Source organism: Hydrogenophaga sp. YM1, assembly GCF_016903055.1.
In the GTDB taxonomy this organism is placed as follows: Bacteria; Pseudomonadota; Gammaproteobacteria; order Burkholderiales; family Burkholderiaceae_C; genus Hydrogenophaga; species Hydrogenophaga borbori.
Window position 1 is genome coordinate 3,621,285 of record NZ_CP070223.1, and the last position, 113,782, is coordinate 3,735,066.

At 69.5% G+C, this 113,782-nt stretch carries 100 protein-coding genes and 1 other RNA gene (2 of these 101 only partly in view); 20 read left to right on the top strand and 81 right to left on the bottom strand.

Features of this window, described 5'->3' with window-relative positions:
* The 12 genes from JNX00_RS17090 to JNX00_RS17145 all read right to left on the bottom strand — a co-directional run.
* Positions 1-917, bottom strand: partial view of a calcium-binding protein gene (locus tag JNX00_RS17090; protein WP_204742971.1) — the beginning only. Its footprint begins 3,970 nt before the window's first position; 917 of the gene's 4,887 nt are visible here — the first part of the coding sequence; its start codon is at positions 915-917; its stop codon lies beyond the left edge, outside the window.
* A 45-nt stretch (positions 918-962) separates the two neighbouring features.
* Complete coding sequence (locus tag JNX00_RS17095) at positions 963-1,874, bottom strand: hypothetical protein (protein ID WP_204742972.1); 912 nt, start codon at positions 1,872-1,874, stop codon at positions 963-965.
* A gap of 18 nt (positions 1,875-1,892) precedes the next feature.
* Positions 1,893-3,167 carry a hypothetical protein gene (locus JNX00_RS17100; protein WP_204742973.1) on the bottom strand — a complete coding sequence of 425 codons (1,275 nt, stop codon included), beginning with the start codon at positions 3,165-3,167 and terminating at the stop codon, positions 1,893-1,895.
* Positions 3,167-3,580, bottom strand: coding sequence for a hypothetical protein (locus JNX00_RS17105; RefSeq protein ID WP_204742974.1), 414 nt, complete (start codon positions 3,578-3,580; stop codon positions 3,167-3,169). Before JNX00_RS17105 ends, JNX00_RS17100 begins: the two co-directional genes overlap by 1 nt.
* 65 nt (positions 3,581-3,645) lie before the next feature.
* The gene (locus JNX00_RS17110; RefSeq protein WP_204742975.1) at positions 3,646-3,939 is read right to left on the bottom strand and encodes a hypothetical protein; all 294 of its coding nucleotides are present in this window, start codon (positions 3,937-3,939) and stop codon (positions 3,646-3,648) included.
* A 263-nt stretch (positions 3,940-4,202) separates the two neighbouring features.
* Positions 4,203-5,060 (bottom strand): formate dehydrogenase accessory sulfurtransferase FdhD, encoded by an 858-nt coding sequence (locus JNX00_RS17115; protein WP_070397298.1) that lies wholly within the window; start codon positions 5,058-5,060, stop codon positions 4,203-4,205.
* Positions 5,061-5,157: 97 nt separating this feature from the next.
* Entirely contained in the window at positions 5,158-5,544 is a 387-nt protein-coding gene (locus JNX00_RS17120; protein ID WP_204742976.1) for a hypothetical protein, read from the bottom strand.
* Positions 5,545-5,565: 21 nt separating this feature from the next.
* Positions 5,566-6,765 carry a formate dehydrogenase subunit gamma gene (locus JNX00_RS17125; RefSeq protein WP_070397296.1) on the bottom strand — a complete coding sequence of 400 codons (1,200 nt, stop codon included), beginning with the start codon at positions 6,763-6,765 and terminating at the stop codon, positions 5,566-5,568.
* A gap of 11 nt (positions 6,766-6,776) precedes the next feature.
* Positions 6,777-7,028 carry a hypothetical protein gene (locus JNX00_RS17130; RefSeq protein ID WP_070397295.1) on the bottom strand — a complete coding sequence of 84 codons (252 nt, stop codon included), beginning with the start codon at positions 7,026-7,028 and terminating at the stop codon, positions 6,777-6,779.
* Complete coding sequence (gene fdh3B, locus JNX00_RS17135) at positions 7,028-7,630, bottom strand: formate dehydrogenase FDH3 subunit beta (RefSeq protein WP_070397294.1); 603 nt, start codon at positions 7,628-7,630, stop codon at positions 7,028-7,030. Before fdh3B ends, JNX00_RS17130 begins: the two co-directional genes overlap by 1 nt.
* Positions 7,631-7,640: 10 nt before the next feature.
* Positions 7,641-10,601, bottom strand: coding sequence for a formate dehydrogenase subunit alpha (locus JNX00_RS17140; RefSeq protein ID WP_204742977.1), 2,961 nt, complete (start codon positions 10,599-10,601; stop codon positions 7,641-7,643).
* A gap of 90 nt (positions 10,602-10,691) precedes the next feature.
* Positions 10,692-10,922, bottom strand: coding sequence for a formate dehydrogenase (locus JNX00_RS17145; RefSeq protein ID WP_204742978.1), 231 nt, complete (start codon positions 10,920-10,922; stop codon positions 10,692-10,694).
* Positions 10,923-11,396: 474 nt separating this feature from the next.
* Here JNX00_RS17145 and JNX00_RS17150 point away from each other — a divergent pair, with 474 nt between their 5' ends.
* From JNX00_RS17150 to JNX00_RS17160, 3 genes are all read left to right on the top strand, one after another.
* Entirely contained in the window at positions 11,397-12,770 is a 1,374-nt protein-coding gene (locus JNX00_RS17150) for a sigma-54 dependent transcriptional regulator (protein ID WP_139146906.1), read from the top strand.
* On the top strand, positions 12,758-14,875 hold the full coding sequence (locus JNX00_RS17155; RefSeq protein WP_204742979.1) for a cache domain-containing protein: 2,118 nt from the start codon (positions 12,758-12,760) through the stop codon (positions 14,873-14,875). Before JNX00_RS17150 ends, JNX00_RS17155 begins: the two co-directional genes overlap by 13 nt.
* A 120-nt stretch (positions 14,876-14,995) precedes the next feature.
* Entirely contained in the window at positions 14,996-16,726 is a 1,731-nt protein-coding gene (locus JNX00_RS17160) for an FG-GAP repeat protein (RefSeq protein WP_204742980.1), read from the top strand.
* Between the two features lie 22 nt (positions 16,727-16,748).
* On the opposite strand, the gene JNX00_RS17165 is transcribed toward JNX00_RS17160, so the two are convergent.
* From JNX00_RS17165 to JNX00_RS17185, 5 genes are read right to left on the bottom strand one after another with little or no spacing between them, the layout of a single operon-like run.
* Positions 16,749-17,054, bottom strand: coding sequence for a DUF1330 domain-containing protein (locus tag JNX00_RS17165; RefSeq protein ID WP_070397289.1), 306 nt, complete (start codon positions 17,052-17,054; stop codon positions 16,749-16,751).
* A gap of 26 nt (positions 17,055-17,080) precedes the next feature.
* Complete coding sequence (locus JNX00_RS17170) at positions 17,081-17,698, bottom strand: molecular chaperone TorD family protein (protein ID WP_070397288.1); 618 nt, start codon at positions 17,696-17,698, stop codon at positions 17,081-17,083.
* An 11-nt stretch (positions 17,699-17,709) separates the two neighbouring features.
* Positions 17,710-19,779, bottom strand: a complete 2,070-nt coding sequence (locus tag JNX00_RS17175) for a 4Fe-4S binding protein (protein WP_204745090.1) — start codon at positions 19,777-19,779, stop codon at positions 17,710-17,712.
* On the bottom strand, positions 19,739-20,359 hold the full coding sequence (locus JNX00_RS17180; RefSeq protein WP_204742981.1) for a DUF3306 domain-containing protein: 621 nt from the start codon (positions 20,357-20,359) through the stop codon (positions 19,739-19,741). The genes JNX00_RS17175 and JNX00_RS17180 overlap by 41 nt, the downstream gene beginning before the upstream one ends.
* A 1-nt stretch (position 20,360) precedes the next feature.
* Complete coding sequence (locus tag JNX00_RS17185) at positions 20,361-20,993, bottom strand: DUF3305 domain-containing protein (protein WP_204742982.1); 633 nt, start codon at positions 20,991-20,993, stop codon at positions 20,361-20,363.
* A gap of 189 nt (positions 20,994-21,182) precedes the next feature.
* Here JNX00_RS17185 and JNX00_RS17190 point away from each other — a divergent pair, with 189 nt between their 5' ends.
* Positions 21,183-22,958 (top strand): FG-GAP repeat protein, encoded by a 1,776-nt coding sequence (locus JNX00_RS17190; protein ID WP_204742983.1) that lies wholly within the window; start codon positions 21,183-21,185, stop codon positions 22,956-22,958.
* Positions 22,959-22,971: 13 nt separating this feature from the next.
* Here JNX00_RS17190 and boxA read toward each other — a convergent pair whose 3' ends face one another.
* From boxA to JNX00_RS17210, 4 genes are all read right to left on the bottom strand, one after another.
* Positions 22,972-24,249, bottom strand: coding sequence for a benzoyl-CoA 2,3-epoxidase subunit BoxA (boxA, locus tag JNX00_RS17195; protein WP_204742984.1), 1,278 nt, complete (start codon positions 24,247-24,249; stop codon positions 22,972-22,974).
* Between the two features lie 135 nt (positions 24,250-24,384).
* Positions 24,385-25,812: a benzoyl-CoA 2,3-epoxidase subunit BoxB gene (gene boxB / locus JNX00_RS17200; RefSeq protein ID WP_070397282.1), complete on the bottom strand. Its 1,428-nt coding sequence runs from the start codon at positions 25,810-25,812 to the stop codon at positions 24,385-24,387.
* Between the two features lie 29 nt (positions 25,813-25,841).
* Complete coding sequence (gene boxC / locus JNX00_RS17205; RefSeq protein ID WP_204742985.1) at positions 25,842-27,500, bottom strand: 2,3-epoxybenzoyl-CoA dihydrolase; 1,659 nt, start codon at positions 27,498-27,500, stop codon at positions 25,842-25,844.
* A 138-nt stretch (positions 27,501-27,638) separates the two neighbouring features.
* Positions 27,639-28,568 carry a helix-turn-helix transcriptional regulator gene (locus tag JNX00_RS17210; RefSeq protein ID WP_204745091.1) on the bottom strand — a complete coding sequence of 310 codons (930 nt, stop codon included), beginning with the start codon at positions 28,566-28,568 and terminating at the stop codon, positions 27,639-27,641.
* 165 nt (positions 28,569-28,733) lie between these two features.
* Between JNX00_RS17210 and JNX00_RS17215 the strand changes: the two genes are divergently transcribed.
* The 3 genes from JNX00_RS17215 (at position 28,734) to JNX00_RS17225 (ending at position 32,949) form a co-directional block, all read left to right on the top strand.
* Complete coding sequence (locus tag JNX00_RS17215; RefSeq protein WP_070397279.1) at positions 28,734-30,311, top strand: 3,4-dehydroadipyl-CoA semialdehyde dehydrogenase; 1,578 nt, start codon at positions 28,734-28,736, stop codon at positions 30,309-30,311.
* Positions 30,312-30,438: 127 nt separating this feature from the next.
* Positions 30,439-32,016, top strand: a complete 1,578-nt coding sequence (locus JNX00_RS17220; protein ID WP_204742986.1) for a benzoate-CoA ligase family protein — start codon at positions 30,439-30,441, stop codon at positions 32,014-32,016.
* Positions 32,017-32,139: 123 nt separating this feature from the next.
* The gene (locus tag JNX00_RS17225; protein WP_204742987.1) at positions 32,140-32,949 is read left to right on the top strand and encodes a hypothetical protein; all 810 of its coding nucleotides are present in this window, start codon (positions 32,140-32,142) and stop codon (positions 32,947-32,949) included.
* A 25-nt stretch (positions 32,950-32,974) separates the two neighbouring features.
* Here JNX00_RS17225 and JNX00_RS17230 read toward each other — a convergent pair whose 3' ends face one another.
* The 4 genes from JNX00_RS17230 to JNX00_RS17245 form a co-directional block, all read right to left on the bottom strand.
* Positions 32,975-33,826, bottom strand: coding sequence for a GNAT family N-acetyltransferase (locus tag JNX00_RS17230; protein WP_204742988.1), 852 nt, complete (start codon positions 33,824-33,826; stop codon positions 32,975-32,977).
* An 89-nt stretch (positions 33,827-33,915) separates the two neighbouring features.
* Positions 33,916-35,007, bottom strand: coding sequence for an iron-sulfur cluster carrier protein ApbC (gene apbC / locus JNX00_RS17235; protein WP_204742989.1), 1,092 nt, complete (start codon positions 35,005-35,007; stop codon positions 33,916-33,918).
* Between the two features lie 155 nt (positions 35,008-35,162).
* Entirely contained in the window at positions 35,163-37,979 is a 2,817-nt protein-coding gene (locus JNX00_RS17240) for a hypothetical protein (RefSeq protein ID WP_204742990.1), read from the bottom strand.
* Positions 37,980-38,314: 335 nt separating this feature from the next.
* On the bottom strand, positions 38,315-39,697 hold the full coding sequence (locus JNX00_RS17245) for a hypothetical protein (protein WP_204742991.1): 1,383 nt from the start codon (positions 39,695-39,697) through the stop codon (positions 38,315-38,317).
* A 176-nt stretch (positions 39,698-39,873) separates the two neighbouring features.
* Between JNX00_RS17245 and metG the strand changes: the two genes are divergently transcribed.
* The gene (gene metG, locus JNX00_RS17250) at positions 39,874-42,012 is read left to right on the top strand and encodes a methionine--tRNA ligase (RefSeq protein WP_204742992.1); all 2,139 of its coding nucleotides are present in this window, start codon (positions 39,874-39,876) and stop codon (positions 42,010-42,012) included.
* Position 42,013: 1 nt separating this feature from the next.
* Here the strand turns inward: metG and bamE are convergent, their stop codons facing one another.
* Positions 42,014-42,538, bottom strand: a complete 525-nt coding sequence (bamE, locus tag JNX00_RS17255) for an outer membrane protein assembly factor BamE (protein WP_070397272.1) — start codon at positions 42,536-42,538, stop codon at positions 42,014-42,016.
* 103 nt (positions 42,539-42,641) lie between these two features.
* Here bamE and JNX00_RS17260 point away from each other — a divergent pair, with 103 nt between their 5' ends.
* The 4 genes from JNX00_RS17260 to nadB all read left to right on the top strand — a co-directional run bounded on the left by JNX00_RS17260 (position 42,642) and on the right by nadB (position 47,101).
* Positions 42,642-44,294: a SulP family inorganic anion transporter gene (locus JNX00_RS17260; RefSeq protein WP_204742993.1), complete on the top strand. Its 1,653-nt coding sequence runs from the start codon at positions 42,642-42,644 to the stop codon at positions 44,292-44,294.
* Between the two features lie 42 nt (positions 44,295-44,336).
* Positions 44,337-44,549: a DUF3460 family protein gene (locus JNX00_RS17265; protein ID WP_070397270.1), complete on the top strand. Its 213-nt coding sequence runs from the start codon at positions 44,337-44,339 to the stop codon at positions 44,547-44,549.
* Positions 44,550-44,559: 10 nt separating this feature from the next.
* Complete coding sequence (locus JNX00_RS17270) at positions 44,560-45,414, top strand: ScpA family protein (protein ID WP_070397269.1); 855 nt, start codon at positions 44,560-44,562, stop codon at positions 45,412-45,414.
* A gap of 100 nt (positions 45,415-45,514) precedes the next feature.
* On the top strand, positions 45,515-47,101 hold the full coding sequence (gene nadB / locus JNX00_RS17275) for an L-aspartate oxidase (protein ID WP_070397268.1): 1,587 nt from the start codon (positions 45,515-45,517) through the stop codon (positions 47,099-47,101).
* Between the two features lie 50 nt (positions 47,102-47,151).
* Here the strand turns inward: nadB and JNX00_RS17280 are convergent, their stop codons facing one another.
* The 11 genes from JNX00_RS17280 to nadC all read right to left on the bottom strand — a co-directional run bounded on the left by JNX00_RS17280 (position 47,152) and on the right by nadC (position 62,959).
* Positions 47,152-47,547 carry a hypothetical protein gene (locus JNX00_RS17280; protein ID WP_204742994.1) on the bottom strand — a complete coding sequence of 132 codons (396 nt, stop codon included), beginning with the start codon at positions 47,545-47,547 and terminating at the stop codon, positions 47,152-47,154.
* 16 nt (positions 47,548-47,563) lie between these two features.
* Positions 47,564-47,800, bottom strand: coding sequence for a hypothetical protein (locus tag JNX00_RS17285; RefSeq protein WP_204742995.1), 237 nt, complete (start codon positions 47,798-47,800; stop codon positions 47,564-47,566).
* 13 nt (positions 47,801-47,813) lie between these two features.
* Positions 47,814-48,239 carry a hypothetical protein gene (locus JNX00_RS17290; protein WP_204742996.1) on the bottom strand — a complete coding sequence of 142 codons (426 nt, stop codon included), beginning with the start codon at positions 48,237-48,239 and terminating at the stop codon, positions 47,814-47,816.
* Positions 48,236-49,501, bottom strand: a complete 1,266-nt coding sequence (locus tag JNX00_RS17295; protein WP_204742997.1) for an EndoU domain-containing protein — start codon at positions 49,499-49,501, stop codon at positions 48,236-48,238. The genes JNX00_RS17290 and JNX00_RS17295 overlap by 4 nt, the downstream gene beginning before the upstream one ends.
* Positions 49,502-49,665: 164 nt before the next feature.
* On the bottom strand, positions 49,666-50,058 hold the full coding sequence (locus JNX00_RS17300) for a hypothetical protein (RefSeq protein ID WP_204742998.1): 393 nt from the start codon (positions 50,056-50,058) through the stop codon (positions 49,666-49,668).
* Positions 50,059-50,317: 259 nt separating this feature from the next.
* Positions 50,318-50,536, bottom strand: a complete 219-nt coding sequence (locus JNX00_RS17305; RefSeq protein WP_204742999.1) for a hypothetical protein — start codon at positions 50,534-50,536, stop codon at positions 50,318-50,320.
* 719 nt (positions 50,537-51,255) lie between these two features.
* Positions 51,256-57,393, bottom strand: coding sequence for a hemagglutinin repeat-containing protein (locus tag JNX00_RS17315; protein WP_204743001.1), 6,138 nt, complete (start codon positions 57,391-57,393; stop codon positions 51,256-51,258).
* A 19-nt stretch (positions 57,394-57,412) separates the two neighbouring features.
* Positions 57,413-59,119, bottom strand: a complete 1,707-nt coding sequence (locus JNX00_RS17320; RefSeq protein WP_239478172.1) for a ShlB/FhaC/HecB family hemolysin secretion/activation protein — start codon at positions 59,117-59,119, stop codon at positions 57,413-57,415.
* A 104-nt stretch (positions 59,120-59,223) separates the two neighbouring features.
* Positions 59,224-60,978 carry an aminodeoxychorismate synthase component I gene (gene pabB, locus JNX00_RS17325; RefSeq protein ID WP_239478348.1) on the bottom strand — a complete coding sequence of 585 codons (1,755 nt, stop codon included), beginning with the start codon at positions 60,976-60,978 and terminating at the stop codon, positions 59,224-59,226.
* 2 nt (positions 60,979-60,980) lie between these two features.
* Positions 60,981-62,084, bottom strand: coding sequence for a quinolinate synthase NadA (gene nadA, locus JNX00_RS17330; protein WP_204743002.1), 1,104 nt, complete (start codon positions 62,082-62,084; stop codon positions 60,981-60,983).
* A gap of 11 nt (positions 62,085-62,095) precedes the next feature.
* Entirely contained in the window at positions 62,096-62,959 is an 864-nt protein-coding gene (nadC, locus tag JNX00_RS17335; protein ID WP_204743003.1) for a carboxylating nicotinate-nucleotide diphosphorylase, read from the bottom strand.
* 122 nt (positions 62,960-63,081) lie between these two features.
* Here nadC and panB point away from each other — a divergent pair, with 122 nt between their 5' ends.
* Together panB and panC are read left to right on the top strand one after the other, a co-directional pair.
* Entirely contained in the window at positions 63,082-63,957 is an 876-nt protein-coding gene (panB, locus tag JNX00_RS17340; protein ID WP_070397263.1) for a 3-methyl-2-oxobutanoate hydroxymethyltransferase, read from the top strand.
* Position 63,958: 1 nt separating this feature from the next.
* Positions 63,959-64,810 carry a pantoate--beta-alanine ligase gene (gene panC / locus JNX00_RS17345; protein ID WP_070397262.1) on the top strand — a complete coding sequence of 284 codons (852 nt, stop codon included), beginning with the start codon at positions 63,959-63,961 and terminating at the stop codon, positions 64,808-64,810.
* A gap of 15 nt (positions 64,811-64,825) precedes the next feature.
* Here panC and JNX00_RS17350 read toward each other — a convergent pair whose 3' ends face one another.
* The 4 genes from JNX00_RS17350 to JNX00_RS17365 all read right to left on the bottom strand — a co-directional run bounded on the left by JNX00_RS17350 (position 64,826) and on the right by JNX00_RS17365 (position 67,113).
* Positions 64,826-65,848 (bottom strand): NAD(P)H-dependent glycerol-3-phosphate dehydrogenase, encoded by a 1,023-nt coding sequence (locus tag JNX00_RS17350; protein WP_204743004.1) that lies wholly within the window; start codon positions 65,846-65,848, stop codon positions 64,826-64,828.
* 10 nt (positions 65,849-65,858) lie between these two features.
* Complete coding sequence (secB, locus tag JNX00_RS17355) at positions 65,859-66,317, bottom strand: protein-export chaperone SecB (protein WP_070397260.1); 459 nt, start codon at positions 66,315-66,317, stop codon at positions 65,859-65,861.
* A gap of 96 nt (positions 66,318-66,413) precedes the next feature.
* Positions 66,414-66,674, bottom strand: a complete 261-nt coding sequence (gene grxC / locus JNX00_RS17360; RefSeq protein ID WP_070397259.1) for a glutaredoxin 3 — start codon at positions 66,672-66,674, stop codon at positions 66,414-66,416.
* Positions 66,675-66,702: 28 nt separating this feature from the next.
* Entirely contained in the window at positions 66,703-67,113 is a 411-nt protein-coding gene (locus tag JNX00_RS17365; protein ID WP_070397258.1) for a rhodanese-like domain-containing protein, read from the bottom strand.
* An 82-nt stretch (positions 67,114-67,195) separates the two neighbouring features.
* Between JNX00_RS17365 and gpmA the strand changes: the two genes are divergently transcribed.
* From gpmA to moeB, 3 genes are all read left to right on the top strand, one after another.
* The gene (gpmA, locus tag JNX00_RS17370) at positions 67,196-67,939 is read left to right on the top strand and encodes a 2,3-diphosphoglycerate-dependent phosphoglycerate mutase (RefSeq protein ID WP_204743005.1); all 744 of its coding nucleotides are present in this window, start codon (positions 67,196-67,198) and stop codon (positions 67,937-67,939) included.
* 132 nt (positions 67,940-68,071) lie between these two features.
* Positions 68,072-69,550, top strand: a complete 1,479-nt coding sequence (locus JNX00_RS17375) for a S41 family peptidase (RefSeq protein WP_204743006.1) — start codon at positions 68,072-68,074, stop codon at positions 69,548-69,550.
* 62 nt (positions 69,551-69,612) lie between these two features.
* Entirely contained in the window at positions 69,613-70,386 is a 774-nt protein-coding gene (gene moeB / locus JNX00_RS17380) for a molybdopterin-synthase adenylyltransferase MoeB (RefSeq protein WP_204743007.1), read from the top strand.
* Here the strand turns inward: moeB and JNX00_RS17385 are convergent.
* The 33 genes from JNX00_RS17385 to dapF all read right to left on the bottom strand — a co-directional run bounded on the left by JNX00_RS17385 (position 70,354) and on the right by dapF (position 104,047).
* Positions 70,354-70,899 (bottom strand): thermonuclease family protein, encoded by a 546-nt coding sequence (locus JNX00_RS17385; RefSeq protein ID WP_204743008.1) that lies wholly within the window; start codon positions 70,897-70,899, stop codon positions 70,354-70,356. The two genes, moeB and JNX00_RS17385, sit on opposite strands and share 33 nt — an antisense overlap.
* Positions 70,899-71,120 (bottom strand): hypothetical protein, encoded by a 222-nt coding sequence (locus JNX00_RS17390; RefSeq protein WP_070397253.1) that lies wholly within the window; start codon positions 71,118-71,120, stop codon positions 70,899-70,901. The genes JNX00_RS17385 and JNX00_RS17390 overlap by 1 nt, the downstream gene beginning before the upstream one ends.
* Before the next feature lie 139 nt (positions 71,121-71,259).
* Positions 71,260-71,763: a 6,7-dimethyl-8-ribityllumazine synthase gene (locus tag JNX00_RS17395; RefSeq protein ID WP_204743009.1), complete on the bottom strand. Its 504-nt coding sequence runs from the start codon at positions 71,761-71,763 to the stop codon at positions 71,260-71,262.
* A 1-nt stretch (position 71,764) separates the two neighbouring features.
* A complete protein-coding gene (locus tag JNX00_RS17400) occupies positions 71,765-72,598 on the bottom strand; it encodes a DUF429 domain-containing protein (RefSeq protein WP_070397747.1) in 834 nt (277 codons plus the stop codon).
* Between the two features lie 27 nt (positions 72,599-72,625).
* Positions 72,626-73,507, bottom strand: a complete 882-nt coding sequence (locus JNX00_RS17405; RefSeq protein ID WP_070397251.1) for an EamA family transporter — start codon at positions 73,505-73,507, stop codon at positions 72,626-72,628.
* Between the two features lie 28 nt (positions 73,508-73,535).
* Complete coding sequence (locus JNX00_RS17410) at positions 73,536-73,958, bottom strand: BLUF domain-containing protein (RefSeq protein WP_204743010.1); 423 nt, start codon at positions 73,956-73,958, stop codon at positions 73,536-73,538.
* 25 nt (positions 73,959-73,983) lie between these two features.
* Positions 73,984-74,712, bottom strand: a complete 729-nt coding sequence (gene folE / locus JNX00_RS17415; protein ID WP_070397249.1) for a GTP cyclohydrolase I — start codon at positions 74,710-74,712, stop codon at positions 73,984-73,986.
* Positions 74,713-74,784: 72 nt separating this feature from the next.
* Positions 74,785-74,961: a hypothetical protein gene (locus JNX00_RS17420; protein WP_175442772.1), complete on the bottom strand. Its 177-nt coding sequence runs from the start codon at positions 74,959-74,961 to the stop codon at positions 74,785-74,787.
* Positions 74,962-74,974: 13 nt separating this feature from the next.
* The gene (lpxC, locus tag JNX00_RS17425; RefSeq protein WP_070397248.1) at positions 74,975-75,898 is read right to left on the bottom strand and encodes a UDP-3-O-acyl-N-acetylglucosamine deacetylase; all 924 of its coding nucleotides are present in this window, start codon (positions 75,896-75,898) and stop codon (positions 74,975-74,977) included.
* Between the two features lie 88 nt (positions 75,899-75,986).
* Positions 75,987-77,201: a cell division protein FtsZ gene (gene ftsZ, locus JNX00_RS17430; RefSeq protein ID WP_116960685.1), complete on the bottom strand. Its 1,215-nt coding sequence runs from the start codon at positions 77,199-77,201 to the stop codon at positions 75,987-75,989.
* Positions 77,202-77,396: 195 nt separating this feature from the next.
* A complete protein-coding gene (ftsA, locus tag JNX00_RS17435) occupies positions 77,397-78,626 on the bottom strand; it encodes a cell division protein FtsA (RefSeq protein WP_070397246.1) in 1,230 nt (409 codons plus the stop codon).
* Between the two features lie 13 nt (positions 78,627-78,639).
* Positions 78,640-79,440 (bottom strand): cell division protein FtsQ/DivIB, encoded by an 801-nt coding sequence (locus JNX00_RS17440; protein WP_204743011.1) that lies wholly within the window; start codon positions 79,438-79,440, stop codon positions 78,640-78,642.
* Between the two features lie 10 nt (positions 79,441-79,450).
* Complete coding sequence (locus JNX00_RS17445) at positions 79,451-80,389, bottom strand: D-alanine--D-alanine ligase (protein ID WP_204743012.1); 939 nt, start codon at positions 80,387-80,389, stop codon at positions 79,451-79,453.
* A complete protein-coding gene (gene murC / locus JNX00_RS17450) occupies positions 80,386-81,783 on the bottom strand; it encodes a UDP-N-acetylmuramate--L-alanine ligase (RefSeq protein ID WP_204743013.1) in 1,398 nt (465 codons plus the stop codon). Before murC ends, JNX00_RS17445 begins: the two co-directional genes overlap by 4 nt.
* The gene (murG, locus tag JNX00_RS17455; RefSeq protein ID WP_204745094.1) at positions 81,780-82,832 is read right to left on the bottom strand and encodes an undecaprenyldiphospho-muramoylpentapeptide beta-N-acetylglucosaminyltransferase; all 1,053 of its coding nucleotides are present in this window, start codon (positions 82,830-82,832) and stop codon (positions 81,780-81,782) included. Before murG ends, murC begins: the two co-directional genes overlap by 4 nt.
* A 26-nt stretch (positions 82,833-82,858) precedes the next feature.
* Complete coding sequence (ftsW, locus tag JNX00_RS17460; protein ID WP_070397242.1) at positions 82,859-84,136, bottom strand: putative lipid II flippase FtsW; 1,278 nt, start codon at positions 84,134-84,136, stop codon at positions 82,859-82,861.
* 38 nt (positions 84,137-84,174) lie between these two features.
* Positions 84,175-86,001, bottom strand: a complete 1,827-nt coding sequence (gene murD / locus JNX00_RS17465; RefSeq protein WP_204743014.1) for a UDP-N-acetylmuramoyl-L-alanine--D-glutamate ligase — start codon at positions 85,999-86,001, stop codon at positions 84,175-84,177.
* Entirely contained in the window at positions 85,998-87,176 is a 1,179-nt protein-coding gene (gene mraY, locus JNX00_RS17470) for a phospho-N-acetylmuramoyl-pentapeptide-transferase (protein WP_204743015.1), read from the bottom strand. Before mraY ends, murD begins: the two co-directional genes overlap by 4 nt.
* Positions 87,166-88,593 (bottom strand): UDP-N-acetylmuramoyl-tripeptide--D-alanyl-D-alanine ligase, encoded by a 1,428-nt coding sequence (gene murF / locus JNX00_RS17475; RefSeq protein WP_204743016.1) that lies wholly within the window; start codon positions 88,591-88,593, stop codon positions 87,166-87,168. The genes mraY and murF overlap by 11 nt, the downstream gene beginning before the upstream one ends.
* Positions 88,590-90,098, bottom strand: coding sequence for a UDP-N-acetylmuramoyl-L-alanyl-D-glutamate--2,6-diaminopimelate ligase (locus tag JNX00_RS17480; protein ID WP_204743017.1), 1,509 nt, complete (start codon positions 90,096-90,098; stop codon positions 88,590-88,592). Before JNX00_RS17480 ends, murF begins: the two co-directional genes overlap by 4 nt.
* Complete coding sequence (locus JNX00_RS17485) at positions 90,098-91,831, bottom strand: penicillin-binding protein 2 (protein WP_204743018.1); 1,734 nt, start codon at positions 91,829-91,831, stop codon at positions 90,098-90,100. Before JNX00_RS17485 ends, JNX00_RS17480 begins: the two co-directional genes overlap by 1 nt.
* Positions 91,828-92,142 carry a cell division protein FtsL gene (ftsL, locus tag JNX00_RS17490; protein WP_070397236.1) on the bottom strand — a complete coding sequence of 105 codons (315 nt, stop codon included), beginning with the start codon at positions 92,140-92,142 and terminating at the stop codon, positions 91,828-91,830. The genes JNX00_RS17485 and ftsL overlap by 4 nt, the downstream gene beginning before the upstream one ends.
* 85 nt (positions 92,143-92,227) lie before the next feature.
* Positions 92,228-93,148 carry a 16S rRNA (cytosine(1402)-N(4))-methyltransferase RsmH gene (gene rsmH / locus JNX00_RS17495; protein ID WP_070397745.1) on the bottom strand — a complete coding sequence of 307 codons (921 nt, stop codon included), beginning with the start codon at positions 93,146-93,148 and terminating at the stop codon, positions 92,228-92,230.
* An 8-nt stretch (positions 93,149-93,156) separates the two neighbouring features.
* Complete coding sequence (gene mraZ, locus JNX00_RS17500; RefSeq protein ID WP_204743019.1) at positions 93,157-93,573, bottom strand: division/cell wall cluster transcriptional repressor MraZ; 417 nt, start codon at positions 93,571-93,573, stop codon at positions 93,157-93,159.
* A 301-nt stretch (positions 93,574-93,874) separates the two neighbouring features.
* A complete protein-coding gene (gene hslU / locus JNX00_RS17505; protein ID WP_204743020.1) occupies positions 93,875-95,206 on the bottom strand; it encodes an ATP-dependent protease ATPase subunit HslU in 1,332 nt (443 codons plus the stop codon).
* An 11-nt stretch (positions 95,207-95,217) separates the two neighbouring features.
* Positions 95,218-95,766 (bottom strand): ATP-dependent protease subunit HslV, encoded by a 549-nt coding sequence (gene hslV / locus JNX00_RS17510; RefSeq protein WP_070397233.1) that lies wholly within the window; start codon positions 95,764-95,766, stop codon positions 95,218-95,220.
* A 177-nt stretch (positions 95,767-95,943) separates the two neighbouring features.
* Positions 95,944-97,767: an STAS domain-containing protein gene (locus tag JNX00_RS17515; protein ID WP_204743021.1), complete on the bottom strand. Its 1,824-nt coding sequence runs from the start codon at positions 97,765-97,767 to the stop codon at positions 95,944-95,946.
* A 38-nt stretch (positions 97,768-97,805) separates the two neighbouring features.
* Entirely contained in the window at positions 97,806-98,858 is a 1,053-nt protein-coding gene (dksA, locus tag JNX00_RS17520) for an RNA polymerase-binding protein DksA (RefSeq protein WP_204743022.1), read from the bottom strand.
* 270 nt (positions 98,859-99,128) lie between these two features.
* Entirely contained in the window at positions 99,129-100,214 is a 1,086-nt protein-coding gene (locus JNX00_RS17525) for a GTP-binding protein (RefSeq protein ID WP_204743023.1), read from the bottom strand.
* Positions 100,215-100,277: 63 nt separating this feature from the next.
* Positions 100,278-101,462, bottom strand: coding sequence for a class I SAM-dependent rRNA methyltransferase (locus JNX00_RS17530; RefSeq protein ID WP_204743024.1), 1,185 nt, complete (start codon positions 101,460-101,462; stop codon positions 100,278-100,280).
* 30 nt (positions 101,463-101,492) lie between these two features.
* The gene (locus tag JNX00_RS17535; protein WP_070397229.1) at positions 101,493-102,449 is read right to left on the bottom strand and encodes a tyrosine recombinase XerC; all 957 of its coding nucleotides are present in this window, start codon (positions 102,447-102,449) and stop codon (positions 101,493-101,495) included.
* Positions 102,446-103,144, bottom strand: coding sequence for a DUF484 family protein (locus JNX00_RS17540; protein ID WP_070397228.1), 699 nt, complete (start codon positions 103,142-103,144; stop codon positions 102,446-102,448). The genes JNX00_RS17535 and JNX00_RS17540 overlap by 4 nt, the downstream gene beginning before the upstream one ends.
* A gap of 18 nt (positions 103,145-103,162) precedes the next feature.
* Positions 103,163-104,047, bottom strand: a complete 885-nt coding sequence (gene dapF / locus JNX00_RS17545) for a diaminopimelate epimerase (RefSeq protein WP_204743025.1) — start codon at positions 104,045-104,047, stop codon at positions 103,163-103,165.
* Positions 104,048-104,128: 81 nt separating this feature from the next.
* On the opposite strand from dapF, the gene JNX00_RS17550 reads away from it, so the two are divergent.
* Positions 104,129-105,829, top strand: a complete 1,701-nt coding sequence (locus JNX00_RS17550; RefSeq protein ID WP_204743026.1) for an MBL fold metallo-hydrolase — start codon at positions 104,129-104,131, stop codon at positions 105,827-105,829.
* A gap of 43 nt (positions 105,830-105,872) precedes the next feature.
* Here the strand turns inward: JNX00_RS17550 and JNX00_RS17555 are convergent, their stop codons facing one another.
* The 4 genes from JNX00_RS17555 to JNX00_RS17570 form a co-directional block, all read right to left on the bottom strand.
* Positions 105,873-106,445 (bottom strand): outer membrane beta-barrel protein, encoded by a 573-nt coding sequence (locus JNX00_RS17555; protein WP_070397225.1) that lies wholly within the window; start codon positions 106,443-106,445, stop codon positions 105,873-105,875.
* A 94-nt stretch (positions 106,446-106,539) separates the two neighbouring features.
* Positions 106,540-106,899, bottom strand: an RNA gene (gene rnpB / locus JNX00_RS17560) — RNase P RNA component class A.
* 23 nt (positions 106,900-106,922) lie between these two features.
* Positions 106,923-108,278, bottom strand: a complete 1,356-nt coding sequence (locus JNX00_RS17565; RefSeq protein WP_070397224.1) for an MATE family efflux transporter — start codon at positions 108,276-108,278, stop codon at positions 106,923-106,925.
* Positions 108,279-108,301: 23 nt separating this feature from the next.
* Positions 108,302-108,883 (bottom strand): DUF2239 family protein, encoded by a 582-nt coding sequence (locus tag JNX00_RS17570; protein WP_070397223.1) that lies wholly within the window; start codon positions 108,881-108,883, stop codon positions 108,302-108,304.
* Positions 108,884-109,001: 118 nt separating this feature from the next.
* On the opposite strand from JNX00_RS17570, the gene JNX00_RS17575 reads away from it, so the two are divergent.
* Together JNX00_RS17575 and JNX00_RS17580 are read left to right on the top strand one after the other, a co-directional pair.
* Positions 109,002-110,870, top strand: a complete 1,869-nt coding sequence (locus tag JNX00_RS17575; protein ID WP_204743027.1) for an FAD-dependent protein — start codon at positions 109,002-109,004, stop codon at positions 110,868-110,870.
* A gap of 50 nt (positions 110,871-110,920) precedes the next feature.
* On the top strand, positions 110,921-111,631 hold the full coding sequence (locus tag JNX00_RS17580) for a glycine zipper 2TM domain-containing protein (protein ID WP_070397221.1): 711 nt from the start codon (positions 110,921-110,923) through the stop codon (positions 111,629-111,631).
* A gap of 75 nt (positions 111,632-111,706) precedes the next feature.
* On the opposite strand, the gene htpX is transcribed toward JNX00_RS17580, so the two are convergent.
* From htpX to pyrC, 3 genes are all read right to left on the bottom strand, one after another.
* Positions 111,707-112,576 carry a protease HtpX gene (htpX, locus tag JNX00_RS17585; protein ID WP_070397220.1) on the bottom strand — a complete coding sequence of 290 codons (870 nt, stop codon included), beginning with the start codon at positions 112,574-112,576 and terminating at the stop codon, positions 111,707-111,709.
* 133 nt (positions 112,577-112,709) lie between these two features.
* Positions 112,710-113,447: a DUF3025 domain-containing protein gene (locus JNX00_RS17590; protein ID WP_070397219.1), complete on the bottom strand. Its 738-nt coding sequence runs from the start codon at positions 113,445-113,447 to the stop codon at positions 112,710-112,712.
* A 14-nt stretch (positions 113,448-113,461) separates the two neighbouring features.
* Positions 113,462-113,782 carry the 3' end of a dihydroorotase gene (gene pyrC / locus JNX00_RS17595; RefSeq protein ID WP_204743028.1) on the bottom strand. The gene runs 726 nt beyond the window's last position, so the window shows 321 of its 1,047 coding nt (coding positions 727-1,047); the start codon falls outside the window, past its right edge; its stop codon occupies positions 113,462-113,464.

Below are 113,782 nucleotides of genomic sequence, written 5' to 3' on the forward strand. Positions count from 1 at the left end.
GGGCGTGCCCAGCCGGTGCCGGTTTTGATGCCGTCGGCGTTGTGGTCGAACAGCACATTGCCGCTGGCTGCGCTCAGTTCCAGGCCGTCGCCGTCGAGGTCCAGGACCAGGGGGTCGCGGCGGTTGATGAAGGAGCGGGCGGAGTTGAAGGCGGTGTTGAGTAGGGGATTGACCAGAAAGAGTGAGTCGCTGTCGATGATCCGATGGATCGCATTCCACATGCGACCGGCTTCGGTGTTCTCCAGCCACTCCATCAAGGTTTCGACGCTGCGGCCGATGGCCTCCCAATTCGCGAAGCCGGGGACTTGTTCGATCCAGTTCAAGGCCGCGTCGCGAATGGCGGGGTCTTCCGAGAAGCTCAGTCGGCCCACGGTGTTGTAGAGCTTGACGCTGGCCCAGGTACCGTCGATGTCATCGCCGCCGGTGTCGCGGATTTCTCGCCAGAGGGCTTCGACGGCTTCATCGCCCTGGGTCTGGCGCACCAACTCCATGGGGGTGTTGAGGGTCCAGTTGTCGAGGGCGAGGTTGTGGTTGGAGAAGACATCGTCGTGGAACTGACGTGTTTCCTCGTAGCTAACATCCTCCGAAATCTGCCCGCCTTGTTGGGTGCTGCGAACGCGGAGAGTTTCAACATACTGTCGCGCCATTTCCATGCGGATCGAATCGAGAGTGGCCTCCGGCAAGTTGCGGCACTGCTCACCACCCCAACCCATCATCGCCGTGCCCGTCAGGAAGTTCACCGCCGACACACCAGCAATGGTGTCCTCACTCGCGACGCCACCGGCCCAACCTGCGTAGTTGTAGCCCTTGCTGTAGAGATCGGCATAGACCTGCTCCACATCGGCCAGCGTGCCGTTGGCAAGCTGCTGTGAGTACGCTTCAAGTTGCGCGGTGGTCAGTGCTTGTGGTTGTGACATGGGTTACCTCCTGAATGTTGGTGTTTGATGTGACAAGTGAATGGGTCAGCGCGGCGCCGTGGGCGCTTCCTCGGGCTTGCTGGGGTCATGCCGGAAGCCCAGCACAATATGGGTGACCATGGGTTGAATCTCGCGCCAGTGCTGCAGCAACGGGCGGCGGTAGCTTGCCGTCAGCTGGACTCGAAGTCCCTCTGTTTCCATGGACCAATCCTGTGTGCAGGTGGATCGATTGATATCGCCTAGCACCCTGGTGCACCGGATGTTCGAAACGAGTTTCCCTTCGGCATCACGACCGAAGTGCTCCTCTTTCAACATCAATTTCTTCGGATCAGGCCCCTCGGGTGGCGGGGCCAACTTGTAAACCTCCAGCCCGTACTCTTTCTCCGGCTGCAAGTGATACCGAAAGAGCGCTGACTTGTGCGTCTGATTCCTGTACAGCGCTTGTTCATGGCGCTGCAAGAATCCATCGCCTGGGTAGTGCTTGCTACTCTTGATTCCAACCCTGATCCACCGATACTCCCAGGGCGGCGTCAGCCGCTTCTCCTCTCGCCGCTCCCATGAATCCAATGTCTGGCCATCCGGATAGCGAACGTCGAAGCCGAAGCTGTTGATCTTCGATTCGAAGGTCCGCACCGGCGGGCGCCAGTCGGGCGCGGGTGCCCAGCCCGGGTCGCCGTCGTATTCCAGCATTTCGGCCATGTGGCGCGGCATCTTCACCGGCATGCCGCCCAGGTCACCGATGGCAAACCCGGGGTAGGGCTGTGAGGCCACGTGGCTCTCGATGCGCGAGGTGATGCGTTGGGCCTTGTGCAACCAGATGGCCACGATCCCCGCGATGGCGAGCAGGCCGATGAGCAGCAATCCCAGCAGCCAGCGGCCGATTCGCCGACGCGGCTTGGCCACTGCTACCGCGTCGCCGAACTCGGCGTCGCCCGCATTCTTGTTCGATGTCGTCAAGAAAACTCCCCTTAAAAATCAAGCGCGCGACGATACGTGGGCGCCGTGTCGTCTACCCATCGTTGTATGGGCATGGTGGTGGCAGACCCTTCCGACCCGCTGCGCGTCCCGCGTGCCCGCCGCCGCGAACGCCGCCACCGCCGCCTCCAGCTCGTCGGCCTGAGTCCCCGACAGGCTCATCGCCGCCCTCAGATTCCTCACCATGCCCGAGCCGCTCATCTGCGGCAGCGCACTCGCTGCCTGCGTGATCACCACCGGCTGGCCCGCCTCGTCCACCACCTGCGGCGGAATCTCCGAGAAGAACGCATTGGCCTCCAGGTCGATCGCGCCCATCGTGCGGTTGACCCCATTGCGCGTGAACGTCGTGCTCAGCGCCACGCGGTTGTTGTTGATCGTCTGCCCCGCCTGCGGGCCCATGGCGCTGCCGTTGAGCCCCAGGCGCGTGATGCCCAGCGCATCGAGCCCGCTGAGCTCGCCCGCCTGGCTGATGCCGTCCTGGTTCGCATCGCGCCAGACCTGCAGCTGGCCCCAGGCGGTGTCCGCGCTGGTGATCTGGCCGTCGCCGTTCGAATCCAGATCGGCCAGGGCATCGAAGCCCTGGCTGGCCAGTTGCCCGTTGCTCTTGACGGTGTCCACGCCGAAGAGCTCGCGCCCGGAGTCGATGCTGCCGTTGCCATTGAGGTCGCGAACCAGGAAGCCGTCGTCCGGGCGCGCCCAGCCGGTGCCGGTCTTGATGCCGTCGGCGTTGTGGTCGAAGAGGACGTTGCCGGAGGCGGCGCTCAGTTCAAGGCCGTCGCCGTCGAGGTCCAGGACCAGGGGGTCGCGTTGCAGGACGACGGAGCGGGCGGAGTTGAACAGATTGTTCACCTCGATGTTTAGCCATTGCGTGTAGGGGTTCCAGACAATGGTCTCAAAAACGTCACGCAAAAACCAATCGGGCACCAAGTTCGGACTCGCAGCCGCGTCTATCCCTGCCTCCGTCAGCGCGAGAAATGCCCAATTCGAACATTGCGCGCCATACGGAAGATAGTAATCAGGCGGATTGTTCGTCGATTTCTCAACATATTCCATCAGCCTCAGATACCCCTCAGCATCGATTGGGATTTTTCCTGTCGTAGACGAATACTCGTGCGCAGTGTCATCAAATATCTTGCCCTCGCCGGTCAGTTGTCCAGAGACTGCTGGCGCAAAGCCATAACCACGCTCCAGACCATCGGGCCCGGTCACCACAATGAAGGTGTGAGGAATCCAATCTGCCCCACCAACATCCACACGCAGTTCGATGCTGGACATTACTTTCCTCCTTGAAAATCAACTTCCAGAATGACCTTGTTCTTTTCCCAGAATGATGTGGCCAACGAAGTCTTCTTGTCATTGGAATACGCCACAAGTTTGGCATTCATTTGACCGCCTTGCTGCGCGAACTCACGCCCAATGATGGCAATAGCCTCTGCATGTGCGGCCTTGTCCTGAACACCCCACAATTGAAAGCTCAGCCCGCTTTTCGCCGGACTGCAAAACAGTAGTTGTCGGGCGGCGCAGTCTTGCTCGCCAGAGCATTGGTTCTTCTGCACGAGCATTTCGCGCAACTCTTTACACAGCTTCAAGCGCGCATCCTCGAAGGTTCTATCTTCGCCCGCCATTGCTTGCTCTGCCGAAATGGCACAAACAATCACCATGACGGCAAATTGAATTGATTTCCTCATTATTCTCTCCTTGAGATTTCCATTCAAATTACTTTCGAATAGCTCCGCATACGCGCGTTGGGCCATCAAAGCGCCGCCTCCAACTCATCAACCTGCGTGCCCGCCAGGCTCATCGCCGCCCTCAGGTTCCTCACCATCCCCGAGCCGTTCATCTGCGGCAACGCGAGTACGCCCTCGCCGATCACCAGCGGATGGCCTCCCTCATCCACCACCTCCGGTAGCACCAGCGAAGACAAGCCGTTGGGCCATAGCCCACGCCCGGCCACTTCCCAGCCACCGAACTCACCCATCGGCTTTTGAGCGCCCGCGATCAATCGGCCGGCGCCAACACGCGCCATGGCATCGCACCATGCGTTCATGTGTTTCCCCCTCCCTGCCGGTCGCGGTTGAAAGGCCTGTTGGCTTTCACCGGACGTGGTCGGTTCGTAACGTCCAGCATCTGATACGTCTATCGTCGTTTGCCATGAGGCGCCGGGCACCACTGCACATCCCATGGCTTCGCGGATCAGTTCGCCAAGTCAGCGGCCGACAATACGCGCGCCGTTAGGCGACTACAGGCCGCCGTATGCGGCCTGGTCCATGTGGTAAGTCGCGAGGTGGCCCGTCAGGCCGCGCGGCCTGATCAGCCGCGCATGGGCTGCGGCGCCGCCGCCGGCACCGCGTCGTACACCAGCCGCTGCGGGTTGGCGTAGCACAGGAAGTGCTTGTTGGTGGCCCGGCCCACCGCGCACAGGCCCACGCGGCGCGCCACCTGCAGGCCCATCTGCGTGATGCCGCTGCGCGAGATCACCGCCGCCACGCCCATCTGGGCGCTCTTGATGACCATCTCGCTGGTCAGGCGGCCGGTGGTGTAGAAGACCTTGTCGAGCGTGTCGCCGCCTGCGCGCGGCGCGTCGTCCTGAAGGGCCAGCCAGCCGGCGATGGTGTCCACCGCGTTGTGGCGGCCCACGTCTTCCACGAACAGCGCCAGCTCGGTGCCGCGGAACAGTGCGCAGGCGTGCACGGAGCCGGCCGATTTGTAGGTGCTCTCCTTCACGCGGATCGCGTCCACGATGGCGTAGACCTGCGACTGGCGCAGCACCCCCTCGGGCAGCCGGATGCGGTCCAGGTCGTCCATGAGCCCGCCGAACACGCTGCCCTGGCCGCAGCCGGTGGTCACCACCCGCCGGGCCGTGCGCTCCTCGATGCGGGCGATGCCGTGGCGGGTTTTCACGCTCGCGGCGTTCACCTCCCAGTCGACGGTGATGGACTGTATGTCGTCCACCGAGCCGATGAGCCGCTGGTTGAGCAGGTAGCCCAGCGTGAGCCACTCGGGCCGCGCGCCCAGGGTCATGAGCGTGACCAGCTCGCGCTTGTCGACGTAGACCGTCAGGTCGCGTTCGGCGGGGATGTGGATGGCGCGGGGCTGGCCGAACTCGTCCAGCGCGTCGATGGACTCGGTCAGCGGGGCACGGGCCTCGGTCAGTTGGGGCAGGCGCATGGGGCGAGACTACTAAAGAAAAAGGCCGGCACCCGGGGGTGCGGCCTTTGGCGCTGCCCCGCGCGGGGGCACGGGGGCCGGCGACGGCGCGCGGCGCTTACGGCTTCTTGGGCGTGGGCGCGCCGGCCGGCGCCTGGTTGCTGGGCGGGCTGGTCGCCGGTGCCGCGGGCGAATGCGCGCCCGCCGCTTCGGCCGGCTTGGGCGGCACGTAGGAGAAGGGGCCCGGGTCCGTGCAGGCCGGCGCGCCCGCCGAGGGCTGCTTGCCCGCGCCTGCGGTGGTCTTGAAGTAGTTGGCCGCCGCCTTGTCCATGGCCTTGCACAGCTTGTAGGCGTCGAGCTTGGTGTTGTACGCGGCCTTGGCCTTGGCCTCGTCGGCCTTGGCGGCGGCCTCGGGCGTGAGCGGCGGCGGTGCCGGCAGCTTGGCCTGGGCCAGGGTGGCCGCTGCCAGCAGGCCCACGGCGATGGCGATTTTCTGGATGCTCATGCGGTCTGTCTCCTGAAACGCTCAGGCCTTCGCCGGCTGGCCGGACGCGCCCTCGGGCTTGTTCGCCGTGCGCTGGGCGGGGATCTTGCCGGCCTTGATGTCGTCGTACCACAGCGCGTGGTGTTCCTTGGCCCAGGTCTCGTCCACGTAGCCGGTCTTCATGGCCTTGTAGGCGCCCTTCATGCCGATGGTGCCCAGGTAGATGTGGCCCAGGAACAGCGCCATCATCAGCGCCGCGGCCGTGGCGTGGATCATGTGGGCCACCTGCATGTTGGCGCGCGTGAACTCCACCGCCGGCAGCAGCTTGTCCAGGAACAGGCCGGAGCCCACCACGACAAGGCCGAAGAAGAACACACCAGCCCAGAACACCACTTTCTCGCCCGCGTTGAAGCGGTGCGAGGGCACTTCCTTGCCGCTGAGCAGGCCACCGCCCTTGAGCAGCCAGACCAGGTCACCCTTGGCGGGCAGGTTGTCCTTGATGAAGGTGAAGATCACCACCACCAGCGACACCGCGAACAGCGGGCCGACGAAGTTGTGCAGGTTCTTCAGCGCGTAGGTGAGCCAGCCGAACAGCGTGCTGCCGATGACGGGCAGCAGGAAGAACTTGCCGAAGGCCATGACGATGCCGGAGACGGCCAGCGCGACGAAGGCGATGGCGTTGACCCAGTGCGCCGCGCGCTCGAAGTAGGTGAAGCGCTCGATCTTGCGACCGGTTTCCTGCCCGTGCAGCTTGATCGAACCCTTGGCGAAATAGAACAGCGCGATCGCCACCAGCACGATCAGCAGCAGCGAGCCGCCATAGGGAATGATCCAGTTGTTGCGCACCTGGCGCCAGGCCTCGCCGGCGGTGGTCAGCTTGGAGCCGGGGTACTGCACGAAGCCCTGGATCAGGTTGCCGTACTCGGGGTACGGCAGCATGGTCTGACCGGTCACGCCCTTGCTCACGTCGTGCCACATGGGCGCGTTGTTGCCGGGCTGCACCTTGCGCCGCTCGGCGTTGCTCTGGCCGGCGTAGTTCGGGTCGGTGTCGGCGTCGGGGCGGATATCGAAGATGTTCTGGCTCTTGATGCCACCCTGCCCCGCGGGCGCCGCCTGCTGGCTCGCCGGCGCGGGATCGTCCGGCACCGGCTTGGGCGCCTGTGCCCAGGCCGAGACCGCGCCCAGACCCAGCAGCAGCGCCGCGAGTCCGGCCCGCCAGCGTGGGGTTGCTTGCTTGTGCATGGCCGTCGCCTTTACTTCTGCTGCGCGCCGATGCGCACGTAGTCGTTCTGGCCGTACTGGGCGCGCGCCTTGAGCTGCTGCTCCCAGTTGCCCTTGTCGCCGGCCTTCCAGCCCGGTTGCGAGTACTGGCTTTGTCCAACGCCGCTGTAGGCCGCGTTGTCCTGCTTCACACCGTTGGCGTTCATCTCCTGCGGCTTCTCGCCGCAGGCCGCCAGGCCCAGCAGGGCCACCATCGCCAGAGAGCTGAGGGTCAGGCGTTTCATCACGATTTTTTCCCTTCGGCGGTGCCGTAAGCCGTGCCCCAGCCCCACACCTCCGCGCCCTTGCCGCGCGTGATCACGCGGGTGCGGAAGATGTCGGCCACGGTGTCGCCGTCGCCGGCCAGCAGGGCCTTGGTGGAGCACATCTCGGCGCAGGCCGGCAGCTTGCCTTCGGCCAGGCGGTTGCGGCCGTACTTCTCGAACTCGGCCTGACTGCCGTTGGCCTCGGGGCCGCCGGCGCAGAAAGTGCACTTGTCCATCTTGCCGCGCACGCCGAAGGTGCCCTGCGAGGGGAACTGCGGCGCGCCGAAGGGGCAGGCGTAGGAGCAGTAGCCGCAGCCGATGCAGACGTCCTTGTCGTGCAGCACCACACCCTCGTCGGTGCGGTAGAAGCAGTTCACCGGGCAGACCGCCATGCAGGGCGCGTCGCTGCAGTGCATGCAGGCCACCGAGATCGACTTCTCGCCGGGCACGCCGTCGTTGAGGGTGATGACGCGGCGGCGGTTCACGCCCCAGGGCACCTCGTGCTCGTTCTTGCAGGCGGTGACGCAGCCGTTGCACTCGATGCAGCGCTCGGCGTCACAGATGAATTTCATTCGTGCCATGGTGTTCTCCTCAAGCCTTCTCGACGTTGCAGATCGTGGTCTTGGTTTCCTGCATCATCGTCACGATGTCGTAGCCGTAGGTGGTGGCGGTGTTGACCGCCTCGCCGCGCACCACGGGGAAAGCGCCATCGGGGTAGTAGGGTTTCATGTCGGTGCCCTGCCAGTGGCCCGAGAAGTGGAAGGGCAGCCACACCGTGTCCGGGCCCACGCGCTCGGTCACCAGCGCCATCACCTTGATGCGCGCGCCGGTGGGCGTGCTTACCCAGACCTGCTCGCCCTGGCGGATGCCGCGCTCGGTCGCCGCCTTCGGGTTGATCTCCACGAACATGTTCTGCTGCAGCTCGGCCAGCCAGGGGTTGGAGCGCGTCTCCTCGCCGCCGCCCTCGTACTCCACCAGACGGCCCGAGGACATGATGAGCGGGAATTTCTCCGGCAGCTTGTCCTCGACGTTCTTCGCCTGCAGCGACTTGTAGAGGATGGGCAGGCGCCAGCGGTTCTTCTGGTCGTCGTGGCTGGGGTACTTGGCGATGAGGTCCGGGCGCGTGCCGTAGATGGGCTCGCGGTGCTGGGGGATCGCGTCCGGGAAGTTCCACACCACCGCGCGCGCCTTGGCGTTGCCGAAGGGGTGGCAGCCATGCTTCATGCACACGCGCTGGATGCCGCCCGAGGGATCGGTTTTCCAGTTCTTGCCTTCGGCCTTCTGCTTTTCCTCGGCGCTCAGGTCGTCCCACCAGCCCAGCTTCTTGAGCAGCACGTGGTCGAACTCGGGGTAGCCGGTGGTGATCTCGGCGCCCAGCGAATGCGAGCCGTCCTCGGCCAGCAGGTTCACGCCATCGCGCTCCACGCCGAAGTTGGCGCGGAAGTTGCCGCCGCCGTCCATGACGTGCTTGGAGGTGTCGTACAGGTTGGGCGAGCCGGGGTGCTTGATCTCGGGCGTGCCGAAGCAGGGCCAGGGCAGGCCGAAGTAGTCACCCGACAGGTCGTAGCCGGTCTCCTTGTCGACCACCTTGCCCTTGGCCTTGAGCGTCTTCACGTCGAAGGCGTCCATGTGGCGCATGTGGGCCTTCAGCCGCTCCGGGCTCTGGCCGGTGTAGCCGATGGTCCAGACCGAGCGGTTGATTTCGCGCAGGATGTCCTCGGGCATCGGCTCTTCGCGGCCCTTGATCTTCTGCATCTTGTAGTTCTTGGAGAGCTGCTCCGCGAAGCCCAGCTTCTGCGCCAGCTCATGCATGATCATGTGGTCGCTGCGGCTCTCCCACAGCGGGTCGATCACCTTCTCGCGCCACTGGATGGAGCGGTTGGACGCGGTGCACGAGCCGCTGGTCTCGAACTGCGTGGCCGCGGGCAACAGGTAGACCTCGCGCTCGGGGTTGATCTTGTCGCTCGGCATCGCCGCCATCGACGCGGTGGCCGAGGGGTACGGGTCGATCACCACCAGCAGGTCCAGCGCGTCCATGGCCTTCTTCATCTCCAGGCCGCGCGTCTGCGAGTTCGGTGCGTGGCCCCAGAAGAACATGCCGCGGATGTTCGGACCCTGGTCGATCAGCTCATTTTTCTCCAGCACACCATCGATCCAGCGCGAGACGGTGATGCCGGGCTTCTCCATCATGCCCTCGGCGTACTGCGACTTGATCCAGTCGTAGTCCACGCCCCAGGCGTTGGCGAAGTGCTTCCACGAGCCCGCCGCCACGCCGTAGTAGCCCGGCAGCGAATCGGGGTTGGGGCCCACGTCGGTGGCGCCCTGCACGTTGTCGTGGCCACGGAAGATGTTCGCGCCACCACCGCTCACGCCGATGTTGCCCAGGGCCAGTTGCACGATGCACGAGGCGCGCACCATGGCGTTGCCAATGGAGTGCTGCGTCTGGCCCATGCACCACACCAGCGTCGACGGGCGGTTCTTGGCCATCATCTCGGCCACGCGCGCCATCTGTTCTTCCTTGACGCCGCAGGCCTCTTCCACCTTGTCGGGCGTCCACTTGGCCATCACGTCGGCCTTCACCGCTTCCATGCCATAGACACGGTCGTTGATGTAGCGCTTGTCTTCCCAGCCGTTCTTGAAGATGTGGTACAGCAGACCGAAGAGGAAGGGGATGTCGGTGCCCGAGCGGATGCGCACGTACTCGTCGGCCTTGGCCGCGGTGCGCGTGAAGCGCGGGTCGACCACGATCATCTTGCAGCCGTTCTCCTTGGCATGCAGCATGTGCAGCATGGAGACCGGGTGCGCCTCGGCCGCGTTGGAGCCGATGTACAACGCGCACTTGCTGTTCTGCATGTCGTTGTACGAGTTGGTCATCGCGCCATAGCCCCAGGTGTTCGCGACGCCCGCCACCGTGGTGGAGTGGCAGATGCGCGCCTGGTGGTCGCAGTTGTTCGTGCCCCAGAAGCTCACGAACTTGCGCATCAGGTAGGCCTGCTCGTTGCTGTGCTTGGACGAGCCGACGAAGTACACCGCGTCCGGGCCGCTGGCCTCGCGCAGGGCCTTCATCTTCTTGACGATGCCGTCGTAGGCCTCGTCCCAGGTGATGCGCTGGTATTTGCCGTTGACCAGCTTCATCGGGTAGCGCAGGCGGTATTCGCCGTGGCCGTGCTCGCGCAGCGAGGCGCCTTTGGCGCAGTGCGCGCCCAGGTTGATCGGCGAGTCGAACACCGGCTCCTGGCGCACCCAGACGCCGTTCTCCACGATGGCGTCGCTGGCGCAGCCCACCGAGCAGTGCGTGCACACCGTGCGGCGCACCTCGATCTTGCCGGTGCCGTCGATCGAGCCGCCCGAGGCGGCCTGGGCCTTCTTCACCAGGGTGAGCTGCGAAGCGGCCAGGCCCACGCCCACCCCGAGACCGGAGCGGCGCAGGAAGGCGCGGCGGTCCATGGTGGGCAGCGCGGACGACAGGCCGCGCTGCAAGGCGTTCACGAAGGTGGCGTGCGCCGGCGTGCCACGGCCGGCGGCGGAGGGGGATTTTTTGGTCAGCAGCATGGTGTGTCTCCTGGGGCGCCGCGGGATGCCGTGGGGCAGTGGGCGGCGGACGGGACGTTCGTGGGGAGGCTCTGTGTCTCGCGCGCCGGATCAGAGGCGCGTGGTGCGGTAGTAGTGCTTGACGTGCTCGCTGAGCGTGTAACCCCCACCGCGCTCGGGCGCGGGCTTGGGCTCGATGGCGGCGCTCTCGGGGGCTTGGACAGCGGGCATCACGCTGGCCACGGCGGCCACGGCACCGGCGGTGCCGGCACCCGCGAACAGGGTGCGCCGGCTCAGGCGCGAACGGCCCTCGGCCGGGCCGGAGCGGGAAGACTCATTCATGCATGTCTCCAGGTGTGCAGGGCCCACACACCAGACGTGTGGACTCCTTGCATAAGGTCGAATCTACTTCGCCCCCTGGGGGTATGCAAGCTTGTGCATGAGCGCTCTGGCCAAGGCGCGAAACCCTCGCGCGGGCGCCGAGGTGGGCCAGCGGCGGTGGCGCCTCGACTAGCGATAAGCATGCCAGCCACCATCGATGAGAACCACTCGCAATGTCGGCCCGCACAGGCCCATTCATCCCTCCAAAGCGCGGGCAAACCCGCAGAACTTAGGACCACTCGGGGTTTTGCCTGCGCCATGTTGTCCAGCGAGTGCGACAACTTGTCGCACCCCACACACCGGTCCGCGCAGGGTCAGGGGCGCCTATGCCCGAGTGATTCGATCAGGCTCCGGGGCCTCGGGCGTGTGGGTCATCGAGGTCCCGCGCCCGGTCGGCGCACCGGTGCGTCCATGCCTGCTTCATAGAATCGAACGGTGGAGACGATCACCCCCCCGACAAGCCCTGAGCGCGCCCTGGACGGTTGGCCCAACTGGTCCATCCTGGTCGTCGACGACGAACAGGGCATGCTCAACTTCCTGGTCAAGACGCTCGCCCCGCGCTGCCATTTCGTCATGAGCGCCACCAGCGCCGAAGAAGGCGCCGAGTGGCTGCGCGGCCACCACGTGGACCTCGTGGTGCTCGACATCTCCCTGCCCGGCAAGAGCGGCGTCGAATGGCTCAAGGAGCTGCGCGAACAGGGCTACACCGGCGAGGTCATCCTCATCACCGCCTTCGCCGACCTCGACACCGCCATCGAAGCCCTGCGCGCCGGCGCCTCCGACTTCATCCTCAAGCCCTTCCGCGTTCCGCAGATCCTCAACGCCATCAAACAGTGCCACGAGCGCTCGCGCCTGCGGCGCGAGAACTTCGTGCTGCGCCGCGCCATGGGCCCCGCCACCGTGCATCGCGCGGCGCTGGTGGGCGACTCGCCGTCCCTGGCGGCCCTGCGCGACTCCCTCGACCGCGTGGCCAGTGTGGACAGCACCGTGTTGCTGCAGGGCGAATCGGGCACCGGCAAGGAACTGGTCGCACGCGAGCTGCACGCGCGGGGCGCGCGCGCCGCCGGCCCCTTCGTGCCCGTGAACTGCGCGGCCGTCTCGCCCGAGCTCATCGCCAGCGAGCTCTTCGGCCACGCCAAGGGCGCCTTTCCCGGCGCCACGCGCGCGCGCGACGGCCTCTTCCACTACGCCCAGGGCGGCACCCTGTTCCTGGACGAGATCGCCGAGCTGCCGCTGTCCATCCAGGCCACGCTGCTGCGCGCCATCGAGGACCTGCGGGTGCGCCCCGTGGGCAGCGAGCAGCTGGTGCCGCTCAACCTGCGCATCGTCGCCGCCACCAACCGCCAGCTCAGCGCCGAGGTCGCGGCCGGCCGCTTCCGCAAGGACCTGTACTTTCGCCTGCAGGTGGTGGAGCTCGCGCTGCCCCCGCTGCGCGAGCACAAGGCCGACATCCCCGCGCTGGTGGCGCACTTCATGGGCCAGCTGGCGCCCACGCTGGGCGCCGAGCCGCTGCGCATCAGCGAGGCCGAGATGGCCTTCCTGCAGCAGTACGACTGGCCCGGCAACGTGCGCGAGTTGCGCAACCTGATCGAGCGCTCGCTCATCCTCGGCACGCTCAACGTGTCGGCGCTGTACCCCGGCGCACCCGAGGCGCCGGCGGCCGAGCGCCCCACCGACCTGCACACGCTGGAGAAGATGCACATCCTCTCCGTGCTCGACTCGGTGCAGGGCGACAAGACCCGCGCCGCGCAGTTGCTGGGCGTGTCGCGCCGCACCCTGGAGCGGCGCGTGGCCGAATGGGCGAGCTAGGGACATCCCCCCCCGCCGCGCTTCGCGCGCCGCGCTGGCTCGCGGGCTCGGTGCGCAACAAGCTGCTGGCCATGGCGCTGCTGCCGCTGCTGGTGGCCTTTCCGCTGCTGGTGCTGGCGCTGGCCGTGTGGAGCGACCAGGCCTACGACCGCCTGCTCATCACCAAGGTGCGCAGCGACCTGGCAGTGGCGCGGGGCTACTTCGACCAGGTGCTGATCGAGATCGGCTCGGGCACCCAGGGCGTGGCCGATTCGCGCGCGCTGGCCGACGGGCTGGCCCCGGGCACGCCCGACGCACGGGCCGCGCTCGCCGCGCACCTGGCGACCGAACGCGAGCGCCTGGGGCTCGACTTCCTCGTGCTGTACGGCAACGACGGCCTGCCGCTGGCGCGCGGCGCGCCGCCCGGCCTGAGCCTGCAGGACCAGCGCGCCGGCCTGCTGCCGCAGCCGCCCGCGCTGGGGGGGTCCATCCAGGCCCGGCGCGACCGCGCCAAGGCCAGCCTGCTGGTGCTCGACCGCGCCGCGCTGCACGCCCTGGCGCCGCACCTGATGTCGCGGCTGGACATCCCCCTGGTGCCCACGCGCAATGCCACGCCCACGCAGCGCAGCGCCGAAGACCGCGCCATGGTCGCGCAGGCCACGCTGCCCGTGGTCGACGCGCAGGGCCGGCGCCTGGGCTTGCTCAGCGGCGGCCTGCTGCTCAACCAGAACCTGGATTTCATCGACCACATCAACCGCATCGTCTACCCGGTCGGCTCCCTGCCCTTCGACAGCCAAGGCACGGCCACGCTGTTCCTCGACGACGTGCGCATCACCACCAACGTGCGCCTGTTCCAGGACCGGCGGGCCATCGGCACGCGCGTATCGCAGGCGGTGCGCGGCGCCGTGCTCGGCGAGGGCCACACCTGGCTGGACCTGGCCTTCGTGGTGAACGACTGGTACGTCTCGGCCTACGAGCCCCTGGCCGACGCCAGCGGCGCGCGCGTGGGCATGCTCTACGTGGGCTTCACCGAGGCGCCCTTTCGCCTGGTGCGCTACGCCATGCTGGCGCTCATCGGCCTCATCTTCGGCGGCGTGATGGCGGCCTCGGCCTGGTTCTCGCTGCGCTGGGCGCGCAGCATCTTCCAGCCGGTGCAGCAGATGAACCTGACCATGCAGCGCGTGGAACAGGGCCAGGGCGGCGCGCGCGTGGGCCCGCTGCCCGCGCGCGACGAGCTCGGCGCGCTCGCGGGCCACCTCGACCAGCTGCTCGACACCATCGACGAGAAAACCCAGGCCCTGCAGCGCTGGGCCGACGAGCTCGACCGCAAGGTGGCCGAGCGCACGCGCGAACTGCAGGCCAGCAACGCATCGTTGAGGCTCGCGCAGGAGCAGCTCGTCAAGAGCGAGAAGCTGGCCGCCATCGGCCAGCTCACCGCCAGCATCGCGCACGAGATCAACAACCCCATCGCGGTGATGCAAGGCAACCTGGACCTCATCCGCGACACCCTGGGCCGCGCCACCGACCCGGTTCAGGGCGAGCTGCGCCTGCTCGACCAGCAGGTCGAGCGCATGCGCATCATCGTCACGCAGCTGCTGCAGTACGCGCGGCCCACCGAATACGCCGGCTACGTCGACACGCTGCCACTGGACCGCACGGTGGACGACTGCCTGGTGCTGGTGGGCCACCTGCTGTCGCAGACCGACATCGCGGTGGAGCGCGAGCGCGGCGCCACGCATGGCGTGGGCATCAACCGGCAGGAACTGCAGCAGGTCATCATCAACCTGCTGATCAACGCCATCCAGGCCATGCCCGGGGGCGGCCGTCTGCGCCTGGTCACGCGCGACATGGAGGGCGGCGCCGAGCTGCAGGTGATCGATGGCGGCGCCGGCCTGAGCGAGGCCACGCGCGAGCGCCTGTTCCGCCCCTTCTTCACCACCAAGAACGACGGCAACGGCCTGGGCCTGTGGATCAGCCAGGGCCTGGTGGAGCGCTACGGCGGGCGCATCACCGCGGCCGACCGCGGCGACGGCATGAGCGGCGCGGTGTTCACCGTGCGCCTGTTCACCGAACCGCGCGCGCCCGCGGCCACGCCGACGAACGACGGCCGGCCCCTGCCGGGCTGAGGCCGGGCGGCGGCCCGCCAGCCGCGGCCAGTGGCGCTGTGAATACTGCGTCGGGGGTATGGATGGGCCCACAAGGCATCCGCTTCAATGGCCATGCCTGCCATCCACCGCCAAGCGTTCATGCAAGTTCGCCTGTTCACTGCCGCCCGCGCCGCCGCGTTCGCGCTCGCCGCCCTGCTGTCGGCCTGCGGCGGCAACGGCGGGGGCGCGCCGTCCTCCGCCACGGTCGCCTTCCCCCCCGCGGCCGCCCTCACGGCACCGGTCCTGGCCCTCACGCCCACCGCCATCAAGGCCTTTCACTTCAGCTGGGCCGGCGTGACCGGGGCCAGCGAGTACCGGCTGCTCGAAGACGCCGACGGCACCTCGGGCTACACCCTGATCGCCACGCTACCGGCCGGCAGCACGCAGATCGACCACGCCGTGTTCTTGCCCGAGCGCATCAACGCGCGCTACCTCCTGCAGGCCTGCCAGGCGTCGGCGTGCGTGGACTCGGCCGCCGTCACCGCCAGCGGGCCACTGGTTGAGGCCATCGGCTACGTGAAGGCCTCCGATCCGGCCAGCGACGCCCAGTTCGGCCAGGGCATGGCGCTGTCGGCGAATGGCCAGACCCTGGCCGTGGGAGCGCCAGGCGGCAACTCCCTCAACAGCGCCAGCGGCGCCGTCTACCTGTTCGCGCGCGACGGCACCACCTGGCGACAACAGGCCCGGCTGGAGGCCCCCACCCCTCAGTCGAACGACGGCTTCGGCTACAGCCTCGCCCTGTCCAGCGCGGGCGACACCCTGGCCGTGGGCGCGCCGCACGACAGCCAGACGGCCAACTATGGCGGCGCGGTCTACGTCTACACGGGCCAGGGCGCGGCCTGGGCCCTGCAGACACGCCTCACGGGCTTGAACACCGGCAGCGGCGATGCCTTCGGTGGCAGCGTCGCGCTGTCCGCGCAGGGCGACGTGCTGGCAGTGGGCGCGGATCAGGAAGCGGGCAGTGGCACCGGTGCCAATCCCCCCGACGACGACAACAGCCCACAAAGCGGCGCGGCCTATGCCTTCGCGCGCCAGGGCAACGCCTGGAGCCAGCAGGCCTACCTCAAGGCCTCCACCAACCACATCGGCGATCAGTTCGGCCGGCGGATCGCCCTGTCGGCCGACGGCCATACCCTGGCCGTCGGCATGCCCTCCCCGGCCGGTGGGGGTGGTGGCACCAGCGGGTCGGTGCATGTCTACGCCCACGACGGGCTTGTCTGGGGCCTGCAGGCCTTCCTGTCGGCGCCCAACCCCTTGCTCCTGTCGGGTTTCGGCGAAGCCCTGGCCTTGTCGGCCGACGGCCAGGTCCTGGCGGTCGGCAGTCCCTACGACAGCAGCGCCGCAACGGGCATCGACGGTGACCCAGGCAACACGGGCGCCACCTTCAGCGGCGCGGCGTACGTTTTCACCCGGAACAACGCCAGTTGGGGCCAGCGCGCCTACATCAAGGCCTCCAACACCGGCGCGAACGACCGCTTCGGCACCACCCTGGCCCTGTCCAGCGATGGCCAGACGCTGGCCGTGGGCGCCATCAGCGAGAGCAGTGACGCACGGGGCATCGGCGGCGACCAGGGCAACGACAACGCACCCGACACCGGCGCGGCCTACCTGTTCACGCACAGCGCCACGGGCTGGCAGCAACAGGCGTACATCAAGCCCTCGAACACGGCGGAATACAGCGTGTACCAGTTCGGCGCCGCGCTGGCCCTGTCGGGCGACGGCCAGGCCCTGGCGGTGGCCTGCCCCTATGCGAACAACGCCACGGCCGGCGTGGGCGGCGACCAGACCGATGCCTCGGGTGTGAACGTCGGCGCCGTCTACCTGTATTGAGTCGAAGCGCGCCCGCGCCCGTTCAGGGCTGCGCGCCCTCGTGGCCCTCGATGATGATCAGGTCGATCACCGACACCGGCGCGCGCAGCGCGATGGCGGCCTGGTAGCCCGGCGAGCGATAACAAGCCATGGCCTGTTCGTACGAGGGAAACTCGATCACCACGTTGCGCGAGCGGCTGGCGCCCTCCACGCATTCGAAGCGCCCGCCGCGCACCAGGAACTTCGCGCCATACTCGCGAAACGGCGCCGCGTTGGCCTCCACGTACAGCTTGTAGCGCTCCAGGTCGTCCACGTCGACGCGACCGATCCAATAGCCCTTGCCTGCCATGCCTGCTCCTGTGTGCGTGATCCCGGTCAGGCCAGCATGTCGAAGCCCTGCGCCTCGACCCCGATGAAGGCCTGCGTGAAGCCCGCGAGCGCGGCGTAGAAGCCGGCGCGGGGCTGGGCCGCGATGGTCTCACACAGCTGCGGCACCCAGGTCTGCACGTGCTTCGTGAAAAACTCGCGCTGGCGCGTGAGGTTGGCCACCTCGACGTCGTCGCCGGCGATCAGGTAGCGCATGACCTCGAACACGTAGGCCACGTGGTCCTCGGTCTCGGGCATGCTTTCTTCGCGCGCCAGGCCCAGCGCGGCCAGGTCGCCGCGCAGCTGGGCCAGCGGCTTTTCGTTCAGGAAGCCGCTGAGGTAGTGCGAACCGAACAGGTGGACCTCGGGCTTGCCCACGCCGCCGAACAGGGCGTCGAACTCGTCGGCGATGGCCGCATCGTCGCGCTCGCGCGCGGCCGCCACGACCTGGCGCCAGGGCTCTTCGAGAAAGGCGCCCGCCGCCGGCGCCTCGGTGGCGGCCACGCGCAGCTGGCTCAGCAGCTCGGCGCCGGGCGGCGCGTAGTACAGCGCGGCCAGCAGGCCGTAGACCTCGGCGCGTGCGGTTTCTTCGTCGAGCGTGGAGGAGACGGGGATGCGTTCCATCATGGCGGCGTGTCTCAGTGGTCGGTGATACGCGATTCGTTCGGGTTGCTGTAGATGTCCACCACGCGGCAGTCGCCGCACATCTTCAGGCGCTCCAGCGCCTCGCCCTGGAACATGGCGTGGCCGGCCAGCTTGCCCAGCATCAGCTCCACGCCCTTGAGCGTGCCGAAGGGCTTGCCGCAACGCACGCAGGCGTAGGGCTGAGCCTCGTTGAGCACGCGCGGCTGGCGGCGCTGCTCGGTGAGCAGCAGGCGCGGCTGCAGGCTGATGGCGTCCTCGGGGCAGGTGGTGGCGCACAGGCCGCACTGCACGCAGTTCTTCTCGACGAAACGCAGCTGCGGTCGCTCGGCGTTGTCGAGCAAGGCATTGGCCGGGCAGGCGCTCACGCAGCTCAGGCACAGGGTGCAGGCGTCCTTGTTCACGTTCACCGCGCCGAACAGCGAGGCCGTAGGCAAGGCCACGGCCTCCGCCGCGCGCGGGTGCGCGGCGCTGTCTTGCAGCAGGTGGTCGAGCGCGAGCTCCATGGTGGCGCGCTTCTCGCGCTGCACCGCGTAGCTCGCGCGGCGCTTCACGCCCTGCGCGGGCGGCGAGGCCAGTTGCACATCCAGCGTGGCCGCGTCGCGCGCCTCGATCAGGCGGAAGTGCGTGCCCGCGTAACCCAGGCCGCTCACGATGGCCTGGGCCACCGCCATCTGCTCGCGCAAGGCCTCGCGGTACTGCGGCGCCTCTTCCTCCGTCATCAGCACCCAGACCTGCGAGGCGCCGTAGGCGAAAGCGCTGAGCCACAGGTCCAGGCCGGCCGAGGCGGTGTGCCACAAGGGCAACGGGATCACGCGCGCGGGCACGCCCTTGACGGCCTTGGGCCGCAGCACGGCCTCGCGGCCCAGGGCCTCGATGAGTTCGGTGCCCGCGGTCTGGCTGTGCAGCAGCAGCGCCGCGTCCCGGCCGCCGGCCTTGGCGTAGGTGGCCAACACGGTGCGCAACCGGGTGCCCTGCTCGCTGGCGCGCGGGTAGGCGTAGCCCAGCGCGCCCGTGGGGCAGACGGTGGTGCAGGCGCCGCAGCCCACGCACAGATTGGGGTTGACGGCGATCTGCTGGCGCTCGACCTCACTGCGAATGGCCTGGGCCGAGCAGACCGCTATGCAGGCGTCGCAGCCCACGGTCTCGTTGCGGCCGTGGGCGCAGAGCTTGTGGTTGTAGGTGAAGAACTTGGGCTTCTCGAACTCGCCCACCATCTCGCGCAGGCGGACCAGGGTCTCAAGGCCCTTGTCGTGGCGCAGGCCGCCGGGCAGGTGGAAGTAGCCCTGCGGGGGCGCGTGCTGAACAAAGGCGGGCGCCTCGCGCAGGTCGAGCACGAGGTCGAAGCGCTCGCGGTGCGGGACGGCGTCGCGCTGGAAGTTGATGGCGCCCACGGCCTCGCAGGCCTTCACGCAGGCGCGGTGGTTCTGGCAACGGTCGAGGTCGATCTGGTAGTCCAGGCCGATCGCGCCTTCGGGACAGGCGGCCACGCAGGCGTTGCAGCGCGTGCACAGGTCCAGGTCGATGGGGTTGGTGCTGGACCACTCGACCTCGAAGGCGCCGAGCCAGCCCCGCATGGCGCCCAGTTGCCCGCCCAGCACCGGCCAGGCGCGCGCCTGCTGGCCCCGCCCGCCCTGGGCGAACACGGTGACCTGGAGCGCATCGGCCAGCTGCGCGGCGATCCGCTCGGCGGCGTCGAGCGGACCGACGATGAGCAGGCGGCCCTCGCTCTGGTAGCTCACCGTGGGCACGGGCTCGGGATCGGGCAGGCGCGCGGCCGCCAGCAGCGCGGCCATCTTGGGCGTGGCGGCCTGGGCCTCGCGGCCCCAGCCACCGGTCTCGCGCAGGTTCACGAAACGGATGGGGCGCACGTCCAGCGGCACCGCGCCCTCGGTCTGCTGCGAGAGCTCGGTGAACAGGCGGCTTTCCTGCGTGCAGGCCACCACCAGTTCGTCGCCGCTGCGGCTGGCGCGCTGGAACGCGGCCGCGTCGCGCCGGCACAGCGTGGTGTGCGTCGTCAGGTCTTCATCCAGTGCCGCGCCCAGGGCCTTCGGGTCCAGGGGCATGGTCTGGTTGCAGTTGCAGATCAGCGTGGTCATCGTGGGTAGGGGGCGTGTCGGCGGGAGGGTCGCCGGGGATGGCGGCGGTGGGTCCGCCGCTCGGTGTGGGTTCGCTGGCCGGCGCCGGCGCCCGGTCTTCTTCCGGGTCTTCCACCAGCTTGAGAAAGCGCGCGCCGACCATCTGGGCCATGTCGGCCTTGGACAGCGGGCTGGGCAGGCTGTAGTCGTCGATGTAGACGTCCAGGCCGTCCATCACGTTGAAGTGCGGGTCGGCGAAGAGCTTCTTCACGGCGGCGTTGCGCACCTCGCTGGAGACGTCCGGCGCGACGAAGCGGCTGAAGTCGGCCTCGGGTGTGAGCCGGGCGACGTCGTCCAGCGTGGGTGACGGGGTGGTTTCGCGCGGCGCGTCGGCGGGCGGCAGCGCCGAAGCGGCCGACGGGTCCGATGCGCCCGGGGCCGCGGGCACCGGCTCCACGCGCGCGGCCTGCGGCGCGGCCGCCGGCTCGGGCGGCAGCGCCTGGCCCTCGCGCACCGCCTGCTTGCGCCGCGACCAGCGCGAGAGGAAGCCGCCGCCCTCGTCCGCCACCTCAATGGCCTCCGTTGCCGCCGCGCGGCTTGTCCGTGCTCACGCGCACCGGCTGGCCGAAGCGGTCCGTCAGCGGCCGAAAGCTCTGGGGGCGCTGGCGCCGCTTCGGCTCGGGCACGTAGGTCGCGTCGACGAAAGCGCGCAGCCAGTCCACCACCTCGGGCGGCGCGGCCACCTGGTCCACACGCTCCTGCGCGTCCAGCCAGCGGCCGGCGTCGTGGTAGCTCAGGGTCACGATCAGGGGCACGGCCATGGGCTCGCCCCCGACCAGGGCCTCGCCCTCGGCGCGCCACATGACCCAGAAACAGGGACGGGGGCTGCTGAGGTTGAGGAAGTAGCCCTCCGCGTCGTCGCGGAACAGCTCGACACGAAAGCGCGGGTACAGCCAGTGCTGGCTGCCGTCGGCCACCGAGCCCGCATCGATAGGCTCGACCTCCTGCGGCGGGTGCGCCTCGTCCGGCGCCAGCCGGGCGGCCTCGTCGGGCCCGGCGCTCAGCAGCACATCGGCCAGCACCCAGCGCCAGGGCTGCCAGCGCGCCATGGGGCCTTGCACGGGCTCGCGGCGCATCACGACATCGACCTCGATCAGAGGGCGTTGCCGGGCGGGCGCAGGGGACGTATGGGTGGCATGCATAGGGAACGACGACTGTACGCCATCCGTCGGCCTCCCCCCAGGAGATGTCCGGGGCCCCGACGGGGTTTGCCCGCGCCGCGGCGAAGGCCCATTTTTCTCTGATGGGTGCGGGAGCTACTGCCTAGGCCGTATGGATGCCGCGTGGGATCGCCGATCCAATCGCGGGCTTTCCCGCCCGACGCCCTCGACATGACACCCGACACCCGCCGCGCGATCCGCGCTTCCCTGCTTCTGCTGGCCAGTGCCCTCGCGGCCTGCGGCGGCGGCTCCAGCGCCGTGACCTCGTCCGCCACCGTCCGGTTCCCCAGCGACGCCACCCTGGGCTTCGCGCTCACGCCCACCGCCATCAAGACCTTCCACTTCAGCTGGAACGACGCGGCCGCCGAAACCGGCTACCGCCTGCTCGAGGACCCCGACGGCGCCTCGGGCTACACGCCCATCGCCGATCTGCCGGCCCACACCACGCAATACGACCACGAGGTCTTTCTGCCCGAGCGCGTGAACGCGCGCTACCGGCTGCAGGTCTGCCACGACCAGGACTGCGTCGACACCGCGGCGCTGCGGGTGAGCGACACACTGGTGCCGGCCATCGGCTACGTCAAAGCCGCCGCCCCCGCCGACAACGACCACTTCGGCCAGAGCGTGGCCGTGTCGGCCGACGGGCAGTTCCTGGCCGTCGGCGCACCGGGCAGCGCGTCGGGCCGGGGCAGCGGCGGCGCGGTCTACGTCTTCGCGCGCACAGGCGCCCAATGGGCGCAGGCGTCCCGACTGACGCCCCCCGCGCCGGAACCGGGCGACCTGTTCGGCCACAGCCTGGCCTTGTCGTCCGACGGCGGGACACTGGCGGTGGGGGCGCCGAATGGCAGCAGCGGCGGCGTCGGCCACAGCGGCACCGCCTTTGTCTTCACGCGCGGGAGCGGTGCCGCGGCCTGGGGCCTTGCGGTCCGGGTCGCGGCCCCGAACGCCGATGCGGGCGACCGGTTCGGCTGGCGCGTGGCGCTGTCGGACGACGGCGCCACCCTGGCCGTGGGCGCGCCCGACGAATCGGGTGATGCCCGCACCGTCAATGGGGCCGACAACAACAGCCGGCGCCGAAGTGGCGCGGCCTACGTCTTCGCCCTCGCCGCCGGCGCCTGGACGCAGCAGGCCTACGTCAAGGCCTCCAACGCCGACGCCGACGACGGCTTCGGCGCGGCGTTGGCGCTGTCGGCCGACGGCCAGACGCTGGCCATCGGCGCCATCAACGAATCCAGCGCCGCCACGGGGGTGGGCGGCGACCCCGACGACAACACCGCCCAGAGCAGCGGCGCGGTGTACGTCTTCGGCCGGGCCCGGGACAGCTGGAGTCAGCTGGCCTACGTGAAAGCCTCCAACACCTTGGGCAATGCCGCCTTCGGCGGTGCCATCGCGCTGTCGGCCGATGGCCAGGTCATGGCCGTGGGCAGCCCCTACGAGGCCAGCGGCGCGAGGGGCATCGATGGCGATCCCCACAACAACGCCGCCACGGGCAGCGGGGCCGTGTACCTGTTTGACCGCCCGGGCGGCCAGTGGCGCCAGTCAGCCTACGTCAAGGCATCGAACGCCGACGCCGACGACAACTTCGGCACCAGCGTGGCGTTGTCCGGAGATGGCGACACGCTGGCGGTGGGCGCCCCCGGCGAGGGCAGCGCCGCACGGGGCCTGCAGGCCGACCAGGGCGACAACAGCGCCCCCTGGAGCGGCGCGGCCTATCTCTTGCGGCGCACCGCGTCGGGTTGGCGGCAGCAGACCTACATCAAGCCGTCGAACACGCTGCGCGGCGACGGCTTCGGTTCCACCCTCGCCCTGTCGGGCCAGGGCGGCGTGGGGACCCCCAGCGTGGCCTTGGCCGCGGGCAGCCCTTCGGCGGTCAACGCCAGCCCCGGCATCGGGGGTGACCAGGCCGACCGGTCCGGCAGCGACGTCGGCGCGGTCTACCTCTACTGAGCCCCGCCGGGCGTCAGTAGGTTTCGAGGTGCAGCCGGCCTTCGCGCTGCAGCGCGGCGCCCACGTTCTCCCAGTCCATCCCGGCGCCCGTGGCGATGTCGCGCAGCGCCAGCACCACGCCCTCTTCCATGCTCTTCAGGCCGCAGACGTAGAGGTGGGTGTTCGGGTCCTTCAGCAGCGCGGCGAGGTCGGCCGCGCGCTCGCGCATGGCGTCCTGCACGTACTTCTTGGGCTGGCCCGGCGTGCGGCTGAAGGCGAAGTTGGTGTCGATGAAGTCCTTGGGCAGGCTCTGCAGCGGGCCGAAGTACGGCAGTTCCTGCTGCGTGCGCGCGCCGAAGAACAGCATGAGCTTGCCGCCCTCGAACTTGCCCGAGGCGCGCAGGCGGCGGCGCCACTCGGTCATCGCGCGCATGGGCGCCGAGCCGGTGCCGGTGCAGATCATCACGATGTGGCTCTTCGGGTGGTTGGGCATGAGGAAGCTCGAACCGAAGGGCCCGATCACCTCGACCTTGTCGCCCACCTTGAGGTCGCACATGAAGTTGCTGGCCACGCCGCGCACCGGCTGGCCGTCGTAATCCTCCAGCACGCGCTTGATGGTGAGCGAGAGGTTGTTGTGCCCCGGCCGCTCGCCGTTGCGCGGGCTGGCGATGCTGTATTGGCGCGCGTGGTGGGGGCGACCTTTGGCGTCGGTGCCCGGCGGCACCACGCCGATGCTCTGGCCTTCCAGCACGGGGAAGGGCATGGCGCCGAAGTCCAGCACGATGTGGTGGGTGTCGTACTCGGTGCCGACGTCGGTGACGCGCAGGTTGCCGACCACGGTGGCCGTGATGGTCTTCTGCGCGGCCTTGGGGCCGTAGAGGTTGGTGAAGGCGTGCGCGGCCGACCAGGGCGGCAACGTGGCGCCATAGCGGCTGGCGACGAACTTGTCCTCCAGCGTGGCGGCGGTGGGCGCGGGCGCCGGGGCGGGCGCGTCGGCCACGGGCGCCTCGGCGCCGGCGGCCGCCAGTTGCTCGGGCGGCAGCTCGGCGGGCAGCGACTCCCAGCCGAACTGCTCCTCGATGGAGTAGGCGCGCGCCTTGGGCATGGTGCGCCAGTTGTCGATCGAGCCCGTGGGACACGGCGGCACGCAGGCCATGCACAGGTTGCACTTGCTCGCGTCGACCACGTAGTTGTTCGAGTCGTGCGTGATCGCGCCCACGGGGCAGGTCGCCTCGCAGGTGTTGCAGCGGATGCAGATCTCGGGGTCGATCAGGTGCTGCTGGATGACAGCGAGTTCAACAGGGGCGTTCATAAACCTACTCCAGAAAAAGGCGAGGCCCGTGGGGGTGCCCGGGCCTCGACCAGGGATGCCGCGGAGCCGGCTTTGCCGGGCCGCTGGCATCGCCCCCCTTTCTAAGGGGGGAGCGGCGAAGCCGCGCAGGGGGATTTACCCGAACCTGACGTACTCGAAATCGACGGGCTGGCGGTTGATGCCCATCACCGGCGGCGCGATCCAGTTGGCGAACTTGCCCGGCTCGACCACGCGGCCCATCAGCGAGGCCACGAAGGCGAAGTCTTCCGGCGTGGGCAGCCATTCGGCTTTCTTCGCTTCCCATTCGGCTGCGTTGACGACCCGGCCTTCGGGCGACAGGCGGATGCCCGCGAGCGCGCCGATCTGGCGGTTGAAGGCCTTGTGCGGCACGGTCAGTCGCGTGGGGATGCCGGCCTTCTCCAGCACCTTGTTCCAGCGGTTCACACCCGCCACGGAATCGGTGATGAAGTCGTCGCGCAGCACCTCGTTGAGCGCGTTGAGCATGGGCACTTCCTTCTCGACGAGCTGGCCGTTCTGCACCTCGAGCACCTTGTAGGTCTGGCCCTTGAGCACGTGGTCGTCGGTGCGCTTGCCCTCTTCGTAGCGGCCCTTGAGGCCCGAGCTGTAGAAGATGGCGGCGTTGCTCGACTGGTCGGCTCCGAACAGGTCGATGGTGACCGAGTAGTGGAAGTTCAGGTAGCGCTGCACCGTGCCGAGGTCGATGGCGCCAGCGGCGCGCACCTTGGCCGGGTCGTCGGTCTTGAGCTCGTTCATCACCTGCGCGGTGCGCTGCAGCACGCGCGACACGCCGCTCTCGCCCACGAACATGTGGTGGGCTTCCTCGGTCAGCATGAACTTGGTCGTGCGGGCCAGCGGGTCGAAGGCGGACTCGGCCAGCGCCGACAGCTGGAACTTGCCGTCGCGGTCGGTGAAGTAGGTGAACATGAAGAAGGCCAGCCAGTCGGGGGTCTTCTCGTTGAACGCGCCCAGGATGCGCGGGTTGTCCTGGTCGCCGGACTGGCGCTGCAGCAGGGCCTCGGCCTCCTCGCGGCCGTCGCGGCCGAAGTGCTTGTGCAGCAGGTAGACCATGGCCCAGAGGTGGCGGCCCTCTTCCACGTTGATCTGGAACAGGTTGCGCAGGTCGTACATGCTGGGCGCGGTCAGGCCCAGGTGGCGCTGCTGTTCCACCGACGCGGGCTCGGTGTCGCCCTGCGTGACGATGATGCGGCGCAGGTTGGCGCGGTGCTCGCCGGGCACGTCGTTCCAGGCGGCCTCGCCCTTGTGGTCCCCGAAGTGGATCTTGCGCTCGGCGTCGCCGGGGTTCAGGAAGATGCCCCAGCGGTAGTCGCGCATCTTCACGTGGCCGAACTGGGCCCAGCCCTGCGGGTCCACGCTGACCGCCGTGCGCAGGTAGACCTCGTGGTTGGTCGAGCCCTCGGGGCCGACGTCGTCCCACCAGTTGATGAAGTTGGGCTGCCAGCCTTCCAGCGCGCGTTGCAGCGTGCGGTCTTCGGACAGGTTGACGTTGTTCGGGATCTTCTCGCTGTAGTTGATCGTGGACATGTCGTTCTTCCTCGGGTTCGGTGGGTGGGTCAGACGCGGTTGAAATCGAACAGGGCTTTGTCGCCCTTGCCATAGACCTTGAGCGCGCCCTTGTCGCCGACGGCGTTGGGGCGGATGAAGATCCAGTTCTGCCAGGCGGACAGGCGCCCGAAGATGCGGGTGAGCATGTTCTCTTTCTGGGCGAAGCGCAGGTTGGCTTCCAGGCCGGTCAGCGCGTCGGGCGACATGGCGGCGCGCTCTTCGATGGCGATGCGCACCTCGTCGGCCCAGTCGATGTCGTCGGGCGCGGCGGTGACCAGGCCCAGTTTGACGGCGGCGTCGGCGTCCAGCGCCTGGCCCACGGCGCCGCGCACGGCCTCCATGGCGGGCGTTTCTTCATAGAAGCGGCGCTGCAGGCGCGACTGGCCGTTCACCATGGGCAGCAGGCCCAGATTGAACTCGCCCAGCGTGATCTTGGGCGCATTCGCCTCGTCGTCGGGCAGCGCCAGCATGTAGGTGCGGTCGGCGCAGAAGGCCAGTTCGGCCAGCGAGCCGGCGAAGCACGAGCCCTGCTCGACCAGCGCGAACAGGCTGCGCGAGGACACGTCCAGGCGGGCGAAGGTGCGGCGCAGCAGGCCGATGGTTTCGCGCACGAACCAGTGGTTCTGGTGCTTGAGCAGGGTGGCGTCGCTGGCCAGCACGGCGGCGGCGTCGCCTTCGGTCTTGATCAGCCAGGTGCCGATGTCGAGCTCGTTGGTGCGCAGGTTGAGGATGGCGTCGTCGAGTTCGCGGCCCATCTGCAGCGGCCACCACGAGGCGCCCGCGGCCTCGATGCCGGCGATGTCGGTGGGCTGGGCGCTGCCGGGCGCCTTCACGGTCAGCGTGGCGGTGCGCTTGGCGCGGTCGATGGCGACGTTGACGTATTGATAGGCGATGCCGTCGGCGCTGTCGGTGCGCTGGATGCGCGGCAGGGCCACGCCTTTGGCCTCGGCCGGGCGGTCGCTCTGCGCGGCCAGGGCCTCGGCGCGTGCGGCGACGTGGGCGGCGAACTGCTGCGGCTTGGCGATGGAGTCCACCAGGCGCCAGTCCACGGCCTTCTGGCCGCGCACGCCTTCGCTGGTGGTGCAGAAGATGTCGGCCAGGTCGTGGCGCACGTGGCGCTTGTCGGTCACGCGGGTGAGGCCACCGGTGCCAGGCAGCACGCCCAACAGCGGCACCTCGGGCAGGCTCACGGCGCTGCTGCGGTCGTCCACCAGCACGATTTCGTCGCAGGCCAGGGCCAGCTCGTAGCCGCCGCCGGCGCAGGCGCCGTTCACCGCGGCGATGAACTTCAGGCCGCTGTTCTTGGAGGAGTCTTCCAGGCCGTTGCGCGTTTCATTGGTGAACTTGCAGAAGTTCACCTTCCAGGCGTGGCTGGACAGGCCCAGCATGAAGATGTTGGCGCCCGAGCAGAACACGCGGTCCTTGCCGCTGGTCACCACCACGGTGCGCACCTGCGGGTGCTCGAAGCGGATGCGGTTGACGGCGTCGTGCAGCTCCACGTCCACGCCCAGGTCGTAGCTGTTGAGCTTGAGCTTGTAGCCGGGGCGGATGCCGGCGTCTTCGTTGATGTCGACGGCCAGCGTGGCGGTGGCACCGTCCACCGACAGCTTCCAGTGGCGGTACTGGCTGGGTTCGGTGCGGTAGTCGACGGGGGCGGGGTGGCTCATGGCGGTCTCCTCGGGAGGGTGGGGCTTGGCCGGCGGACCATGGCAGGTGTCACCGGCATGACCGGAATAATAGTGCATGCGTCAAAGTGCAGTCAATGCATTTTTATGCATGTTCCGGCCGTTGGTCGGCCGGGTCGCTCAGCCGCCGGGGGCGGCGATCAGGGCCTGCACCCGCTCCCGCAGGGCGGCGTAGGCCTCGTCCACGCCCGCGTAGGCGCTGGTGTTGAAGTGCAGATCGGCCTTGGAATAGAAGGCCGAGCGGCCCGCGAGGATGCGCTTGAGGTCTTCCATGGCCTCGCGGCTGGCGGCCATGGGCCGCAGATCGCCCTGGGCCGCCACCCGGCCCATGTGGTCGGCCGGGTCCGCCTGCAGCCACACCGTGGTGCAGTGGGCCAGCAAGACGTTGAAGTTGGCCGCGTCCGAGACCAGGCCGCCGGGCGTGGCGATCACCACCTCGGGGTAGATCTGGATCGCCTCCTCCAGGGCGCGGCGCTCGTAGCGCCGGTAGGCTGGCGTGCCGTAGAGCGCGTGGATCTCGTCGATGCTGCAGCCGGCGAACTTCTCGATCTCGCGGCTCAGCTCGATGAAGGCATAGCCGAGCTCATCCGCCAGGCGCTGGCCCAGCGTGGACTTGCCGGCGCCGCGCAGGCCGATGAGCGCGATGCGCGTGTGCCGGGTGCTGTCGCTCTCCGTCTGCGACTGGCCCAGCGCGCCGCCGATGGCCACGCGCACGCGGCGCAGGTCGGTCTCGGATCGGCCCGCCAGCATCTCGCGGATCAGCAGCCACTCGGGCGAGCTGGTGCTCACGTCGCCGATCAGCTCGGCCAGGGGGCAGTGCAGCGCCTCGGCCACCTGCAGCAGCACGAGGATGGAGGCGTTACCGGTGCCGTACTCGAGATTGGCCAGGTGGCGCTCGGACACGTCGGCCGCCAGCGCCACGGCCTTGCGCGTCATCCCACGGCGCGAGCGCAGCGTGCGCACGCGCTCGCCGAGCGCCACGAGGAAGGGGTGCCGGCCTTCCTCCTCGGCGGCGGGGCTGGAGGCGGCGGCACTGGCTTCGGCGTCCATGGGGGGCATGGTTTGTCGGGCTTAGGGTTTGCGGGCTTGCCAAATGGCAAGACATGCACTTTAATGCACATTTCGCCGCACGCAACATAGTGCACTTTATCGCTTCACCGGTTTCGACACCAGCCCCCCCGGTGTGAACCAGCCCCCGGTTTGATGGAGCCCACCATGACCACCACCCCCCTGCTGCCCAACATCGTCGCCGGTAAAGCCCACCTGGGCCAAGGCCCGGGAACCCCCCTGTTCGATCCGGTGCTGGGCACCGAACTCGTGCGCGTGAGCCGCGAAGGCCTGGACCTGGCCAGCGCCTTCGCCTTCGCGCGCGAACAGGGCGGCGCCGCGTTGCGCGCGCTCAGCTACCGCGAGCGCGCCGGCCTGCTCGGCGCCATCGGCCAGGTGCTGCAGGCCAAGCGCGACGACTACTACGCCATCGCCACCGCCAACTCCGGCACCGTCACGCGCGACTCGGCCGTGGACATCGACGGCGGCATCTTCACCATCGGCCAGTACGCCAAATGGGGCGAAAAACTCGGCGACGCGCGCGCCCTGCTCGACGGCGAGCGCATCCGCCTCGGCAAGGACCCGGCCTTCCAGAGTCAGCACGTCCTCACGCCCACGCGCGGCCTGGCGCTGTTCATCAACGCCTTCAACTTCCCGAGCTGGGGCCTGTGGGAGAAGGCCGCCCCCGCCCTGCTGAGCGGCGTGCCCGTGGTGGTCAAGCCCGGCACGCCCACCGCCTGGCTGACGCAGCGCATGGTGCAGGACGTGGTGGAGGCCGGCGTGCTGCCCGCGGGCGCCCTGTCGGTGATCTGCGGCGCCTCGGCCGGCCTGCTGGACGCGCTGCAGCCCTTCGACGTGCTGTCCTTCACCGGCTCGGCGGGCACGGCGGCGCAGATCCGCGGCCATGCGGCCATCGCCGAGCGCTCGGTGCGCTGCAACATCGAGGCCGACAGCCTCAACAGCGCCCTGCTCGACCCGAACGCCAGCGCCGACAGCGAGGCCTTCACCCTGTTCGTGAACGAGGTGGTGCGCGAGATGACCGTCAAGAGCGGCCAGAAGTGCACGGCCATCCGCCGCGCCTTCGTGCCGCGCGCGCTCTACGACGCCGCCGCGCAGGCGATCGGCGCCAAGCTGGCCAAGGTCAGCGTGGGCAACCCGCGCAACGAGGCCGTGCGCATGGGCGCGCTGGTGAGCCGCGCGCAGTTCGATGGCGTGCAGGAAGGCCTGGCCCAGCTGCTCGCCGAGGCCACGCCGCTGTACGACGGCCGCGCCCAGGCCCTGGTGGACGCCGACCCCGCCGTGGCCGCCTGCGCCATGCCCGTGCTGCTGGGCACCAGCGACCCGGTGAAGGCCCGCGTGCTGCACGACGTGGAGGTCTTCGGCCCCGTGTCCACGCTCATGCCTTACGACGGCGAGGCCCAGGCCTTCGAACTCATCCGCCGCGGCCAGGGCTCGCTCGTGGCCTCGGTCTACAGCGCCGACCCCGCCTTCGTGGCGCGCGCCGCGCTGGAGCTGGCCGACAGCCACGGCCGCGTGCACGCCATCTCGCCCGACGTGGCCAGCCTGCACACCGGCCACGGCAACGTGATGCCGCATTCCCTGCACGGCGGCCCCGGCCGCGCGGGCGGCGGCGAAGAGCTCGGCGGCCTGCGCGCCCTGGGCTTCTACCACCGCCGCAGCGCGGTACAGGCCAGCACGGCCGCGCTGGACGCGCTGGCCGCGAGCGCCACGCCCTTGGCGTTATGACCCCCCCCCCGCCGCGCTGCGCGCGCCCCCCTCAAGGGGGCGACACCCGCGGCCCGGCAAAGCCGGTTCCGCGGTGTCACGGAACGGCGCGGCGGGCCCACGCAGCTATGTCATCAAGGAGACCGCCATGAGTCATGACACCGTGGCCGCGCCACCGGTGCGCTTCAACTTCGCCCGCCACCTGCTCGACCTCAATGCCGCGCGCGCGGCCAAGACTGCGCTCATCGACGACCAAGGCACGCTCAGCTACGGCCAGCTCGCCGACGCCGTGCGCCGCTGCGCGGGCGCGCTGCAGGCCCTGGGCCTGCGCCGCGAGGAGCGCGTGCTGCTGCTGGCGCAGGACAGCAGCGACTGGGTCGTGGCCTTCCTGGGCGCGCTGTACGCTGGCGTGGTGCCGGTGGCGGTGAACACCCTGCTGCCGGCCAAGGACATCGCCTACATGCTGGGCGACAGCCGCGCGCAGGCGGCCATCGTCAGCGGCGCGCTGCTGCCCACCGTGCAGGAGGCCATGGCCCTGGGCACGCACGGCGTGAAACACCTGATGGTCTCGCGCGGCCAGAACCTTCCCCCGGGCGCCCACGCCTTCGACGCCCTGCTCCAGGCCGCCGCGCCCGCCGAGCCCACCGACACGCACGCCGAGGAGCCCGCGTTCTGGCTCTACTCCAGCGGCTCCACCGGCGCGCCCAAAGGCACGGTGCACACCCAGGGCAACCTGTACTGGACGGCCGAGCTCTACGGCAAGGGCGTGCTGAAGATGCGCGAGGACGACGTGGTCTTCTCCGCCGCGAAACTCTTCTTCGCCTACGGCCTGGGCAATGCGCTGAGCTTTCCGCTCAGCGTGGGCGCCACCGTGGTGCTGATGGCCGAGCGGCCCACGCCGCAGGCCTGCTTCAAGCGCATGACGGAACACAGGCCCACCATCTTCTGCGGCGCCCCCACGGGCTATGGCGGCATGCTCGCCAGCCCCGACCTGCCGGCGAAAAGCGCCGTGGCGCTGCGCCTGTGCTCATCGGCCGGCGAGGCGCTGCCGCAGGACATCGGCGAGCGCTGGACGCGCCACTTTGGCGTCGAAATCATCGACGGCATCGGCTCCACCGAGATGCTGCACATCTTCCTGTCCAACGTGCCGGGCGAGGTGCACTACGGCACCACCGGCCGTCCCGTGCCGGGCTACGAGGTGGAACTGCGCGGCGAGGACGGCCGCCCCGTGGCCGACAACGCCGACGGCTCCTCCGAGATCGGCGACCTCTACATCAAGGGCCCCAGCGCCGCGCTGATGTACTGGAACAACCGCGCCAAGAGCCGCGACACCTTCCAGGGCGCCTGGACCAAGAGCGGCGACAAGTACCTGCGCAACCCCAACGGCACCTACACCTACGCCGGCCGCAACGACGACATGCTCAAGGTGAGCGGCATCTACGTCAGCCCCTTCGAGGTGGAGGCCACGCTGGTGCAGCACCCCGCCGTGCTGGAGGCCGCCGTCATCGGCAAGGAAGACAGCGACGGCCTGACCAAGACCAAGGCCTACGTGGTGCTCAAGCCCGGCCAGCAGGCCAGCGCGGCCGAGCTGCAGGCCTTCGTGAAGGAGCGCCTGGCGCCCTATAAGTACCCGCGCTTCATCGAGTTCCTCGACGAACTGCCCAAGACCGCCACCGGCAAGATCCAGCGCTTTAGGCTGCGCGAGCGCGAGCAGGCGGCGGGCTGAGCGCTTCCGCGGATGGCCTCGGCCATCTGGCCCGGAGCCTCGGGCGGGGCGGCGTTACTGATTGAGCGTCCAAAACCGCGCCGCCCCTGTTGTGCAGGGTCGGCGCACAGCCGAAGCTCGACCATGCCCAAGATCCTCTCGTTTCACGTACCCAACCCGTTCAAGAAGAAACGCGCGCCGTCAGCGGCCTCGCTCGCCAAGTTCACGGGCCCCACCGCCGGCGCACCAGCCACCACGACACCCCCGCCCCAGGCCCAGCGCTGGAGTGCCAAGAAGTCGGCTCAGAGATTCTTCAGCCACTTCTTCAAGCCCACTGCATCCACCAAAGTCGCCGTGGCCACGGCCCAGCAGGGCGTCATCCAAGCCGTGACAAGCGACCAGCCCCTGGCCGGAAACGAGCAATACCAGGCGCATCTGCAGGTGCTGATCCAAGACTACGCCGCCGCACTGAACGTCCCTGGGCCCGCCGCCCCAGCGCCCGTCACCCCGGAACCCGCCACTCAGGGGCCGGCCGACAACACGCCTGCCACTGGCTTGGGCTGGTTTGAGCAACAGATTTTGGGGTCCAAGACGTTCCCCATGGAGCCCCTGGACAGCGCTCTGTCGCGCAAGGAAGCCGAGGTCAAACAAGCCCTGGCGCAACTCAGCGCGGATATGGTCAAAACCGGTGAACCCTACAGGACCGTGAAGCTGAACGATGGAAGCACCGTCAGCGCCAGCTTCAACGAGGACAAGAGCGTATTCACCGTTCAAGACTCCGCGGCCTACAACTCCCAAGGTAAGTTCGGCGAGTGGGTCAGCGTGCACACGCAAAGCGGCAGCCTCCGGCTGAACACAGTCGCCCCGGCCGACCATGTGTCTCCCGGCCCCGCGTTGCGCGATGCGCTGGCCAACATCGAGGTCCTGCAGGGGTCCGCACCCGCGGCGGTCTGAGCCGGCACGCCGGTGGCCCCGGCGCTCAGCCGATCTCCAGCGCCGTCAAGGCGTACTGCCGCGCCAGATCGATGGCCGGCGCCGGGCCCCTGACCATGCGTGCCGTGGGGAAGCCCGCGACGAAGCCGTGGCGTTCCATCAGCACCACGGCCTCGCGGTTGGGCTCCGGCACATCGAGGTGCACGGCCTCCTGCGGCGCCACGCCCGCGCACAGGGCCCGCAACAGGCCCTCGGCGATGGCCGGTGAATCGGCGCACAACGGGCCGATCTTGTGGCCCTGCACGCAGGCGCGGCGCACGCCATAGCCGCGCAGCCGCCCGTCCTGCAGCCAGCCCAGGGCCGTGCCCCGGCGCTGGCGGATCCAGGTCTGCAGGAAGGCCGGGCGCGGCTCGGGGTGGAAGGCCAGGTCGTAGGCGGCCAAATCGTCGAACGGCAGGCCCGCCAGACGCACGATGGCCGGGTGCGCCGGGCGCGGTCCCAGGCCGTGCCCGCTGTAGCGCCGGTTGCGCCAGGCCAGGTCGAAGCCGCTGCGCATGTAGTTGTGCTGCTGCTCGACCACGCCATCGAGGGCCACCACGCAGCCCTTCAGGTGTTCCAGCGCCGCGTGCCACACCGCCAGGCCCAGCCCCTGGCCGCGGAACGCCGGCTCCACGATGTACAGACCAATGAAGCCGTAGCCCACGCCGTAGCGCAGGGCGCTGATGCTGGCCACCGGCCGTTCGCCCACCCAGGCCATGAAGTGGCCACGCGGGTCGATGGCGTGGAACATCTCGGTGTCGTGCAGGCCGGGGTTCCAGCCCTCGCGCGCGGCCCAGTGCAGGGCCAGGCCGACGTCGTAGCGCGACATGCGCTGGATGCGGTGGGTGGGTGTCTTCATGCGCGGTCTCTTGGGTGAAACCGCGATGAAAGCCCAAGCCGCGCCCGGGTGCCATACCGCGTCGGCGGTAGGGCACATGACGACCCTGCTCAGGTGTCGCTGGAGATCTTGATGCTGGGGAACTTGGACGAGAAGTCCTTGGCCTTGGCGGCGATCTTGATCGCCACCTGGCGCGCCACCGACTTGTACAGGCCGGCGATCTCGCCCTCGGGGTCGGCCACCACGGTGGGCCGGCCGCCGTCGGCCTGCACGCGGATGCTCATGTTCAGCGGCAGCGCGCCCAGGTAGTCCATGCCGTACTCGGCGGCCATGTGCTTGCCGCCGTCGGCACCGAAGATGTGCTCCACGTGACCGCACTTCTCGCACACGTGCACGGCCATGTTCTCCACGATGCCCAGGATGGGCACGCCCACCTTCTCGAACATCTTGATGCCCTTGCGCGCGTCCAGCAGGGCGATGTCCTGCGGCGTGGTGACGATCACCGCGCCCGTGATGGGCACACGCTGCGACAGCGTGAGCTGGATGTCGCCGGTGCCGGGCGGCATGTCGACGATGAGGTAGTCGAGGTCCTTCCAGTTGGTCTGGCGCAGCAGCTGCTCCAGCGCCTGCGTGGCCATGGGGCCGCGCCAGATCATGGCCTCGTCGCGGTCGATGAGGAAACCGATGGAGATGATCTGCACGCCGTAGTTTTCCAGCGGCTCCATGGTCTGGCCATCGATGCTCTCGGGCCGGCCCTCGATGCCCAGCATCATGGGCTGGCTGGGGCCGTAGATGTCGGCATCGAGCACGCCCACGCTGGCGCCCTCGGCCGCCAGCGCCAGCGCCAGGTTCACGGCCGTGGTGCTCTTGCCCACGCCGCCCTTGCCCGAGGCCACGGCGATGATGTTCTTCACCTGCGGCAGCAGCGCCACGCCGCGCTGCGCGGCGTGCGCGATGACCTTGGTGTGCAGGTTCACCGACACGTTTTCCACGCCCGCCACCGACCGCGCCGCCGCCACCAGGGCCTTGCGCAGCGCGGGCATCTGGCTCTTGGCCGGGTAGCCCAGCTCGACGTCGAAGGACACCTCGCCGTCCTGCGCCTGCAGGTTCTTCAGGGCCTTGGTGGAAACGAAGTCGCGCCCGGTGTTCGGGTCCTGCACGGCTTGCAGCGCCTGCATCAGCGCCTGTTGGTCGACGGGCATGGGGGGATGGCTCCTGGGGTGAGGGGATGGCCGCCACGCCGTGGGGAAATACGGGGGCGGGTGCTCTGCGGCGGCGAAAGTCTACCGCCGCGGGGACACCACCGCCATGAAAGGGGTTCAGCGCCGGGCGCCCTGGTGCCCGAACGCCCCCCGGTTCATTGCGCCTGCGATGACAGCAGGGCCTTGCGCCAATCCAGCGCCGCTTGTTTCAGGGCTTGGGGTTTGTCCTCCCCGGGAATGTCTGTCGACGTGAAGAGGCCCACCATGGCCTTGACCCAGATGGCCTCGTGCTGCCCGATCGCGGTGTCCAGCCACTGCGGAAAGGTCTCGGCCGCCGCGGTCCAGAGCGCGGCGAGGTTTAAGGCCCAGCCAGGCCCCACCGCCCCGGCGTTCGGCTGAGACAGCACCTCCCGGCACGCCGTCACCAAGGCGCTGGCCCAATGCTCCGCCCATCGGAACGCGGGGCCACCCGACCCGCTCGGCGCGCAGGCCGCGACGCGGGCGGCGTTCAGGGCCTGACCGCAGCGCAGCAGCCCCTTCGCCAGGTTGTGCCGCAACAAGACCACGGGGGCCGGTCCGCCTGTCGGTGCCCCCGGCGGGGGCTCCATCAGGGAAAGGAACACCCCCTGGTTGTCATGGTCCCAAAGGTGAATCTGCATTCGCTCACGCCACAGGTAGTTGTCCATGAGCCGCGCGTGCAGTTCCGCGGGACACGTCAACCCATTGACCAGCGCCCTGACCCACAGGTCTTCCAGGAATGCCCTGCGCTGCTTGCCTTCGGCGCGCTCGACTTCGAAGCCACGGCCGAGGCAGAACTCGATGAGCCACCGCTCCATCGACGTCGATGCGGGATCGGGCTTGGCCGCGACGAACCGGCAGAAATCCAGCAGCATCCTCCACCCCGGCTGCCAGCGGTGGGTGTGGCTTTCCCTGTCGGCCAGCCAGTCGCGCTGTGACATCAGCCGGCTGGCGATGCGCAGGAAGCGGTCCACACCCGACACCGGCGTCTCACTCTGCAGAGAAGGCGGCATCGCCACCAGCACCCGCCGCAGATCAAGGCCGTCGGCGAAGCGCTCGAACAACCACACCATGCGGGCGATGCCGCAGGCCTCGCCGTCCATGGCCGCTGCCAAGACGCCCGCCAGCAGGGGACCGGAGGCCTTCTGGTCCTTGACCACGGGTCGCAACCACCCATCAAACTCGGCGGAAGACAGCGCCTGGCCCACGCCGCACCCGAAAGCGCCCAGGCCCAGGTCCAGCAGCTGGTCTATCCAGTGGCGCGTCTCCCACCACGCCCCCCAGGCCGGGCGCCAGGCCCGGCGGGCCAGTTGTTCCACATGGGCCCGCAACCGGTCCATCCGGGCCTGCCTGCCGGCCCCCTCAGGGTTGGCGCAAGGCGGCACCGCCCCGCTGTCCAGGTGCTGGCGCACCACGCCCTCCAAGGGGTGGTTCTCGCCCAGCCCGCAGCGCTCCAGCAGCCCCAGCAGGCGCTGGAGCACCGGTCTGCGCCGTGCCCGCCTTTCGCTCCTCACTGTCGTCAAGCGCGCCCGCGTCCTGTCCAACTGCCGCCCCAGCGCCCTCAGCTCCCGCGCATGCTGCTCCTGGTCCTGCGGTGTTTTGTGCCGTGGGTCCTCGGCCCAGGTGATCTCGGCTCTCTGGATCGCCTCGCTCAGCCCATCGGCTTTCTTCTGAATGAGCCGCAGGGCTTCGTCGTCTTCTTCGGGCAGGTCGTGGATTTGCAGGCCCTGGCCGGTCAAGCCGTAGGTCAGGCCAACGGTCTTGAGCAGCGCCTGGACGTCCTGCGCCAGCCGATCGAAGTGCTCCAGGGCGACACCCGGCCCCGCCAACCAGCACAGCTCGGCGATGCCATCGGCGGCTTTCTCGGGGCATCCCTCCTGGAGATGGCGAGCCAGCTGTTGCGGCACCCCCCGGTCCAGACGCGCCTGCATTGCCTGCACCTCGGCCCGCGCCCGCTCGTCCAGGCCACTGTCGGACGCGAGCAGGTCTTTGAACGCCGACCTCAGGCACTCACCGAGCCACAAGCGATCGTCTGCATGCGCCTGCGGTTCGTCGCACAACGCCAGGTAGCAAGCGACCAGCCCGTTCAGGGCGTGGGCCGTGTCGGCATTGGCCGCCCGCTGCACCGCCGCCGACAGCAGGCGCTCGCGGCACGGCTCGGGCACGGCGTCCAGCAGGTCCGGCGTCAGCTCGCAGGCCCAGGCCCGCTCGAGCAAGCTGGCCCAACCGCCGAGCTGCACCGACGGCTGCTCTGGCGCAGGGGCGTTCTCTGTCAAGGCATGCGCCACGGCACTGCGCAGGATGGCGCGACGCAACGGGTCCGCCAAGCCCTCCGCACGGTCCAGCCAGGTCGCGCACACGCCCATGCCGGCCGACAAGCTGGCGTCAAAGCCCGCCTCGATGTTCTGGCGTACCCAGCCAAACAGGTCCTCGGTCGAAAGGCCGGTCAACACCTCGTGCAAGCCGCCCACCGCATCGGGGACCCCATACGCGAGGCTGCGCTTGTCCTCGCGGGAACACCCGCGATAGGCGCTCCAGAAGCCGCTCCAGTCATCGCGCAGCAGCGCAATCTTGGCGAGCGAGTGGGCCGAGCAATGGGCGCTCACTTGTTCGACGATGAAGTCGTGGTACTCGAACTTCTCATTCATGTGCCGGCAAGCGTGCGCCGCCACGCCAAACAGCGCGCGCTGGAATCGCTGGCGAATCTCCTCGTCCGCGTGGTCCTTGAGCGCGTCCTTGTCCTCGACGTTCATCGACAGGAACAGGTGGGCTCGCGTGGCAGGAGCCAGCACCTCCAGCCAGTCGCAGACCTGCGAATGCTGCCCCGTCGCCACCAGCCCTTTGATGCACTGGGCCAGCTGGGTTGTCCCGCCCGTGTCGAGTTCCACCGGGCCATTGAACTCCAGGCGGCCGTCGCCAACGCGCGCGGGCGACTGGTCCTGGCTTTGGAACATCTGGATCGTTTGGCACAGGCGCGAACCACGCGCCCTCGCTCATCGCCCCCCGCGCAACGACGAGGGGCTTGAGCTCGCCGGGGGTGGGCGGTTCGATCCCCTCCCGCGGGGACAAGGCGCGCCCCCCGGGCAGGTGCTGCATCGGCCCGGTGTTCTGTGGCACGGCCTCTGGGCGCTGCTCGTGAGCGCTTTCACGCGATGGGCGTCGAGGAGACGTCGAAGGAGAACGACGGATCATTCGCATGCTGATGGCTCTGTAGCGGGAGAACGAAGGCGAACCGACGCCGCCGCGGCCTGCCGGCGGCAGCGCATGGCCACGCTCTCAGGCCGGCCCCTTATCGTTTGAGGTGCTGATGAACCCAGCGCACGACGGCCCTCCCAGCCGCCTCGTCGTGGGCACCTGTGTGGCTGGCGCTGTTGGCATCGCTGTCATTCACGATTTCGATGACACGGGCCAACCACGGGTGGCGCGACAACACCCCTTCCCACCACTCGGGCTTCAGCCTGGCTAGGCCGCTCCAGAAGCGGCCGACGTCCAACACGATGGGGGCCAGGACTTCCTGGGGAAGGTCGATCAGTGGCGGCTCGAACGCCTGCGACGCCGTCCACCACTGCAAAGTGAACTCCACCGACGCCGTGGCCCGTTCAACATCCTCGCCGGACCACGAATCGCCATGCTGAGGCGCCAACAGCGGCAACAAGCGCGGGTTGCGCACCGCCATGCGCGCCAGGTTGTCGTTCAGCAGCGCGAGCTGCTGCCGTTGATCGAGGTCTGAGCAGCGGCCAGGGCACAGACGCGCCAGCAACCGCGGGTGTTGACCGCGGTCCCAAAGGACGTTCGATACCGCTGGCACGCCGGACACCTCGCTGAACATGAAATGGTCGTCGAGGACCTTGGGGGAGAGACCGTTCACCACAGCCGACAACCAGAGGTCGTCAAAAAGGGCGCGCCGTTCGGCTTGGCCGCCGGACAGCATCGACTGGTGCAGGAACGCCCGAATGACCAACCCCTCACCCCACGGGGCAGCATCGGGCGAATCGTGGATGAACTGTCCGAGGGCGAAGAGCACATCCCACCCCTCCCAGGCGGTGGGACTTGACCACCGATCGCCGGCCTGGCGTTGAAGCGCGTTCAGTTGCTCGGGCTCGCCGGCCAAACGGGCGGCCAGCGCGAAGAGGCGATCGAGGCCCGATATCGGTGGCTCGTTGGGCGACGAGGGCGCCCAAATGGGCGAGAGCAGTCTGCGCAGGGCGACGTGAGGGGCATAGGCCGAGATGAGGGCACACAACTGGCTGGTCGTGCAATGCGGCGATCCCATGGCTTTCGTGATCATCTCCAGCAACAGCGCCTTGATCGGCGGGGTCGCTTGGGACAAGGCCTGTAGCACCGGCTCGTTCGCTTGTCCCGCGTCATCGAGCAGCTCCTTCAGCACCGCCTTCACCGACGGCCCGTCGTGCGGCTTGGGTAGGGCGAGCAGCGGCAGGGACAGAGGCGTCTGCGGCGCTTGCATGCCCGCGGGAGGAAAGCTGAGGGGCTGCTCAGGCGGACGCGCTTCCCTGCCTTCGAGGCGGCGGTCATCCGGGGCGTCCGGCTGCGACGCTGTCGTGCCCTGCGGCATCGGCGCCGAGAGGGACGGGTCTTGTTCCGGGTTCTTCTTCGAGGTCGAGGGGAACCGGGGAATCGGGCGTTGGGGGAACGTTGCGCTGTGTTTTTGCATGTGGCTGCTCCTTTCGATCGACAACGGGGGGCATGCGGGAACGGGTCTGCAGCCTGGCCAATGCCTTTGCCCTGCTGCTCTTTGACCGCTCCCGATGCATCGCCGCGTCAGTACCCCCGTCAGATGAGGCGGTTCCTCTCGCCCATAAAATGAAGGGTTTCATCACGAGCGCCACCATGCCCCGCCAGCTCTTCGTCACCACCGCATTGCCGTACGCCAACGGCCACTTCCACATCGGCCACATCATGGAATACATCCAGGCCGACATCTGGGTGCGGTTCCAGCGCATGCAGGGGCACACGGTGCACTTCGTCTGTGCCGACGACGCGCACGGCGCGCCGATCATGATCGCGGCCGACAAGGCCGGCAAAACGCCGCAGCAGTTCGTGGCCGACATCGCCGCGGGCCGCAAGCCCTACCTCGACGGCTTTCACATCGCCTTCGACAACTGGCACAGCACCGACGCGCCCGAGAACCACGAGCTCGCGCGGGCCATCTACAAGGACCTCAAGGCGGCCGGCCTGATCGAGACGCGCACCATCGAGCAGTTCTTCGACCCTGAGAAGAACATGTTCCTGCCCGATCGCTTTATCAAAGGCGAGTGCCCGAACTGCCAAGCCAAGGACCAGTACGGCGACAACTGCGAGGTCTGTGGCAAGGTCTACAGCCCCACCGATCTCATCAACCCCTACTCGGCGCTGTCGGGCGCCAAGCCGGTGCTCAAGCACTCCGAGCACTTCTTCTTCAAGCTGTCCGATCCGCGCTGCCTGGCCTTCCTCAAGCAGTGGACCACCAGCGGCGCGGTGCAGCCCGAGGTGCTGAACAAGATCAGCGAATGGATCGCGCCCGACGAGAACGGCCAGACCAAGCTGGGCGACTGGGACATCTCGCGCGACGCGCCCTACTTCGGCATTGAGATCCCCGACGCGCCGGGCAAGTACTTCTACGTGTGGCTGGACGCGCCCGTGGGCTACCTGGCCTCGCTGAAAAACTGGCTGGGCCGGCAGGGCATCGACTACGCCGCCTTCATGGCCGACCCGTCCACCGAGCAGTACCACTTCATCGGCAAGGACATCATCACCTTCCACACGCTGTTCTGGCCGGCCATGCTGCACTTCAGCGGCCGCAAGACGCCCAACGCGGTCTTCGTGCACGGCTTCCTCACCGTGAACAACGGCGAGAAGATGAGCAAAAGCCGCGGCACCGGCCTGGACCCCTTGAAGTACCTGAGCCTGGGCATGAACCCGGAATGGCTGCGCTACTACCTGGCGGCCAAGCTCACGGCGCGCAACGAGGACCTGGACTTCAACCAGGAAGACTTCCAGCTGCGGGTCAACAGCGACCTGATCGGCAAGTTCATCAACATCGCCAGCCGAGCGGCGGGGTTCATCGCCAAGCGCTTCAACGGCCGGCTGGGCGCGGCCTCGGCCGACGGCGCGGCCCTGCTGCAGGCGCTGCAGGCCAAGGCTCCGGCCATCGCCGCGCTGTTCGATGCGCGCGAGTACGGCAAGGCGCTGCGCGAGGTGATGGCCCTGGCCGACCAGGTCAACGCCTACGTGGACCAGAACAAGCCCTGGGAGCTGGCCAAGCAGGACGGCCAGGAGGCCCGCCTGCACGACGTCTGCAGCACCTGCATCGAGGCCTTTCGCCTGCTCACGCTCTACCTCAAGCCCGTGCTGCCGGCGCTGGCCGCGCAGGTCGAGGCCTTCCTGCAGGTCCAGCCCCTGCAATGGGCCGACGCCGCCCACCTGCTGGGCGCGGGCCACGCCATCCAGCCCTACCAACACCTCATGCAGCGCGTGGACCCCAAGCAGCTGGAGGCGCTGTTCGAGCCGCCGCCCGCGCCGGTGCAAGCCGCGCCGCTGCCCGGCGGCGAGGTGAAAAAGGCCCCCACGGTCGGCGCTGACGCGTCCTCCCTGCCCCCCGAGGGGGCTGGCTCCGCCTTGGGGCGGCCCGGCGGCGAAGCCATCGCCGAGACCATCACCATCGACGACTTCGCGAAAGTCGACCTGCGCATCGCCCAGATCGTGGACTGCGAGCGCGTGGAGGGCTCCACCAAGCTGCTGCGCCTCACGCTCGACGTGGGCGAAGGCAAGACGCGCAACGTCTTCAGCGGCATCGCCAGCGCCTACCAACCCGAGCAGCTCAAGGGCAAGCTCACCGTGCTGGTGGCCAACCTCGCGCCGCGCAAGATGAAGTTCGGCGTGAGCGAGGGCATGGTGCTGGCCGCCAGCCACGCCGACGAAAAGGCCCAGCCCGGCATCTTCGTGCTGGAGCCCACGCCCGGCGCCGTGCCGGGCATGCGGGTGCGCTGAGCTAGCGCTTCTGCAGGTCCGGGTCCGGCATGGTCCCGGTCTTGATCACGCGCAGGTCCTTGTCGAAGGCCACGCTGAAGATCATGGGCTCGGTCTGGCCCTTGGCCTGGAAGCGCCAGTCCTGGTGCGTCTCGCCGTTGAGCGGGAAGGTCTGCACCTTGCGCGGCTTGCCGAGCAGGCGGCGCACCTGCTCCAGCGGCATGCCGGGCTGCACCTTGGCGAAGTTCTCCTCGGTCAGCACCTGCGAGACCTTCACCAGCACGCCGTCGGCGCCGATGGTGACCATGTAGTTCACCACGCCCTCGGGCTGGCGGTTGTACTCATAGATCTGCGCGCCCTCCTCGCCCTCCCACACGGCCTCGGGCTGGCCGAACTTCTCGCGCACGTCGGCCTCGGTGGACACGCCGGGCTCCAGCTCGGCGATGTTCTGCAGATCGCAGGCGCCCACGAAGCCCACGGCGGCGAGCACGCCGGTGATCAGGCGGCCCAGGCGCCACCAGGCGCTGCGGGTGTTCGGTCGGGTCATGCGGGGGCTCCTTCTGTCCTGGCGGCCGGCGGGGGTCGGCCGGCGTGAGCGGCAGTGTAGGACCTTGCCTTGCGGTGCCGGTAGCCATCGGTAACATCGGCCCATGCCTGGCCTGCCGCCCCTCGCACCGTTTCGCCCGCGCCTGCTGGCGGACCTGCGCGGCTACGACGGCGGCCGCTTCGCGCGCGACCTCGGGGCGGGTGTCACGGTGGGCATCGTGGCGCTGCCCCTGGCCATGGCCTTCGCCATCGCGAGCGGCCTGCCGCCCCAGGCGGGGCTGTGGACGGCCATCATCGGCGGGCTGCTGGTCTCGCTGCTGGGCGGCACCTCGGTGCAGATCGCGGGGCCGGCGGGCGCGTTCATCGTCATCGTCTACGGCATCGTCGAGCGCTACGGCGTGGCCAACCTGCTGATCTCCACCGCCAGCGCCGGCGTGCTGCTGTTCCTGCTGGGCCTGTTCCGCCTGGGCGCGCTGGTGCGCTACGTGCCGGTCAGCGTGGTGATCGGCTTCACCAATGGCATCGCGGTGCTGATCGCGCTGTCGCAGCTGCGCGACCTGCTGGGCCTGCGCGTGCCGCACATGCCGGCCAACTTCTTCGGCCAGATGGCCACCATGGGCCGCCACCTGGACACCGTCAACCCCTGGGCGCTGCTGTTGGGCGCGCTGTGCGTGCTGGGCCTGTTCGTGTGGCCGCGCCTGTGGGCCACCGACTCGCGCTTTCGCCGCCAGCTGGACCACCTGGAGGTGCCCGGCGCCCTGCGCGCGACCTCGCGCGTGCCGGGGCCGGTCGTGGCGCTGCTCACCCTCTCGCTGCTGGCCTGGGCGCTGAAGCTGCCGGTGGAGACCATCGGCACGCGGTTCGGCGGCATCCCGCAGGGCCTGCCGGCCTTTGCACTGCCCGATTTTTCGTGGGAGACCGTGCGCCTGCTGGTCACGCCCACCCTGACCATCGCGCTGCTGGGGGCGGTGGAGTCGCTGCTGTGCGCGCGGGTGGCCGACCAGCTCGCCGACGCGCGCAAGCACGACCCGAACCAGGAACTGATGGCCCAGGGCGTGGCCAACGCGGTGGTGCCCTTCTTCGGCGGCATGCCGGTCACCGGCACCATCGCGCGCACCGTCACCAACATCCGCGCTGGCGCGGCCTCGCCGGTGGCGGGCATGGTGCATTCGCTCACGCTCACGGTGGTGGTGCTGGCGGCGGCGCCGCTGGCCTTTCACATCCCGCTGGCGGTGCTGGCCGGCGTGCTGCTGTTCGTGGCCTGGAACATGGGTGAGTGGCGCGAGTTCGCCCGTCTGAAACACTTCAGCAACCACTACCGGTTGATGCTGCTGAGCACCTTCTCGGTCACCATCGTCTTCGACCTCACGGTGGCCGTGGAGCTGGGCCTGGTGCTGGCGGTGGTGCTGTTCGTGCGGCGCCAGCGCGACATCTTCAGCGCCGAGCCGGTGCGGCGCGAGGACGGCCGCCAGACCTGGCGGCTCTACGGCTCGCTGTTCTTCGGCGCGGTCACCAAGATCGACCCCATCGTCGCCGAGGTGGAGGCCGCGCCCGGGCCGCTGCACCTGCTGCTGGACGCGCACCTGATGGTCTCGCTCGACACCTCCGGCCTGGACGCGCTGGAGCAGCTGCACAAGGCCCTGCGGCGGCGCGGCGGGCGGCTGGAGATCGTGGGCCTGCAGCCGCAGCCGGCCTCGCTGATGGCGCGCTCGGGCTTTGCCGGACGCCTGGCCGAGGCCACCGGGGACGGCCAGTAAAATCGCCGGTTTCCCCCGATCCGGACACCCTCCCCCGCCGCCATGTCCTTCTTCCGCCGCCCCGACTACCAATCCGAAGCCACCCAGTTCATCGAGCAGCTCAAGGCCGATCGGCCGGGGCTGGAGGCCCGGCAGCGCGAGGGCCGCGGCCTGCTCTGGGACAAGACCATCGACCGCGAGTTCGCGGCCGAGGCCGAGGCGGCCGAGGTCCCGCAGAAGCCCTACGTCTACCAGACGAATTCCGACTTCAACTGAGCCGGCGACCATGACCGAACCGGCGCCCTCCCTGGACGAAGCCCCGCAGGGCCTCGACGAGGTGCTGCCCTCGGTGGTCGACAACGTGGCGCTGGCGCGGCTCTATGGCGAGCCGCTGTTCAAGCTGCCGCAGGACCTGTACATCCCGCCCGACGCGCTGCGCGTCTTCCTCGAGGCCTTCGAGGGCCCGCTGGACCTGCTGCTCTACCTGATCCGCAAGCAGAACTTCAACATCCTCGACATTCCCATGGCCGGGGTCACGCGCCAGTACCTGGAGTACGTCGAGGAAATCCGCGCCAACAACCTCGAACTGGCGGCCGAGTACCTGCTGATGGCCGCGATGCTGATCGAGATCAAGTCGCGCATGCTGCTGCCGCCCAAGAAAACGGCCGAGGGCGAAGAGGCCGAGGACCCGCGCGCCGAACTCGTGCGCCGCCTGCTCGAGTACGAGCAGATGAAGCTGGCCGCGCAGCGCCTGTCCGAGGTGCCCCAGTACGGCCGCGACTTCCTGCGCGCCCAGATCTATGTCGAGCAGGCGCTGCAGCCGCGCTTTCCCGACGTGGACATGGTCGACCTGCAGAGCGCCTGGCGCGACATCCTCAAGCGCGCCAAGCTCGTGCAGCACCACAAGATCAGCCGCGAGGAGCTGTCGGTGCGCGAGCACATGAGCATCGTGCTGCGCCAGCTGCAGGGCCGCCAGTTCGTCGAATTCGGCGACCTGTTCGACACCAGCCGGGGCGTGCCGGTGGTGGTCGTCACCTTCATCGCCATGCTCGAGCTCGCCAAGGAAACCCTGATCGAGCTGACCCAGGCCGAGGCCTTCGCGCCCATCTACGTGCGCCTGGCCTATACCCCCACATCATGAGCCCCCACGCTCCGCCGCTGCGCGGGTCGCGGCCCCCCAAGGGGGCTGAGCCGCCTTGGGGCGGCCCGGCGGCGGCTCGTACTCCGTCCTCCAACAGCACATGACCCAACACTTCGACGTCCTGGTCATCGGCAGCGGCCTGGCAGGGCTGTCGACCGCCCTTCACCTGAGCGCCACCCACCGCGTGGCCGTCATCACCAAGCGCGCCCTGCTCGACGGCTCGAGCAACTGGGCCCAGGGTGGCATCGCCGCCGTGCTGGCCGAGGGCGACAGCTACGCCTCGCACGTGGAAGACACCCTGGTGGCCGGCGCCGGGCTGAGCGACCGCGAGGCCACCGAGTTCACGGTGGAGAACGCACCCGCCGCCATCGCCTGGCTGCGCGAATTGGGCGTGCCCTTCTCCACCGCCGACGGCGAGCTGCACCTCACGCGCGAGGGCGGCCACAGCCACCGACGCATCGTGCACGCGGCCGACGCCACCGGCGCTGCCGTGCAGGCCACCCTGGTCGAGCGGGTGAAGGCCACGCCCGGCATCCAGGTGTTCGAGCACCACATGCTGGTGGACCTGATCACCGAGCGCCACGTCGGCGGCTGCGGCGAGCGCCGCTGCTTTGGCGCCTACGTGCTAGACACCGTGCGCGACGAGGTGGTCACCTTCGCGGCCCGCCACACCGTGCTGGCCACGGGCGGCGCGGGCAAGGTCTACCTCTACACCACCAACCCCGACACCGCCACGGGCGACGGCATCGCCGCCGCCTGGCGCGCGGGCTGCCAGGTGGCGAACATGGAGTTCATCCAGTTCCACCCCACCTGCCTGTACCACCCGCACGCCAAGAGCTTCCTCATCACCGAGGCCGTGCGCGGCGAAGGCGGCATCCTCAAGCTGCCGCCGCACCTGGGCGGCCACCGCTTCATGCCCGACCACGACCCGCGCGCCGAACTGGCACCGCGCGACGTGGTGGCGCGCGCCATCGACTTCGAGATGAAGAAGCATGGCCTGGACTGCGTGCACCTGGACATCTCGCACCAGAGCCCCGAGTTCCTGCGCGAGCACTTCCCCAACATCCTGGCGCGCTGCGCCGAGCTGGGCATCGACATCACCAAGGAGCCCATCCCGGTGGTGCCGGCCGCGCACTACACCTGCGGCGGCGTCGTCACCGACCTGCAGGGCCACACCGAGATCGCCGGCCTGTATGCCGTGGGCGAGACCACCTGCACCGGCCTGCACGGCGCCAACCGGCTGGCGAGCAATTCGCTGGTGGAGTGCATGGTGTTCGCGCAGGCGGCGGCCAGCGCCATCCGCGCGCACCAGGCGCCCGACACGCCGGCGCTGCCGCTGTGGGACGACAGCCGCGTGACCGACGCCGACGAGATGGTCGTCATCTCGCACAACTGGGACGAGCTGCGCCGCTTCATGTGGGACTACGTGGGCATCGTGCGCACCGACAAGCGCCTGGAGCGCGCGGCGCACCGCATCACCCTGCTGCAGCGCGAGATCCACGAGTTCTACGCGCAGTTCCACGTCACGCGCGACCTGCTGGAGCTGCGCAACCTGGTGCAGGTGGCCGACCTGATCGTGATGTCGGCCATGCTGCGCCGCGAAAGCCGCGGCCTGCATTTCAGCCTGGACCACCCGGGCATGCTGCCCGAGGCGAAGCCGACGATTCTGGTGCCGCCGGGGCGGTGAGGCAGCCAGCGAGCCTGCACCGACGGTAACGTGGTTCTGCCGGGATCACGTCAATTGATCTCGTTGGGGCCAATGAGCGTGGGCTTGCCGAATCCCAGGAATGGCTTGACGCAGCGCCAACGCGAGTGCTTCACGGGACGCGCCTGTGATGCTTCGTCCAAGGCTTGAATGCTCAATCGGCAGATGTGGTCCTGCAAATCCGTCGACAGCGAATAGTGTTTGCCCTCCTCCGGTGTGAACCGCAGAAACAATGGGCCGCAGGAGGTGTCGTTGGTGTAAGTGGTGGCCGCGAAGGCGATCGCCTGGCCAGCGGGGTAGTGGGTGATCTTGGTCCTTGGAAGTTTCTCGATCCGATTGAGATTGCCCAAGGACATGAAATTGGCCAGACCATGAAAGCGCTGTACTGAAGCAGGGAGCATCTCGCGCCTTCTGACACGGGCGACCATGTCCTCGGATTCGGGCTCACACAGCTTGGTCTCCCACACGCCGCTGAAAGACCGCGATCGCCACGGAGTTCGTCGTGAACTCGACGACGGCGCTTCCTGGCGGAGGCGCGGAGCCCACCTCATCTTCGATCGCTTGTTCGGCATCGGGATAGTACTGAACAGGCGGAGCGGCGCACCCCGTCAGTACGGCGCCAATGGCAACCGCCACGCAGGTCATCAACAGCCTGATCCGGCCACAGGTTTCGGTATTCATCGTCAAGAGCACGTCAGTTCGGGAATTCGACCTCGATCGGCTTGTGTTCCGGATCGGCGAGAAAGCGCACGTAGGTTTGCACGGCGAGCTTGTATTGAGCGAAGCTGACCTCGCCGCCTTCGCCTTGGCTGTATAGCCCCTCGAACCAGACTTTGTCAGGGGTGATGTAGGCCACCCAGGCGTTGCCATCGGCTTCGATGTAGGAGGTTTCACCAGCCTCGATCTGGCGAATGCCTTCGAGGAAGTTTGCTCCTGAGCCTTTGGCGCTTTGGATGTCGCTGTAGATGGCCCCGCACATCAACTCGAACGCAGGCAAAAGGTTTCCCAATCCGTCATAAACATGAAGGTCGAGATCTACCTTGTAATGCTTCCCCTCTTCCGGCTTGACGATCCAATCTCCGGGCCGACATCTAAGAAAGAGCTGATTTTTCGTGCTCATGGTTTTCCGATTGGATAAAACGTGGTTCTCTGATTCTTCGCGTCCCATCGAAACTGAATCTGAATGCCGCTTGGCGAGGTGGCGTCAAAGCCAGTCCCTGGGGCCCCCTTCTTGAACGCCTCCGACACCTCGTAGTCAATCCGCGCCTGAGACCACGAAGGCGGGAAGAAGGTCGACTCAGCGAACTTGTCCACCCAAGCCCCCTTCTTCGCATCCCACACCTGCACCGGCGCCTCATACGTCCCATTGGCGTTGTATGTGATATCCGCCCCCGGCTTGATGCGCGCAGCCCCATCGGCGGCGAACTCCGCGTGGTAGCCCGTGGCCTTGCCCTTGGCGTTGACCTCACCCGTCAACACATGGTCCATGTCAAAGTTGTTCTGTTGCAGCACCTGGCTGTCGGTCTTCGCGATGTACTCCGCGTCCCGGCTGGTGTCGGGCGTCATCTTCGCCCAATCGTCCAACTCCGTTCGCAAGTGCTCGCCCTGGACCGCGCTGGTGGGCGGTCGGGCCTGGGCAGCATCCCCCGCCGACTTGATGGCGGCTTCGCCGCCTTCGCCGACCCGGGCCGCGCCAGCAATGGCCGAGACCTCCTTGCCCTCGATGCCCCGCGCCACCACCTTCGCGCCGCGAGCCGGCAGACGAAACCCCAGCAGCGTCTCTTCCAGCGTCGCGTCTGGCACCGCCTGCCCACTGGGCGTGTTCAGGCGTTCCAGCCGCTGCCCATCCCGCCGCTCCTTACCCGGCACGACCGAGGCTTGGTTGTCGGGCGAACCACCCGGAAAGACGTTGCCATACGGATCGTTGCGCTGGGCTTGCGAGGCGCTGAAGTAGGTTTGTGGCTGACCATCGCTGCCCAGCACCGCTCCACCCTGGCCGTCCAGGATGGGGCGGCCTGCCTCAGCGTCCAACATCTTCCGGGCTTCGCCTAGGTCGGCAAAGAAGCGCTCCGCCCCACCCATGGCCGCCTCGCTGCCAGGTTGCCTGGCAGCGTCGACCACGCCTTGCTGATAGGTCTGTTCGTGGGCAGCGGCCTGCGCGTCCACGCGGCTCTCGGCCGCCCGCTCAAGCATGTCGCTCCAATACACGCGCGCATCCCGCTCGCAGGCGCTGTCACCTCGGCAACTGGCCTTCGCCTTGTCTCCCGCCAGTTCGCGGATGCGCTGCTTCTCCGTCGGGTGCAACTGCCGGTTGTTCAGATCGGTACTGAACGCCGTGCCCGCAGCCGCTGTGCCCCCTGCCGCACCGGCCGCCAGGCCCATTCCCGTGGCCACGCCCAGCCCCGCGATGCCTTTGGCTACGTTGGGGTCCAGGCCGGCCCCCGCTTGTTCGGCATCGGGGTAGTACTGTGCTGGCGGAAAACACGACGCAGCTCATCAACAGCCTGATCCGGCCACAGGTTTCGGCATTCATTATCCAGCGCACATTAGTTTGGGAAATCCACTTCAATCGGTTTTTTCTCTGGATCCACCAGAAAGCGAATATAGGTTTCGACGGCCAACTTGTATTGGGCGAAACTGACTTCACCGCCTTCGCCTTGGCTGTATAGCCCCTCGAACCAGACTTTGTCAGGGGTGATGTGGGTGACCCAGGCATTGCCATCGGATTCGATATAGGCCGATTCACCGGATTCAATCTGGCGAATTTCCTCGAGTGCCGTAGCTCCCGAGCCCTCAGCACTTTGGACGTCCTCGCCGATCGCGGCGCACATCAATTCGAAGCTTGCGGCGTTCGTCCCGTCGACATCAGCAACATAGATTTTTCGACTGAGGCCCCGTCGACCTCCTAGATCAAATCGTTTGTGGCATTTAAGTTTCATGGTGTCGCTTCCTTGAGAGGATAGAACGTAGTGCGTTGGCTTTTGGTGTCCCAATGGGACTGAATATCGATCCCGCTCGGCGACGGTTTCACAAAACTTGACCCCGGTGTTCCCTTCTTGAACGCCTCCGACACCTCGCATTCAATCCACACCTGCAACCGAGATGGCGAAAAGGGTGAATATTGCAGCCTTCGAACTCATTTTCTGCCACAGCTTTCTCGCGCGGCACGAAAACGACACAGCGTTGCGCAGACTATCCCTAGCCAGTGCCAAGTTGGGGGAAAGTCAAACCCATTGCACTCGCGGATTGCTTAATAAGCGCTAACCCCTCCATCGAAGGCATATATTTCTTATCTTCTATCTCAAAAACCAGAATATCGTATGCCAAACCGCACTCACCAAATTCCATAAAGTGCTTCGCCTCTTTACTCGCAGAAGGTTCGATAAGTTCATCATCAATCTGGAGCACGCGCTGCAACAGAGGCTCCGGTGTAAAAAGAGTCATTTTGGATTCCTCGGTAGGTTTGTCGGATAGCCGGTGACGATACGTCCTCCGCGAGAGGCTGGTTCAACAATTACTTCAATATCCACCCCGTCCCGCGTACCTCGGACGATAGTGCGCCCCCCGCGAGCTGACACAGTAGCCGAAGCGGGGTCATTGGCGACATCCGAAACATTTCCCAGCACCTTGTCCGCATCCCAATCTTGAGGGAAAGGCGTCTTGCCTGGCATTCCGGGCCATAGATACCCGCGCTGGCGCTGGCGCTGGCGTTGGCGGTGATGCCCCAGCCTGTGTTGGTGCTCCCGCACTGCAAGCCAGTGTCCACGCTGCCCGAGTGATTCTCGCTCTCAGTGCGCTTCTAAATATGAATGACTCTCCCGGCGATGATGATATTCGACCCTACTTAGGGCAATGCAGGTGCCGCATTCCGTCACCTGACAAAAACCAACCGTATTTCTCAAACTCAATGGCTTTTCCGCAAATTCGACAAGAGTTTGGCCACCCCTCATAGCGCCATTTCGCCAAAAGAGAGAGACTGGCCCCCTGTCCGAATGCCGTCCACTCCTGAGGCGATATGCCCAGTATTTCCTTTATTTTTGATGAATTCGAGGAGTCCATCAGTTCATCAAATACAGCATCAGCCTGCTGAGAACTCAAAATTCCAAGATGCAGCTCCCTCAAAATATCTCTAAAAATCATAAGTCCACCTTTCTTCCAGGAACTGGGGGCTTGTACATTTCCCCTGTTGACGGATTCATTGACCCGAGGTGACGGCCTCTTCTGTCATAGACCTCAATGTCGCCATGCGTGTAATCCCATTCGTAGTAGCGACGATCGGAGCCTTGGCCTGACGTTTTTCGTCCATTGCCGGCATTTGACAAATTACCCCAAACTGGGCTTTCCTGCTTGCTTGGATTGTCTGCATAAGTCAGATTGTTAGATTGTGGTACGCCAGCTGTGCCGTATCCCGTGTCTTGAGGATTCACACGCGGCCCATCGTCGCTCAGCTGATCGCCGCCTGTGTGAATTGCTTCTTCGCTGCCGTAAGCAGGCGAGGTCGTGAGTACACCCCCATTCATGCCGGGACTTGGCCTTACAAGTGGGCCCAGCGCCTCAGAAGTTGGTCCGCTTCCGAACCCAGGTATCTGCGCGAGGTCGGCCGGATCGACCAATGACGCCACCTTCGCCACGAGCGCCGCCCCTCCCATGCGCAAGGCGTTCAGGCACGCGGGTGAACTCAGGCATGCCCGAGCCGCTGCCGCACCGCCGGCGACGACCCCGTCCACCAGTATCGGAATCGCCATCACTGCGTTGTGCGAGGCCTCGTTCAAACCCGCTGAGGCGCCTGCCGAGCCGCCCACCGCGGCACCGGCGCCCAGTGCACCGAGTTGCGTAATGGCTCGCGCCGCCTCGTCGGGCACGCCTTGTGACTGCAGAAACGCCTGGAGGTGGGGTGCGCCGACGCTGCTCAATGCCGCCGCGGAGGCGCCTTCGATGCCACCCGCGAGTCCGCCGACCAAGGCGTGTCCTGCCGCCCGGCAAGCCCCGTCGGGCCCCCAGCAGTGCGCGGCCTCCTCGTCACCCGCCTTGACGGCGTCTTCGAACTGCCGGTTCGCGTAGTCGCGCCACGCCGGCACGGCCTGCTGCCCAAAGCCCTGGGTAATGCCCACCTGCGCATTGACCCCGTCCTTGACCTTCTCCTTGTCAAAGATCGGCGAGATGCCGCTCTGCGCGTCTCCCGTGCGGGCGTCCTTGTCGCCCGCGATGCCCGAGATGCCCGCTTTGGTGGTGCTGCTCGCGCTGCCCTTGTCTTCGCCCCAGCCTGCGCCACTGGGCCGGCTCACCTCCTGCACGGGTTTGCCGTCCTGGCCCAGCACCGGGCTACCGTCGGGGCTCTTCTTGTCAGAGGCGTACACGCCCGCATTCACGCTCCAGCCGCTGGCCTTGTAGCTGGCTTCGTTCTGCACATCCTGCAGCTCGACCCCGCCGTCGCTGGCGAAGTGGTTCCTGCCCTCCTCCAGCGCCGCCTGCGTGCTCGTGATCGCCCCGCCCTTGAGCACGGTCTTGCCCTTGACCCGGACATCAAACCCACCATCGCCCGCGCGCATGCCGCTCTGCTCGGTGACGCTGGCGTACTCGCTGTGAATGTCCGTGGCGCCGCTGCTGAAGGAGGCTCCCCCCGCATTGGCCCCGAAGCTCACGCTGCCACCGGCTTGGCGGCTGCGCTCGTGGTAGCTGGCCCTGTCCTGCAGGCTCTCGATGTGCAGGTCACCCTGGACATCGCCCTCGATGCGCGGGGCGCTGATCACCGCACCGTCCAGGGCGGTGTCGCCCCCGGATTCGATGACCACCTTCTCTGCCGCCGTGACGTGGGTGTTGGTGTGGCTGATGGCCTGCCCCTCGGCGTGGCCACGCCCCGCGCTGGCGCTGGCGGTGACGCCCCAGCCGGAGTTGGCGCCGCCCAACTGCCAGCCGATGCCCACGCTGCCCGAGCGGTTCTCGCTCTCGGTGCGCTCCTGCACGGTGTTCTGTGCCGCGCCCAGGTCCACGTTGCCCTCGGCCTTCAGGTGCACGGTCCGGCCCGCGTTGAGCTCGCTGCCGCGGACCTGGATGTCGCTGTCCTGGCCGGCCCCTTCGGCGATGAACGTCACGTTGCCACCGGCGTAGACGCGGCTGCCCTGCGCGCTGTCGGCGCTGCCTTCGCTGGTGCTGCGGCTGCTGGAGGCGCCGACGCTGAAGTTCACGCCCGCGCCACCCGTGGCGTCTCCATTGCCCTGCGCCTGGGCCGCCGCCCCCATGCCCTGCTGCACCTGCAGCCCCGCCGTGGCCGCGCCCAGGGCCTGCAGGCGCCGGTCGCCGGTCTTGCCAAGCGCCTCCACGGTGTCGGCAAAGCCCTGCATGGCCTGCACCGGCGCGCCGCTCAGGCCCACGGTGAAGCCGCTCTGGCTCATCTTGTCTTGCTGCCAGCGCCGCTCGCCGGTGCGCGCGTCGCTGACCCGCGCGGCCTGGGCGTGCACGTCGATGTCGCCCTGGGGGGCCAGCAGGTCCGAGCCCACCTGCTCGTAGGTCTGGCCGGCGTGGATGTTCACGTTCCCCTGAAGGGAGCCCAGCGTGCTGCCCGCCGCGCCACTGCCGGAGGCGTTCTGTTCGCTGCTGCGTTGCTGGCTGCCCAGGGTGAGGCCCGCGCCGCTGCCGAAGACGCCGCTGCTCCTGTCTTGCTGGAAGCGCTCCTGGCGGTGCTCGGTGCGCTGTGCCAGCACGCGCACGCTGCCGCCGGCGTTGACGTCCAGGTCCTGATCGGCCACGGCGTGCGAGCCCTGGAAGGTGATGTCGCCGTCGGCGCTGAGGTCGATGTGGCGCCCACCCAGCGCGCTGCCCTGGGCCTGCGTGTGGCTGTCCAGGCGGCGGGTTGTGGTGCTGGAGGCGCCCAGGATGTCGCTGCTCTTGGCGTGCAGCCCGTGCTCGACCTGGTAGCGGGCCTCGCCGGCGTCGATGTCCAGGTTGCGCCCGGCGTGCACGCGCAGGCGCCCGTTGGCCGGGTCTTCGTCGTAAGGGGACTGGGCGGGCTGGTCCCGGCCGTTGGGGTCCGCGTTGTTGGGGTCCGCGTTGTTGGGGCCTGCGTTGTTGGCCGGATCCCCGTTGGCCTGCACCTGCGCGGCGCGCATCTGCACGTCCCGCTCGGCCGAGAGGTTCACTTGCCTGCCAGCGACCCAGCTGCCCACCTCGGCGCTGCGCTGCACCCGGCCGTAGTTGCTCTCGTCTCGGGTGGCGTCCAGCGCTTCTCGGGTGTCCACGGTCCCCAGGCGCATATCGCGATCGGCGTGCATGTCCACCCCGTCGGCCTGAGCGCCCGCGCCCAGCAGCTCGATGTCGCGCCCGGCGTGGGCGATGAGCTGGCCGGCCGGGCCGCTCACGCTCAGGCGGGCCACCCGATCGAGCACCTCGGTCTGGCCGTCGGTGCCGTCGGTGCCGTCGGCGCTGTGGGCCGTGGTGCTGCTCACTTTGAGGTCTCGCCCGGCGTCCAGCAGCAGCGCGTCTCGCGCGCTCAGCTCACCGCCCCGCACGTCGATGTCGTCCTGGGTCCTGAGCGCGGTGACGCCCTCGCTGCGGATGCGCCCGCTGCTTTGAATCCCTTGGGCGTCAATGAGCACCAGCTCGCGCCCGGCGATCGTGCCGCCGTTGAGCAGCGCGCCGCTGAGGTTCAGCTGCACCTGGCGCCCGGCGATCAGGCTGCCATCGGGGGCCAGGTCGCCGGGCCTGGGCATGAGGTAGACCTTGGGCACCAGAGCGGTCTGCTGGCTGCCGTCGGGCAGCGTGACAACCTGGGTCTCCAGCCAGACGATGTCGCTGGTGAGCGCGGCCACCTGCTCGGCCGTGAGGGCGATGCCCGGGCGCAGCTGGTGGGCCTGGGCATAAGTGGCGCCGGCCTCCAGGAGCGCCATGTATTGCGCTTCGTCGTCGCTGAAGTCGCCCAGGAAGCGCTGGCCGGTGAGTTGCGCGATCTGCTCGCGCACCAGGCGCTGTTCGACGAAGCCGTCGCCCAGGCGTTTGTGCAGGGTGCTGGGGTCGACGCCCAGCAGGGCCAACTGGTGGTCCGAGCTCAGCCACTGGCGCCGCTCGGCAAAGCGCGGGTCGGTCTCGATGAGGTAGGTGGCCGCGGGGTTGGCCGCCGGCTTGAACAGGGCGTTCCTCAGGTCCACGGAGGGCGCCGTGGGCGCGTCGGCGGCGCCTTGCTCCTGGCGCAGCGCGCTCACCTTGAGCGAGAGGGGGATGCGCTGGTCGATGGGGGTCTGCACCCAGCCGTAGTGGGTCTGGCAGGTGAGCCCTTCGCAGGTGTGGTCGACCACGCCCCAGGTGTAGGCCGTGCCGCGGCGGGTGAGGCTGGCGGCCACCTCGCTGGCCTGGTTGTCCACCGCCGCGCCCGGCGTGTTCAGCACGCCGCCGGCCACGATCTCGCTGTCTTGGTTGCTGAGCCGTTCGCTCGCGTCGATGCGCATGCCGCCGCCCGAGAGGATTTGCCCGGGCTCGCTGTGCACGGTCTTGAGCGTGGGGCGGGTTTCGGTGACGGTTTGGTAGATGTCGAAGGGGCGCAGCTCGGCGTTGATGGCGCCTCTCACCGCCCCGAGCGTCTCGCCCAGCGCCACCCAGGGGGCGGCCTGGGCCTGCCAGGCGGCGAGTTCGCGCTGGTAGGCGCTCAGGTCCACGGGGACGGCGCCGTCGGGAACTGGCGGGCGGGGCATGGGGCCCGGAGGCTCGCCGGGCGGTGGGGCCACGCCCAGGGCGGCCCAGATGGGGTCGCCGCGGCGGTAGTTGAACTGCGCGTCTTGCCAGACCTGGGCCTCGCTGTCTCCACTGCCCACGGTGACGATGCCGGCGGCGACAAAGGGCTCGGGGCCGTGGTACCAGGCATTGAAGCGCGGGTCGCTCACGCCCAGGGCCTCGGCGCTGGCCCGGGTGAGGATCCAGGGGCGGCCATAGCGCACGTAGTCGTTCCAGCCTTCGCTGCCCTGCATCAGCGAGAGGGGTTTGACGGCCATCCAGGCGATCTCGCTCGCATCGACTTCGCCGCTGGGGGTGAAGTACAGGGTGCGGGTGGTGGTGGTGCCGCCGTCCGTGGTGACTTCGGTCTGCAGGTGCTCGTTGGCGTTGATGAGCACGCGCGCCTTGACGTCCAGCTCACCCAGGGCTTCGATGCGCGCGCTGCGGTTCTCGATGCGCTCGGCCGCGAGGGCCATGTCCGCGCCGCTGAGGATGAGGCCACCGCGCCGGTTGCTGATGGATTCACGGGCCTGGATGGACAGATCGCCCCGCGCGGCGATGACGGCCCCCTCGCCGTTGTTGACGGTGTCGGCGCCGAGGCCCACGCGCTCGCCCACGATGACGGCGCCCGCGGCGTTGTCCACGCCCTGGGCCTTCACCTGCAGCTCGCCCTCGCTTTGCAGGCTGCCTTTGTTGACGAGCCAGCCGTCGGCGCGCAGCTGCAGCGGGCCGCTCTCGGCGGAGATGACCCCCTGGTTGTTCACGCCCAGCCCGGCCTCGGTGCCGATGAGCTGGATCTGGCCGGCGTACATGCCGCCGACGGCGGCCACGTCCAGCGCGAAGGCGGGGGCCTCGCCCGTGGGCGGGGCCGCGCCCGTGGGCCGCTGGCTGGCCGCGTCGATGGTGTTGGCGCCACTGACGAGCGTCAGGCGCTGCGCCCAGAGCGCGGCGTTGAGCTGCGTGGCGCGCGCCAGGATGGCGGTGGCGTCGGCGCCGCGCGCGTCCAGGCCCGCGCCCTCGACGCGGACTTGCCCGCCCTGCACGAGGTAGGCGTCCAGCGCGCCGCCGTTGAAGACGGGCGTGCCGGTGGTGAGCGTGACGCCGCTGGCGTTGAGGAAGGCCGCGCCGTCGACCTGGATGCCCGAGGGGTTGGCGATGACCACCTCGGCGCGCTGGCCGGCCACTTCAATCGGGCCCTTGAGCCAGCTGGGGTCGCTGGAGTTGACCTCGTTGAGGATGATGCGCGCGCCACCCGTGGCCAGCCAAGGGTTGCCCGCCACCCAGCCGCCCAGCTGGGTCTGCGCCTCGCCGCGGCTGTTGTTCAGGATCGCCCCCGCGGCGCCCACATCGAACTGGCGGTAGCTGTTGCGGCTCACGCCCGCCGCACTGGGCGTCTGGATGTTGACCAATGCCACGCCGCGGCCCGCCGACAGCACCGTCGGCCGCTGGCGCCCCGGCGCCCCCGGGTCGGCCACGATCTGCGGCCAGGCTGGCGTACCGATCGACCAAGCACCCATGGCCACGGCGGTGGCCAGTGCCCGAGGGACAAGCCGCCAATTCTTGTGTCGGTTCATGTTGACCTCTCCCTGACACTCAATAACCCACGCTCAACTGAAAGCCGGCCACGGTCTTGGCCGTGCGGAACCCCGGCGGCTGGTGCAGGGGCGCGCCGATGAAGGCGTCGTAGGACAGCGCCCCCCACCCGCCCCGCAGGCCCAGCACGGCGCCCGCCAGGCGCCGTCCGACGAGCCAGACCGCGCTGGGCCCACCCACGCGCCCCTGGTCCACGCCGACGTAGAGCTGCTGGCCGCTGTCGCCCAGCGGCAGGCCCAGTTCGTTGCGCCAGACCCAGCCACGCTCGCCGGTCAGGCTGCTCTCGCCATCAAAGCCGCGCACGCTGTAACGCCCGCCAATGGCGAAGCGGTCTTGCGGCGTGAGCGGTGTGCGTTCTCGTTGCCCGCGCCATTGGCTGCTGAAGTGCAGGCGAGTGCCCCACAGATCGAAAGGCTGGGACCAGGCCGCATCCACGTTCAGCACCTGCAAGCGCGAGGTCCCTTCGCCATAGGCCTGCTCTGGCGCGGGCAGCGCGCCGAAAGCGCCGGTGCCGCGCTTGACGTTCGCACGCAGCTCGAAGCGCGCGCGCCCGAACTGGTGTTGGTGCTCGGCGCCAAACGCCCAGCCGCCGGTGGCGCGGCGCTGCACCTCGATCTCGGTGTCGTCGATGAAGTTGCGCGACTGGCGCGCGAAGGCTTTCAGCTGCAGCGTGGTCTTGCTCGCCCCGTCGCGGTGCACCAGGCGCGAGAGCGTGATGTCCTGCTGCGCGCCCGAGCCGCTGTAGCGGTAGTCCTGGTAGAGGCCGGCCACGCTCTGAAAGTAGCTGTAGCGGCTGGCGTTGAAACCCAAGGCCCAGTAACCCAGGGGCAGCGAGTAGTACAGGCTGGTGTTGCGCGTACCGCGCGCGCCAGGCTCGCCACCCCCCAGGTCCCGGCCCTGCGTGAGGTAGAACAGATCGTTGAGCGTCCACCAATGGTCCGCGCTGAGCGTGGCGCTGAGCTGGTAGCGGCCGGTGGCCCGGGTGCCGCTGTCGTCGAGCGAGAGGTTCAGGCGCAAGGGCAGGGCCTGCCTCCAGCGGAGGACGAGTTCGCTCTCGGCGGGCCCTTTGCCGGGCACGATCTGGATGTCCGCCTCCACCGTGGGCACGCGGCGCAGGTTCTCCAGCGCCTGCTCGATGTCGCGCAGATTGAGGATGTCGCCCACGCGGGCTGGCACCGCGTTGAGCTGCGTGGCGCGCGGCGAGGTGCCGTCGGCGAAGCGGATGGCGCTGATGCGGCCGGGCAGCAGGCTCAGCCGCAGGGTGCCCTGCGACAGGTTTTGCGGCTCGAGCAGGATGCGCGAGGTGGTGAAGCCCCGGGCCGTCAGCCGCCGCTGCGCGCGGGCCACCGCGATCGACACCCCCTCGGTGCCCAGGCAGCGGCCAATGGCCGGATCGGCGCCGGCGACGAGGTCCTGCAGGACAAACTGGAAGCGATCGCTTTCGGCGCCCGTCAGCGCAATGTGCCGCACGGGAACGCACGGCGCTTCGTGTTCGGGCCAGTGCAGCGCAGGCAGCGGAACATCGGGCGTGCCCCACACCTCGGCGCCGCGTTGCAATGCCTCGCGCTGCTGCAGTTGGCGCTCCTCGGCCCGGCGCTGTTCGGTGGGGGCGCGCGCGCTGGCCTCGGCCGCGGTCTGCGCCCAGGCGGGCACGACCAGCAGGGAAAGCAGCAGGCCACAGGCCTGCATCGGGCGTTGATGGGTCACGGGGTGCAAGCGGTCGGCCTTGGCAAAGGCGCGAATTACAACCGCGGCGCCCGGTCACAACGGGCGGGGGGTATGCATGGCCGGCCAGTGGCCGGCGCGGTGGTTCAGCGCCCGTCCAGCACCGCCGGCAGCCAGCCGCGCAGGCTGTTGAGGAAGGCCCACTCCCGCACCCGCTCCAAGGCCGACAGCGGCACCACCGCTTCGCGCAAACGCCCTTCGTCCAAGGCCAACTGCCGGGCGATGCCCGGCAGCAGCCCGCAGTCCAGCGCGGGCGTGACCCAGCCCCCGTCGAAGCGCAAGGCAATGTTGCCCCGCGTGCACTCGGTCAGCTCACCGTCGTCGTTCCACAGCAGCGTGTCGAACACCCCGGGCGCCACGCGTTCGGCCGCTTCGTAGTGCGTGCGGCGCGTGGTCTTGTGCCGCACGAAGGGCGAATGCGCGGCCGCGAAGGGGCGCTCGGCCAGCCGCAGACGCACCGGCGTCGGCGAGGTGGCCATGGCATGGGCCGTGGCCCACACGCGGCCGTCGCTGCGGCAGAGCACGCGCACGCGCCAGGGGCCCGTGGAATGCGCCTCGACCAGCGCGCGCAAGGCGCGCGACCAGGCCTCTTCGGTCCAGGCGAAGCCCAAGTGGCGCGCCGAGCCCGCCATGCGCGCGCGGTGGCGTGGCTCATGCCGCCAGCGGCCGTCCTCCAGCAGCAGGGTTTCCAGCAGCTCGAACGGTTCGGCCGCGCGCACCGCGAAGGCGCCCTTGTGCTGCCATTCGCGCCATTCGGCGCGCGCGCGCGAACCCGAGGTGACGCCGCTGCCCACGCCCAGGGTCAGGGCGCGTTCGCGAACCACCACCGTGCGGATGGCCACGTTGAAGGTGGCGCCGCCGCCCGGGCGCAGCACGCCCACGGCGCCGCAGTACACGCCGCGTGCGCCGGCCTCGTGCTGCACGATGCGGCGCATGGCCTGGCGCTTGGGCGCGCCGGTGACGGAGCCGCATGGGAACAGGGCGCGCAGCAGGTCCACCAGCGCCACGCCCGGCCGCGTGCGCGCGCGCACGTCGGAGGTCATCTGCCACACCGTGGGCAGCGGGCGGGCGTCGAACAGCGAGGGCACCGCCACCGAACCCGGCCGCGCGACCCGAGAGAGGTCGTTGCGCAGCAGGTCGACCACCATCACGTTCTCAGCGCGCTCCTTCGGACAGGCCACCAGGCGCGCGGCCTGCGCCGCGTCCTCGCGCGGGTCCAGGCCGCGCGGCGCGGTGCCTTTCATGGGCCGCGTCAGCACCTGGTCGCCATCCCAATCGAAGAACAGCTCGGGCGACAGGCTCAGCACCTGCTGCCCGCCGCCGTCGACATAAGCCGCGTAGTCCGCGGGCTGTTCGCGCCGCAGGCGCTCGAACAGATCGAGCGCGCGGCCTTCGTGCAGCTCGCCGCGCCAGCGCGCGGTGTGGTTCACCTGGTAGACCTCGCCGGCCTCGATGGCCTGCAGCAGGGCCGCCAGCGCGGTGTCGAAATCGGCGCGGGCGCCGGGCGTGTCGGCCCAGTGCGCGCGCACGGCGGGCGGGTCGCGCCGCGGGTTGGTGTCGTTCGACAGCGGGGCATCGTGCACGCCGAACCAGGCCAATGGCCCCTCGGGCGCGTGCGTGGGCAGGGCGGGGTCGAAGGCGCCCGCGGCCTCGTAGGCCAGCCAGCCCACCACCCAGGCGCCCTGCCGCGCGGCGGCCTGTGCGGCCTCGATCACCGGCACGACCTCGGGCAGCGCGTCGGCCCGGAGCACGGCGCGCGGCGCGCCGAAGTCGAGCCGCAGCGCAGCGTGCGACGCCAGGCCGCTCGCCGAGAAGGCGAGCCGGGCGTGCACGCCCGACACGCTCACGCGGCGCCGATGTTCGGCACCAGCGCGCCCGCGTCCTGGCCCGACTTGTGGGCGGCGGTGAAGGCCAGCATGCGGTCGATGGGCAGGCGTGCGCGCGGGATCAGCCCGGGGTCCACGTGGATCTGGTTGAGACCCTTTTCCAGGACCTGGGCCACGCCCGCCAGCCCGTTCATGGCCATCCAGGGGCAGTGCGCGCAGCTCTTGCAGGTGGCACTGTTGCCGGCCGTGGGCGCCTCGATGAAGACCTTGCCCGGGTTCTGTTGGCGCAGCATGTGCATCATGCCCTTGTCGGTGGCGACGATGAACTCGGGCGCGTCCAGTTCCTTGGCGGCCTTGAGGATGGCCGAGGTGGAACCCACCGCGTCGGCCAGCGCGATCACGTCGGCCGGGCTCTCGGGGTGCACCAGCACCTTGGCCTTTGGGTGCTCCTGCTTGAGCGCCGCCAGCTCGAAGGCCTTGAACTCGTCGTGCACGATGCAGGAGCCGTTCCACATCAGCATGTCGGCGCCGGTCTCGCGCTGGATGTAGCCGCCCAGGTGCTTGTCGGGCGCCCAGAGGATTTTGTGGCCCTTGTCTTTCAGCGCGCGCACGATGTCCAGCGCGCAGCTGCTGGTGACCAGCCAGTCGGCGCGCGCTTTCACCGCCGCGCTGGTGTTGGCGTAGACCACCACGGTGCGGTCGGGGTGCGCGTCGCAGAAGGCGCTGAACTCATCGATCGGGCAGCCGAGGTCCAGCGAGCAGTTCGCGTCCAGGTCGGGCATGAGCACGGTCTTCTCCGGGCTCAGGATCTTGGCCGTCTCGCCCATGAAGCGCACGCCCGAGACCACCAGCGTGGTCGCCGGGTGGTCGCGCCCGAAACGCGCCATCTCCAGCGAATCGCTCACGATGCCGCCGGTGGCGATGGCCAGGTCCTGCAGGTCGGGGTGCACGTAGTAGTGCGAGACCATGACCGCGTTGCGCTCCTTCAGCAGGCGCTTGATGCGCTCCATGAGCTCGGCGCGCTGCTTCGGCCCGGGCTCCACCGGCACACGGGCCCAGGCGTGCTGCGTGGGACAGGCGGGCTGTTCGTACTCGACGTCGATGATGGCTTCGTTGCTCATGGACTGGCTCCTCACAGCGCCTCGAAGCGCATGGAAAAGTCGATCGCCTTGACGTCCTTGGTCAAGGCGCCGATGGAGATGCGGTCGACCCCGGTTTCCGCCAGGGCCCGCACGGTGGACAGGTTGACACCGCCCGAGATTTCCAGGATGGCGCGACCGGCGTTGCGGCGCACGGCCTCGCGCAGCGTGGGCAGGTCCATGTTGTCCAGCAGCACCATGGTGGCGCCGCAGGCCAGGGCCTCGTCGAGCTGCGCCAGCGTCTCGACCTCGATCTCGACGAAGCGCGCGGCCGGCGCGGTGTCGCGCACGCGCTGCAGCACCGCGGCCACGCCGCCCGCGGCGGCGATGTGGTTCTCCTTGATCAGCACCGCGTCGAACAGGCCGATGCGGTGGTTCACGCCGCCGCCGGTGGTCACGGCGATCTTCTGCGCCAGCCGAAGGCCCGGCAGGGTCTTGCGCGTGTCGACGATGGCCGCGCGGGTGCCGGCCACGGCCGCCACATAGGCGGCCGTCTGCGTGGCCACGGCCGACAGCAGCTGCAGGAAGTTCAGCGCCGTGCGCTCGGCCGTCAGCAGTGGCTGTGCGCGGCCTTCGATGCTGAGCACGGTCTGGTTGGGCTCGCAGCGCGCGCCCTCGGCCACGTGCCAGGTGAGCGTGGCCGAGGGGTCGAGCGCGTGCACGGCGGCGGCAACCCAGGGCGTACCGCACAGCACGGCGCTCTCGCGCGCGATCACGCGGGCGCGGGCCGCACGCGCCGCATCGACCAGCGCGGCGGTGAGGTCGCCCGTGGCCACGTCTTCGGCCAGGGCACGCGCGACGTCCTGCGCGGCCAGCGCGGCGATGTCGGCGGAGGTGTAGTCGCTGAGGTGTTTCATCGTGGGAAAAAGGCCGGTGAAAGAGCCATCGGAAAGACCGTCCGGGAGGCATGCCTCCGAATGGTGCAATGCACTATAGTCCCGCATTCTCGTTCACCGCCCGGCCTGCGCCGGACCACGACATGAGCAACCCCACCCCCGCCACACCCTACGGCACGCTGCCGGCGGCCTCTCCCCTGCCCGCCCGCAAGCCCGTGAGCCTGCCGCGACTGGCCGAGCTGCGCGAGCGCGGCGAAAAGATCACCATGCTGACCGCCTACGACGCCACCTTCGCGGCCGTCGCGGACGCGGCCGGCGTCGAATGCATCCTGGTGGGCGATTCGCTCGGCATGGTCTGCCAGGGCCTGGCCAGCACCGCCGGCGTGACGCTGGAGACCATGGCCTACCACGTGGAAAGCGTGGCGCGCGGCCTGCGCCGCGTGCAGGGCACGGCCTGGCTGCTCGGCGACCTGCCCTTCGGCAGCTACCACGAATCGAAGGAACAGGCCATGCGCAGCGCCGCGCAGCTGGTGCACGCGGGCGCGCACATGATCAAGCTCGAAGGCGGCGGCTGGACCGCCGACACCGTGCGCTTCCTGGTCGAGCGCGGCATCCCCGTCTGCGCCCACCTGGGCCTCACGCCGCAGACCGTGCACGCGCTCGGTGGCTACCGCGTGCAGGGCCGCGACGACCAGGCCGCACTCACGCTCAAGCGCCACGCGCTCGAACTGCAGGACGCCGGCGCCACCATGCTGGTGCTGGAGATGGTGCCGGCCGCGCTGGCGGCCGAGATCACCCAGCAGCTGCCGCGCTGCCACACCATCGGCATCGGCGCCGGCAAGGGCACGGCCGGCCAGGTGCTGGTGATGCACGACATGCTGGGCATCAACCTGGGCAAGAACCCGAAGTTCGTGCGCAACTTCATGGACGGCGCCAGCTCGGTGCGCGAGGCCATGGCCAATTTCGTCAGCGCCGTCAAGAACGGCCAGTTCCCCGATGACAGCCTGCACGCCTGGTGAGATGAAAGTCGTTCACACCATCGCCGAACTGCGCGACGCGCTGCGGCCCTTCAACTCCCCCGCCCTGGTGGCCACCATGGGCAACCTGCACGCCGGCCACCTCGCGCTGATGAAGACCGCCAAGCCGTTGGGCGACGTGGCGGTGGCGAGCATTTTCGTCAACCGCCTGCAATTCGCGCCGCACGAGGATTTCGACACCTACCCGCGCACCCTGGAGGCCGACTGCGAGAAGCTGCGCGGCGCCGGCTGCGACATCGTGTTCGCGCCCAGCGAGCGCGAGATGTACCCCGAGCCCCAGGGCTTCAAGGTGCAGCCGCCCGCCGAACTCGCCGACATCCTCGAAGGCCATTTCCGCCCCGGTTTCTTCACCGGTGTGTGCACGGTGGTGATGAAGCTCTTCCAGTGCGTGTTCAGCGAGGCCAAGGGTCGGCGCAGCGCGCTGTTCGGCCTCAAGGACTACCAGCAGCAGCTGGTCGTGCGCCGCATGGTGAAGCAGCTGGCGCTGCCCATCGACATCGTGAGCGCCGCCACCGAGCGCGCCGCCGACGGCCTGGCGCTGAGCTCGCGCAACAGCTACCTGAGCGAGAGCGAGCGCGCCGAGGCGGTCCAGCTCTCGCTGGCGCTGCGCGCCCTGGCGCGCGACGCGCTGGCGGCGGCCGACGGCCTGGAGCGCCAGCTGCCCGCCCTGGAGCAGCGCGCCATGCAGGCCCTGGCCGCGCGCGGCTGGCAGCCCGACTACCTGACGGTGCGCCGCCGCGAGGACCTGCAGGCCCCGAAGGCGGGCGATGCGCTGGTGGTGCTGGGCGCGGCGCGGCTGGGCAACACGCGCCTGATCGACAACCTGGAAATCTGAAGCGCCGACCCGGCCTCAGAGGCCCTCGGCCTTGGGGTCGCGCCCCATGAGCGCGGCCACCGCCTCGTCGGGCCGCAGCCGGCCTTCGAGCAGGGCCACCACCGCGTCGGTGATGGGCATGTCCACGCCCAGCCGCTGGGCGCGCTGCGCCACGGTGCGCGCGCTGTACACGCCCTCGGCCACGTGGCCCAGCGAAGCCACCGCCTGCTCCAGCGTCTGGCCCTTGGCCAGGAGCCGCCCCACCTGCCGGTTGCGCGACAGGTCACCCGTGGCCGTGAGCACCAGGTCGCCCAGGCCGGACAGCCCCATGAACGTCTCGGCGCGCGCGCCCAGGGCCAGGCCCAGGCGGGTCATCTCGGCCAGGCCGCGCGTGATGAGCGCGGCGCGCGCGTTCAGGCCCAGGTTCAGCCCGTCGCACAGGCCGGTGGCGATGGCCAGCACGTTCTTCACCGCGCCGCCGACCTCCACGCCGGCCACGTCGTCGTTGGCGTAGATCCGCAGCGTCGGGCCATGGAAGGCGTGGACCAGGGCCTCGCGCACGTCGGCGCGCGCGCTGGCGGCCACCAGGGCCGTGGGCTGGCCGCGCGCCACCTCCTGCGCGAAGCTGGGGCCGCTGAGCACGCCGGTGGGCAGGCCCGGCGCCACGGCGGCGGCGATCTCGTGGCCCAGCAGGCCCGCCTCGTCGGTCGAGGCCGCGCGCTCGAAGCCCTTGCAGAGCCAGGCCACGGGCACGGCCAGACCGCGCAGTTCCTGCAGCCAGCCGCGCAGCGCGGCCATGGGCGTGGCCACGATGACCAGGTCGGCCTCGGCCAGCAGGGGCGCGGCCTCGCCCGAGGCCACGCACAGGCCCTCGGGCAGGGCCAGGCCCGGCAGGTAGCGCTGGTTCTCGCGCTGGCGGTCGATGGCGATGGCCTGCGCCGGGTCGCGCGCCCACAGGCTCACGCGGGTGGCCCCGTGCCGCGCGCCCGCAATGGCCAACGCCGTGCCCCAGGCGCCGGCGCCCAGCACCACGGTGCGCGGCGGTGCGGCGTGCGTCATGCGCGGGGGATCAGGTGATGATGCGCGGCGCCTCGGCCGTGTCCTGGCCCGCCTGCTGCTGCTCGTACATGGCCTGGAAGTTGATCTCCGCCAGGTGCACGGGCGGGAAGCCGGCGCGCTGGATCAGGTCGGCGACGTTGCCGCGCAGGTAGGGGTAGACGATCTGCGGGCAGGCGATGCCCATGATCGGGCCCATCTGGTCGTCGGGCAGGTTGCGGATCTCGAAGATGCCGGCCTGCTTGCATTCCACCAGGAACACCGTCTTGTCCTTGATCTTGGTGGTGACAGTGGCCGTCACGCGCACCTCGAACACGCCCTCGGCCACGGGCTGGGCGTCCACGCCGAGCTGGATGTCCACCGTGGGCTGCTCCTGCTCGAGCAGGATGGCCGGCGAGTTGGGCTGCTCCAGCGAGGCTTCCTTGAGGTAGATGCGCTGGATCTGGAAAACGGGCGTGTCGGTGTCGGCCATGGTGCGTCTCGGGTGTCGGGAATGAAAAAGCCCGCCGGGGAAGTCCCTCAGCGGGCACAGCGGCGGATTATGTCAGCCGCGAATGGCGGCCGCCTGTCAGGCGGCCTGCAGCAGCGGGGCCAGGCCCCCGCGCGCGTCCAGGGCGTGCAGGTCGTCGCAGCCACCCACGTGGGTGTCGCCGATGAAGATCTGCGGCACGCTGGTGCGCCCGGCCCGTTCCGCCATCCGGGCGCGCAGCTCGGGCTGGCCATCGACCACGATCTCTTCGTAGTCCGTCACGCCGCGGGCCTGCAGCAGGGCCTTGGCGCGGTGGCAGTAGGGGCAGTAGTCGCTGGAATAGATGGTGACCTTGGGCATGCGGACGCTCGCAGACAAAACCCAATGATCAGGCTTTCTCGCTCGGCAGGCCGGCGGTGCGCCAGGCACCCATGCCACCCGTCAGGGATTGCGGATTCTCGTAGCCCAGCTTCTTGGCCACCGCCACGGCCCGGTTGGCGCGCGCGCCGGTCGGGCAGACGAAGATCAGCGGCAGGGCCTTGTTCTTGACGGCGCCGGGCAGCTTGGCCTCCAGCTCGTCCAGCGGCAGATGCCTGGCGCCGACGATGTGACCCTCGGCGAATTCCTTGGCGTCGGAGACGTCGATCACGACCGCCTTCTGGCGGTTCATCAGCGTCACGGCGTCGTTGGCGTTGAGGGTGCCGGTGCGTCCGCCGGCCTTGACGGCCGGCCACACCAGCAGGGCGCCCGACACGAAGGCCACGGCGATCAGGACCCAGTTCTCGATGAAGAAGCTCACGGTGTTACCTTGGAGGGAAAGGCCGCGATTCTAAAATGCGCGGTTTCCGATCCTTCCGGCGCCCGGCGCCCCGCACTCCGCCATGCACAAGCTCGTCCTGATCCGCCACGGCGAATCCACCTGGAACCTCGAAAACCGCTTCACCGGCTGGACCGACGTGGACCTCACGCCCACCGGGGTGTCGCAGGCCCTGTCGGCGGGACAACTGCTCAAGGCCGAGGGTTACGACTTCGACATCGCCTACACCAGCGTGCTCAAGCGGGCCATCCACACGCTCTGGCACGTGCTCGACGCCATGGACCGCACCTGGTTGCCGGTGGTCAAGAACTGGCGCCTGAACGAACGCCACTACGGCGCCCTGCAGGGCCTGAACAAGGCCGACATGGCCGCAAAGTACGGCGACGAGCAGGTGCTGGTCTGGCGCCGCAGCTACGACACGCCGCCACCCGCCCTGGAGCCCAGCGACCCGCGCAGCGAGCGCAGCGACCGCCGCTACGCCCGCCTCAAGCCCGAGGAAGTGCCGCTGACGGAATGCCTGAAGGACACCGTGGCGCGCGTCATCCCGTTCTGGAACGAGGCGCTCGCGCCGGCCATCCAGTCGGGCAAGCGCGTCGTGGTGGCGGCGCACGGCAACAGCATCCGCGCCCTGGTGAAGTACCTCGACGGCATCTCCGACGCCGAGATCGTCGGCCTGAACATCCCCAACGGCATCCCGCTGGTCTACGAGCTCGACGAGCAGCTCAAGCCGGTCCGCCGCTACTACCTGGGCGATGCCGAAGCCGCCGCCCGGGCCGCCGCCGCCGTGGCGGCTCAGGGCAAGGCCTGATCCCCTGCGCCCGCCTGGACGGGCGAAACCGCCGCCGGCCGGTGGGGAACCCCGACGAGGCCCCATTCTCCAAGGTGTATATTGGCCCGCAGGGCCAAGGGCCCTTGTTGGGCAGATTGCAAAGGTGAATCCATGACGAAGCGGGTCGGTTCCAAGCTCAGGACCGTTGGCTGGGTGGCCATTGGCGCGGTGGCCGGTGCGCTCACCACGGTGCAATTGCAGGCGGTGGCGCGCAACACGCTCACCCCCCTGCCGCTGGAAGAACTCCAGCAACTCGCCGCCGTGTTCGGCATGGTCAAGACTGACTATGTGGAGCCGGTGGACGAGAAGAAGCTGATCTCGGACGCCATCTCCGGCATGGTGAGCAGCCTCGACCCCCACTCGCAGTACTTCGACAAGAAGTCCTTCAAGGAATTCCGCGAGGGCACCAGCGGCCGCTTCGTGGGCGTGGGCATCGAGATCACCATGGAAGACGGCCTGGTCAAGGTGGTCACCCCGATCGAGGACTCGCCCGCGTTCCGGGCCGGCCTCAAGAGCGGCGACCTGATCACGCGCATCGACGACACCGCCGTCAAGGGCCTCACCATCAACGAGGCCGTCAAGCTCATGCGCGGCGAGCCGCGCACCAAGGTGCTGCTGAGCATCCTGCGCAAGGACGAGGACCGCAGCTTCACCGTCACCATCACGCGCGAGGAAATCAAGACCGTGAGCGTGAAGTCGCGCACGGTCGAGCCGGGCTACGCCTGGGTGCGCGTCTCGCAGTTCCAGGAACGCACCCTCGACGACTTCACGCGCAAGCTCGAAGACCTCTACCGAGCCGACCCGAACATGAAAGGTCTGGTGCTCGACCTGCGCAACGACCCGGGCGGCCTGCTGGACGCCGCCGTCGGCCTGTCGGCCGTGTTCCTGCCCGAGAACGTGACCGTGGTGTCCACCAACGGCCAGCTGGAAGAAAGCAAGTTCATCTACAAGGCCATCCCGCAGCACTACCTGCGCCGCGGTGGCAACGACTCGATCCGCCGCCTCACCGAGAACACCAAGGGCTTCTACAAGCGCCTCCCCCTGGTGGTGCTGGTCAACGAAGGTTCGGCCTCGGCCAGCGAGATCGTCGCCGGCGCCCTGCAGGACCACAAGCGCGCCACCATCATGGGCAGCCAGACCTTCGGCAAGGGCTCGGTGCAGACGGTTCGCCCGCTGGGACCCGACACCGGGCTCAAGCTCACCACCGCGCGCTACTACACGCCCTCGGGCGTGTCCATCCAGGGCAAGGGCATCGTGCCCGACGTCATGGTGGACGAAACCGCCGAAGGCAACCTGTTCGCCGCCCTGCGCACCCGCGAGGCCGACCTGAACAACAGCCTGGGCAGCACGCCGCACGGCCCCATGACGGACGCACAGCGCGAGGCCGAGAAGAAACGCGAGGAAGCGCGCGAGGAAGCCCGCAAGAAGCTCGAAGAGGAAGCCCGCAAGAACCCCGGCCAGCGCCTGGTGCCCGAGTTCGGCAGCGACAAGGACTTCCAGCTCCAGCAGGCGCTGAACCGCCTCAAGGGCCAGCCGGTGGTGGTCAGCAAATCGCAGACCGTGCGCCCCGACGAGAAGAAAGAGAACTGAGCCCCGGTGGGCCGCGACGGCCCGCCGCCCTCTTCCTGCGCGGCCCCGCCGCGCCAGACCGCGTGAACGACGCCCAACTGCTGCGCTACTCGCGCCACATCCTGCTCGACGAACTCGGCGTCGAGGGCCAGCAGCGCCTGCTGGCCTCGCACGCCCTGCTCATCGGCGCGGGCGGGCTGGGCTCGCCGGTGGCGCTGTACCTGGGCAGCGCCGGCGTCGGGCGGCTCACCGTGATCGACGACGACACCGTCGACGAGACCAACCTGCAGCGCCAGATCGCGCACAACCTGGCGCGTGTGGGCCGGCCCAAGGCCGAGTCCGTGCGCGAGGCGGTCGCCGCCCTCAACCCCGACGTGCAGGTCACCGCCCTGAACCAGCGCGCCGACGACGCCCTGCTCGACGCCTGGGTGCCCACGGCCGACGTGGTCATCGACGGCTGCGACAACTTCGCCACGCGCCAGTTGGTCAACCGGGCCTGCGTGCGCCACGGCAAGCCGCTGGTCTCGGGCGCGGCGATCCGCTTCGACGGCCAATTGGGCGTGTTCGATCCGCGCGTGGCCGACGCGCCCTGCTACGCCTGCGTTTTCCCTCCCGACGCCGGCGTGGAAGAAGTGCGCTGCGCCACCATGGGCGTGTTCGCGCCGCTGGTGGGTATCGTGGGCAGCATGCAGGCGGCCGAAGCGCTGAAGCTCCTCGCGGGCCTGGGCTCGCGCCGCACCAGCCACCTGCTCATGCTTGACGGCCGCGAACTGGCCTTCCACGACATCGCGCTCAAGCGCGACCCGCACTGCCCGGTCTGCGGCTCAGCGCACGGCGGCGCGTCGGCGGTCGGCTGAGGCCGGCGCCGGCCAGGGCGGCTCGCAGGGCCCGTGCCGGCGGCGGAAATCGCGCGGCGCCTCGGGTGTGTCCCCGCCCACCCACACGCCGCGGCCTGCCTCTCGCGCCCGCGCTTCGTCTGTCACGTAGCGCCCCTGGCCGCGCCAGCGCGCGGCCCAGGCCCAGCCCGCGCGCACCAGCCAGGCATTCGTGTCTTCGCCCGCGGACTCCAGGCGCGCCAGGCCCCGGCCGTAGCCGTCGCGCGCGCGTTCATGCACCGTCACGGTCCGATCGAGCACGCGAGCGGCCAGGGCGTCGCGCGCAGCCACGCCCACGCGCTGGCAGATTTCGGGGGCGTCGAGGCCGTCCAGGCGCAGCTTGCGCCAGCGCCCGCCCGAGGCGGGCTGCACCCACAGGGTGTCGCCGTCGAACACCCGCATGACACGCGCCGAATAGACCGTTTCGCCCGCCGCCGGGGCCACGGCGAAGCCGGCCAGCAGCGCGCCGGCCACCGCCGCCGCGAAGCGCCGCATCAACCCTTGCGGCCGCCCATGACCAGCAGCACCACGCCCACGGCGATGGCACCGATGCCGGCCCACACGGGCACGTTGATGGTTTCCTTCTGCTTGACCGAGAGCTCCACCGGACCCAGCTTCACGGCCTCGGTGTCCTTGGTGTACGTGAAGCTGCCCATGATGAGGCCGATGGCCCCTGCCGCGATGAGCACGACGCCGACGACTTTGGCAAGGTTCATGTGGAGGCTCCGTTGAATGGTCAGAAAGGCCCGATGATGCACCAGCCGAGCCCCAGGACCAGCGCCCGGTGTGAGCGACAAAAGCCCACGGTTCGACGGGTCCATGCCGGCGCCGCCGCGGGCGACGAGCGCAAACGCCTCAGGTGCGCGCGTCAAGCCCGCGCAGGCCGGCCACCGTGCTCAGCAGCGCCTGCGCCGCCTCGGTGCCCTTGGCGCCGAAGTGCTGCTGCAGGAACTTGCGGTGCTCCACGTGCTCGTGGAAGTGGTGCGGCGCCTGCACCGCGCAGATCACCGGCACGCCGGTCTTCAACTGCACGTCCATCAGCGCCCGCACCACGGCGTCGGCCACGAAGTCGTGGCGGTAGACGCCGCCGTCCACCACCAGCGCGCTGCCCACCACGGCCGCGTAGCGCCCCGACTGCGCCAGGCGCTGCACGTGCAGCGGGATTTCGAAGGCGCCGGCCACGTCGAAGACGTCGATCGCCCCGGGCCCGAAGCCGGCGCGCGCCATCTCGGCGAAGAAGGCGTCGCGCGAGCGCTGCACGATGTCGGCGTGCCAGGACGCTTCGACAAAGGCGAAGCGCAGCTCGCGCGGCAGCGGGGGGAGGTCGATGAGGGACGGGGCTTCGGACATGGAGGGCATTCTAGGAGCCCACGATCCAGCCCTCGAGCGGGTCGAAGCCCGGCAGGCCCCAGCGCGCATCGCCCGCGCGCCGGCGCTGCAGCGCCCAGGCCGCCTGCAGCAGGCACAGCACCGCGTCCAGCCGGTCGCCACTGGCGTCGTCGGCCAGGTCGTCGCGCTGCGCGTGCGTGAGCCTCAGCCGCAGGCCGGCCGCCTGCAGCAGGGGCGCCTGGCCATTTTCCAGCGCGTTTACCAGGGTCTTGCGTGCGATCAGGCGCTCGCCAGTCTGCCGGGCCTTGTCGTCGCTCTTGTAGGACACCGCGCCCAGCACGCTGCGCGCAAGCAAGCCGGGATAGGCCTCCAGCGCCACGCGCTGCGGGTCCCCGTCGAGCAGGCCGGGCAGGTGTGCGCCGGCGGCGATCAGGCGCGGCACGCCCGCGTGCATCATGAAGGCCACCGGCGGGTTCACCCACTTCATGCTCGGGCTGGAGCCGGCCGGCCCGTCGGTGGCGCGGTGCGCGAACTTGCCGCCCACGGGGCGCGCGTCGCAAAAGGCCGCGAAGGCCTCGCGGATGGCCGCGCGCGGCAGCGCCGCGTAGTGCGCCATGCAGGCGCGCCAGTCCTGGGGCCAGCCCAGGGCCTGCACCAGTTCGCGTGGCAAACCAAACGGCAGGTCGAAGCCGCCCACCCAGGGACCGGGCGCGCGCAGGCGCTCGCCCCAGGCGTCCAGCGATTCGAAACGCTCGATGGCGTCAAGCAGCACGCGGCCCCGCTCGGCGCGGCCCACGGCCAGCACGATGGGCTTGCGCCGCGTCGGCGCGCTCGTGAAATCGCAGCCCAGCAGCGTGAAGTCCATGGCCGCGCCCGCCGAGCCCACGCCGCCTCAGGCCAGGGCCAGCGCCGCCACGCCCAGTCCGATGCACAGCGCGCCGAGGATGCGCAGGCCCCGGTCGCCCTCGCGCAGCAGGTGGCCACCGATGAGCGCGGCGAACAGCATGGACACCTCGCGCGCCGGCGCCACGTGCGACAGCGGCGCGCGCTGCATGGCGAACAGCACCAGCACGTAGGCCACCGGGCTGAGCAGCGCCACCAGCAGCGCGTGGCGCCACTGCAGGCGCCACAGGCGCAGTGCCTCGGCGCGGTCGCGCAGCACACGCGGCGAGAACAGCACCAGCCGAACGAGGTTGCCCATGTAGTCGACCAGGATGGGCGACATCAGCAGCACCTTCACCGCGTAGCCGTCCACCACCGAATAGGCCGCGATGGACAGGCCTGTGAGCGCGCCGTAGTAGAGGCCGCGGTGCAGGCGCTCGCGTTTGGCCGGGTCGTGCGCCGCGCGCCACAGGCCCGGGCCGCCCGCAATGAGGAACACGCCACCCACCACCGCCGCGATGCCGGCGGCGCCGAGCGCGCTCAGGCGCTCGCCGAGGAACAGCACCGCCACCAGCGCGGTGATCAGGGGGCCGCTGCCGCGCGCCAGCGGGTAGACCACCGTGAGGTCGGCGCGCCGGTACCCGCGCAACAAAGTGGTGAAGTAGAAGACGTGGATGACGCCGCTGGCCACCACCATGGCCCATTCGGTGGTGCCCCAGCGCGGCAGTTCGCTGCGCGCGAACCACCAGCCCACGGGTGCCCAGATCACGGCGATCAGCGCGGAGGAGAACCAGGCGAAGCGCGTGTCGCCGCCCGCGTGCTTGGCGGCGATGTTCCAGCCCGCGTGGATCAGGCCCGCGAGCAGGATGAGCAGGAACGCATCGAGCGCCATGGAACGGTGCCGGGCGGGCCCGGGCCGATCAGGCGCGACCGATGATGCTGGCCGTGGCCATCAGCTCTTCGAGCAGCGCCAGCGAGACCTCGCCCGAAACCGCGTAGGGGTCGAGCTCGGGGCGCTCGGAGTACTTGAGCACGATGGAGGTGTTGAGCTTGGCGAGGTTGACCTGGCCCATGGTCCAGCCACCGAAGCGGCGCTCGCTGATTTCCTGGTAGTGCAGCAGCACCACGTCCTTGTGGCGCGGGTCGGCCGCGATGTGGTTGTAGAGCTGGTTGACCGCGGCGCGGCCGCCTTCGATGGCCTGCAGGAAGATGCCACCGCCGTAGCACAGCACCCCCGTGATGCCGTTGGACAGGTTGTGCTGGCGCGAGGACTCGAGGATACCTTCGATGGCCTTGGCCTCCTTGTCGACGGCGCGGCTGACGTAGAGCAGACGGACCAGCATGTTGGTTCTTTCCGGTGGAGGGGTCTCAGCGGGGCACGAGGGCGAGGAATTCGCGGCGCAGGTTGGCGTCCTTGAGGAAGACGCCGCGCATCACCGAGTTGATCATCTTGCTGTCCATGTCCTTGACGCCGCGCCAGGCCATGCAGTAGTGGCTGGCCTCCATCACGATGGCCAGGCCGTCGGGCTGCGTCTTGTCCTGGATCAGGTCGGCTAGCTGGATCACGGCCTCTTCCTGGATCTGCGGGCGGCCCATGATCCATTCGGCCAGGCGCGCGTACTTGGACAGGCCGATGACGTTGGTGTGCTCATTGGGCATGACGCCGATCCACAGCTTGCCGATGACCGGGCAGAAGTGGTGGCTGCAGGCGCTGCGCACGGTGATCGGGCCCACGATCATGAGCTCGTTGAGGTGCTCGGCGTTGGGGAATTCGGTGACCGCCGGGCCTTTGACGTAGCGGCCCGCGAAGACCTCCTTGAGGTACATCTTGGCCACGCGGCGCGCGGTGTTGCCGGTGTTGTGATCGCTCTCGGTGTCGATCACCATGGCCTCGAGCACGCCCTGCATCTTTTCCGTGACCTCGTCGAGCAGCTTCTCGAGTTCGCCGGGCTGGATGAACTCGGCGATGTTGTCGTTGGAGTGGAAGCGCTGGCGCGCGGCCTTGAGGCGTTCGCGGATCTTGACGGACACGGGCACGCCTTCGTCGCCGGAAGGCGGCGTGGCCGGGGTCTGGTCAGGGTCGGTCTTCATGAGCATTGGGCATGCTACCACCCGGCCCACCCGAGCCGGGCCCGGGCACCCGGGTATCCCCCGGGCGGCTGGGGATCACTACAGCAGCCGCTCGAGCACCAGCACCGCGAAGAAGCCCAGGGCAGCGATCACCGTCCACTTGAGGATCACCAGGCCCCACTGGCGGTAGCGCGGCTGGCCGGTGCCCACGTAGAAGGCGAAACACACGCCCGCCGCGATCAGCAGCAGCAGGACGGCCCAGCGGAACAGCAGCATGCGCGGCGCCGCCTCACCAGGCCGGGGCCACCTGGGCGAAACCGCGCGGGGCCTCGCGCTCGTTCTCGAAGCTCACCAGCTCGTAGGCCTGCGGCCGGTCGAGCAGCGCGCGCAGCAGTTGGTTGTTCATGGCGTGGCCGCTGCGGAAGGCGCTGTAGGCGGCCAACAGCGGCTTGCCGACGATGTACAGGTCGCCCATGGCGTCGAGGATCTTGTGCTTGGCGAACTCGTCGCCGTAGCGCAGGCCGTCGGCGTTGAGCACCTTGACGTCGTCCATGACGATGGCGTTGTCCAGCCCGCCGCCCAGCGCCAGGCCGTGGGAACGCATCATCTCCACGTCCTTCGTGAAGCCGAAGGTGCGCGCGCGCGCGATCTCGCGCGCGTAGTTGCCGCTGCCGAGGTCGAACTCCACGCGCTGCCCCGAGGCGTTGACGGCCGGGTGATCGAACTCGATTTCGAAGCTGAGCTTGTAGCCGTGGTAGGGCTCGAGCCGCGCCCACTTCAGGCCGCGGCCTTCGCCTTCGCGCACCTCCACCGGTTCGATGACGCGAATGAAGCGCTTGGGCGCGTTCTGCGTGGCGATGCCCGCGCTTTGCAGCAGGTAGACGAAGGAAGCGGAAGATCCGTCGAGGATGGGCACCTCTTCGGCGGTGATGTCGATGAGCAGGTTGTCCAGGCCCAGGCCGGCACAGGCACTCATCAGGTGCTCGATGGTGTGGACCTTGGCGCCGCCGTTGGCGATGGTGGAGGCCAGGCGGGTGTCGCTGACGGACAGCGCGTTGACGGGGATGTCGACCGGCTCGGGCAGGTCGACACGGCGGAACACGATACCGGTGTCGGGCGCGGCGGGGCGCAGGGTCAGCTCAACGCGCTGACCGCTGTGCAGGCCGACGCCGACGGCCTTGGTCAGGGATTTGAGGGTGCGTTGCGCAAGCATCCTCGAATTGTAGGTTTCTCGACCCCAGGCCATGGTGGGAAAAGGCGATGACCGCGATAGGGGCGGGCTTTGCCCGCCCCCCTGGCGCTCAGTCGGCCTGCTTGCGCAGGAAGGCCGGGATCTCGAAGTCGTCCATGCCGCCCGAGGCCAGCGCGTCCACCTTGGCCGCCGCCTGGGTGCGGTTGGTGCGCCACACGCTGGGCACGGCCATGTGCTGGTAGTCCGGCTGGGCCGTGCCCGCGCCCGGGCCACCCACGGCCTGGTTCACCGTCGGCACGTTGAACGGCACGTCGTCGGTGCCGGTGCGCAGCACCTGCAGCGGCGGCTGGCGGCGCTGCTGGCCCTGGCGCGACAGGCCCGTGGCGACCACGGTGACGCGCATCTCGTCGCCGAGGCTGTCGTCGTAGGCGGCGCCGTAGATCACGTGCGCTTCCGCCGAGGCGTAGGCGCGGATGGTGTTCATGGCCAGCTTGGACTCGGCCAGCTTCAGCGAGCCCTTGGCCGCCGTCACCAGCACCAGCACGCCCTTGGCGCCCGACAGGTCGATGCCCTCCAGCAGGGGGCAGGCCACGGCCTGCTCGGCGGCGATGCGCGCGCGGTCCGGGCCGGACGCCGTGGCGGTGCCCATCATGGCCTTGCCGGGCTCGCCCATCACCGTGCGCACGTCCTCGAAGTCCACGTTGACGTTGCCGTACTCGTTGATGATCTCGGCGATGCCGCCCACGGCATTCTTGAGCACGTCGTTGGCGTGCGCGAAGGCCTCGTCCTGGGTGATGTCGTCGCCCAGCACGTCCAGCAGCTTCTCGTTCAGCACCACGATCAGCGAGTCCACGTTGGCCTCGAGTTCGGCCAGGCCCTGGTCGGCGTTGACCATGCGGCGGCCGCCTTCCCAGTCGAAGGGCTTGGTGACCACGCCCACCGTGAGGATGCCCATCTCCTTGGCCACGCGCGCGATCACGGGCGCCGCGCCGGTGCCGGTGCCGCCGCCCATGCCGGCGGTGATGAACAGCATGTGCGCGCCTTCGATGGCCTCGCGGATGCTGTCCACGGCGCCTTCGGCGGCCTCGCGGCCCTTCTCGGGCTTGCTGCCCGCGCCCAGGCCGGTGACGCCCAGCTGGATGGTCTTGTGCGAGGCGCTGCGCGCCAGCGCCTGCGCGTCGGTGTTGGCGCAGATGAACTCCACGCCCTGGACCTGGCGGGCGATCATGTGCTCGACGGCGTTGCCGCCGCCGCCGCCCACGCCGATGACCTTGATCTGCGTGCCCAGGTTGAATTCTTCAACTTCGATCATTTCGATGCTCATTGGGTGCTCCTTTGCAGTTGCCTGTTCTGTTGCCGTGCCACCGGCGATGCTTGGAATGTGAAAACGGAAATCGGGACAAGGGTTCGGGTCATCCGGGAGGACCGGTGTGTTTGGCACACCGTCCTCGTCGTCGGCGCCGCCCCGGCGGCCGCCACTGCGGCGGGCCGTGCGTGGTGAGGGAGATCGTCCAAGGCATCAGAACGTTCCCATGAACCAGTTCTTCACGCGCTCCAGCGTGCCCGACATCGAGCCCGCCTTCTGCGCCACCTTGTGGCCGCGCACGCGGGCCAGCCGCGCTTCCTCCAGCAGGCCCATCACCGTCGCCGCGCGCGTCTGCGCCACCATGTCGGACAGCGCGCTGTGGTAGTTGGGCACGCCGCGGCGAACCGGCTTGAGGAAGATGTCCTCGCCGAGTTCCACCATGCCCGGCATGACCGCGCTGCCGCCCGTGAGCACGATGCCGCTGGAGAGCATTTCCTCGTGCCCGCTGTCGCGCAGCACCTGCTGCACCAGCGAGAAGATTTCCTCCACGCGCGGTTCGATCACGCCGGCCAAGGCCTGCTTGCCCAGCAGGCGCGGGCCGCGGTCGCCCAGGCCCGGCACCTCCACCTGCGTGTCGGGGTCGGCCAGCAGCTGCTTGGCGCAGCCGCTGTCCACCTTGATGTCCTCGGCGTCCTTGGTGGGCGTGCGCAGCGCCATGGCGATGTCGCTCGTGATCAGGTCGCCAGCGATCGGAATCACCGCGGTGTGTCGGATCGCGCCGCCCGAGAAGATGGCCACGTCGGTGGTGCCGGCGCCGATGTCGACCAGCGCCACGCCCAGCTCCTTCTCGTCGTCGGTCAGGATCGCCTGGCTGCTCGCCAGGGGGTTGAGCATCAGCTGGTCGACTTCCAGCCCGCAGCGGCGCACGCACTTGATGATGTTCTCCGCCGCGCTCTGGGCGCCGGTGACGATGTGCACCTTGGCTTCGAGGCGGATGCCGCTCATGCCGATCGGCTCCTTGACCTCCTGGCCGTCGATCACGAACTCCTGCGGCTCGACCAGCAGCAGGCGCTGGTCGGTGGAGATGTTGATGGCCTTGGCGGTTTCGATCACGCGCGCCACGTCGGTGGCGCTGACCTCACGGTCCTTGATGGCCACCATGCCGCTGCTGTTGATGCCGCGGATGTGGCTGCCGGTGATGCCGGTGTAGACGCGCGCGATGCGGCAGTCGGCCATCAGCTCGGCCTCTTTCAGGGCCTGCTGGATGCTTTGCACCGTCGCGTCGATGTTGACCACCACGCCGCGCTTGAGGCCGTGGCTCGCGGCCACGCCCAGCCCGGCCAGCTTGAGCGTGCCGCCGGCCTGCACCTCGGCCACCACCACCATGATCTTGGCGGTGCCGATGTCGAGTCCGACGACGAGGTCCTTGTATTCCTTGGGCATGATGGTGCGGGCGTTACCGGTTCGTGGGTGTGCGGGGGTTGGCGGGGTGGTCGCTGGTGGTCGTCACGCCGCGGATGCGCAGCGCGTAGCCGTTGGGGTAGCGCAGGTCCACGGTCTGCAGCGCGCCTGCGGTGCGTTCGGTGAGTTGGGGCAAGGTGCCGACGAAGCGCTGCACGCGGGCCTGCAGCTCCTCGGGCGTGCCGCGGCCGAGTTCGACGACCGCGCCGCTGTGCAGCCGCGCGCGCCAGGCGCCGCGCTCGCCGAGCTCCAGGCGGTCCAGGCCGAGCTCCAGGCGCGCGAACTGCGCCTGCAGGGTCTTGTGCATGGCCAGCACCTCGCCCGCCCGGTCCTCGGGGCCGGCGAGTTCGGGCAACTGGTCGACGTCGTCCGGGCTGGCCTCGAAGACCTCGCCGTGGGAATTGACCAGTTCTCCCGAGCCTGCTTCGCCCCACCAGGCCACGGCGTCGTGCTCCTGCAGGGTCACGCGAAGGCGGTTGGGGAACTCGCGCTGCACCACGGCGCGGCGCACCCAGGGCACCTGCTCGAACATCTGGCGCACCTGATCCAGGTCGACGGTGAGGAAGCTGGACGACAGGCGCGCGCGCATCTGCGTGGCCAGCTGGGCGCGCAGGCCCACGGCGTTCTGGTGCGCCACGTCGCCGTGCACGCTGATGCCCTTGACCGTCCAGGCCGGGTGGCGCACGGCCCAGGTGCCGAGCGCGCCCAGCGCGAGCAAGGCGAACACACCCAGCAGAAGCTGGGTGGCCAGGGCCATCAGCTTCACGTCCAGGGGTATGTCGGTCGTCGTGGGCATGGGGGGTGGGTCAGGCGTTGTCCAGCGCGGCGGTGGCCAGCAGGCGCACGCACAGGTCTTCGTAGGAAATGCCCGCCGCGCGCGCCGACATCGGCACGAGCGAGTGGCCGGTCATGCCAGGCGAGGTGTTGATCTCCAGCAGGTAGGGCTTGCGCGTGGCGGCGTCGATCATCACGTCGGCGCGCGCCCAGCCGCGGCAGTCCAGCGCCAGGAAGGCCTTGAGCACCAGGGCCTGGATGGCGGCCTCCTCGCCCTCGGGCAGGCCGCAGGGCACCAGGTACTGCGTGTCGTCGGTGAAGTACTTGTTCTGGTAGTCGTAGTTGCCGTCGGGCGCCACGATGCGGATGACCGGCAGCGCGCGGGCCGAGCCGCCCGTGCCGAGCACCGGGCAGGTGACTTCGTCGCCAGCGATGAACTGCTCGCACATCACCATCGGGTCCTGCTGGGCGGCCAGGGCATAGGCGGCCTCGCACTGGTCGGCGCTCACCACCTTGGTGAGGCCGATCGTGGAACCCTCTCGCACGGGCTTGACGATCATGGGCGAGCCCAGCGCCTCGAAGGCGGCGCGCGTCTCGGCCGCGCTGCGCACCTGACGCCAGGCCGGCGTGGACAGGCCCTCGGCCACCCAGATGCGCTTGGTCATGAGCTTGTCCATGGCCACGGCCGAGGCCATCACGCCGGGACCGGTGTAGGGAATGCCCAGCAGCTCCAGCGCGCCCTGCACCGTGCCGTCCTCGCCGAAGCGGCCGTGCAGCGCGATGAAGCAGCGCGCGAAGCCGTCGCGCTTGAGCTCACTCATGTCGCGCTCGGCCGGGTCGAAGGCGTGCGCGTCCACGCCCTGGGACCGCAGGGCCTTGAGCACGCCGGTGCCCGACATGATCGATACCTCGCGTTCGGCGGAACGCCCGCCCATGAGCACCGCCACTTTGCCGAAATCCTTGCCAGTCATTTCGCCAACTCCATGATTCGTCCCGCCACCGTGCCGATGGTGCCGGCGCCCATGCACAGCACCACGTCACCGTCGCGGGCGTTGTCCAGCACCGCGCGCGGCATGTCGGCCACGTCGTCCACGAACACCGGCTCCAGCTTGCCGGCCACGCGCAGCGCGCGCGCCAGCGAACGGCCGTCGGCCGCCACGATGGGCGCTTCGCCAGCCGCGTAGACCTCGGCCAGCAGCACGGCGTCGGCCTGGCCGATGACCTTCACGAAGTCCTCGAAGCAGTCGCGCGTGCGGGTGTAGCGGTGCGGCTGGAAGGCCAGCACCAGGCGCCGCCCCGGGAAGGCGCCGCGCGCGGCAGCGATGGTCGCGGCCATCTCCACCGGGTGGTGGCCGTAGTCGTCGACGATGGTGGCGTGGCCGCCGTCGGCCAGGCGTGCCTCGCCATAGCGCTGGAAGCGCCGGCCCACGCCCTTGAAGCTGGCCAGCGCCTGCAGCACGGCCGCGTCGGGCACGCCCAACTCGACCGCGATACCGATGGCGGCGAGCGCGTTGAGCACGTTGTGCTGGCCCGGCAGGTTGAGCACCACGTCGAGATCGGGCAGGGCCACGCCGTTGCGGCGCTGCACGGTGAAGTGCATCTGGCCACCGACCGCGCGCACGTTCAGCGCGCGCACCTGGGCGTCCTCGCTCAGGCCGTAGCTGGTGATGGGGCGTGCGATCTGCGGCAGGATCTCGCGGATCGCGGCGTCGTCCACGCAGACCACGGCCGCGCCGTAGAACGGCATCTTGTGCAGGAAGTCCACGAAGGCGCCCTTGAGGCGGCCGAAGTCGTGGCCGTAGGTGTCCATGTGGTCGGCGTCGATGTTGGTGACGACCGAGATCACCGGCAGCAGGTTGAGGAAGGAGGCGTCGGACTCGTCGGCCTCGACCACGATGTACTCGCCGCTGCCCAGGGCCGCGTTGGCGCCGGCGCTGTTCAGGCGCCCGCCGATCACGAAGGTCGGGTCCAGGCCGGCCTCGGCCAGCACGCTGGCCACCAGGCTGGTGGTGGTGGTCTTGCCGTGCGTGCCGGCGATGGCCACGCCTTTCTTCATGCGCATCAGCTCGGCCAGCATCACCGCACGCGGCACCACCGGCACCAGCCTGGCGTGCGCGGCCACCACTTCGGGGTTGTCGGCCTTCACGGCGGTGGAGGTGACGATGGCGTCGGCGCCCTCGATGTGCCTGGCCTCGTGGCCGATGCAGACCTTCGCGCCCAGGGACTCGAGGCGGCGCGTCGTCGCACTCTCGCCCAGGTCGCTGCCGGAGATGGTGTAGCCCTGGTTGAGCAGCACCTCGGCGATGCCGCTCATGCCCGCGCCGCCGATGCCGACGAAGTGGATGTGACGGATGGCGTGCTTCATTCGGTTCTGACTTTCGCGAGTTCGAGGCAGGCGCCGACCACGGCCTCGGTGGCGCCGGTCTTGGCCACGGCGCGCGCCTTTTCGGCCATGGCCTGCAGCTGGGCGCGGTCCAGGCCCTGCAGCAGCAGGGCGAGCTTGTCGGGCGTGAGGCCGGCCTGCGCCTCCAGCCAGGCCGCGCCCGCGTCGACCAGGAAACGCGCGTTGTGCGTCTGGTGGTCGTCCACCGCGGCAGGAAACGGCACCAGCAGCGAGGCCGCGCCCACGGCGGCCAGTTCGGTCACCGTGCTGGCGCCGGCGCGGCCGATCACCAAGTCGGCCTCGGCGTAGGCGCTGGCGGTGTCCTCGATGAAGGGGGTGAGCTCGGCCGCCACGCCGGCGCTGGCGTAGTTGGCGCGCAGCTCGTCGATCTGCTTCTCGCCGCTCTGGTGCAGCACCACCGGGCGCTGGGCCTCGGGGATCAGGGCCAGCGCCTGCGGCACGACACGGTTGAGCGCCTGCGCGCCCAGGCTGCCGCCCACCACCAGCAGGCGCAGCGGGCCCGTGCGGCCCGCGAAGCGCTCGGCCGGCGCGGGCTGGTTCAGAAAGGCCGCGCGCATCGGGTTGCCCACCCACTGGGCCTTGGACAGCGCGTTCGGGAAGGCGCAGAAGCGGCGGTCGGCCACTTCGGCCAGCACCTTGTTCGCCAGACCCGCGATGGAGTTCTGTTCGTGCAGCACCAGGGGCTTGCCCAGCAGCACGCCCATCATCCCGCCCGGGAAGGTGATGTAGCCGCCCAGGCCCACCAGCACGTCGGGCTTCACGCGGCGCACCACCTGCAGGCTCTGCCAGAAGGCGCGCAGCAGGTTCAGCGGCAGCAGCAGCTTCGTGACCAGTCCCTTGCCGCGCAGGCCGCCGAATTCGACGGTCTCGAGCGCGAAGCCACGCGGCGGCACCAGCCGGCTTTCCATGCTGCCCGGCGCGCCCAGCCAGTGCACGCGCCAGCCGCGCGCGCGCAGCGCCTCGGCCACCGCGAGCCCGGGGAAGATGTGGCCGCCGGTGCCGCCAGCCATGATCAGGGCGCAGGGCGGGCGTGTGCTCACGTGCGGCCCCCCTTCATCATCTGGCGGTTCTCGAAATCCACCCGCAGCACGACCGCCAGCGCGACCAGGTTGAGCAGGATGGCCGAGCCGCCGTAGCTCATGAAGGGCAGCGTCAGACCCTTGGTGGGCAGCGCGCCCAGGTTCACGCCGATGTTGATGAAGGCCTGGAAGCCGAACCACAGGCCCACGCCCTGCGCCACCAGGCCGGAGAAGACCTGGTCGAGCGCGATGGCCTGGCGGCCAATGTGCATGATGCGCCGCGTGAGCCACAGGAACAGGGCGATCAGTGTGAGCACGCCCAGCAGGCCGAACTCCTCGCCGATGACGGCGAGCAGGAAGTCGGTGTGCGCCTCGGGCAGCCAGTTGAGCTTTTCCACGCTGCCGCCCAGGCCCACGCCGAAGATCTGACCGCGACCGAAGGCGATCAGCGCGTGCGAGAGCTGGTAGCCCTTGCCCAGGGCGTGCTCGGCGCTCCAGGGATCGAGGTAGGCGAAGATGCGCTCGCGGCGCCACTCGCTGGCCATGATCATCAGCGCGAAAGCGCCCACCACCACCAGGGCGATGAGGAAGAACATGCGCGCGTTGACGCCGCCCAGGAACAGGATGCCCATGGCGATGACCACGATCACCATGAAGGCGCCCATGTCGGGCTGGGCCAGCAGCAGCACGCCCACCACGCCCAGGGCCACGGCCATGGGCAGCACGGCCTGCCAGAAATTCTGCTTGATCTCCATCTTGCGGACCATGTAGCTGGCGGCATAGAGCAACACCGCGAGCTTGCCCAGCTCGGAGGGCTGGAAGTTCATCACGCCCAACGAGATCCAGCGGTGCGCGCCGTTGACGCCCTTGCCCACCACCAGCACCACCACCATGAGCAGCAACGCGAGGCCGAACAGCCAGGGCGCGAGTTGCTCCCAGCGCTGCATGGGCACCTGAAAGGCCAGCAGCGCGGCGACGAAGGCGATCGCCATCGACAGGCCATGGCGCAGCACGAAGTGCGTGTGCGCGTAGTTTTCGAAGCGCGGGTTGTCGGGCAGCGCGATGGAGGCCGAATAGACCATCACCAGGCCCCAGGCCATCAGCGAGAACACCACCCACAGCAGCGGCTGGTCGAAGCCGGTGACCCCCACGGGCGCGCCGCGCTGGCGACCGTAGCTGCGGCTGGACAGGCGCACCGGGATGCCGTCGCCGCCCGCGCCCACCAGCGCGCCAGCGGCCCAGGACGGCAGCCAGCCGCGCAGCCGCTCGCGCAGGCCGGCCCCGAGGCGGGCCATCCGGCCGGGCCCCGGGGCGGCAGCGGCCTTGCGCCGGCTCACAGGCCGCCCTCCAGGCTCATGCCGCGCGCCTCGGCGAGCTCGCGCACGGCGGCGACGAACACCTCGCCGCGGTGCACGTAGTTACGGAACTGGTCCAGGCTGGCGCAGGCCGGCGACATCAACACGGCGTCGCCAGGGCGCGCGAGCTCGGCGGCCAGGGGCACGGCGGCCGCGAGTTCGCCCGCGTCGTGCAGGGGCACGCCGGCACCGCGCAGCGCCTCCTCCACGGCAGCGCGCACCCGCGGCGCGTCGCGGCCGATCAGGACGACGGCACGCGCATGGCGCGCCAGCGGCCCGGCCAGGGGGAGGAAGTCCTGGCCTTTGCCATCGCCGCCCAGGATCACCACCAGCCGGCGCTCGGCGCCCAGGCCATTGACGGCCGCCAGTGTGGCGCCCACGTTGGTGCCCTTGCTGTCGTCGAAGTACTCGACCTCGTCCACGATGGCCACGGGCTCCATGCGATGCGGCTCGCCGCGGTACTCGCGCAGGCCGTGCAGCATGGGCGCCAGCGGCGCGCCGGTGGAGGTGGCCAGCGCCAGGGCGGCCAGCGCGTTGGCCGCGTTGTGGCGACCGCGGATGCGCAAGGCCTCGGCGGGCATGAGGCGCTGGAGATAGATCTCTTCGTCCTCCTGCGCGCGGCCCTTGGCGCGGGTTTCGTCGAGCGCCAGCGCGCGCACCAGCCAGGTCATGCCATTGACGGTTTCCAGGCCCCAATCGCCCGCGCGGGTGGGTGCGTCCAGCCCGAAGCTGCACCACTGGCGCGCCGGCACCTGGCGGTTGCGGTTGCCGATCTTGACCGTCACCAGCCCGGGCTTGAGGGCCATCACGCGCTCATCGTCGCGGTTGAGCACCATGAGCGCCCGCTCGCCGAACACGGCGGCCTTGGCCTGGGCATAGGCGTCCATGCCGCCGTGCCAGTCGAGGTGGTCCTCGGTGAGGTTGAGCAGCGTGGCCGCCGTGGGCACCGAGGCCCAGGCGCCCGAAGCGGTGCCGTCGAGCTGGAAGCTGGACAGTTCGAGCACCCATACGCGCGGCAGGTGCGGGGGCTGGGGCGGCTCGGGCGGCGGCGGAGCGATGAGCGCGGGGCCCTCGTCGTCCGCTGCGGCGGGCGCGGCTTCGTCGGCGGCCGAGGTTTCGGCGGAGACGGGGCCGTCGTTGGCCTCTGCCTCGGCTGGCGCTTCGCCCGGCGGCGTGTCCCCGGGCTCGGGCTCGGCGGGCGACGCCGCTGCCACGGCCTTCGCCTGTTCGGCCAGGGCCTCGGCCTCGGCGGCTTGCGCCGCTTCGCGCTCGTCGTCGGCCGCCTGCGCGACGGCCTCCGCGCGCAGCGCGGCGGCCAGCACGTCCAGCAGGGCCGGGCCGATGTTGCCCGCCACGGCCACGGACCAGCCCGCGCGGTCCAGCAACTGCCCGGCGAGCGAGGTGACCGTGGTCTTGCCGTTGGTGCCGGTGATGGCCAGCACCTGCGGCCGGTAGGGGAAGCGCTCGCGCCGCGACAGGCCCTGCAAGGCCTGGGCGAACAGATCCAGTTCGGTGAGCACCGGCACGCCGCGCTCGCGCGCGAAGGCGAACACGCCCTGCAGCTCGGCCGGCATCAGGCCGGGGCTGCGCGCGATGAAGGCCCAGGGCTCGCGGGCCAGCAAGGCCTCGTCGAAAGCGCCGCTGACGAAGCGAGCTTCGGGGCAGGCGCCCTGCAGCGCCATGAGCTGCGGCGGCGCGGCCCGCGTGTCGGCCACGGTCACGTGCGCACCTTCGCGCGCGCACCAGCAGGCCATGGACAGCCCTGAGGTGCCCAGACCGAGGATGAGGACGTGCTGGTCTTTCATCGCAGCTTGAGCGTGGACAGGCCGATCAGGCACAGCAGCATGGTGATGATCCAGAAGCGCACCACCACCTGGGTTTCCTTCCACCCCTTCTTCTCGAAGTGGTGGTGCAGCGGCGCCATCTGGAACAGGCGCCGGCCTTCGCCGTAGCGCTTCTTGGTGTACTTGAAGTAGCTGACCTGCAACATCACCGACAGCGCCTCGACCACGAAGATGCCGCCCATGATGGCGAGCAGGATCTCCTGGCGCACGATGACCGCGATGGTGCCCAGCGCGCCGCCCAGCGCGAGCGCGCCGACATCGCCCATGAAGACCTGCGCCGGGTGGGTGTTGAACCAGAGGAAGGCCAGGCCGGCGCCGGCCATGGCGGCGCAGAAGATGAGCAGCTCGCCCGAGCCCGGGATGTGCGGCAGCAGCAGGTAGCGCGCGAACACCGCGTTGCCCGTGACGTAGGCGAAGATGCCCAGGGCCGAGCCCACCATCACCACCGGCATGATGGCCAGGCCGTCCAGACCGTCGGTGAGGTTGACCGCGTTGCTGGCGCCCACGATGACCAGGTAGGTGAGGATGACGAAGCCGGCCACGCCCAGCGGGTAGCTCACTTCCTTGAAGAAGGGCACGATGAAGCCCGACTGCGGCGGCAGGTCCAGCGTGAAGCCCGAGCCCACCCAGTCGATGAAGAGCTCCAGCACGCGCGCGTTGCTGGTCTCGGACACCGCGAACACCAGGTAGAAGGCCGCCACCAGGCCGATCAGCGACTGCCAGAAGTACTTCTCGCGCGAGCGCATGCCCTCGGGGTTCTTGTGCACCACCTTGCGCCAGTCGTCGGCCCAGCCGATGGCGCCGAAGCCCAGGGTCACGATGAGCACGATCCAGACGAAGCGGTTGCTCCAGTTGAACCACAGCAGCGTGGATGCCGCGATGGCGAACAGGATCAGCACGCCACCCATGGTGGGCGTGCCGCCCTTGCTCAGGTGGGTTTGCATCGCGTACTCGCGGATCGGCTGGCCGATCTTGAGCGCGGCGAGGCGGCGGATGAACCAGGGGCCCGCCACCAGGCCGACCACCAAGGCCGTCATGGCGGCCATGACGGCGCGGAAGGTGAGGTACTGGAACACCCGCAGGAAGCCCAGCTCGGGGGACAGGCCCTGCAGCCAGAGGGCGATGCTAGGCAGCATGGGAAGAATCCTTGTGGTTGTCGGCCTGCGTCGGGTCGAGCGCGCGCACGGCCCGCACCACGCGTTCCATGCGCATGAAGCGCGAGCCCTTGACGAGCACGCTGGCCACCACCCCGGTGGCGACCTCGGCGGCCACGTCGGTGGCCAGCGCGTCCACCTCGGCGACGCATCGCGGCGCGGGCTCGCCGGCCGCGCGCAGGGCCTCGGCGGCCTCGCACATGGCCGTGCCGCTCACGCGCACCTCGTCGATGCCGCGCGCGAAGGCGTGGCGCAGCACCTCCAGGTGGAAGGCCAGGCCCTGGTCACCGACCTCGCCCATGTCGCCCAGCACCAGCAGGTGCGGCGCGGGCAGCGAGGCCAGCACATCGATCGCGGCGCGCACGGAATCGGGGTTGGCGTTGTAGCTGTCGTCGATCAGCGTGAGCACGCGGCCACCCACGGTGACGGTGATGGCGCGCGAGCGGCCGCCCACCGGCTCGAAGGCCTCCAGCCCGCGCGCGATGGCGTCCAGCGGCACACCGGCGGCCACCGCGCAGGCCGCGGCCGCGAGCGCGTTGCGCACGTTGTGCCGGCCCGCGATGCGCAGCCGCACCTCGGCATCGCCCAGCGGCGAGGCGATGTGCAGCGCCCAGGCGCCGTCGCGCCACTCCGCGCTGTGCGCGCGCACGGTGGCCTCGGGGTCGGTGTCGCTGAACGTCAGGCTGCGCCGCGCGCCGGCCAGCGCCTGCCAGACGCGGGTGTGCACGTCGTCGCTGGGAAACACGGCCACGCCATCGGCGCCGAGCGCCGCGATGACGGCGCCGTTCTCGCGCGCCACGGCCTCCACCGAGCTCATGAACTCCTGGTGCTCGCGCTGCGCGTTGTTCACCAGGGCCACCGTGGGCGCCGCCACGGCGGCGAGCTGGGCGATCTCGCCCGGGTGGTTCATGCCGAGCTCGATCACCGAGCAGCGGTGCTGCGGATTGAGGCGCAGCAGCGTGAGCGGCACACCGATGTCGTTGTTGAAATTGCCCTGCGTGGCGTGCGCGGCCTCGCCGGCGTGCGCGCGCAGGATGCTGGCGACCATCTGCGTGACCGTGGTCTTGCCATTGCTGCCGGTCACGGCGATCAGCGGCAGCGTGAACTGGGCGCGCCAGGCCTGCGCCAGCTGCAGCAGCGCGGCACGCGAATCGGGCACCTCGGCACCGGGCAGGCCGGCCTCGGCCAGGCCACGCTGCGCGAGCCCGGCCACCGCGCCAGCGGCCGCCGCCTGCGCCAGGAAGTGATGGGCGTCGAAGCGCTCGCCCTGCAGCGCGACGAACAGGTCGCCGGCGCGCAGGCTGCGGGTGTCGGAATGCACGCGCTCAATGGGCGCGGCGATGCGGCCGACGGCGCGCGCGCCGGGCAGCGTGGTGAGCAGTTCGGCCAGGGTCTTCATGCGGCCTCCCGGCGCAGCGCGAGCGCGCGGCGCGCGTGCTCGATGTCGGAGAACGGCGACTTCACGCCCCGCACCTCCTGGTAGTCCTCGTGGCCCTTGCCGGCGATGAGCACCACGTCGGCGGGCGCGGCTTCGCGCACCGCCAGCGCGATGGCCTCGGCGCGATCAAGCACGGTGCGCGCGGCGGCCGGGTCGCTCAGGCCGCGCGCCATCTGCGCCAGGATGGTGGCCGGGTCTTCACCACGCGGGTTGTCGCTGGTCAGCACGGCGTGGCGCGCCTCGCGTTCGGCCACGGCGCCCATCAGCGGGCGCTTGCCCGGGTCGCGGTCGCCACCGCAGCCGATCAGCACCCACAGCGCCCCGCCGCGCCGCGCGGCCAGCGGTTGCAGCGCCTGCAGGGCCTTCTCCAGCGCGTCGGGCGTGTGCGCGTAGTCCACCAGCACCAGCGGCGCGCCAGGTGCGTCGGCCTGTGCCTGCTGCATGCGGCCGGGCACGGGCGTGAGCGCCGCGCAGGCCTGCGCGGCGGCGGCGAAAGGCACACCCAGCGCGCGCGCCGTGGCCAGCACGCCCAGCAGGTTGTGCACGTTGTATCGGCCCACCAGCGGCAGGCTCAAGGCCTGGCGTTGCCGCTCCTGGCCGCGCGGGTCGCGTTCGATCAGCTCGAAGGCCAGGCCGGCGGGCGTGGTGACGACGCCGCGCGCCTCGAGCCGCGCCTCGCTGTCGATGGCCACGGGCCAGAGATCCAACCCCCGCCCCTGCAGGCGCGCCAGCAGGCCGGCGCCGTGCGGGTCGTCGGCGTTGACCACCGCGGCCTTGAGGCCGGGCCAATCAAACAGGCGCTGCTTGGCGGCCCAGTAGGCGTCCATGCTGCCGTGGTAGTCGAGGTGGTCTTGGGTGAAGTTGGTGAACACGGCCACCGCCACGCGCGTGCCGTTCAGGCGCCCTTCCTCCAGGCCGATCGACGAGGCCTCGATGGCGCAGGCGCGCAGGCCCTGGTCCACGAAGCCGCGCAGCTCCTGCTGCAGCATCACCGGGTCGGGCGTGGTCAGGCCGGTGGCCAGCAAGGCCGCGCCGGGGCGGCCGATGCCCAACGTGCCCACCACCGCCGCGGGCCGGTTGCAGGCCGACAGCAGCTGCGCCGCCCACCAGGCGCTGGAGGTCTTGCCGTTGGTGCCGGTGATGGCGATCACGTCAAGCGCACCGCTGGGCTCGTGGCACCAGGCGCTGGCGATGGGGCCGGCCTGGGCCTTGAGGCCGGGCACGGCCAACACGCGTGGGTCGTTGCGGCAATCGAAGGCGTCCAGGCCTTCGCGCTCGACCACGGCCGCGCTGGCGCCGCCACGCAACGCGTCGGCCACGAAGCGGCGGCCGTCGGTGGCCGCGCCGGGCCAGGCCACGAAGCCGTCGCCCAGGCGCACGCGGCGGCTGTCGCACACCAGCCCGCCGGTGACGCTGGCGCGCAGCCACTGGGCCACGGCTTCGGGATGGACGAGCGTCTGAACCATCAGAACGTCTCCTCCACCGGCTCGCCGAAGATCTGCGGCTTGACGTTCATGTCGGGCTGCACGCCGAGGATGCGCAGGGTTTCCTGCACTGTCTCGCTGAACACAGGCGCGGCCACCAGGCCGCCATAGAACCCGCCTTCGCTCGGTTCATCGATCGACACCGCGACGATGATGCGCGGCTGCTCGATGGGCGCCATGCCGACGAAGAAGCCGCGGTATTTGCCTTCGGCGTAGCCGTTGCCCTCTTGCTTGCGCGCGGTGCCGGTCTTTCCGCCCACGGAGTAGCCCATGGTCTGCGCGCGCGTGGCGCTGCCGCCGGGCTTGGTCACCAGGCCCAGCATGTCGCGCACGGCGCGCGCGTTCTGGGCGCTGAAGACACGCACGCCCTGCGCGGGCGTGTCGCTCTTGAGCAGGGTCAGCGGGATGAGCTCGCCCTCGCGCGCGAAGATGGTGTAGGCCTGCGCGAGTTGGTAGAGCGAGACGGACAGGCCGTAGCCGTAGCTCATGGTGGCCTGCTCGATCGGGCGCCAGCTCTTGTAGGGGCGCAGCCGGCCGGCCACCGCGCCCGGGAACGGCACCTGCGGCTTCTGGCCGAAGCCCACCTGGGCGTACATCTCCCACATCTCGCGCGGGCTCATCTGCATGGCCATCTTGACCGTGCCCACGTTGCTCGATTTCTGGATCACCTCCGACACCGTCAGCACGTCCTTGGGGTGGGTGTCCCGGATGGTGGAGCCACCGATGACGATGCGGCCAGGCGCCGTCTGGATGGGCGTGTTGGGCCGCACCAGGCCCTTGTCGAGCGCGAGCGCGGCAATGAAAGGCTTCATCGTCGAGCCGGGCTCGAAGGTATCGGTGAGCACGCGGTTGCGCAGTTGCTCGCCACTGAGGTTGCGCCGCTGGTTCGGGTCGTAGCTGGGGTAGTTGGCCAGGGCCAGCACCTCGCCCGTGCGGGTGTCGAGCACGATGACGCTGCCAGCCTTGGCCTTGTGCTGTAGAACGGCTTGGCGCAGCTTCTGCCAGGCGAAGTACTGCACCTTGCTGTCGATGGACAGGCTGAGGTCGGGGCCGTCCACGGGCGGCACGACGTCCTGCACGTCCTCGACCACGCGGCCCAGGCGGTCCTTGATGACGCGGCGCGAACCGGCCTTGCCCGCGAGCTGCGACTGGAACGCCAGTTCCACGCCCTCCTGGCCACGGTCTTCCACGTTGGTGAAGCCCACCACGTGGGCCGTGGCCTCGCCCTCGGGGTACTGGCGCTTGTACTCGCGGCGCTGGTAGATGCCCTTGATGCCCAGCGCGGCGATCTTCTGCGCCACGGGCTCATCCACCTGGCGCTTGACCCAGACGAAGGTCTTGTCGTTGTCGGCCAGGCGCTTGCGCAGATCGGCGAGCGGCATGTCGAGCAGGCGGGCGAGTTCGCGCAGCTTGGAGTGGTTCTTGTCCACGTCCTCGGGGATGGCCCAGATGCTCTGCGCCACCACGCTGGAGGCCAGGATCAGGCCGTTGCGGTCGAGCACGCGGCCGCGGTTGGCCGGCAGCTCCAGCGTGCGCGCGAAGCGCACCTCGCCCTGGCGCTGAAAGAAGTCGTTGCCGATGACCTGGACGTAGGCGGCACGCCCGGCCAGACCAGCAAAGGCCAGCGCCAGGCCGAAGACGATGAACTTGCTGCGCCACACGGGCGTCTTGCTCGCCAGCAGCGGGCTGGAGGCGTAGTTGATGCTGCGGCTCATCGCGCGCCCTCCCCGCCTTCGGCTGCGGGCGCCGGGGCCGGCGTGGCCGCGCGTTCGCTCACGTACTGCGTGATGCCCGGCGTGACCTGGCGCATCTGCAGCTGGCGCTGGGCGAGTTGCTGCACGCGCGCGGGCGCGGCCTGCGCGCGGCGCTGCACGGCCAGTTGCTCGTGGTCGGCGTCGAGCCGCTTGGACTGGGTCTGCGCACGGTCCAGCGCCGAGTAGAGGCGGCGCGACTCGTACTGGGTGTGCACCAGGTAGAAGGCGCTGGCCAGGACGGCCAGCAGCAGCACGAGGTTGAGCCGGATCATGGCAAGGCCCTCACGCAGGCCACTGCGTGTGCTGCGCGATCCCCCGAAGGGACGCGAGCTGGCTGCAGGCGGTCCGGCGCGGCGCTCATGCCACCCCCGTTCGCGTGGCCACGCGCATGACGGCGCTGCGCGCGCGCGGGTTGCCCTGCACCTCCGCCTCGGACGGCATCACGCGGTGCACCTCGGCCAGGCGCGTGGGCGCGGGCTCGGCGAAGGGCGCGCGGCGGTCCACCACGGCGCGCGAGTGGCGCGCCATGAACTGCTTGACCGGGCGGTCTTCCAGGGAGTGGAAGCTGATGACCACGAGGCGACCTTGGGGCTTGAGCAGGGACAGGCTGGCTTCTAGCGCCTGTTGCAGCTCTTCAAGCTCGGCGTTGATGAAAATCCGAAGAGCCTGAAATGTGCGCGTTGCAGGGTCCTTGCCCGGCTCGCGGGTTTTGACCGCGCCAGCCACGATTTCGGCCAGCTCGCCGGTGGTTCGAACAGGGCCCCGTTCCTGTCGGCGACGATCAATCGCCTTTGCAATCGGTGCAGCAAACCGTTCTTCGCCATAGTCACGAATGACCTCCGCCAGGGTGGAAATGGGCACCGTCTCGAGCCACTGGGCCACGCTCTGGCCACGCGTGGTGTCCATGCGCATGTCCAGCGGGCCGTCGTGGCGAAACGAGAAACCCCGCGCGGGGTCGTCGATCTGCGGCGAGCTCACGCCGAGGTCCATGAGGATGCCGTCGGCGCAGGCCGGCGGCAGTTCGGTCATGGCCGCAAAGCCGCTGTGCCGCACCGAGACGCGCGCATCCTGCGCGGCCAGCTGGTGCGCCACCTCGATGGCCTGGGGATCCTTGTCGAAGACGGTCAGCCGCCCTTGGGGCGACAGCCTTTGCAGGATGGCGCGGCTGTGCCCGCCGCGACCGAAGGTGGCATCGACGTAGTGGCCGTCCGGGTTGATCGAAAGCGCCTGCACGGCCTCGTTCAACAGGACGGTCTGATGGGCCCATGTCGTCTCCACCACCGCCCTTAGAAGGAAAAGTCCTTGAACACGTCGGGCATCTCGGCCTTCATGGCCTCGGCCTCCTGTGCGGCATACACCTGGGCGTCCCACAGTTCAAGGTAGGCGCCCATGCCGAGCAGCACGACATCTTTGCTGATGCCCGCCGCGGCGCGCAGTTCGGGCGAAACCAGCACGCGACCGGTGCCGTCCACCTCCACATCCATGGCATTGCCGAGGAAGATACGTTTCCACCACTGGGCCTGCATGGGCAGGTTGGCGATGCGGTCGCGGAAGTCTTCCCAGGCCTCGCGCGGGAAGACCATGAGGCAACCATGGGGGTGTTTGGTGATCGTGAGCGAGCCACCCAGGGCGTCGCGGTGCCGGGTCGGCACGGACAGCCGCCCCTTGGCATCGAGACTCAGCGAAGACGCGCCCTGGAACACCGCTTTTGACCTTCAGGTGGGACATACCACCACTTAATTGCACTTATTCCCACTGTAGCAGGAAAACACTCGCGCACCAGGGGTCATGCACACTTTTTTTCAATGAAATCAACCACTTAGAAGTGATTTCGCGGGGAATCCAGGACCAAAAAGCACATAAAAAGCAAGCACTTACAAAGGTCAGTGCAAGTGAAGCTTCAAAACAGGAACGCCCGTGGGGTGGTTCCACGGGCGTTTCACGAGGCGACGGGCGGTGAGGGTGGGTCGGCGGCGGGAAAGGAGCCCCGACCAGCCAGGCCGCTCAGAGGATGTAGCGCGACAGGTCCTCGTCCTGGCTGAGCGCGCCCAGCCGCCCCTGCACGAAGGCGGCGTCGATGTTCACAGTCTGGCCCTGCAGCTTGGCCGCGTCGAAGCTCACTTCGTCGAGCAGATGTTCCATCACCGTGGAGAGCCGCCGCGCCCCGATGTTCTCGGTGCGCTCGTTCACCTCGCAGGCGATCTGGGCCAGCTGGCGGATGCCGTCGGACTGGAACACCAGCGTCACGCCCTCCGTCTCCAGCAGCGCCTGGTACTGCCGCACCAGCGACGCATGGGTCTGCGTGAGGATGGCCTCGAAGTCGTCCACCGACAGCGACTGCAGTTCCACGCGGATCGGGAAGCGCCCCTGCAGCTCGGGGATGAGGTCGCTGGGCTTGGACAGGTGGAAGGCACCGCTGGCGATGAACAGGATGTGGTCGGTCTTGATCGGCCCATATTTGGTGGACACCGTCGTGCCCTCCACCAGCGGCAGCAGGTCGCGCTGCACACCCTGGCGCGACACCTCGGCCGTGCCACCGCTCTCGCTGCGCGAGGTCACCTTGTCGATCTCGTCGATGAAGACGATGCCGTTCTGCTCGGCGTTGTGCAGAGCGCGGGCTTTGATCTCGTCTTCGTTGACGAGCTTGGCCGCCTCTTCGTCGATCAGCAGTTTCAGTGCCTCGGCGATGCGCAGCTTGCGCTGCTGCTTGCGTCCGGCGCCGAACTGGCCGAACAGGCCTTTGAGCTGCTCGGCCATTTCCTCCATGCCGGCGGGCCCCATGATCTCCATCGTGGGACGCGGCTCGGCCACCTCGATATCGATTTCGCGATCGTCGAGCTGGCCCTCGCGCAACTTCTTGCGGAAGGCCTGGCGCGCGGTGCTGTCGGGCGTGGGCTGGGGCTCGAAACCCACGGCGCGCGGCGGCGGGATCAGTGCGTCGAGGATGCGCTCCTCGGCCGCGTCCTCGGCGCGCGCGCGCTGCTGGCGCATCGCCGCGTCGCGCGTCTGCTTGATGGCGATGTCGGCCAGGTCGCGCACGATGCTGTCCACATCCTTGCCGACGTAGCCCACCTCGGTGAACTTGGTGGCCTCGACCTTGATGAAGGGTGCGTCGGCCAATTTGGCCAGGCGGCGCGCGATCTCGGTTTTGCCCACGCCGGTCGGGCCGATCATGAGGATGTTCTTGGGCGTGATCTCCGGGCGCAGTTTTTCGTCCACCAGCTGACGCCGCCAGCGGTTGCGCAAGGCGATGGCCACGGCGCGCTTGGCGCCCTTCTGGCCGATGATGAAGCGGTCGAGCTCGGAGACGATCTCCTGGGGTGTCATCGAAGACATGTCAAACGGCCTCAGTCGAGCGTTTCAATGGTGTGGTTCATGTTGGTGTAGATGCACAGCTCGCCCGCGATTGCGAGCGATTGGCGCACCACATCTTCGGCGCTGAGCGCGGTGTGGTCGATGAGCGCCTTGGCCGCGGCCTGGGCGTAGGCACCGCCCGAGCCGATGGCGACGATGCCGTGCTCTGGCTCGAGCACGTCGCCATTGCCGGTGATGACCAGCGCGGCGCTGCGGTCGGCCACCGCGAGCATGGCCTCCAGGCGGCGCAGCACGCGGTCGGTGCGCCAGTCGCGCGTGAGCTCGATGGCCGCGCGCGCCAGGTGGCCCTGGTGCTTCTCCAGCTTGGCCTCGAAGCGTTCGAACAGGGTGAAGGCGTCGGCCGTGGCGCCAGCGAAGCCCGCCAGCACGCGGTCGTGGTAGAGCTTGCGCACCTTGCGCGCCGTGCCCTTGATGACGATGTGGCCCAGGGTGACCTGGCCGTCGCCGCCGATAGCGACCTGCACGCCCTGCGGCGTTTCGCGGCGGACGCAGACGATGGTGGTGCCGTGAAAAGATTCCATGGGGTGGCAGATGGGGATGCGATGGCCCCCCTCAAGGGGCAATGGAGAAAAAGCCGGCGCACAACCCGCCACGCACCACGCGGTCCAACCCAGTGACGCCGCGGAACCGGCTTTGCCGGGCCGCTGGTGTCGCCCCCTTTGAGGGGGTCGCGCGCAGCGCGGCGGGGGTGCTTCCTGCTAGTCGTTGCGAAGGACCACCTTCGCGTACTCGGTGATGCCGATGACGTGGAAGAAGGCCGAGACCAGTCGGTGCACGTCGACGAACTGCACGAGCCGGTTCTGCGCGTGGTGGTTCGACACCCAGTTGAGCAGCGTGCCCGCGGCCGAAAAATCGACGCGGATCAGGTTGCGGCAGGAGAGGATCAGCACGTCGGCACCTTCCAGCCGCTGCTCCAGCATGTCGATGGTGCTCTGCGCGTCGCCGCGGATTTCGCCCGACAGCTCCACCAGGCCAAGGTGGTTGATCGACCCGGGCTGCGAGTCCATGGCCGACTCGCCCGAAAGCGTGGATGGCGGCGAGAGGGTCTCGATCACCGATTCGCCCAGCACGGAATGGCCTTCGTCGCCATCGCCACGCATCGACTGGTAGCGGCAGCGTGGCCGCTCCCAGCCCGGCGGGGACAGCTCGTAGGTGACGCAGAAGTCCAGCGCAGTGAGCTCGAACTCATCCGCCCGGTTCATCAGCCGCAGCACGGCCATGCGCAGCTCCCACCACAGCTGCTCGACGTCGCGGCGGCCCGAATGGGTCATGCTTTTGAGCACGTCGCGCAGCCTGGCGCCGCCCACGAAGCGCAGCTCCACGTCCTGGTCGGTCCAGAGCGTGACCAGGCCCAGCAACGCGCGCGCGGCCTTGGGGTCCATGCTGCTGAGCAGGCTCCAGTCGATCACCCAGGGCTGGCGCGCGCGCGTCAGCACGTTCTGCAGCGAGCCCACGGCGTGCGCGTCAAGTTCGGCCTCGCAGGCCCACACGGCGCGTGCGTGCCCGGCGGCGATCGGCGCGTCGGCCGCGACCACCATGCGCTGCACCGCGGCCGGCATGTCGTACCACTGCGGGGCCGAGCGGTCGAAACGGTTCACGAACTCCACCGCCCGGTTCTCGAAGGGCGCGAGCTGGCCGGTGGCGCGGTACAGATCGAACAGGGCGAGCCAATCGGCCTCCTGGTCGACGCGGGCGCCGCCGTCGGACACGGCCTCCAGCAGCCCCTGTTCCGCACCAGCATCGTCGCCATTGGCGAAGCGGATGGCGGCCTCCTCCACCTCAGGGTCCTGGGCCACCTCCTGCACGTCCAGCGCGTAGAAGTGCGAGGCCGAGAACTCCGAGCCCAACTGCTGGCTGCTGGGCGTGCCCGCGCGCGGCGCCATCAGGCCCGTGCGGGGACTGCTGGGGGGCTTGATCGGCGCGGGCGCCGTCGCCTGCGACGGCCGCAGCGCCATCGGCTCGGTGGGTTGGTGCTCGCGCTGCGCCGAGGGATGCAGCAGCGGCGCGGGCTCGGTCACGTCGTACTGGGCGCGCAGGCGCGCCGGGTCCACCTGAGGCAAGGGCCGGATCGGCGAGGCCTCGCGGGCCTTCGGCGGCAAGGTTCCGGGCGGCTGCGCGGCGCTGTTGGGTCCCGGTGAACCGGTGCTGGTGATCGAGTCCGCGCCCTTGGTTTTCCACCACTGCATGGACATCTGCGCCTCGATCTCGTCGATCTTCTTGAGCGTCATCGCCCGGTCATCGGGCTTGGAGGGGATGCTGCTCTGGAAGAAGGACGGGCGCATGCCCTGGGCCTCGGCGGGCGAGCCCTCGCGCGAACGGATCTTGCGCAGCATGTCGAACTCGCGCTTGCGCACGAAGTCGTTGCGCCGCTTGCGCTCGATCATCTCCTTGAGCGCGGCCTTGCTGTATTCGCTCTCGCGGTCCGACTGACGGGTGTCCAGGTCGGCCCAGCTCGTGGTGGGGTGGCGAACGAACTTCACCACCTTGGAGAGGAAGCCGCCGCTGGATTCGTCCTTGGACATTGGAACCGGGCTGTGGATCGGGTCGGTGCCGGTCGAACTCAGTCGCCGAACATCTTCTGCTTGAGCTCGCGGCGCTGCTGCGCCTCGAGCGAGAGGCTGGCCGTGGGCCGCGCGATGAGCCGGCCCACGCCGATGGGCTCGCCGGTTTCCTCGCAATAGCCATAGTCGCCGGCCTCGATGCGCGCGATGGCCTGCTCGATCTTCTTGAGCAGCTTGCGCTCGCGGTCGCGCGTGCGCAGCTCCAGGGCGTGCTCTTCCTCGATGGTGGCGCGGTCGGCCGGATCGGGCACGACGACGGTGTCCTCGCGCAGGTGTTCGGTGGTTTCACCCGCGTTGTTGAGCATGTCGGTCTTCAGGCCCTTGAGCTTGGTCTTGAAGAACGCCAGTTGCACGTCGTTCATGTACTCGCTGTCGGGCATGGCCAGCACGTCAGCGTCGGTGAGCTGTTCGACCTTGAGGGTCTTCCAGTTGTTGGCCCGCTTGGGGTCCTTCTGCAGGGATGGGGGGGCGGGGGACGTCATGACGGTTCGTTCATTCACGGGAGAGAAAGTCGCCTTGGGGGCGTCTGGGGCATGGCTGGGCGCGGAGGCCGGCTGGGACATCTGCGCCAGCATGGCCTTGCGCGCCTCGCGTTTGCCCATGGGCGCCGGCGAGGGTTCGGTCGCGGTGGGCGCCGCAGCGCTGGCCACCTTGGAAATGAGGTCGCTGGCCACGGCCGCCGCCTTGGCGGCGGGCGATGCCGCGACCTTGGCCTTGACCGGTGCCTTGGCGGCGGCTTTCACCACCGGCTTCTTGGCGGTCGGCGCTTTGGCCACGGGCTTCGCCACGGCCTTGACAGCGGGTTTCACCGGCGGCTTGGCCACGGCCTTGGGCAGCGGTTTCGGCGCCGCCTTCTTGGCCACGGCCTTGGGCGCCTTCACGGGTGCCTTCGCCGGTGCCTTGACCACGGCCTTCTTCGCCACCGGCGCCTTCTTGGCCACAGCCTTGACCGGGGAGGCCTTCTTGTGTGCCACCGGCTTGCCGGCACGCGCCGTGGCGCCCGAGGCGACGGACTTGCCTGCTTTCGCTGCCTTGGAAGCCGGGGCTTTCACAACGGGTCTCCTTGGGATGGCCGGCACGCCCCTTCACAGGGATCGCGCCCGGCTCGTGGACCGATGGCGACGGGCTCCAACCCGGGCCCGCCATCGGCAAAGGCGCTGTTATACCCCCTTGCCGTGTGACAAATGCCCTGGTTGATTCGGGGCGCGATTGTAGCCATGCGCGAAGCGCAGCCCGCGCCGGCCGGCAGACCGGGGCAGGCCGTGGTGAGACAAACGACACGGCCCGGCCCCCTGCGCTGAATGGCCCGACCCGCGCCCGGTTCAGGCCAGGCTCTGCTCGAGCCCCTGCTCGAGGATGTCGCGCGGCAGTTCGATGCCGATGAACACCATCTTGCTCACGCGCTTTTCGTCCGGCCCCCACTCGGGGCCCAGGTCACTGCCCATGAGCTGGTGCACGCCCTGGAAGATGACCTTGCGCTCGGTGCCTTGCATGTGCAGCACGCCCTTGTAGCGCAGCATGCGCGGGCCGTAGACCTGCACGATGGCGCCCAGGAAGTCCTCCAGCTTTTCGGGGCTGAAGGGGCGCTCGGCGCGGTAGACGAAGCTCTTGACGTCGTCGTCGTGGTGGTGGTGGTGCCCGTGGCCGTGCTGGTGCGAGGGGTGGTCGCAGTGCTCGCCATGGGCGTGGTCGTGGTCGTGGCCATGGTGGTCGTGGCCATGGTGATCGTGGTCGTGATGGTCGTGGTCGTCGGCCTTGAGGAAGTCCGGGTCGATCTCGAGCTTGGCGTTGAGGTTGAAGCCGCGCAGGTCGAAGACCTCGTTGATGGCCACTTCGCCGAAGTGCGCGGGCCGCATGGCCGCGCGCGGGTTCATGTGCTTGAGGCGGTGGACCAGGGCATCGACCTCGTCGGCCGAGACCAGGTCGGCCTTGCTGATGAAGATCTGGTCGGCGAAGCCCACCTGGCGACGCGCCTCCTGGCGGTCGTTGAGCTGCTGGGCGGCGTGCTTGGCGTCCACCAGGGTGACGATGGCGTCCAGCAGGTACTGCTCGGCCACCTCGTCGTCCATGAAGAAGGTCTGGGCCACGGGGCCGGGGTCGGCCAGGCCGGTGGTTTCGATCACCACGCGCTCGAAGTCGAGTTCGCCCTTGCGCTTTTTCTGCGCCAGGTCGGCCAGCGTGGCGCGCAGGTCGTCGCGGATGGTGCAGCAGATGCAGCCATTGCTCATCTGGATGATGTTTTCGGTGGTGTCGGCCACCAGGATTTCGTTGTCGATGTTCTCTTCGCCGAACTCGTTCTCGACGACGGCGATCTTCTGGCCGTGGGCCTCGGTGAGCACGCGCTTGAGCAGGGTCGTCTTGCCCGAGCCGAGGAAGCCGGTGAGGATAGTGGCGGGGATCAGGGCCATGGTGCGTAGGGGGTGGGGAAAACGAAGGCGGAAGAGTGTAGGCCAGCCCGGTGCGAACCGGCTTCAGGGCCGGCGCATCACCACCAGGCCCTTGAGGTATTCGCCTTCGGGGAAGCTCACCGTCATCGGGTGGTCACGGGCACCGCCCAGGCGCAGCAGGAAAACGCCGTCCACGCCGGCTTCCAGGCCGGCCGAGGCCACGATTTTGTGGAACAGCTCCACCCCCACCCCGCCGGAGCAGGAGAAGGTGAACAACACGCCACCCGGGCGCAGCAGCTTGAAGCCCAGGCGGTTGAGGTCCTTGTAGGCGCGCGCGGCGCGCTCGGCGTGCGCCGCCGTGGGGGCCAGCTTGGGCGGGTCGAGCACGATGCCGTCGAATTGCCGGCCCTCGTCGATGAGGCGGCGCAGGGTGGCATTGACGTCGGCGTCCCGCCACTCGCAGCGGCCGGCGTCGAAGCCATTGAGGGCCACATTGGCCCGGGCCAGCTCCAGCGCGGGCCCCGAGGAGTCGACGGAGAGCACGCGCTCGGCACCGCCGGCGAGCGCGGCCACGGTGAAACCGCCGGTGTAGCAAAAGCCATTGAAAACCTCGGCCAGGCGGTGCCGCGCCACCAGTTCGCGGCAGGCGGCGCGGCTGTCGCGCTGGTCGAGGTAGTAGCCGGTCTTGTGGCCGCTGGCGATGTCCAGGCCCAGGCGCCAGCCGTGTTCCTGCAGCACCAGCGCCGTCTCGCCCTGCCCGCGCAGCCAGCCGGTGGCGTCGGCCAGGCCTTCCAGGCGCCGGCTGCTGGTGTCGCTGCGCTCGTACAGGCGCTCGCAGCCGCTGAGCTCGAGCAGGGCGTCCGCGATCACGTCCTTCCAGCGCTCGACGCCGGCGGCGCCGAACTGGGCGACCAGGGTGTCGCCGTAGCGGTCCACCACCAGGCCGGGCAGGCCGTCGGACTCGGCGTGCACCAGGCGCACGCCATCGCTGTCGATCGCCAGGCGCTCACGCAGGGCCAGGGCGGCGCGCAGGCGCTCCTTGAAGAAGGCGGCGTCGATGCGCTGCCGTTGATCGAAGCTCCAGGCGCGCACGCGGATTTTCGAGGCGGGCGAGACGGCGCCCCAGGCGAGGAACTGGCCGTCGGCGCCCTCCACGCGCACGGTTTCGCCGGGGTCGCCGCCACCCTTGGCGATGGCACCGTCGAACACCCAGGGGTGGTGGCGCTGCAGGGAGCGTTCCTTGCCGGGCCTGAGTCGGATGGATTTCATGCCCGGTCGTGTCCGTGGGGTGGGGTGGCCTTACTTGGCGCGTGGCTTGCGGGCCTGGGCGCGCGGGTGCGCGGCGTCGTAGACGCGCGCCAGGTGCTGGAAATCCAGCCGGGTGTACACCTGCGTGGTGCCGATGCTGGCGTGGCCCAGCAGTTCCTGCACGGCCCGCAGGTCGCCGCTGGACTGCAGCACATGGCTGGCGTAGGAATGGCGCAGCATGTGCGGGTGCACCGGCGTGGCCAGGCCGGCCTGGATGGAACGGCGCTTGAGCCGCACGCGGATGTACTGCGGCGTGAGCCGCCCGCCGCGCTGGCCGATGAACAGCGCCGCGTCGTCCCGCGCGAAGGCGGGGCGCAGGTCCAGCCAGCGCCGCAGCGCGTCCAGCGCCGCGCGGCCCACGGGCACGCTGCGCCGCTTGCTGCCCTTGCCCAGCACGTGGGCCTCGGCGCCGCTCAGGTCGATCCAGCCGCGCGCCGTGGCGCTGGCCGCCACGTCCAGCCCCACCAGTTCGCCGATGCGCAGGCCGCAGCCGTACAGCAGTTCGGCGATGCAGGCGTCGCGCGCCTCCAGCGCCGGGTCGTCCTCGGCGTCTGCGTGGCCCATCAGGCGCACGGCCTCGTCCACCGGCAGGGCCTTGGGCAGGGGCTTGCCGGCCTTGGGCGCGCGCACGTCGTTCACCGGGTGCTGCTGGATCAGGCCCTGGCGGCCCAGCCAGCCGTAGAAGCCGCGCCAGCCCGAGAGGATGAGCGCGATGCCGCGCGCGCTGCGCCCACCCGAGTGCATCTGCGCCACCCAACGCCGCACATGCGCGGGCATCACGTCCGCCAGGGCCACGCCGGCCTCGCGCGCGTTCGCCTGCAGCTTCTCCAGATCGCCCGTGTAGAGCGCCAGCGTGCGATCGGCCAGGCGCTTGTCCACGCGCACGTGGTCCAGGTAGGCCCGCACCAGGCCGGCGTCGTCGCTGCGGGCCGGCCCGGCGTGGCTCATTCCGTGGCCGCGGCCACCACCGGGCGCAGGCGCGAGAGCGCGGCGCTGGTGAGTTCGCCGATGCGTTCGAGGAAGTCGGTGCCCATGTCGGAGGCGAAGCGCTGCGGATCGGGCGAGGCCAGCACCAGCAGGCCGAAGGCCTCGGGCGCGGCGCCCGCGCGCAGCGGGATCAGCGCCAGCGACTGGGCCGACGAGGGATCGACCAGCCACTGCGCGGCCTCCAGGCCCGGGTTGTGGCCGCAGTACGGCACCGCCAGCGAGCCCGCGAAAGCCTGGGCATCCTGGCTCGCGCCCTGGGCGTAGTCCTCGCCGGCGAACTCGGCCGACACGCCCCAGACCTTGATGCCCACCTGCGGCACCAGGAACTGCGCCGACAGCTCGGTCGCGGCCACGCGCGGCAGGTCGCGCGCCTCGCGCACCAGCAGCAGTTCGCGCATCCAGCGCTGCAGCTTGTCGGCGATGGCGGTGTTCTCCTTGCCGTGGCGCATCATCTCGGCGGCCTTGAGCTCCAGGCCGCGGATCTTCTCGCGCAGCATCTCGGCCTGGCGCTCCTGCAGGCTCACGGCGCGCCCGCCGTGCGGGCTGGTGAGCTGCACCGCCGCCAGCAGGCTGGCGTGGCGCTCGAAGAAGTCGGGGCTGTTGGCCAGGTACTGGGCGATGTCGTCCTCGGTGATGGGCGGGATCGGCTGGGTCATGGTGGTGGGCGAAAAAGACTACGGTTGGTTCAGCTCGTCGGGCACGGTGATCTCGCCCTCGAACACGGGGGTGGCGGGGCCGGTCATGAACACGGGGGCGTCGTGTTCGGGCGTGTCGACCCATTCGATGGTGAGCACGCCGCCACGGGTGTGCACGTCCACGCGCGAGCCCAGCCAGCCCAGGCGGATGCCCGCCACCACGGCGGCGCAGGCACCGGTGCCGCAGGCCAGGGTTTCGCCCGCGCCGCGTTCGTACACGCGCAGCTTCACGGTGCGGGTGTCGATCACCTGCAGAAAGCCGGCGTTGACGCGCCGGGGAAAGCGCTCGTGGTTTTCGATCAGCGGGCCCCAGGCCGCCACCGGCGCGGTGTCGACGTCGTCGACCAGCAGCACCGCGTGCGGGTTGCCCATGGACAGCACCGCCACGTACTGGTCGCCCGCGTAGGGCACGGCCAGCGGCCAGCGCTCGAAGTTGCCGAGCTTCTCGGCCTTCAGGCCCTTGGCGTCGAAGGGCACCTGGGGCAGCGCGAAGACCGGCGGGCCCATGTCCACGGTGACGCGGCCGTCGGGCAGGCGCTTGAGCTCCAACACGCCGTTCTTCACCTTCACGCGCAGCGGGTTTCGCTCGCTCAGGCCCTTGTCGTGCACGTAGCGCACGAAGCAGCGCGCGCCGTTGCCGCAGTGCTCCACCTCGCCGCCATCGGCGTTGTGGATGACGTATTCAAAGTCAAGGCCCGGCTCGGGGGCCTCGCGCACGGAGAGGATTTGGTCGGCGCCAACGCCGAAGTGGCGGTCGGCGAGAAAGCGGTACTGCGCCGTGCTGAGCCCGAGCCGTCCGCGCGTCTCGTCGAGCACGACGAAGTCGTTGCCCGCGCCTTGCATCTTGGTGAAGCGGATCCGCATGGAGGCGGATTATCCGCGTTGCCCGCGGCCCCTGACGCGCGCACGACGCAAGACCGTGCCGCCCTCCCCCACAATCCCGCCATGGTCCGCCCCACCCAACTCCTGCACCCGCCCCGCCCTGCCGCGCCGCTGCGCCCCGCCGCCACCGTGCTGCTGCTGCGCGACGGACCCGATGGTGTCGAGGTTCTGATGACCCGCCGCTCCATGACGGCCAGCTTCGCGCCCGGCGCCTACGTGTTCCCGGGTGGCGGCATCGACGCCGCCGACGCCCAGGCCTTCGGCGCCGCCGCGCGCCGCCCCACGCAGACCGACCTGCGCCTGACCCAGGCCATCGCCGCCATCCGCGAGAGCTTCGAGGAGTTGGGCGTGCTGCTCGCGCGCCGCGCCGACGGCGGCTGGGCCACGGCCGAGGACATCGCCGCGCTCGACCGAAAGGCCCCCTTCGCGCCGCAATGCACCGCGCGCGGGCTCAAGCTGGCGGCCGACGAGGTCTTCGTGCTCGCCCACTGGATCACCGACCGCGACCTCTCGCGCCGCTTCGATGTGCCGTTCCTCATCGCACGCATGCCCGAGGGCCAGGAGCCCGTGGCCGACGAGAGCGAGCAGTTCGAGCCCCTGTGGGTGCGCCCGGCCGACGCGCTGGCGCGCCACGCCGCCGGCCAGTTTTTCATCATCTTCCCGACCATCCGCACGCTGGAGCGCCTGCAGGCCCACGCCTCGGTGCAAGCGGTGCTGGACGCCTGCGCCGCGCACGACGAACCGCTGTGGACCAGCTGCCCGCGCGCCGGCCTGGTCCGGGGCCGCGAGTCGCGCCACATGGAACACGAGCCGCCCTTCGGCGAGCTGGCCCTGGTCTGCCCCGACGGCCAGATCGTGCACCCGCTGGACTGGCAGCACGAACAGCCGGTGCCGCTGCTCAAGCAGGTGATGCGCCTGACCGCGCCCAACAGCGGCGTCATGACCGGCCCCGGCACCAACAGCTACATCGTGGGCGACCCAGCCAGCGGCTACATCGCCATCGACCCGGGCCCGGACGACGGCGCGCACATCGAACGCCTGTGGCGCGCCTGCGGCGCCGACCTGCGCGCCATCGTCTGCACGCACTCGCACCCCGACCACTCGCCCGGCGCCGCGCGCCTGCAGACCCTGTGCGTGCAGGCCGGCGCCACGCGCCCACCCATCCTGGGCCTGGCCAGCGCGGCCACCGCACGCGAGAACAGCCGCTTCACGCCCGACCGCGCGCTGGCCGACGGCGAGCGCCTGGCGCTGCTGGCGCCCGACGGCACCACGCACACGCTGATGGCCGTGCACACGCCCGGCCACGCGGCCAACCACCTGTGCCTGGTGCTGCTGGAAGACGGCCTGCTGTTCTCGGGCGACCACATCCTCAATGGCAGCACCACGGTGATCGACCCGCCCGACGGCGACATGAGCGCCTACCTGGCGTCGCTGGACCGCCTGGCCGCGCTGTGCGACGAACAGGGCATCGAATTCATCCTGCCCGCGCACGGCCACGTGCTGGGCGACCTGCGGCGCACGGCCGACAACCCCTCGGCGCCGGTGGAGGGCGGCGCGCGGCGCGCCATCGACCAGCTCAAGGCGCACCGGCTCGCGCGCGAGGCCAAAATCGCGCGCGCCATGCAGGTCCGGCCCGACGGCGGCCTGGACGACTGGGTGCCGCTGGCCTACGACGACGTGCCCGAGCGCCTGTGGCCGGTGGCGCGGCGCTCGCTGCTCGCCCACGTGGAGCGCATCCGCGCCCTGGGCGGCTTCAACGCCTGAGGACGGCGGCCAGGCCGCTGGCGGCCTGGCCTGCGCCGCGCGCTCAGAAGCGCCGGCCGTACACGATGCCCACGCCCTCGGCCTTGACGCCGTCCTTGTCGTGGTAGTTCATCCAGTTGGCCTGCAGGTAGGACACCGGGCTCAGGTGGACATTGACCCCCAGGCCGTAGGCCGTGTCGGTGCCGGTGTCGTCCCGGTTGATGCCGCCCGCCGACAGCTCCAGCTTGGTCCGCGCCACGCCCACGCGCCCGAACAGCTCGACCCGCTCGCCCAGCGGCAGCGTCGGCTTGAGGAACAGGCCGTAGGTGCTGGGCACCTTGGCATCGATGCCCGTGTTCACGCCATTGAGCTTGATCTCGTCCTTCATCACGCCGCCGGCCACATGGCCTTCGACGGACAGAAACGGCCACAGGCGGTAGCCCAGCGTGCCCGTGAGCAGGCCGGGCTTGGCCTCGGCGCTCAGGGGGCCGTCCTTGGCGGTGATCTTCAGCTGCGACAAGCCGATCTCGCCGTACAGCTTCGGGTCGGACGGGGACTGGACCTGCTGGGCGGAGGCGGCGCTGGCCAGCCCCGCCGCGAGCAGGGAAACGAGCATGGTTCTGCTGAGGTGCGTCATGTGCGGTCCTTTCGGTCAAAAACCCTCCGGGACCGATAGGGCAAACGCCGTACCTGGCCGCTGGCGCGGCCGGCACATGACGGCAGGAAGAAAAGTGTGAAGCGCGCCGGTACGCCGGATTCTGTGCGCCCCGGTTGCCCGGAACGTGACCGCCATTCCTCTGGGCCGCCGGTCACCCGAACGGCTCGATGCCACCTACCCGCCAGCTCCGCGGAGCCACATCAACGCTGGCCTATTTGGTGTTGCTGCGCGTAGAGATTGCCCGTTTCACCCGGTCTGGGTTGCCCCGGACCGACTCGTCTCTGTTGCTCTGATCCTCACCTTAGGGCCCCGCGGGCGAACCCTCGGGGCTTGTCGGTGGAGAGGTGTTACCTCCTACGCTGCCCTGCGCAGTCCGGACGTTCCTCCAGCACACCCTTTCGGGTCTTGTGCCAGCGGCGGTCTGGCGCGCTTCACGGGCGCGATTATCTCGCGTCCTCAGATCAGCCGCTCGATGCGGCGGTGCCGCCAGACAAAGCGGTAGAACGCCGTCTGCAGCAGCAGCATCGCCACGTAGGCCACGGGGAAGGCGAGCCAGATGCCCGGCAGGCCGAGCCGCGCGTCCAGCAGCCAGGCGGCGGGCAGCTGCACGCCCAGGATGCAGAAGATGGAGATCGCCATGGGCACCATCACCACGCCACTGGCGCGCATCAACCCGCCGACGATGGCCTGGAAACCAAAGACCAGGATGCTCCACAGCATGATGTGCAGCAGGTGCTCGGCCTGCAGCCGCACCTCGGCCTGCGTGAGAAACAGCCCCAGCAGGTGGTGCGACAGCCCATAGCCGAGCAGCACCAAGGCGCCGGTGAGCACCAGGTTGAGCCACAGGCCGGTGCGCAGGATGGCGCCGAGCCGGTCGACCCGGCCCGCACCGATGGACTGCGCCGCCAGGATGGAGGTGGTGATGGCGATGGACAGCGCCGGGAACTGCACGTAGTTCACCACCTGCGTGACCGCGCCGTAGGCCGCCGTGGCCTGCGATCCGTGGCCGTTGACCAGCGCCAGGATGACCAGCTCCGAGACGGAGATCACCACCATCTGCACGCCCGTGGGCAGGCCGATGCGCATCACCTTGCCGAGGATGGCGCGGTCCAGCCGCAGCGCGGCCCGCATCTCGGCGTCGAAGGCCATCACGCTGCCCTGGCGCGCCAGGCGCCAGCCCAGGAACACCAGCGCCAGCGCGTAGGACACCAGGCCCGCGTAGGCCGCGCTTTGAATGCCCAGCGGCGGCAGGCCCAGCCAGCCCTTGATGAGCGCCGGCGTGAGCAACAGCCCCAGCACCGTGGACATCAGCAGCGCCAGCAGCGGCGAGACCGTGTCGCTGATGCCGCGCAGCAGCTGCGTGAACAGGATGAACACCAGCAGCAGCGGCATGATCAGCAACATCACGCGCGCGTAGGCCACGGCATCGTCCAGCACGTCCAGCGGCGTGCCCAGGGCCTGCATGGCGGGCCGCGCGAACGCCACGCCCAGCGCGGCGGCCACCAGGCCGATCAGCGCCCCCAGCATCAGCGCCGTGCCGGCGATGGCCTTCACCTTGTGCGGCTCGCGCGCGCCCCAGGCTTGGCCGATCAGCACCGAGGCGCCCGCGCCCAGGCCGATCACCAGCGAGATGAAAAAGAACACGATGGGGAACATGCCCGAGACGGCCGCCAGCGCGTGCGTGCCGAGCATCTGCCCGATGAAGATGCCGTTGAGCGTGCCCGACAGCCCTTGCAGGATGTTGGACAGCACCATGGGCACGAGGAACACGAGGTAGACCCGCCAGAGCGGGCCTTGTGTGGAGGGAGGCATGGGAAGGGTCCGGAAAGGGTGGATCAGTCGTTGGGGTCGGCGTCGGGATCGGCGGGGCCGGTGGCCATGAAGGCCTCGCGCGCCAGCCAGCTGGCGTGCGCCTGCACGTCCGGCGGCCAGGGCGCGATCTGGCGGGCGAAGGCCTCGGCGTCGTGCGCGAACAGCGCGCGCGCGGCCTCCTCAAAGCCGGGAAAGCCGCCCGCGATGGCGCTCATGAAGCGGTAGGCGCGTTCGGTGGCCTCGCGCCGCGCGTCGCGGCCGGCGTGCACGCGACGCGCTTCGTCGACCAGCCGGCGCAGCGCGGCCGAGGCGCCGCCGGGCTGGCGGGCCAGCCAGTCCCAGTGGCGGGGCAGCAGCGTCACCTCGCGCGCCACCACGCCCAGGCGCGGCCGGCCCACCTGCGGCGCGGCGGCGACAGGGGCATCGGGCGGCGGGGCCGGGAAAGGGTAGTCGACGAGCGCACCACTGGCGTCGTCGAACACCAGCAGGCCACCAGCCGACAGGTCCAGCGCGCCCAAGGCGCGGGCGACCTCGTCGCAAGCGCCAAAAGCCACGCGCCGCGCGCCCAGAAAGGCGGTGCACCGGGAGGGAGATTTTGCAGACATGGCTGAAATTATACCCGGGTATTTTTATTTTGCCCGGATCAATTAAAAACCGGGTCGGGCGCGGGATTGGGGACAATGCGCGGCTTCGTCTGCTTGATCGCCACAAGCCCCACGACCCATGATCCGCATCGCCGAACTCAAACTCCCCCTGGCCGAGGTGCCGGCCGAAGCGCGCCGCGCCGCCGACGCGCCCAGCGAAACCGAGGCCGACCGCGCGCCGCCACCGCACCCGGTTCAGGCGCTCACCCGACTGGCCGCGCAGGCCCTGGACATCGACCCCGCCGCCATCGCCGCGCTGACGGTCTTCAAGCGCAGCTTCGACGCCCGCAAGGCCGAGCTGCTGGCGGTCTACATCGTCGATGTGGCCCTCGCCGACGCCTCGGCGGAGCCGGGTTTGCTGTCGCGCCACGCCCAAAACCCGCATGTGCGTGCTACGCCCGACATGTCGTGGACCGCGCCCGGCCACGCGCCCGAGGGGTTTCCGCGCACCGGGGACGAGCGCCCCGTGGTGGTGGGCCTCGGCCCCTGCGGTCTGTTCGCGGCGCTCGCCCTGGCGCAGATGGGCTTGCGGCCCATCGTGCTGGAGCGCGGCAAGCCCGTGCGCGAGCGCACCCGGGACACCTGGGGCCTGTGGCGCCGCCGCGTGCTGAACCCGCAGAGCAACGTGCAGTTCGGCGAAGGCGGCGCGGGCCTGTTCTCCGACGGCAAGCTCTACAGCCAGATCAAAGACCCGCGTTTCCTCGGCCGCAAGGTGATGAACGAGTTTGTCGACGCGGGCGCGCCGGGCGAAATCCTCTACACCGCGCACCCGCACATCGGCACCTTCAAGCTCGTGAAGGTGGTGGAGGCCATGCGCGAAAAAATCATCGCCCTGGGCGGCGAGATCCGTTTCCAGCACCAGCTCACGGGCCTGGTCACCGAAGGCGATGGCGCCGCGCGGCGCGTGCGCGCCCTGCGCGTGCACCGGCTCGACACGGACGAGCACCTGGAGTTGCCCGCGCGGCGCTTGGTACTGGCGCTGGGCCACAGCTCGCGCGACACCTTTGCCTGGCTCTGGGACCAGGGCGTGGCCATGGAAGCCAAGCCTTTCTCGGTGGGTTTCCGCATCGAACACCCGCAAAGCCTGATCGACCGCGCCCGCTGGGGCCGCCACGCCGGCCACCCGCTGCTCGGCGCGGCCGACTACAAGCTCGTGCACCACGCGAAAAACGGCCGCGCGGTCTACAGCTTCTGCATGTGCCCGGGCGGCACGGTGGTGGCGGCCACGTCCGAGCCCGGGCGCGTGGTCACCAACGGCATGAGCCAATACTCACGCGCCGAGCGCAACGCCAATTCGGGCCTGGTGGTCGGCATCGAGCCCAACGACTACCCGCAGAGCTTTCCGCGGGACACGCCGCTGTGGACCGCCGCCTTCGGCGAAGCCGACGGCGCGCGCTACGCCGCCCAGGCCGAGACCCTGCGCGCCCAAGGCCGTCACCACCCACTGGCCGGCGTGGTGCTGCAGCGCCAGCTGGAGAGCCGCGCCTACGAACTCGGCGGCAGCGACTACAGCGCGCCCGGCCAGCGCGTGGGCGACTTCCTCGCCGCGCGGCCCAGCACCGCGCTGGGCGAGGTCGAACCCTCCTACAAGCCCGGCCTGCACCTCACCGACCTCGCGCCCTCGCTGCCGGCCTACGCCATCGAGGCCATCCGCGAAGCCCTGCCCGCCTTCGGCCGCCAGATCCGCGGCTACGACCTGCCGGACGCCCTGCTCACCGGTGTGGAAACACGCACCTCTGCGCCGCTGCGCATTCACCGCGACGAAGGCCTGCAAAGCCCGAACACGCGCGGCCTGTACCCGGCGGGCGAAGGCGCGGGCTACGCCGGCGGCATCCTGTCGGCCGGCGTGGACGGCCTGAAAGTGGCCGAAGCCCTGGCCCGGGACCTGCTCGGCCTGCCGCCCGTCGGGGGCTTTACAAAAAATGACAAGCTTGGCGCGCCGGCTTGACGTCCCAGGCGCAGCATGCAGCTTCCCCATTCCTCTTTCAGGAGCCTTCCGTGAACACCCCCCGATCGCTCGTCTGGCTTCCCCTGGCGGCCGCGCTGGCCGCCGCCACCGGCGCGGCCCACGCCCAGGAAGCGCAAGGCCGCGTCATCAGCAGCACACCCATCATCCAGCAGGTGGCCGTGCCGCGCGATGTCTGCTCCGATCAGCAGGTGACCTACCCGGGCCGCAAGTCGGGCGCCGGCGCGGTGCTGGGCGCCATCGCGGGCGGCGCGGCGGGCAACGCCATCGGTGATGGCAGCGGCCGCGCCGCGGCCACCGTCATCGGCCTCATCGGCGGCGCCATGCTGGGCAACCGCATCGAAGGCTCCAGCCCGCCGCAGACCGAGATCGTGCGCAACTGCGGCACGCAGACGTTCTACGAGCCCCGCACGGTGGCCTACGACGTGGTCTACGAGTACGCCGGTCAGCAGTACCGCACCCAGATGGCGCAAGACCCGGGCCGTTACGTGCGCCTGAACGTCACGCCCGTGGACGCCATGCCCCCGCCGCCCCCCGCCTACCCTTCGCGCCCGCAGGTGCGCTACGAAACGCCGGAGCCGCCCGTGGTGTACAGCGACGGCTACGCGCCGGGCTACTCCAACATCTCCACCGAGGTCGTGATCATTGGCGGCCAGCGCTACTTCCGGCCCCCGGGCTGGCGCGGCCACCCCGGTCCGGGCTACCACGACCACGGCTACCCCCGCTTCGAGCGCAACCGCTGAGTTCTTCCGCTACCCGGCAACTCAAGAAAAAAGGCCACCCCAGGGTGGCCTTTTTGCCGGGCGCTCGCGGCGCGATCAGCCTTGCTGCAGCGCGGCGATGCGCTCTTCGATCGGCGGGTGGGTGCTGAACAGCTTGCCCAGGCCACCGGTGATGCCCAGGGCCTGCATGGTCTTGGGCAGTTCGCCGGGCGTGAGGCCACCCAGGCGGGCCAGGGCATTGATCATGGGCTGCTTGCGGCCCATCAGCTGCGCGGCGCCGGCGTCGGCCCGGAACTCGCGCTGGCGGCTGAACCAGGCCACGATGATGGCGGCCAGGAAGCCCAGCACGATGTCCATCACGATGGTGGTGACCATGTAACCGATGCCGGGGCCCGAGTTGCTGTCGCTGCCGCGGCGCAGGAAGCTGTCCACCGCGTAGCCGATGACACGCGACAGGAACACCACGAAGGTGTTCATCACGCCCTGGATCAGCGTCATGGTGACCATGTCGCCGTTGGCCACGTGCGCGACCTCGTGGCCGATCACGGCCTCGACCTCTTCGCGCGTCATGTTCTGCAGCAGGCCGGTGGACACGGCGACCAGCGCGCTGTTCTTGAAGGCGCCGGTGGCAAAGGCGTTGGGCGCGCCCTCGAAGATGGCCACCTCGGGCATGCCGATGCCAGCCTTGTCGGCGAATTTCTGCACCGTCTGCACGATCCAGGCTTCGTCGGCCGTCTGCGGTTGGTTGATCACGCGCGCGCCGGTGCTGAACTTGGCCATGGGCTTGCTGATGAGCAGCGAGATGATCGCGCCGCCGAAGCCGATGACGAGCGAGAAGCCCGCCAGCGCCGTCATGTTCAGGCCGTTGGCGGTGAGGAAACGGTCCACGCCGAGGATGCGCGTGGTGATGAGCAACACCGCCATCACGGCGACGTTGGTCAGGACGAACAGCAGGATGCGTTTCATGTGTGCTCCGTTAGGCGCCGGCGCGTGGGGGCCGGCTGCGCCACTGACCCGGTTTCGGGCCTTCAGGTTCCCGGTGCCGGGTCAAGGGCAGCGGATGATACCGGCACCGAAAGTGGGGTTGATGGCGCCGGTTTCAAGCCGCGCGCGGTGGACGGAACACCGCCGCATCGGCGTAGAACGCGGGGTCGGCGTTGCCGTCCCACCAGCCCGGCACGCCCAGCACGGGCAGCGGCGTGAAGGGTTTGGCGCGCAGCCGCGCGGCGTCCAGTTGCGCGGCCAGCCAGGCGTCCCAGGCCGCGAGGTCGTCGCCCAGCGACTGGGGCACGGGCAGCGCCAACACGTGCGCGGTGATGGATTTGTAAGGCCGGGCCAGCTTTTCCAGCAGCGCATGCCCGAAGGGCAGCAGCCGCGCGCGCGCCCAAGCCCCCCGCTGCGCGACGAACAGCTCGGTCCAGTCGCGCGCCCGCAGGGCCCGCCACAGCGGCTCGGGGGCCTGCAGCAGGGCTGCGTTCTCGTCGAACAGGGTGATGGCGTCTCGCAGCGGCCCGCGCACCGCGCCCACGCCGTCGGCCGCGATGGCCTGGGCCTGCAGGCGGTTGAGTTGGCGCTTGCTCGCGGGGAAGCGGTGCCAGATCAGCCCATTGAACAGGTCGTGAAGGTTCTCGCGCGTGGGCACGCTGGCCGTGGCGGCGATGAAGGCCTCATAGGCCTGGCCCTCGGGCAAGGCCGATTGGGACACGGCGCGCAGCGGACCCGGCGCATGCCGGTTCAGGGCCTCGGGCAGGGGCAGGCCCTGCGCCTGCGCGGCCTGCACCGCACGGCCCGCCTCGGCCACGGAGGCGAACCACGGGGCCGACCAGTGAATGGCCATGCCGTCGCCGGCGTTCAGGCCAGCAGCCGCCAGCGCAGCGCCTCGCCCGCGCGCAGGGGCTTGAGTTCGGCCTCGCCGAAGGCATAGGACTCGGGCGGCGTCCAGGTCTCGCGCCGCAGCGTGACCGTGCCGACGTTGCGCGGCAGGCCATAGAAGTCGGGCCCGTGGAAGCTGGCGAAGCCCTCGAGCTTGTCCAGCGCGCCGGCGGCTTCGAAGGCTTCGGCGTACAGCTCCATGGCCGCGTGCGCCGTGTAGCAGCCCGCGCAGCCCACCGCGTGCTCCTTCAGGTGCGCGGGGTGCGGCGCGCTGTCGGTGCCCAGGAAAAAGCGGTCGCT

Coding starts and splice junctions, on each gene's coding strand:
- JNX00_RS17100 (WP_204742973.1), bottom strand. CDS start 3,167: ATGTCCAGCATCGAACTGCGTGTGGATGTTGGTGGGGCAGATTGGATT.
- JNX00_RS17105 (WP_204742974.1), bottom strand. CDS start 3,580: ATGAGGAAATCAATTCAATTTGCCGTCATGGTGATTGTTTGTGCCATT.
- JNX00_RS17110 (WP_204742975.1), bottom strand. CDS start 3,939: ATGAACGCATGGTGCGATGCCATGGCGCGTGTTGGCGCCGGCCGATTG.
- JNX00_RS17115 (WP_070397298.1), bottom strand. CDS start 5,060: ATGCGCCTGCCCCAACTGACCGAGGCCCGTGCCCCGCTGACCGAGTCC.
- JNX00_RS17120 (WP_204742976.1), bottom strand. CDS start 5,544: ATGAGCATCCAGAAAATCGCCATCGCCGTGGGCCTGCTGGCAGCGGCC.
- JNX00_RS17125 (WP_070397296.1), bottom strand. CDS start 6,765: ATGCACAAGCAAGCAACCCCACGCTGGCGGGCCGGACTCGCGGCGCTG.
- JNX00_RS17130 (WP_070397295.1), bottom strand. CDS start 7,028: ATGAAACGCCTGACCCTCAGCTCTCTGGCGATGGTGGCCCTGCTGGGC.
- fdh3B (WP_070397294.1), bottom strand. CDS start 7,630: ATGGCACGAATGAAATTCATCTGTGACGCCGAGCGCTGCATCGAGTGC.
- JNX00_RS17140 (WP_204742977.1), bottom strand. CDS start 10,601: ATGCTGCTGACCAAAAAATCCCCCTCCGCCGCCGGCCGTGGCACGCCG.
- JNX00_RS17145 (WP_204742978.1), bottom strand. CDS start 10,922: ATGAATGAGTCTTCCCGCTCCGGCCCGGCCGAGGGCCGTTCGCGCCTG.
- JNX00_RS17155 (WP_204742979.1), top strand. CDS start 12,758: ATGGGCGAGCTAGGGACATCCCCCCCCGCCGCGCTTCGCGCGCCGCGC.
- JNX00_RS17160 (WP_204742980.1), top strand. CDS start 14,996: ATGCAAGTTCGCCTGTTCACTGCCGCCCGCGCCGCCGCGTTCGCGCTC.
- JNX00_RS17165 (WP_070397289.1), bottom strand. CDS start 17,054: ATGGCAGGCAAGGGCTATTGGATCGGTCGCGTCGACGTGGACGACCTG.
- JNX00_RS17170 (WP_070397288.1), bottom strand. CDS start 17,698: ATGATGGAACGCATCCCCGTCTCCTCCACGCTCGACGAAGAAACCGCA.
- JNX00_RS17175 (WP_204745090.1), bottom strand. CDS start 19,779: ATGCCCCTGGACCCGAAGGCCCTGGGCGCGGCACTGGATGAAGACCTG.
- JNX00_RS17185 (WP_204742982.1), bottom strand. CDS start 20,993: ATGCATGCCACCCATACGTCCCCTGCGCCCGCCCGGCAACGCCCTCTG.
- JNX00_RS17190 (WP_204742983.1), top strand. CDS start 21,183: ATGACACCCGACACCCGCCGCGCGATCCGCGCTTCCCTGCTTCTGCTG.
- boxA (WP_204742984.1), bottom strand. CDS start 24,249: ATGAACGCCCCTGTTGAACTCGCTGTCATCCAGCAGCACCTGATCGAC.
- boxB (WP_070397282.1), bottom strand. CDS start 25,812: ATGTCCACGATCAACTACAGCGAGAAGATCCCGAACAACGTCAACCTG.
- boxC (WP_204742985.1), bottom strand. CDS start 27,500: ATGAGCCACCCCGCCCCCGTCGACTACCGCACCGAACCCAGCCAGTAC.
- JNX00_RS17210 (WP_204745091.1), bottom strand. CDS start 28,568: ATGGACGCCGAAGCCAGTGCCGCCGCCTCCAGCCCCGCCGCCGAGGAG.
- JNX00_RS17215 (WP_070397279.1), top strand. CDS start 28,734: ATGACCACCACCCCCCTGCTGCCCAACATCGTCGCCGGTAAAGCCCAC.
- JNX00_RS17220 (WP_204742986.1), top strand. CDS start 30,439: ATGAGTCATGACACCGTGGCCGCGCCACCGGTGCGCTTCAACTTCGCC.
- JNX00_RS17225 (WP_204742987.1), top strand. CDS start 32,140: ATGCCCAAGATCCTCTCGTTTCACGTACCCAACCCGTTCAAGAAGAAA.
- JNX00_RS17230 (WP_204742988.1), bottom strand. CDS start 33,826: ATGAAGACACCCACCCACCGCATCCAGCGCATGTCGCGCTACGACGTC.
- apbC (WP_204742989.1), bottom strand. CDS start 35,007: ATGCCCGTCGACCAACAGGCGCTGATGCAGGCGCTGCAAGCCGTGCAG.
- JNX00_RS17240 (WP_204742990.1), bottom strand. CDS start 37,979: ATGTTCCAAAGCCAGGACCAGTCGCCCGCGCGCGTTGGCGACGGCCGC.
- JNX00_RS17245 (WP_204742991.1), bottom strand. CDS start 39,697: ATGCAAAAACACAGCGCAACGTTCCCCCAACGCCCGATTCCCCGGTTC.
- metG (WP_204742992.1), top strand. CDS start 39,874: ATGCCCCGCCAGCTCTTCGTCACCACCGCATTGCCGTACGCCAACGGC.
- bamE (WP_070397272.1), bottom strand. CDS start 42,538: ATGACCCGACCGAACACCCGCAGCGCCTGGTGGCGCCTGGGCCGCCTG.
- JNX00_RS17260 (WP_204742993.1), top strand. CDS start 42,642: ATGCCTGGCCTGCCGCCCCTCGCACCGTTTCGCCCGCGCCTGCTGGCG.
- JNX00_RS17265 (WP_070397270.1), top strand. CDS start 44,337: ATGTCCTTCTTCCGCCGCCCCGACTACCAATCCGAAGCCACCCAGTTC.
- JNX00_RS17270 (WP_070397269.1), top strand. CDS start 44,560: ATGACCGAACCGGCGCCCTCCCTGGACGAAGCCCCGCAGGGCCTCGAC.
- nadB (WP_070397268.1), top strand. CDS start 45,515: ATGACCCAACACTTCGACGTCCTGGTCATCGGCAGCGGCCTGGCAGGG.
- JNX00_RS17280 (WP_204742994.1), bottom strand. CDS start 47,547: ATGGTCGCCCGTGTCAGAAGGCGCGAGATGCTCCCTGCTTCAGTACAG.
- JNX00_RS17285 (WP_204742995.1), bottom strand. CDS start 47,800: ATGAATACCGAAACCTGTGGCCGGATCAGGCTGTTGATGACCTGCGTG.
- JNX00_RS17290 (WP_204742996.1), bottom strand. CDS start 48,239: ATGAGCACGAAAAATCAGCTCTTTCTTAGATGTCGGCCCGGAGATTGG.
- JNX00_RS17295 (WP_204742997.1), bottom strand. CDS start 49,501: ATGGGCCTGGCGGCCGGTGCGGCAGGGGGCACAGCGGCTGCGGGCACG.
- JNX00_RS17300 (WP_204742998.1), bottom strand. CDS start 50,058: ATGAAACTTAAATGCCACAAACGATTTGATCTAGGAGGTCGACGGGGC.
- JNX00_RS17315 (WP_204743001.1), bottom strand. CDS start 57,393: ATGAACCGACACAAGAATTGGCGGCTTGTCCCTCGGGCACTGGCCACC.
- nadA (WP_204743002.1), bottom strand. CDS start 62,084: ATGAGCAACGAAGCCATCATCGACGTCGAGTACGAACAGCCCGCCTGT.
- nadC (WP_204743003.1), bottom strand. CDS start 62,959: ATGAAACACCTCAGCGACTACACCTCCGCCGACATCGCCGCGCTGGCC.
- panB (WP_070397263.1), top strand. CDS start 63,082: ATGAGCAACCCCACCCCCGCCACACCCTACGGCACGCTGCCGGCGGCC.
- panC (WP_070397262.1), top strand. CDS start 63,959: ATGAAAGTCGTTCACACCATCGCCGAACTGCGCGACGCGCTGCGGCCC.
- JNX00_RS17350 (WP_204743004.1), bottom strand. CDS start 65,848: ATGACGCACGCCGCACCGCCGCGCACCGTGGTGCTGGGCGCCGGCGCC.
- secB (WP_070397260.1), bottom strand. CDS start 66,317: ATGGCCGACACCGACACGCCCGTTTTCCAGATCCAGCGCATCTACCTC.
- grxC (WP_070397259.1), bottom strand. CDS start 66,674: ATGCCCAAGGTCACCATCTATTCCAGCGACTACTGCCCCTACTGCCAC.
- gpmA (WP_204743005.1), top strand. CDS start 67,196: ATGCACAAGCTCGTCCTGATCCGCCACGGCGAATCCACCTGGAACCTC.
- JNX00_RS17375 (WP_204743006.1), top strand. CDS start 68,072: ATGACGAAGCGGGTCGGTTCCAAGCTCAGGACCGTTGGCTGGGTGGCC.
- JNX00_RS17385 (WP_204743008.1), bottom strand. CDS start 70,899: ATGCGGCGCTTCGCGGCGGCGGTGGCCGGCGCGCTGCTGGCCGGCTTC.
- JNX00_RS17390 (WP_070397253.1), bottom strand. CDS start 71,120: ATGAACCTTGCCAAAGTCGTCGGCGTCGTGCTCATCGCGGCAGGGGCC.
- JNX00_RS17395 (WP_204743009.1), bottom strand. CDS start 71,763: ATGCCCTCCATGTCCGAAGCCCCGTCCCTCATCGACCTCCCCCCGCTG.
- JNX00_RS17400 (WP_070397747.1), bottom strand. CDS start 72,598: ATGGACTTCACGCTGCTGGGCTGCGATTTCACGAGCGCGCCGACGCGG.
- JNX00_RS17405 (WP_070397251.1), bottom strand. CDS start 73,507: ATGGCGCTCGATGCGTTCCTGCTCATCCTGCTCGCGGGCCTGATCCAC.
- JNX00_RS17410 (WP_204743010.1), bottom strand. CDS start 73,958: ATGCTGGTCCGTCTGCTCTACGTCAGCCGCGCCGTCGACAAGGAGGCC.
- folE (WP_070397249.1), bottom strand. CDS start 74,712: ATGCTCATGAAGACCGACCCTGACCAGACCCCGGCCACGCCGCCTTCC.
- JNX00_RS17420 (WP_175442772.1), bottom strand. CDS start 74,961: ATGCTGCTGTTCCGCTGGGCCGTCCTGCTGCTGCTGATCGCGGCGGGC.
- lpxC (WP_070397248.1), bottom strand. CDS start 75,898: ATGCTTGCGCAACGCACCCTCAAATCCCTGACCAAGGCCGTCGGCGTC.
- ftsZ (WP_116960685.1), bottom strand. CDS start 77,201: ATGAGCATCGAAATGATCGAAGTTGAAGAATTCAACCTGGGCACGCAG.
- ftsA (WP_070397246.1), bottom strand. CDS start 78,626: ATGCCCAAGGAATACAAGGACCTCGTCGTCGGACTCGACATCGGCACC.
- JNX00_RS17440 (WP_204743011.1), bottom strand. CDS start 79,440: ATGCCCACGACGACCGACATACCCCTGGACGTGAAGCTGATGGCCCTG.
- JNX00_RS17445 (WP_204743012.1), bottom strand. CDS start 80,389: ATGACTGGCAAGGATTTCGGCAAAGTGGCGGTGCTCATGGGCGGGCGT.
- murC (WP_204743013.1), bottom strand. CDS start 81,783: ATGAAGCACGCCATCCGTCACATCCACTTCGTCGGCATCGGCGGCGCG.
- murG (WP_204745094.1), bottom strand. CDS start 82,832: ATGGCTGGCGGCACCGGCGGCCACATCTTCCCCGGGCTCGCGGTGGCC.
- ftsW (WP_070397242.1), bottom strand. CDS start 84,136: ATGGCCCGCCTCGGGGCCGGCCTGCGCGAGCGGCTGCGCGGCTGGCTG.
- murD (WP_204743014.1), bottom strand. CDS start 86,001: ATGAAAGACCAGCACGTCCTCATCCTCGGTCTGGGCACCTCAGGGCTG.
- mraY (WP_204743015.1), bottom strand. CDS start 87,176: ATGCTGCCTAGCATCGCCCTCTGGCTGCAGGGCCTGTCCCCCGAGCTG.
- murF (WP_204743016.1), bottom strand. CDS start 88,593: ATGAAGACCCTGGCCGAACTGCTCACCACGCTGCCCGGCGCGCGCGCC.
- JNX00_RS17480 (WP_204743017.1), bottom strand. CDS start 90,098: ATGGTTCAGACGCTCGTCCATCCCGAAGCCGTGGCCCAGTGGCTGCGC.
- JNX00_RS17485 (WP_204743018.1), bottom strand. CDS start 91,831: ATGAGCCGCAGCATCAACTACGCCTCCAGCCCGCTGCTGGCGAGCAAG.
- ftsL (WP_070397236.1), bottom strand. CDS start 92,142: ATGATCCGGCTCAACCTCGTGCTGCTGCTGGCCGTCCTGGCCAGCGCC.
- hslU (WP_204743020.1), bottom strand. CDS start 95,206: ATGTCTTCGATGACACCCCAGGAGATCGTCTCCGAGCTCGACCGCTTC.
- hslV (WP_070397233.1), bottom strand. CDS start 95,766: ATGGAATCTTTTCACGGCACCACCATCGTCTGCGTCCGCCGCGAAACG.
- JNX00_RS17515 (WP_204743021.1), bottom strand. CDS start 97,767: ATGTCCAAGGACGAATCCAGCGGCGGCTTCCTCTCCAAGGTGGTGAAG.
- JNX00_RS17525 (WP_204743023.1), bottom strand. CDS start 100,214: ATGGCCCTGATCCCCGCCACTATCCTCACCGGCTTCCTCGGCTCGGGC.
- JNX00_RS17530 (WP_204743024.1), bottom strand. CDS start 101,462: ATGAAATCCATCCGACTCAGGCCCGGCAAGGAACGCTCCCTGCAGCGC.
- JNX00_RS17535 (WP_070397229.1), bottom strand. CDS start 102,449: ATGAGCCACGCCGGGCCGGCCCGCAGCGACGACGCCGGCCTGGTGCGG.
- JNX00_RS17540 (WP_070397228.1), bottom strand. CDS start 103,144: ATGACCCAGCCGATCCCGCCCATCACCGAGGACGACATCGCCCAGTAC.
- dapF (WP_204743025.1), bottom strand. CDS start 104,047: ATGCGGATCCGCTTCACCAAGATGCAAGGCGCGGGCAACGACTTCGTC.
- JNX00_RS17550 (WP_204743026.1), top strand. CDS start 104,129: ATGGTCCGCCCCACCCAACTCCTGCACCCGCCCCGCCCTGCCGCGCCG.
- JNX00_RS17555 (WP_070397225.1), bottom strand. CDS start 106,445: ATGACGCACCTCAGCAGAACCATGCTCGTTTCCCTGCTCGCGGCGGGG.
- JNX00_RS17565 (WP_070397224.1), bottom strand. CDS start 108,278: ATGCCTCCCTCCACACAAGGCCCGCTCTGGCGGGTCTACCTCGTGTTC.
- JNX00_RS17570 (WP_070397223.1), bottom strand. CDS start 108,883: ATGTCTGCAAAATCTCCCTCCCGGTGCACCGCCTTTCTGGGCGCGCGG.
- JNX00_RS17575 (WP_204743027.1), top strand. CDS start 109,002: ATGATCCGCATCGCCGAACTCAAACTCCCCCTGGCCGAGGTGCCGGCC.
- htpX (WP_070397220.1), bottom strand. CDS start 112,576: ATGAAACGCATCCTGCTGTTCGTCCTGACCAACGTCGCCGTGATGGCG.
- JNX00_RS17590 (WP_070397219.1), bottom strand. CDS start 113,447: ATGGCCATTCACTGGTCGGCCCCGTGGTTCGCCTCCGTGGCCGAGGCG.